We start from the raw sequence: 113,394 nt of genomic DNA on the forward strand, positions 1-113,394 counted from the left end.
CCTGCGTGTCGCGCCGGGTGGCCGAGGGCGCGCTCACCTTGCAGGGCATGTACTTCCACGTCGGCGAGGCCCAGGCGTACGTGCTCGACGAGGCCACCGGGCGGTTCTGCGCGGTCCGCGGCGAACCGGCACCGGTGACGGCCTGACCTGCGCGGCAACCCCTCGGCGCCCCTGGAACTGACTCCCCGCCAACAGGTCTACACCAATATTTTTCCACAGGCCTTGTCAGGGCCGTGCGCGGGCTGATGAGCTATGACCTGGGGACACATCGGACGCCCTGGGAATGGGAGAAGTTGTGAGCAACGAAAGCCTGGCCAACCTGCTCAAGGAGGAGCGGCGGTTCGAGCCGCCCGCCGATCTGGCCGCGCACGCCAACGTCACGGCTGCCGCGTACGAGCAGGCCGCGGCGGACCGGCTGGGTTTCTGGGCCGAGCAGGCCCGACGCCTGTCATGGGAGACCGCGCCCACCCAGACCCTCGACTGGTCCAACCCGCCGTTCGCGAAGTGGTTCGCCGACGGCAAGCTCAACGTCGCGTACAACTGCGTGGACCGGCATGTCGAGAACGGCCTGGGTGACCGGGTCGCCATCCACTTCGAGGGCGAGCCGGGTGACACCCGCGCGATCACGTACGCCGAGCTGCAGCGCGAGGTCTCCAAGGCGGCCCACGCGCTGACCGAGCTGGGCGTGCGCAGCGGCGACCGGGTGGCCATCTACCTGCCGATGATCCCCGAGGCGGTCATCTCCATGCTGGCCTGCGCCCGCCTGGGCGCCCCGCACTCCGTCGTCTTCGGCGGCTTCTCCGCGGACGCGCTGGCCACCCGCATCAACGACGCCGACGCCCGCGTGGTGATCACCGCCGACGGCGGCTTCCGCCGCGGCAAGCCCTCCGCCCTCAAGCCCGCCGTCGACGAGGCGCTGACCAGGCCCGGCACGGAGAACGTCCGCAGCGTCCTGGTCGTCCGCCGCACCGGCCAGGAGGACGTCGCCTGGCACGACGGCCGGGACGTGTGGTGGCACGAGATCGTCGAGCGGCAGAGCGAGCAGCACACGCCCGAGGCCTTCGACGCCGAGCACCCGCTGTTCATCCTGTACACCTCCGGGACGACGGGTAAGCCCAAGGGCATCCTGCACACCACCGGCGGCTACCTCACCCAGGTCTCGTACACCCACCACGCGGTCTTCGACCTCAAGCCCGAGACCGACGTGTTCTGGTGCACCGCCGACGTCGGCTGGGTGACGGGCCACTCGTACATCACCTACGGCCCGCTCTCCAACGGCGCGACCGAGGTGCTCTACGAGGGCACGCCCGACACCCCGCACCAGGGCCGCTGGTGGGAGATCGTCCAGAAGTACGGCGTGACGGTCCTCTACACCGCGCCGACCGCGATCCGCGCCTGCATGAAGTGGGGCGACGACATCCCGGCGAAGTTCGACCTGTCGTCGCTGCGCGTCCTGGGCTCGGTGGGCGAGCCGATCAACCCCGAGGCCTGGATGTGGTACCGCAAGCACATCGGGGCCGACGCCACGCCGATCGTCGACACCTGGTGGCAGACCGAGACCGGCGGCATGATGCTCAGCCCGCTGCCGGGCGTCACGGCCACCAAGCCCGGCTCGGCCCAGGTGGCGCTGCCCGGCATCGCGGCGACCGTCGTGGACGACGAGGCCCGCGAGGTCCCCGACGGCGCCGGCGGCTACCTCGTGCTGACCGAGCCCTGGCCGTCCATGCTCCGCACGATCTGGGGCGACGACCAGCGCTACCTCGACACGTACTGGTCGCGCTTCGAGGGCAAGTACTTCGCCGGCGACGGCGCCAAGAAGGACGACGACGGCGACATCTGGCTGCTCGGCCGGGTGGACGACGTGATGCTGGTGTCCGGTCACAACATCTCCACGACCGAGGTCGAGTCGGCGCTGGTCTCGCACCCGAAGGTGGCCGAAGCCGCGGTCGTCGGCGCCGCCGACCCGCAGACCACCCAGGCCATCTGCGCCTTCGTCATCCTGCGGGGCGGCGCGGCGGAGGACGAGGGCCTGGTCGAGGAGCTGCGCGCGCACGTCGCCCAGCAGCTCGGGCCGATCGCCAAGCCCAAGCGGATCCTGCCGGTCGCGGAGCTGCCCAAGACCCGCTCCGGCAAGATCATGCGACGGCTGCTGCGCGACGTCGCCGAGAACCGCGACCTCGGTGATGTCACGACCCTCACCGACTCCTCCGTCATGGATCTGATCCAGGCGAAGCTGCCGAGCGCGGCCTCCGAGGACTGAGCGGAACCCGGCCCGGAGGGGTGCCCGGCCGACGCGGCCGGGCACCCCTCCGGCGGTCGCCGCCCCTCCCACCGACGCCGGGCCTCCCGCGGGGAGAGCCAGGGGAGAGCCGCCGCTCCCGAGCCGCGCGACCCGGCACCGCGCCCGTTCCGGCGCCGCCCGGCCCCTCTCCGGCATCGCCCGCCCCTGCTCCCCGCTCCTCCAGCAGCCCAACGCCCGATTTGCCCGTAAAGTGGGGCCACCGGATAGCCGCTTGCCCCTGGCCGGTAAAGTGGGAGCTGCGTCAATGACACGCTAAGAAACTCAGGGTGCGCCGGGAAGTCTGGTCGGCAACTGCAACAGCCGTACGCAGCTACCGAGAGGCCCGGAGGTCACCGCGTGAGCGCCCCCACCCACCGCCGCAACCCCTTCCTGGGGCGGATGCCGCTGCCCGAACGCAACTACATCGCGGACGCGCTGCGCACCGAAACCGTCGGCGGCGTCCTCCTGCTCGCCGCCGCCGTAGCCGCTCTGATCTGGGCAAACACCCTGGGCGGCAGCTATGAGGCGGTCCGTGGCTTCCACCTGGGACCGGCCGCGCTGGGCCTGGACCTCTCCGTCCAGCACTGGGCCGCCAACGGGCTGCTCGCGGTCTTCTTCTTCGTCGCCGGCATCGAGCTCAAGCGCGAACTGGTGGCCGGTGAGCTGCGCGACCCCAAGGCCGCCGCACTGCCCGTGATCGCCGCGCTGTGCGGGATGGCGATGCCGGCGGTCGTCTACTTCACCGTCAACAGCGTCGGCGGCGGCTCGCTGCAGGGCTGGGCGGTGCCCACCGCCACCGACATCGCCTTCGCCCTCGCCGTGCTCGCCGTCATCGGCACGTCCCTGCCCGCCGCGCTGCGCGCCTTCCTTCTGACGCTCGCCGTCGTCGACGACCTCTTCGCCATCCTGATCATCGCGGTGTTCTTCACCTCGACGCTCAATTTCCTGGCGCTCGGCCTGGCCGCCGTCGGCCTGGTGATCTTCTATCTGCTGCTGCGCAAGGGCGTCCGGGGCTGGTACGTCTACGTGCCGCTCGCCCTGGTCATCTGGGCTCTGATGGAGAACAGCGGGGTGCACGCCACCATCGCGGGCGTCGCCATGGGCCTGATGCTGCGCTGCACCCGGCGCGAGGGGGAGACCCGGTCCCCGGGCGAGCACATCGAGCACCTGGTCCGCCCGCTCTCGGCCGGCTTCGCCGTGCCGCTGTTCGCCCTCTTCTCCGCGGGCGTGTCCATATCCGGCGGCGCGGTCCACGACGTGTTCACCCGGCCGGAGACGCTGGGGGTCGTCCTCGGCCTGGTGGTGGGCAAGACGCTCGGCATCTTCGGCGGCACCTGGCTGGCCGCCCGCTTCACCAAGGCCGAACTCAACCCCGACCTCGCCTGGCCGGATGTTTTCGCCGTCGCCTCCCTGGCCGGCATCGGCTTCACCGTCTCGCTGCTCATCGGCGAACTCGCCTTCTCCGGCAACGCGGTGCTGACCGACGAGATCAAGGCATCGGTACTGATCGGCTCGCTGCTGGCGGCCGTCTTCGCGGGCATCCTGCTCAAGCTCCGCAATGCCGAGTACAAGAAGCTGTGCGAGGAAGAAGAGCGGGACGAGGACCAGGACGGCATCCCCGACATCTACGAACTCGACAACCCCGAATACCACCTGCGGATGGCGGCGATCCACGAAGCGAAGGCCGCGGAACACCGGCGGCTTGCCGAAGTGGCCTCCAGCAGGCATGCCGGAGACGATGGTCCGGCATGATCTGAGAGGCTTTGCATCCGGGTGAAGAGAAGAGGGAGACGGCGATGAGCGCAGCCGACGACGGCACGGAACGCAGCCTCGGACAGCTGGTGGCCACGGCCACCGCCGAGATGTCCGCGCTGGTGCACGACGAGATCGCGCTGGCCAAGGCGGAGTTCCGCCAGGACGCCAAGCGGGCCGGCATCGGCAGTGCCGCGTTCATGGTCGCGGGCGCGCTGGCGCTGTTCGCACTGCCGGTGCTGAGCTTCGCGGCGGCCTACGGCATCCACAACCTCGGCCTCGGGCTCGCCTGGTCCTTCCTGATCGTCGGCGGCGCCTTCCTGGTGCTCGCCGGTCTGCTGGCGCTCATCGCCATGGCCAAGATCAAGAAGATCAAGAAGCCGGAGAAGTCCATCACCTCGGCCAAGGAGACCGCGGCCGTGCTCCAGAAGGCCAAGCCGCACCCGCGCCTGGCCCCGGTGGAACACCCGGCGCTGGAGTCTGTGACACGCTCATCGGTATGACAGCCCCTGACAGCACCGCCTCGGTCGTACGGATCGACATCCCCGGTGGGACGGTGTCGCACCGTGACGTCGCGGCCAACGGCGCCCGCTTCCACATCGCGGAGATGGGCGAGGGCCCGCTGGTGCTGCTGCTGCACGGCTTTCCGCAGTTCTGGTGGACCTGGCGGCACCAGCTCCCCGCGCTGGCCGAGGCCGGCTTCCGCGCGGTGGCGATGGACCTGCGGGGCGTCGGCGGCAGCGACCGCACCCCCCGCGGCTACGACCCGGCGAACCTCGCCCTGGACGTCACCGGCGTCATCCGGTCCCTGGGTGAGCCGGACGCCGCGCTCGTCGGCCACGACCTGGGCGGCTACCTCGCCTGGACGGCGGCGGTGATGCGGCCCAAGCTGGTGCGCCGGCTGGCCGTGTCCTCGATGCCGCACCCGCGGCGCTGGCGCTCGGCGATGCTCGCCGACGTCCGGCAGAGCGCCCGCAGTTCGCACATCTGGAACTTCCAGCGGCCCTGGCTGCCCGAGCGCCGGCTGACGGCGGACGACGCGGCGCTGGTGGGCCGGATGATCCGCGACTGGTCCGGGCCCCGGCTGCCGGAGGACGAGGCGATCGCGGTCTACCAGCGGGCGATGAGCATCCCGTCGACGGCGCACTGCTCGATCGAGCCGTACCGCTGGATGGTGCGGTCGCTGGCGCGCCCCGACGGCATCCAGTTCAACCGACGGATGAAGATGCCCGTACGGGTCCCGACCCTGCATCTGCACGGCTCGCTCGACCCGGTGATGCGCACCCGCAGCGCGGCCGGCTCCGGCCAGTACGTCGAGGCGCCCTACCGTTGGCGGCTGTTCGACGGGCTGGGCCACTTCCCGCACGAGGAGGACCCGGTGGCGTTCTCCACGGAACTCATCAACTGGCTCAAGGACCCGGAACCGGACCGCTGAGCGGCCGCGCGCCGCAGCAGCGGGCCCCGGGCAACGCGAGCCCGGGGTCCGGCCGTTGGACGGGGCGCGCGCACCGGCTTCCCGGCGCGTCCGCACCCCACCGGGCGCGCGGCCCGGTCCGCCCGCCGGGCACACCCGCCCGGCAACCGAACGCACGTATGACGAGCGGCCACTTGCCCGGCGCATAGGCCAATTGGCGGTCCCCGAGGCGGTTACGGACCTTGGGGCCCGGGCAGAGTCGAAAGTATGGGCTGGACGCACGACTACCGTGACGTGGCACGCAACCGCCGCAGCAGTGCCGCTGTAGTGGGTACTCAGGACAGGGGAACCCCGGACCTCGGATCCGGCGCCTCCCCCGACCCGGCGCACCCCATGGGCATCCCTCACATCCTGCGCCGCAGAGCGCGCTGGATGAGCGCGCGGCTACGCCATCCGCGTACCTGATCCCACGGCTTCCACACCCGACGCCCGGCTGCCAGCCGGGCGCGCGGAGCCCGTCTCCCGCGCCCGACACGCCCCACGGCGTGCGCCCGGCGGCCGATGACCGCCGGGGCCGCCCCGGGGCGGTGCCGACCGGGACCTAGATGGCGCAGCCCTGGCTGTCGACCTGCTGCCGGGCGGTACGTCCCTGGAGGACGTCCTGGCGGACCTCGTCGGCGGTCAGCGCGTAGCCGGTGTGCGAGTCGTCCAGCGATTTCGCGAAGACGACGCCGTAGACCTTGCCCTGCGGGGTGAGCAGCGGGCCGCCGGAGTTGCCCTGACGGACCGTGGCGTAGAGGGAGTAGACATCGCGGCCGACCGTGCCGCGGTGGTAGATGTCCGGGCCGTTGGCCTGGATACGGCCGCGGATACGGGCGGAGCGGACGTCGTAGCCGCCGTTCTCCGGGAAGCCGGCGACGATGGCGTTGTTGCCGCTGCTCGCGTCCCCGCCGGCGAACTTCAGCGCCGGCGCCTCCAGCGCGGGGACCTCCAGGACCGCGATGTCGCGCCGCCAGTCGTAGATCACGACCTTGGCGTCGTACGTGCGGCCCTCGCCGCCCACCTGGACGGTCGGCTCGCGGACGCCGCCGACCACATGGGCGTTGGTCATCACGCGGTGCCGGCCGAAGACGAAGCCGGTGCCTTCGAGGACCTTGCCGCAGCCGGGGGCCGTGCCGACGACCTTGACGATGCTGCGCCGCGCCTGCGCCGCCACCGGGCTGGTGGCCAGCCGGGGGTCGGGCGCGGGCACGTCGTGGATCGGCTCGTTGGAGAACGGCGTGAAGACCTGCGGGAAGCCGTTCTGCGCGAGGACCGAGGAGAAGTCGGCGAACCAGGTGCTCGCCTGCTGGGGCATCACCCGGGACACCCCGAGGAGCACCTTGGAGTTCCGGACCTCCTTGCCGAGCGTGGGCAGGGAGGTACCGGCCAGCGCCGACCCGATCAGCCAGGCGACCAGCAGCATCGCCAGCACGTTGACCAGCGCGCCGCCGGTCGCGTCCAGGGCTCTCGCCGGTGACCAGGTGATGTGGCGGCGCAGCTTGTTGCCCCAGTGGGTGGTGAGCGCCTGGCCCACGGACGCGCACACGATCACGATGGCGACCGCCGCGACGGCCGCGAAGGTGCCGGGTGTCGCCTCTCCGGTGATCTCGTTCCAGATCACGGGCAGCAGGTAGACCGCGATCAGGCCGCCCCCGAGGAAGCCGATCACGGACAGGATGCCGACGACAAAGCCTTGCCGATAGCCGATGATCGCGAACCAAACGGCTGCGACCAGTAGCAAGATGTCCAGGACGTTCACGCCGGACACCGTCTCACGAGCGCCAGTCCAGTGGGACCGCCTTGTCACGGTCCCACGGAATCTCCCACCCGCAGTAGTGCAGGATCCGGTCGATCACTCCGGCCGTAAAGCCCCAGACCAGGGCGTTCTCGACAAGGAACGCGGGCCCGGTGTGGCCGCTGGGATGGCGCGTCGTCACACGATGGGCCGGATCCGTGAGATCCGCCACGGGAACCGTGAAGACCCGGGCGGTCTCCGCCTGGTCGACCGCGCCGACCGGGCTCGGCCGGCGCCACCACCCCAGGACGGGTGTCACCACGAAGCCGCTGACGGGGATGTAGAGCCGCGGCAGCACGCCGAAGACCTGCACACCCGACGGGTCGAGGCCGGTCTCCTCCTCGGCCTCGCGCAGCGCCGCCCGCACCGGACCCGGCCCGTCCGGATCGCCGTCCTCCGGGTCGAGGGCGCCGCCGGGGAAGGAGGGCTGGCCGGCGTGCGAGCGCAGGGTCCCGGCGCGCTCCATCAGGAGCAGCTCGGGGCCGCGCGCGCCGTGGCCGAAGAGGATCAGCACGGCGGACTGCCGCCCGCCGCTCTCGGGCGGCAGGAAGCGGCTGAGCTGGCGCGGTTCGATCGTGGCGGCCGCGCGGGCCACCGGGGCCAGCCACTCGGGCAGGCCGTCGGCCGTGACCGTGGCGTCCCAGCCGGACGCCGCGCCGCGGACGTCCGCGTCGTCGCCGTACCGCTGCTCCCGTGCACTCCTCATACGCGCCCCCTCAGGACCTGGCTTCGATCGTCTGTCACCTCTGGGCGGGTGCCCTCATGGAGCGGCCACCTGAGGCGCCATCGGGGGCGCGGGCTGCCCCGGATAGTCGGCCGGCGGCTTCAACCGCTGCCCGGGCTGGCCGCCCAGCTCGTACTTCAGCAGCTTCCTGGCCTTCTCCGGGTCCGTCTCGCCCTCGCCGTACGCGGGGCACAGCGGGGCGATGGGGCAGGCGCCGCAGGCGGGCTTGCGGGAGTGGCAGACGCGGCGGCCGTGGAAGACCACGCGGTGCGAGAGCATCGTCCACTCGCTCTTGGGGAAGATCTCGGCGACGTCCGCCTCGACCTTCTCGGCGTCCTCCGCGGTGGTCCAGCCGAAACGGCGGGCGAGGCGGCCGAAGTGGGTGTCGACGGTGATGCCGGGGACGCCGAAGGCGTTGCCCAGCACGACATTGGCGGTCTTGCGGCCGACCCCGGGGAGGGTGACGAGGTCCTCCAGGCGGCCCGGCACCTCGCCGCCGAAGCGGTCGCGCAGCGCGGCCGACAGCCCGAGCAGCGACTTCGCCTTGGCCCGGAAGAAGCCGGTCGGCCGGATCAGCTCCTCCAGCCGCTCCGGGTCCATCGCGGCCATGTCCTCGGGCGTCGGGCAGACCGCGAAGAGACGCGGGGTCGTCTGGTTGACCCTCAGGTCGGTGGTCTGCGCGGACAGGACCGTGGCGACCAGCAGCTCGAAGGAGTTGGTGAAGTCCAGCTCGGGGTGGGCGTACGGGTAGAGCTCGGCCAGCTCGCGGTTGATCCGGCGGGCCCGCCGCACCATGGCGACCCGCGATTCGGGCTTGCGCGCGGGGGCCTTCTTCGCCGGGGCCTTCCCGGCGGCCGCCTCGGCAGTCGCCTTCGCGGCGGTTTTCGTGGCGGTCTTCTTGGCGGTCTTCTTGGCGGGGGCGGTCTTGGTGGCCGCCTTCTTGGCCGTCGCCGTCTTCTTGGCGGCCGCCTTCTTCGGGGCGGCCTTCTCGGCGGCCGCGGCCGTCTTCTTCGTCGTGGCCTTCTTCGCCGTGGCCTTCGTGGCGACGGCTTTCCGGGCGGTGGCCTTCTTCGTGACGGCCTTCTGTGCCGCGGCCTTCGTGGCCGCCGCCGGCTTCTGCGGGGTTTCGTTCACGGCGGCCTTCTTCCCTGCCGAGGTCCTGCCTACCGGGGTCTTCTTCACGGAGGTCTGCGCGGTGTCCTGCGCCGCCGGCCGCGACGCGCCGGACCTGCGGACGGCCCGCTCCGGGCCGGACGTCACCCCGGGGAGCGATTTGCCGCGTTTGCCGGGATCCGGCATGCGGCCGGACGGCTGTTCGCCCACAGCGGAATCACGCCCTGCGCTCACCCTTCCGGCCCCCCACTCCTCTGCTCCCACCGGCGTATTGGACACTCGGCCAGACTAAGGCCAGCCACTGACATCCGGCTTGATCACTATGATTCGTGACCCCAATCGGCCCCCTGCCTTATGGCGGACGGCACCGGTCCGGCAAACTTGTGATTGATCGCACTGTTTTGCATTCCGGCATGATGGGGACCACAGTCCCCCGGAGCATGTCGACAAGGAGAGATCTCGTGGACGACGTTCTGCGGCGCGCACCGCTCTTCGCGGCGCTCGATGACGAGCAGGCGGCCGAGCTGCGCGCCTCGATGGGAGAGGTCACGCTCGCCCGCGGCGACGCCCTGTTCCACGAAGGGGACCCCGGCGACCGCCTGTACGTGGTCACCGAGGGCAAGGTGAAGCTGCACCGCACTTCCCCGGACGGCCGGGAGAACATGCTCGCCGTCCTCGGCCCCGGAGAGCTGATCGGTGAGCTCTCGCTCTTCGACCCGGGCCCGCGTACGGCCACGGCCTCCGCGCTCACCGAGGTCAAGCTCCTCGGCCTGGGCCACGGCGACCTCCAGCCCTGGCTGAACGCCCGCCCCGAGGTGGCCACGGCCCTGCTGCGCGCGGTCGCCCGCCGGCTGCGCAAGACCAACGACCAGATGTCCGACCTGGTCTTCTCGGACGTCCCGGGCCGCGTGGCCCGCGCCCTGCTCGACCTGTCGCGCCGCTTCGGCGTGCAGTCCGAGGAAGGCATCCACGTCGTCCACGACCTGACGCAGGAGGAGCTGGCCCAGCTGGTGGGCGCCTCCCGCGAGACGGTCAACAAGGCGCTCGCGGACTTCGCGGGCCGCGGCTGGCTGCGCCTGGAGGCGCGCGCCGTGATCCTGCTGGACGTCGAGCGGCTGGCCAAGCGCTCGCGCTGACCTCTCGCAGACCTGCTGGAAGGGCCCCGCTCCGGCGGGGCCCTTCCGCATGCTGCCCCATGGGGCCGTGGAACCACCGATGCCTCCTCGGAGCCGCAGGCCGCCTCCCCGCGGGCCCAGCATCCGGCCTGGTGGCCCCGGGGCCACCGGCTCCCCCGTGTGCCCCGCCCCGAAATCGGGTCGCCGTGCCTCCCGCCCCCTCGCCATAGTGGCGCCATGACGCGCGGCAGAGGACTGGACCGGGACGGCTGCTTCGTGCGGGAAGGCTCCCTGGACCGCGTGTCCGCGCCGTTCGCGCCCGTCGTGGCGGAGTTCCGCGCCCGGACCGGCGCGCACTTCGGCCCCGGCCGCCTGCACAGCAGCTACCTCTTCGGCAGCGTCCCGCGGGGCACCGCCGTCCCCGGGGTCTCCGACCTCGATGCGCTGATCGCCCTGCGGGACGGGCCCACCGATGCCGACCACGCAGCGGTCCGCGCCGTCGAGCACGACCTGGATACCGCGTTCTGGCAGGTCAACGGCGTGGGGATCCTGTTGTTCGGCGTGGACCGGCTGCGCGGCGAGCGGGAGCGGTACGACCTCGGATGGTTCGTGGCCTGCCTGTGCACCCCGCTCGGCGGCCCGGACCTCGCCGCCGAGCTGCCCCGTTACCGCCCCACCTCGCTCCTGGCCCGCGAGACCAACGGGGACCTCTTCCGCAGCCTGCCCGGTCTGCGCGAGCGCGCCGCCACGGCCACTACGGAGGCCGAGCGCACCCGGCTGACCCGGGGCGTGGCGCGACGCCTGGTACGCACCGGGTTCACCCTGGTCATGCCGCGCTGGGGCGGCTGGACGAGCGATCTCGACGAGTCCGCCGAGGTGTTCGCCCGCTACTACCCGGCGCACGCCGAGCAGATGCGCGCCGCGGCCCGCGCCGCCCGGGCGCCCGCCGCTTACCCGGAGCTGCTGGACGCGCTGCTCACCGGCCTCGGCCCCTGGCTGGCCGACGAATACCTGGCCGTCCACGGGGCGAAGGCGGCACCGCCGGGGGCGGGCTGACGGCACCTCTCAGGCGGCCAGGTGCCCGTCCGCGCCCCGGGGGCCCGGATCCCCGCCGCCGAGCCCTCAGCCCTCGATCAGCCCGTGTTCCCCCAGGTAGTCCAGCTGTGCCCGCACCGACAGCTCGGCGGCCGGCCACAACGAGCGGTCGACATCGGCGTAGACGTGCGCGACGACCTCGGCGGGTGAGCGGTGGCCGGCCTCGACCGCGGTCTCCACCTGGGCGAGCCGGTGCGCGCGGTGCGCCAGATAGAACTCCACCGCCCCCTGGGCGTCGTTCAGCACCGGTCCGTGTCCCGGCAGGACCGTGGTCACCCCGTCGTCGACCGTCAGGGAGCGCAGCCGGCGCAGCGAGTCCAGGTAGTCGCCGAGGCGCCCGTCGGGGTGCGCGACGACGGTGGTGCCGCGCCCGAGGATCGTGTCGCCGGTGAGGACGGCGCGGTCGGCCGGGAGGTGGAAGGAGAGCGAGTCGGCGGTGTGGCCCGGTGTGGGCACCACACGCAGTTCCAGGCCGCCGGTGGTGATGACGTCGCCCGCTTCGAGACCCTCGTCGCCCAGGCGCAGCGCCGGGTCCAGGGCCCGTACGGCCGAACGGGTCAGCTCGGCGAAGCGGGCGGCGCCGTCGGAGTGGTCGGGGTGACCGTGGGTCAGCAGGGTCAGCCCGATGCGCTTGCCGGCCCGTTCGGCGGTCTCGATGACGGCCCGCAGATGGCCTTCGTCGAGCGGCCCGGGGTCGATGACCACGGCGAGGTCGGAGTCCGGTTCGGCGACGATCCAGGTGTTGGTGCCGTCCAGGGTCATCGGCGACGGGTTCGGCGCCAGGACACAGCGGGCCCGTGCGCTCGCCTGTCCGGCGATCACTCCGCCGCGCGGCCGGCCGGGGAGGGCGGATGCGTCGGTCATGCGGGGGTCCCTCCCGAGGGGCCGTGGGTGCCCGCGTCGCCGTCCCCGGGGGCGGCGGTGCCGGACGGGGCGATGTGCTTGGTGAACTCGTCGTGTCCCGGCCAGCTCAGCTCGATCTCGCCGCCCACGACGCGGGCCTGCGCCAGTACCGGCGTCAGGTTCTGGGCCTCCGCGGCGCCCAGCGCGTCCGCGGCGGTGGCGTACGGCTGGAGGGAGCGCAGGGTCGCGATGGTCGGCGGCATCATCAGCAGCTCACCGCGGTCGTAGCCGGCCGCTGCCTCCTCCGGCCGGATCCACACCGCGAGGTCCGCCTCGCTGGAGGCACCGGGGGCCTCGCCCGCACCGGGGCTCGCCTCCGGCCCCTGGGGAAGGGTGTGCTGGCCCTCGGGGAGCGCCGCGACGAAGAACCAGGTGTCGTAGCGCCGCGGCTCGAACTCGGGGGTGATCCAGCGCGCCCAGGCGCCGAGCAGGTCGGCGCGCAGGACCAGGCCGCGGCGGGCCAGGAAGTCGGCGAAGGACAGCTCGTGGGCGACCAGGGCCGCGCGGTCGGCCTCCCAGTCCGCACCGGTGGTGTCCGTGACGACGGTCTCGGCGGAGGTGCCGGCGAGCAGCACGCCCGTCTCCTCGAACGTCTCGCGGACCGCGGCGCAGACGATGGTCTGCGCGGTGGCCGGGTCGACGCCCATACGGACCGCCCACTGGGCGCGCGAGGGGCCGGCCCAGGCGATCGGGCGCTCGTCACGCGGATCGACGGAGCCGCCCGGATAGGCGTACGCGCCGCCGGCGAAGGCCATGGAGGTACGTCTGCGCAGCATGTGGACGGTGGGGCCGCCGGAGGCGGAGTCCCGCAGCAGCAGGACGGTGGCGGCCCGCCGGGGCTCGGCGGGGGTCAGCTCGCCGTTCGCGAGCGCCCGGATGCGGTCCGGCCACTCCGGTGGGTACCACTGGCCGTTGGTCGTGGACGACATGGCCGGATGCTATGCGCTCGCGCGCTGATGTTCGAGGGCGTCTTCCGCGCCGGAGGGCCCCTGCTGACGAGGGGCCCTCCGGCACACGGCACGCGCCCGGGGGCTTCGGAGCCCCTGCGGGACGGCTATTCGGCGATCTCGACCTGGATCTCGACCTCGACCGGGGCGTCCAGCGGCAGCACCGCCACGCCCACGGCGGACCGGGCGTGCACGCCCTTGTCACCGAGGATCTCGCCCAGCAGCTCGCTGGCGCCGTTGAGGACGCCCGGCTGGCCGGTGAAGTCCGGCGCGGAGGCCACGAAACCGACGACCTTCACGACCCGCTGGATCTTGTCGAGGTCGCCGACCACGGACTTCACGGCGGCCAGCGCGTTGAGCGCACAGGTCGCGGCGAGCTCCTTGGCCTGCTCGGCGCCGACCTCGGCACCGACCTTGCCGGTGACCGGCAGCGCGCCGTCCACCATCGGCAGCTGGCCGGAGGTGTACACATAGGCGCCGGAGCGCACCGCGGGCTGGTAGGTGGCCAGCGGCGGCACGACCTGCGGCAGCTTCAGCCCGAGCGCCGCGATCTTGTCCTCCGCCGCGCTCACGCCTTCTCCCGCTTCAGGTAGGCCACCAGCTGCTCGGGGTTGTTCGGGCCCGGCACGACCTGGACGAGCTCCCAGCCGTCCTCGCCCCAGGTGTCCAGAATCTGCTTCGTCGCGTGCACGAGGAGCGGCACGGTCGCGTATTCCCACTTGGTCATGGGGCGAGCGTAATGCCTGTCCACGGCGGCTGCGGACGCCGTCCGCCGCGGGCCGCCCCACCCTGTCCGGTGCGGCGTTCCGCGGCGCTCCCGGCAGACCCCTACGGAGCATCCCCGACCTTTCCCTGAGGGATCGCGGGCGGATTCTCCGGGACCTCCCAGCCGTATCCCGTGCGTAGCCGGGACGCGAACTGGTTAGGCTCCTTTGCGTGAGCAGGCTCCATGTCGTCAGCGGCAAGGGCGGCACCGGCAAGACCACGGTCGCCGCCGCCCTCGCCCTGGCCCTGGCCACCGAGGGGCGCCGTACCCTCCTGGTCGAGGTCGAGGGCCGGCAGGGCATTGCCCAATTGTTCGAAACGGAAGCGCTTCCCTACGAGGAGCGCAAGATCGCGGTGGGTCCGGCATCGGAGGGCGGCGGAAGACGGTCGGGCGGTGAGGTCCACGCCCTCGCCATCGACGCCGAACGCGCCCTTCTGGACTACCTCCAGATGTTCTACAAACTCGGCAGCGCCGGCCGGGCGCTGAAGAAGCTCGGCGCCATCGACTTCGCCACGACCATCGCGCCGGGCCTGCGGGACGTCCTGCTGACCGGCAAGGCGTGCGAGGCGGTCCGCCGCAAGGACAAGAACGGGAAGTTCGTCTACGACGCGGTCGTGATGGACGCCCCGCCGACGGGCCGCATCACCCGCTTCCTGAACGTCAACGACGAGGTCGCGGGCCTCGCGAAGATCGGCCCGATCCACAATCAGGCGCAGGCCGTGATGCGGGTCCTCAAGTCGCCCGAGACCGCGGTGCACCTGGTCACGCTCCTGGAGGAGATGCCGGTCCAGGAGACCGCGGACGGCGTCGCCGAGCTGCGCGCCGCCGGCATCCCGGTGGGCGGCGTCGTCATCAACATGACCCGCCCGGCCCTGCTGGACAACGGCGACCTCGACATCGCCGCCCGTGGCGCGCGTACGGGCGTCGCCAAGGCGCTCTCCGAAGCCGGTCTCGGCGGCGCCCGCCGCGGCGGCCTGGCGGACCGTCTGATCGACCCCCTGCTGGAGCAGGCGCGCGAGCACGCCGAGCGGGTCGAGCTGGAGCGCGCCGAATACGCCGAACTCTCCGCCCTCGGCCTGCCCACCTACGAGTTGGAGCTGCTCCCCGAGGGAGTGGACCTCGCCGGGCTCTACCACCTGGCGAGAGACCTGCGGAAACAGGGGCCCATATGACCTCGGACAACACGACGCTGGACGCCTCGGCCCCGCGGCTCGAGGTCGACGCGCTGATCGACGACCCGCACACCCGCATCGTGGTGTGCTGCGGCTCGGGCGGCGTCGGCAAGACCACGACCGCCGCGGCCCTGGGCGTACGCGCCGCCGAACGCGGCCGCAAGGTCGTCGTGCTGACCATCGACCCGGCCAGGCGGCTGGCCCAGTCCATGGGGATCTCCGAGCTCGACAACGTCCCGCGCCAGGTCAAGGACGTCGACGAGCGCGCGGGCGGCGAACTCCACGCGATGATGCTGGACATGAAGCGCACCTTCGACGAGATCGTCGAGGGCCACGCGGACGCCGACCGGGCCCGCGCCATCCTGGAGAACCCCTTCTACCAGTCCCTGTCTGCCGGTTTCGCGGGCACACAGGAGTACATGGCCATGGAGAAGCTCGGCCAGCTCCGCGCGAGCGACGAGTGGGACCTGATCATCGTCGACACCCCGCCGAGCCGCTCCGCACTCGACTTCCTGGACGCGCCCAAGCGCCTCGGGTCCTTCCTGGACGGCAAGTTCATCCGGGTGCTGATGGCGCCCGCGAAGGTCGGCGGCCGGGCCGGCATGAAGTTCCTCAACGTCGGCATGTCGATGATGACCGGCACCCTCAGCAAGCTCATGGGCGGCCAACTCCTGCGCGACGTGCAGACGTTCGTGGCCGCGATGGACACCATGTTCGGCGGCTTCCGCACCCGCGCCGACGCCACCTACCGCCTGCTGCAGGCGCCCGGTACGGCGTTCCTCGTGGTGGCCGCGCCGGAGCGGGACGCGCTGCGCGAGGCGGCGTACTTCGTCGAGCGGCTGGCCGCCGAGCAGATGCCGCTGGCCGGCCTGGTGCTGAACCGGGTGCACGGCAGCGGCGCCGCCCAACTGAGCGCCGAGCGCGCCCTGGCGGCGGCGGAGGCCCTGACGGACCGCATGGCGGAGGACGCCCGCGCGGACGGCGCCGCGGCCCCCGAGGCGGACACCGGGGACGCCCCGGCGGCAGCGGACGACCCCGCCCCCGGCTCGGCCGTGGAGGCCGACCGGGCTCCCGGCCGCGCAGAAAATAATCTTGAAACCACCGGCATTGTGGATCTCGGCGCCGGGAAGGCTGGACCACGTACCGCCGGCAGCCTCTCCCCCGCTGCCGCGGCGGAGCAGGAAACACCCACGTCAGCCTCGGCGGCGCAACTCGCCGCCGGGCTGCTACGGCTGCACGCGGAACGCATGCAGGTCCTCGCGCGCGAACGCCGCACGCGGGACCGCTTCACCGCGCTGCACCCCGAGGTTCCGGTGACAGAGGTCGCCGCGCTGCCCGGCGATGTCCATGACCTCGCGGGGCTGCGTGCCATCGGCGACCGCCTGGCGCTGAACCCCACCGACGCCGACGACCCCACGGCATCCGACCAGGGCTCCAACGGCTGAGCCGTACGCACGACCGGCCCAGCCACCCACGGTGCCACGCACCCCGGCGCCCGGCCACACTCACGAACCGCCGCTCACGCTCCGGCACCCGGCACGTCCACCCGTCACCGCCACACGCAGGCGCGTGGCACGGCACCTCACAGCCCGAGCCCGGCACGCCGGGCAACAAGACGCCCGCACACCTCGCCCACCCCCTTGGCACCCCAATTCCCGGGTGCCTCAAGGACACTGATGGCACGTCACCACTCAACGATCAGAACGCGCCACCAGCCGAACCTTCCCGGCCGAATTCTCCGGCCGGACCTGCGGGCCACGGGCAGGAGCCCGTGACTCCCCTCCTATCCGACCGCGGCGAACACGTCGAAGACGCCCTCCTCACAGTCCAGCGGCAGGATGCCCGTGCTGCGCTCGTACTCCGTGCGCGCGGTCTCCAGCAGCCGGCGCCATGACGTCACCGTCGGGCGGCGACGCAGCAGCGCCCTCCGCTCGCGCTCGGTCATCCCGCCCCACACGCCGAACTCCACCCGGTTGTCCAGGGCATCAGCCAGGCATTCCGTACGTACCGGACATCCGGTACACACTGCCTTGGCGCGGTTCTGCGCCGCCCCTTGTACGAACAGTTCATCCGGATCGGTAGTGCGGCAGGCGGCCTGTGCACTCCAGTCGGTTACCCAGCTCATGCTGGCGCCGTCCTCTCCCGAATCGAGGCTCCCCCACGGCGGCAAGCGGCATATTCACCGTTGCCAGTTGAGGACGTTACGGAAGGCAGGCAGGGCGCAACACCCCCTTCGGGCCCAATCTTGAATGGCCCGAACGGACTATGCGTATGCGGCAGATCACCCAACGGAGTGACCGAACGGCATACGTCACTTTGCGCACAAGGCAGGACAGTTCCCTGCCCTGACAGGGGGTTTCTCTCGACACACACGGGCACGTGGGGGCGCGGCCCGCGGGAGGAGGGGGTTGACGAACTGAGGCGTAACCGTTCAGCTGTGGTAGCTGAGAACAGGCTAAGCGAACAGGTGCGCCCCTGTCCGGCGATTGAGAACGTAGGCTGCCCTCATGCCTAAGAAGCGCGACGGCGGGGGTCAGTCCAGGACCCAGCAAACCGCCAAGTTCCTCGGTGTCAGCGTCCTGGCCGGAGCGGTGCTCGCCGGCCTCGCGCTCCCCGCGGCCGGGGCGCTGGGCCTGACCGCCAAGGGATCGGTCGAGGGTTTTGACGACATCCCGGCGAACCTCAAGACGCCACCGCTCAGCCAGCGGACCAGGATTCTGGATTCCCAGGGCGGCGAGATCGCCAAGGTCTACTCCCGTGACCGTACGGTCGTCGACCTCAAGGACATGTCGCCGTACATCCGCAAGGCGATCGTCGCGATCGAGGACGCGCGCTTCTACCAGCACGGCGCCATCGACCTGAAGGGCATCCTGCGGGCGCTCAACAAGAACGCCCAGTCCGGCGCCGTCTCCCAGGGCGCCTCGACGCTGACCCAGCAGTACGTGAAGAACGTCTTCATCGAGGAAGCGGGCGACAACCCGGACAAGGTCGCGCAGGCCACCCAGCAGACCCTCGGCCGCAAGGTCAAGGAACTCAAGTACGCGATCCAGGTCGAGAAGGAACTCGGCAAGCGGAAGATCCTGCAGAACTACCTCAACATCACGTTCTTCGGGCAGCAGGCCTACGGCATCGAGGCGGCCGCCCAGCGCTACTTCAGCAAGCACGCCAAGGACCTGAACCTGGAGGAGTCGGCGCTGCTGGCGGGCATCGTCCAGTCGCCCAGCCGCTACGACCCGCTCAACGACCCGCAGGAGGCCACACGGCGGCGCAACACCGTGCTGCAGCGGATGGCCGACGTGAAGGACATCACCCGGGAACAGGCCGACGCGGCCGCCAAGAAGCCGATCAAGCTGGCGGTCAGCCGCCCCAAGAACGGCTGCATCACCGCGACCCACGGCGCCGGCTTCTTCTGTGACTACATCCGGACGGTCTTCCTCCGCGACAAGTCGTTCGGCAAGAGCCGCAAGGTCCGCCTGAAGCGCTGGGACGAGGGCGGCATGACCATCCGCACCACCCTCGACCCGCAGACCCAGAAGTCGGTGCAGGCGTCGCTGAAGGATCACGTCTACGAGGACGACCCGGTGGCCTCCGCGGCCACCATCGTCGAACCGGGCACCGGGAAGATCCTCGGCATGGGCCAGTCGCGCCCGTACGGCTTCCGCGAGAACGAGACCGTGATCAACCTCTCGGTGGACCACGACATGGGCGGCGGCGCCGGCTACCTGCCCGGGTCGACCTTCAAGCCGGTGGTCGCGGCCGCCGCGCTGGAGCAGGGGACGGATCCGGAGCAGGAGTACCCGTCGCCGTACCGGATGCCGTACCCCAGCCCGGTGCAGACCTGCGACGGCGAATGGCGGGGCAGCGGCTCCGAGAACGTCGAGAACGAGAACAAGGAAGAGGTCGGCCCGTACGCCATGAAGGAGGCGACCGCGAAGTCGGTCAACACCTACTTCGTGCAGCTGATCAGCGACATCGGCGTCTGCCCCGTGGTCAACATGGCGCAGAAGATGGGCATCGAGCGGGCCGACGGCAAGCCGCTGCAGCAGGTGCCGTCGATGACGCTCGGCACCCAGGAGATGTCGCCGCTCACGATGGCGGCCGGGTACGCCGCCTTCGCCGCCGGCGGCCGGTACTGCTCGCCGGTGGCCATCGAGTCGATCACCGACGCCCGCGGCCGGGCGCTGAAGGTCCCGCGGTCCAGCTGCCGCACCGCGATGTCCAAGAAGACCTCGGACACGATCAACACCCTGCTCAAGGGCGTGGTCGAGGACGGCACCGGCAAGGAGGCCGGCCTCAAGGGCCGCGACAGCGCGGGCAAGACCGGCACCACCGACAGCCGCTACGCCGCCTGGTTCGTCGGCTACACCCCCAACGCGGCCGGCGCGGTCTGGGTCGGCGACCCGCAGCACAAGCGCAAGATGTACGACATCACCATCGGCGGCGTCCCCCACGACAAGGTCTACGGCGCCGACACCCCCGGCCCCATCTGGCGCGACGCCATGTCCGGCGCGCTGGCCGGCCGGCCCGCACCCGCCCTGCCCACCGTCGCGATCGACGATCCCGCCCCGGACAAGCCCCAGGGCGACGAGGGCGACAAGGGCCGCGGCAAGCACAAGCCCGGCCGCGGCGGCCACGGCGGCGGCAACAAGCCGGGCGGCGGCTTCCACATCCCCGGCTTCCCGGACATCCTGGGCGGCGGCAACGGGGGTTGGTGAACGGGCGCTCTTACGGGGCGGCCGGTGAACGGGCGCCGCTGCGGGGCTGATTGAGCCGCTCGCGGCTACAGCTGAAGGGCCCGCCGGCCCGCACAACGAAAGACGCGGGGCGCCCCCACCATGGGGGCGCCCCGCGCTCTTCCCGCGAAGACTCCGTGCGGCGGGTCAGCCGGCGAGCAGCTTCTTCACCACCGCGGCGACCCGGCCGCCCTCGGCGCGGCCCGCCACCTGCGGGTTGACGATCTTCATGACGGCGCCCATCGCCCGCGGCCCCTCGGCACCGGCACCCTTCGCCTCCGCCACGGCCGCCGCGACCAGCTGCTCCAGCTCGTCGTCGGTCAGCTGCTTGGGCAGGTAGTCGGCGAGCAGCTCGCCCTCGGCGCGCTCCCGCTCGGCCGACTCCCCGCGGCCACCCTTCTCGAAGGCGTCCGCGGCCTCCCGGCGCTTCTTCGCCTCCCGCGCGATGATCTTCTCGACCTCGCCGTCGGACAGCTCGCGCGCCTCGGTGCCCGCGACCTCCTCCTTCTGGATCGCGGTCAGCGTGAGACGGAGGGTGGAGGAACGCAGCTCATCGCGCGCCCTGATCGCGTCGGTGAGGTCGTCCTGCAGCTTGGACTTGAGCGTGGTCATGCCGTCGAGTATGCCCCCACCCACCGACAACCGCCGCGCCTTTTCCCCCCGGCACCGCCACGCCGCCACCGCGCCGGGCGGCTCCCACCCGCTGCATCCACCCCCCGCACTCTGCGACGATGGGCTCATGCGCGCGCGATACGGAGTACCCCTGACCCTGACCGCAGTCGGCGCGGCCGGCCTGGCCTACGCCGCCGGCTTCGAAGTCCGATCCTTCCGCCTCCGACGCGTCACCGTGCCCGTACTGCCCCGCGGCATGCGGCCGTTGCGCGTCCTGCAGGTCTCCGACATCCACATGGTCAGCGGGCAGCGCAAGAAGCAGCGCTGGCTGCAGTCGCTCGCCGGGCTGCGCCCCGACTTCGTCATCAACACGGGAGACAACCTCTCCGACACCGAGGGCGTCCCCGAGACACTGGACGCGCTCGGCCCGCTGATGGAGTTCCCCGGCGCCTACGTCTTCGGCTCCAACGACTACTACGGCCCCAAGCTGCGCAATCCCGCCCGCTACCTCATCGAGCGGGTCCAGGGCCGGCACGGCCTCAACGGCAACGCACCCGCCGTGGGCGTCGTCCACAACCCGTGGGAAGAGCTGCGCGACGCCTTCGACGCGGCCGGCTGGGTCGGCCTGTCCAACTCCCGCGGCCGCCTCAAGCTGGAGGGCATCGAGATCGCCCTGACCGGCCTGGACGACCCGCACATCAAGCGGGACCGCTACGCCGAGGTCGCCGGCGGCCCGGAATCCGGCGCCGATCTCTCCCTGGCCGTCGTCCACGCCCCCTACCTGCGCTCCCTGGACGCCTTCACCGCCGACGGCTACCCGCTGATCCTGGCCGGCCACACCCACGGCGGCCAGCTCTGCATCCCCTTCTACGGCGCCCTGGTCACCAACTGCGACATCGACACCGACCGCGTGAAGGGCCTCTCCACCCACACCGCCGCCGGCCACACCTCCTACCTCCACGTCTCCGCAGGCTGCGGCACCAACCGCTACACCCCGGTCCGCTTCGCCTGCCCCCCGGAGGCGACGCTGCTGACCCTGACGGCGCGGGACTGAGGGGACGGGAACGCCCCGCTCCCTACGGGGGCGGGCCCCGGGCCTCCACCTTTCGGGAGCTGCCGGTCCGGCTTTTTCGGGAGCTGTCGGTCCGGGCGGGGCGGCAGCAGGCGGGTCCCGCGCCGCCCGGGTTCCCGTTCAGGCGCTCCCGCCCGAGTGGTCCCCGGTCGGGGGGCGGCTGCCGCCCGGGGCCCAGAGGTCGCCTGCGAGGACGCGGGCTAGGACACCGGAGGCGAACGCGGCCGGGACTGTTGCCGAACGGGGTCTCCCAGCGCCGTTGATCATCCCCGTAACGTGGAGGGATGTCCGATCCCACCCGGACCTCGCAGTCCACGCGCCACGCCACCGACCCGGCCGGCGCCGCCGCCCGCACCCCGGCAGCGGCCGTCGCGCCCACGAGCCGCCACCCCCTCGCCGCCGCCTTCCGCCTCCTGATCACCGCCGCCGCGCTGACCGGAGTCGTCCTGGCGGCCCTCGGCACCGCGGCCCCGGCCCAGCTCCTCACGCGCTTCACCGTGCAGGCCAACCTCGCCGCTGCGGTGATCGCCGCCTGCTCCGCCCACCGCGCCTGGACCGGCCGCCGCCCCGTGAGCCCCCGGATCACCGGCGCCCTCGTCCCCTTCCTCTTCCTCCCCGCCCTCCTCCACTACGTCTTCCCGGCCGCCGACCCCATCGCCTTCACGCTGCCCGCCGCGACTCCCGGCGCCGTCCGAGCCGTCTCCGACCAGCTCCTCTACACCGTCACGCCCCTCGCCGCCCTCGCCGACTGGCTGCTGCTCACCGCCCCTCGCGGCTTCCGCCCGTCCTGCGCCTGGCAGTGGCCGGCCTACCCCCTGCTCTACCTCGCCTGCACCCTCGCCTTCCCTGCCGCCACCGGCGCCCCCTCCCCCACGGCCGCCACCGCCGCCACCCTCGCGCCGGCCCTCTGCGCCCTCCCCTTGATCACCATCGGGATCGACCAGGTCAGGCCCGCTCCCCGGCTCCACAAGAACCGGATTTCACCTACAGGGATCAGTCCGCTAAAGTAGAGCTCGTTGCTTCGGGGTGTAGCGCAGCTTGGCAGCGCGCTTCGTTCGGGACGAAGAGGTCGTGGGTTCAAATCCCGCCACCCCGACTGAAGAAACACAGGCAAGGGCCTGATCCTCACTGAGGATCAGGCCCTTCTTGTATCTCGTCCGCCGGATCGGGCGACACGTGACGCGGAACACACCGCCGGGCGGGCGTCCAACGCTTCTTCGTGTTCTCGCGTCAGACCTGCCATCAGGTTCCATCAGCTTCTCCCGCATGCGGTGCATGACGGCAGGAGCCCGGCGCTTCCGTGAGGAAGGGCCGGTTCGTGGTCACTGAGTGGAGAGTTGAGGCGGGCGGCGCGGCGCGGCGCGCACGCTCCCCTGCCCAGCAGACCGCCCGGTCCACCACCCCGCCATCCGCCACCGGTCCCTCCCCACGTGGGGACCGGTGGCGGACGGCGCGGGCGGTGTCGGTCCGCGCCGGTGGGCGCGGGGCGGGTACGGCCGGGGCCGTGGTCGGCGGGGTGCCGTCCGGACGGGTGGGCCCGCGGGGTGGCCGGCTCGGAGCCGGGGCCGCGGGTGTCGCACCGGCTCGTGACGTCGGCGGACGGCGACTGACAGGATGCGTCGGAAGTCGTCGTCCGGAGTGCTGAGCCGGTGGCCTGTCCGGGTGGTGCCCGGTGGCTGCGCTGCTGCTCGGTGATCCTGCCAGCTGTGGCTCCCCGCGAGGAGGATCCGGGGCCGGACGAACGGCGTCACCGCAGGTCAGGCCGTTAAGGTGAGTTTTCCGGTCCGGATGTCCAGGTGCGGGGGAAGTAAGGGGTGGAGACCTTGAGTTCCGACTCAGGGGCGCGCACGGCCTTCGCGGAACGTCTCGCGCTGCTGTACAAGGAGGCCGGCAACCCTCCGCTCAAGAAGGTGGCCGAGTCGGTCGTCCGGCTGCAGCGGGTCGACGAACGGGGGCGGCCCGTACGGGTGTCGGTGCAGCGGATCAGCGACTGGCGCCGGGCCAGGAACGTGCCCGCCCAGTTCGCCGCGCTCGCCGCGGTGCTGCACATCCTGATTCCGCGGGCCCGGCGTCTGCGGCCCGTTCCGGTGTCCGCCGGTCTGTACGACGTGGCCGAGTGGCAGCGTCTGTGGGAGCGGGCGGTCGGCGACCGTGCCGCGGCCCCGGCGGAGGACGAGGGGCGTTCCCCGGCCGGGGAGCCGGCCGCCCCCGTGGTGTGCCCCTACCGCGGGCTGGCGTCGTACCGTCAGCAGGACGCCCGGTGGTTCTTCGGGCGGGAGCGGTGCACCGCCGCGCTCGTCGCGCAGCTGCGCGCGACGGAGAAGACGGGCGGACTGGTGATGCTCGTGGGGGCCTCGGGGGCCGGGAAGTCCTCCCTGCTGCACGCCGGTCTGGTGCCCGCCCTGCGGAACGCGGCACCGGGCGGCGAGGACGGTGCGGAGCGGAAGGTGCTGCAGTTCGTGCCGGGCGGCGATCCGCTCGCGGAGCTGACGTCCCGGATACCCGGGCTGGCGCCCGTCCTCGCCGCCGCGGGGGAATCCGCGGGGCACGAGCCCGGCACCGGGCGCTTCGCGCACGCGGTGCGGGAGGCCGTCGCGGCATGGGCGGGGCGCGAGACGTCCTGTGCCGCCCGGCCGGTCGTCCTGGTGGACCAGTTCGAGGAGGCGTTCACGCTCTGCTCCGACGAGGCGGAGCGGCGCACCCTCTTCCAGGTCCTCCACGCGGCGTGCACGCCCGCCGGGCCGGACGCCCCGGCCCCCGTGCTCGTCGTCCTCGGCATACGCGCCGACTTCTACGAACAGTGCCTGGCCCATCCCGAACTCGCCGACGCGCTGCAGCACCGGCACATGGTGCTCGGGCCGCTGACCACCGCCGAGCTGCGCGAGGCGGTGACCGGGCCGGCCAGGGCCGTGGGCCTGGAACTCGAACCGGGGCTGGCCGAGCTGATCGTCCGGGAGGTGAGCGCCGACCGCCCCGGCGGGACCCATGACGCGGGGGTGCTGCCGCTCCTGTCCCACGCCCTGCTCGCCACCTGGCAGCGCCGGAAGGCGGGCCGGCTGACGCTGGCCGGCTACCGCGCGGCGGGCGGCATCCAGGGAGCGGTGGCGGCGACCGCCGAGCGGGCCTGGTCCGGCCTCGACCCGACGGCGCGCACGGCCGCGCGGCTGCTCCTCCTGCGGCTGGTCCGGCTGGGCGAGGACACCCAGGCCACCCGCCGGCGGGGGACGCGGCGCCAGCTGGCGGAGGAGTCGACGGACCCCCGCAAGACGCAGGAATCGCTCGAAGCGCTGGTGCACGCCCGCCTGGTGACGCTGGACGCGGAGGCCGTGGAGATCACCCATGAGGCGCTGCTGCACGCCTGGCCGCGCCTGCGCGACTGGATCGACGAGGACCGGAGCGGCAATCTGCTGCGCCAGCGGCTGGAGGAGGACGGCAGGGCCTGGGAGAGCTCCCACCGCGACGCCTCGCTGCTCTACCGGGGTTCGCGCCTGGAACAGGCCCGTGCCTGGGCGGAGTCCGCCGGTGACACCTACCTGACCCGCAGCGCGGTGGACTTCCTGGCCGCCTCGGCCGGGCTGCGCAGGCGCACGGCGTGGATCAGCCGCGGCGCGGTGTCGGCGCTGGCGGTCCTGGCGGTCGTGGCCGCCGGGTCGGCGGTGGTCGCCTGGCAGCAGCGGGACGACGCGGTGTTCTCGCAGGTGCTCGCCGAGGCCGATCGCGTGCAGAACACGGATCCGTCGTTGTCCGCGCAGCTCGACCTGGTGGCGCACCGCCTGCGGCCGGACGACAAGGGCACCCGCAACCGGCTGGTCTCGACGGCGAACGCGCCGCTGGCCACACCGCTGGCCGGCCACACCGGCGCCGTCTACCTCACCGCGTTCCACCCGGGCGGACGGATCCTGGCCACCGCGAGCTACGACCGCACCGTCCGCCTGTGGGACGTGGCCGACCCGACGCGCCCCGAGCCCCTGGGCAAGCCGCTGACCGGGCACACGAGCTGGGTGAGCACCGCCGTCTTCAGCCCGGACGGCCGGACCCTCGCCAGCGCTTCGGACGACGGCACGATCCGGCTGTGGGACGTGCGCGACCCCGTGCGGCCGCGTCCGATCGGCGCTCCCCTGACCGGCCACGACGGCACGGTCTTCCTGCTCGCCTTCAGTCCGGACGGGCACACCGTGGCCGCCGCCGACGAGGATCACACCGTGCGGCTGTGGGACGTGGCCGACGCGCGCCGGCCGCGCAGCCTCGGGGTGCTGAGGGGCCACACGGCCGCCGTGCGCGCCGTGGCGTTCAGCCCGGACGGGCGGACGCTGGCGTCCGGTGGCGACGACGACACGATCCGGCTGTGGGACACCGCCGATCCGCGTCATCCGGCGCCGGCCGGCCCGGTGCTGAAGGGCCACAAGGGCACGGTGCACTCCGTGGCGTTCAGCCCCGACGGCCGCACTCTCGCCAGCGGCAGCGACGACACCACCATCCGGCTCTGGGACGTGGCCGCCCCCCGGCACGCCGCCGCGCTCGGTGCGGCGCTCACCGGCCACACCGGTCCCGTGTGGTCGGTGGCCTTCCGGCCGGACGGACGGATGCTCGCCGCCGCCAGCGCGGACAACACGGCGAGCATGTGGAACGTCGGCAATCCGGCCTACCCCTCGCAGGTCGGCGAGCCGCTCGCGGGCAGCAGCGGCGAGATGTACACCGTGGCCTTCAGCCCCGACGGGCGGACCCTGGCCACCGGGAGCGGCGACAACAGGGCCCGGCTGTGGTCGGTGCCGGCGTCGGACATGACCGGCCGCAGCGGGGCGTTCCGCCCGGACGGGCGGGTGCTCGCCACGGCCGCGCGCGACCAGCGGATCCGGCTGTGGGACGTGCGCGATGCCCGGCGGCCCGCGTTGCTGGGCAGGCCCTTGCGGCCCGGGAAGGGGGACGCGCGGGCGATGGCGTTCTCCCCCGACGGCCACACGCTCGCGGTGCGGACGGGAATCCGCACCCTGCGGCTGTGGAACGTCACCGATCCGGCGCGGCCCGTCCCCTACGGGCCGCCCGTCACGCTGCGGACCCGCTACTCGGACGCCATGGCCTTCAGCCCGGACGGCCGCACCCTGGCGACCGCCTACGACGACCGCACCATCGCGCTGTGGGACGTCCGTGACCCGTCCCGTCCGCGGCGGCTCGGCGCGCCCCTCACCGGGCACAAGGGCTACGTCAACTCCCTGGTCTTCGCCCCGGATGCCCGCACGCTCGCCAGCGGCAGCTCCGACAGCACCGTCCGGCTCTGGAAGGTGGCCGACCCGCGGCACGTCCGGCGGCTCGGCGCACCGCTCACGGGACACCTGGGCCCCGTCAACCGGCTCGCCTACAGTCCGGACGGCCGGACCCTGGCCAGCGGCAGCGACGACAACACGGTCCGGCTGTGGAACGTCGGCGACCCCCACGCGGCCACCCGCCTCGCCACCCTCACGGGCCACACCGAGGCGGTCGTGTCGCTGACCTTCAGCCAGGACGGCCGCACCCTGGCCAGCGGCGGCAACGACGACACGGTCCGGCTCTGGAACGTCACCCGCCCCGCCGCGGCCGCTCCCATCGGCCAGTCGATGAGCCCCAAGTCCACGACGGGCAATTTCCTCTCGTTCCGGCCCGAGAGCCACATGCTGACGGTGTCGAGCGGCGCCGATACGGTCCGGCTGTGGAACCTGGACGCCGGCGAGGCGGTCCACCGCATCTGCGCGACCACCCGGGGAGTGCTGACGCCGGAGAAGTGGCACGAGTACCTGCCCCGGCTGCCGTACACGCCCTCGTGCGGCGAGTGACGGAGCCGGGGCCGGACCGCCGCCTGCCGTCCGGGCGCCGGGCGGGCGGCCCCGGCCGGCTCCGCGGGCATCCTTTGCTCCCGGATTCCACCCCTTGCCGCACCACACCACGTGATCCCGCTCACAAACCCCAAATGGAGCCGGGCAGTTGGCTCCCACCGGACAGGCAGCCTTGTTAATCTTGGTGTCAGCCCGATCGCTGGTGCATCCCCCGTCGCCAGCGATCGGGCATTTCCATGCCCGGCACCGGACGCGGGCGGCCGGACACCGGACGGACGCTCTCCGCTCGTCGGCACCTCTCCCCCGCTCGTACGCTGATCCCGTCCGGCGGGGCCGGCGCACGGCGCACGGAACGGTGAGCACGCATGGCAGTGGCGTACGAGCGGATCGCGGACCGGCTCCGGCAGTCGATCCGCGCGGGCCGGCTGCGGCCGGGGGACCGCCTGCCCCCGGAGGCGCGGCTCGCCGAGCAGTTCGGACAGGGCGCCTCCGCCGTCCGCGACGCCCTGCGGGTGCTGCGCGAGGAGGGCCTCGTCGAGCGGCGGCCCGGGGGCGGCGACGTCGTCCGGCGCCCGCGCGCCACCGCCGTGCGCACCAATCTCCGCCACCAGTGGGAGAAGAGCCGGGCGCGCGAGCCGCTGGAGGAGCGGGCCCGGTACGGCATCACGGAGTACGAGACCGGTCTGCGCGGCCGTGACCTGGTCTTTCACGCGTCGTACCGGGAGATCGAGGCGGACGAGGGCCTCGCGCGGGCCTTCGCCCTGCCGGAGGGCACCGCCCTCCTGGAGCGCCGCTACCGCACGCGGTACGCGGCCGAGCGCACGCCCTTCGGCCTGGTGACCTCCTACCTCGTCCGCGAGGTGATCGCGGGCAACCCCGAGCTGCTGGACGAGACCAACGAGCCGTGGCCGGGCGGGTCGCAGGCGCAGCTCCACACCGTCGGCATCGAGCTGGGCCACGTCGAGGAGCGGGTGACCGCCCGCCCGCCGACGCCCGGCGAGGCGGCGGAGCTGGCGCTGCCGCGCGGGTCGTCGGTGCTGGTGCTCCGGAAGACCTCGGTCGGCGTCGACGACCGGGTCGTGGACGTCTCCGACGTCGTCCTGCCCGGCGACCGCACGGAAATGCTGTTCACCACGTACCTGGAGAGGTGGTGAGCGCCGCGCGCCGCCGCGCCCGCCCTCACTCCCGGTCGAACGGCAGGTCCAGCATCCGGATGGCGTTGCCCCGCAGGAGTTTGTACGTCACGTCCGCCGGGAGCCCGGCCACGTGCTCGGCCGCCACCTTCCTGGTGTGCGGCCAGGTCGAGTCGACGTGGGGGTAGTCGGTCTCGAACGTCGCGTTGTCGACCCCGACCGTCTCGATCGCCTCGATGCCGTGCCGGTCGCGGAAGAAGCAGCAGAAGATCTGCCGGTAGTAGTAGGTCGACGGCGGCTCGGGGATCAGGTCCTTGACCCCGCCCCATGCCCGGTGCTCCTCCCAGACGTCGTCGGCGCGCTCCAGGGCGTACGGGATCCAGCCCATCTGCCCTTCGCTGTAGGCGAGTTTCAGCCGGGGGAACTTCACCAGGACGCCGCTGAACAGGAAGTCCATCATCGACGCCATCGCGTTGTTGAAGCTCAGCGACGCCTGCACGGCGGGCGGCGCGTCCGGCGAGGCGGCCGGCATCTGCGACGACGACCCGATGTGCATGTTGACCACGGTCCCGGTCTCCTCGCACGCCGCGAAGAACGGGTCCCAGTACCCGGAGTGGATCGAGGGCAGGCCCAGGTGGGTGGGGATCTCGCTGAAGGTCACCGCCCGTACGCCGCGGGCCGCGTTGCGCCGGATCTCGGCGACCGCCAGGTCGATGTCCCACAGCGGGATCAGGCACAGCGGGATCAGCCGGCCGCCGCTGTCCCCGCACCACTCCTCGACCATCCAGTCGTTGTACGCCCGGACGCAGGCGAGCCCGACCTCCTTGTCGGCGGCCTCGGCGAAGGTCTGCCCGCAAAAGCGCGGGAAGGTCGGGAAGCAGAGCGACGCCTCGACGTGGTTGACGTCCATGTCCGCCAGCCGCGCCTTGGGGTCCCAGCACCCGCGGCGCATCTGCTCCCGGGTGATCCCGTCCAGCGTCATCTCGTCGCGGGAGAAGCCGACGGCGGCGATGATGCGCTTGTACGGGAAGAACTGGCCCTCGTACTCCCACCAGTCGGTGATCTGGCCCTCGGGGTCGGTGGTGAACCGGTACTTCCCGCCGACGTACGCCAGCTCGCCGATCCCGGCGGTGAAGGGCTTCGGCCCCTTGTCGCGGTACTTCTTCGGGAGCCAGGTCTCGAAGAGGTGCGCGGGCTCGATCACGTGATCGTCCACGCTGATGACCCTGGGAAGCTCCGCCGTGCCGCTCTCGCTGCTGCTCACGCTGTACCCCCAACTGCCCGCCGGTGAGGCACCCACCGGACCCGGATTCTGACGGTCCATCAGTTTTGAGGTTATGGGCTCACTCCGGCGACGACAAGGCGAGCTGGGGGAACTCCGCCTCTTGCGGGATGGCGCGGCATCCGCTGAACTGACGCGTCGTCATATCAGGTGGACGAATCGAGGGGCAGCATGCAGACGATCTGGCTCAGCGGCGCCGAGTGGCTCGCCGTCCTCCGTATCGGCCTGGGGCTGTGGTGGCTGGAGAGCTGGCGCCACAAGGACAAGAAGACCTGGTTCGCGGGCGGCGGCATCACCTGGGCCGCCGGCATCGCGGCCGATCACCGGTGGCCCGTGGTCCGCAGGGGCTTCGACCGCTTCGTGAAGCCCCGCCCCCGCCCGATGGCGTACCTGGTCGCCTACGCCGAACTCGCTCTCGGGCTCGGGCTGATCGCGGGATTCCTGACGCCGATAGCCCTGGTCGCCGGGGTGGTGCTCAACCTGGTCTACCTCGTGCTGATGATCCACGACTGGGCGGAGCAGGGGCAGAACCTGATGATGGCCCTGATCTCCCTGACGGGGCTGTTCGCCATGAGCTGGCAGAGCTGGTCGCTCGACGGCGCGCTGGGCCTGTTCCGCTAGGGCCCGGCGGTGCGGCGGCGGCCCCTGGCGGGAGCGGCGGGTCGCGGGGCGGTGCCCGGAGCGCACGGGCCCCCGGTCGTTCAGCTCCCCGGGCGTGGGGTGGCCCGGGAGGCTGATCGGCCGTAGGCCCGTGCGCGGCGGGTCAGCCCTTCTCCTCGACCGTCACCGGCCGGTCGTCGTTCAGCTCGTTGAAGAGCTCCTTGGCCCTCGCCTCGTTCCACTGCACGGCGCTGCCCTTGGGGGTGCGGAGGTTGAGGTTCGACACGGGGACGTTGAGCCGCTTGCCGTCGCCCGCCGTGACCCCCTTCATCGCCTTGAACAGCGAGGTGAGGTTGGTCAGGCCGGTGTCCTCGTCCACGATGAGCGTGCCGAGGCCCGCGCTCATGGTCGGGTAGACCTTGGCCGGGTCGAGCAGGATGTCCGGCTCGGCGGCCTTGCGGGCGAGGGCGGCCAGGAACTTCTGCTGGTTCTGGCTGCGGCCGAGGTCGCCCTGGGCCTCCTGGTGGCGCTGGCGGACGAAGGCCAGTGCCGTGCGGCCGTCGAGGGTGTGGCAGCCCTTCTTGAGGTTCGCGCCCGACTTCTTGTCCTTGACGTCCCGGTCCAGGCAGATCGGGACGCCGCCGATGGCGTTGACGATGCCCACGAAGCCGGCGAAGCCGATCTCCGTGTAGTGGTCGATGTGCACGCCCGTGTTGCGCTCGATGGTCCGCACCAGCAGATCGGGGCCGCCGAACGAGAACGCCGCGTTGAGCTTGTTCTTCGCCGCGCTGTAGTGCTTGCCGGTGTCGGGGCGGATGTAGGGCGGGATGGTCACCCACGAGTCGCGCGGCAGGCTCACCATCGTGGTGCCGTGGGCGCCGGTGTGCAGCAGGATCATCGAGTCGGTACGGCGGCCCGCGTCGGCCGAACCACCCGTGTGCAGGTCCTTCTTGGCCCGGTCGGACAGGCCCACCCGGCTGTCGGAGCCCACGATCAGGTAGTTGGTCCCCTTGCCCGCCGGCATCCGGTCCGCGATCTTGCTCAGGTCGACCTCGCGGTTGAGCTGGGTGTCGGCCCAGACGTAGCTGCCCAGGGAGCCGCTGAGCAGGACGGTCACCAGCAGGATCGCCGTCCGCCTGACCCGGCGGCGCCGCGGGGAGGAGCGGGCGGCGCGCCGGCCGCGGCCCGTACGCCCGTCGTCGGGGCCCATGCGCCCGCCGCCGGGGCCCACGCGCCCGGGGCGAAGGGCTCGCCCGTCGTTCCCTCCGGGGGCCTCGGACCGGACCGGGGGCACCGGTGCGGGCACGGGCGCCACGACGTCGGGCAGCGGGCGGCGCACGGGCCCTGCCGGATCGTCCATCTGGGGCCACTGCACCGGAGGCGGAGACGCCTCGGGCGGCGGCCCCTGGGGCGGCATCGGGGACGGGTACGCCTGGGACGCGGGCTCCTGGGGCGGGTACGCCTGCGGCGGGTACAGCTGCGCCTCGGGCCCCTGGGACGGATACGCCTGCGGCGGGTACAGCTGCGACTCAGGCCCCTGCCCCTGGGGGGCATACGTCTGGGACACATACCCCTGGGGCGCATGCGTCTGGGGCGCATACATCTGGGGCGGGTGCTCCTCCGGGAGCCACACCTGCCCGGGGCCGGGGTACGTCTCGGTTTCGCCGTCCCGCCAGGTATCGGGCGACGCGTCCAGCCAATCGGTCATGCGCGGAAGCCTCCAATGTCATGTTCTCTTCACCTAAGGGTGCCCAGATCCGCACACGTGAACGGGCAGGTGCGAGATCGGGCCGGCGGCCGGTGGCCGGTGACCGGGGCGTCCGCACGGCGCACGGCCGTACGGACGCCCCGCAGGGCCCGTTACGGGGTCATCTGGGCGTCAGGCTCTGGTACGCGACCGGTTGGCCGATCTGCTGGGCCGCGGTGCCGGAGCGCTGCATGCGCTGCCACTTCAGGCGGGTGCCTAGCAGGAAGGCCGCCACGGACTGGATGACCACCAGATACATCAGCTGCCGGTAGACGAAGAGCTGGAGCGGCATCGCCCACAGCGACTTCACCGGCTCCCGGTCGAGCTTCAGCGCATAGGCGCAGCAGGCCAGTTGGAGCCCGAGGAAGCCGAACCACACGGTGGCCGCGAGCACCGGGCCGCGGAACAGTGCCGCGTACAGCGCGAAGACGTCGACGACCGGTGCGAGCAGCGGCAGGGCGACCTGGAAGAGCGCGAGGTAGCTCAGCCCGCGCCGTCCGAAGCGCCCCGACGGGCCCACCTCGATGACGGCCCGGCGGTGCTTCCACATGGCCTGGATCGTTCCGTAGCACCAGCGGTAGCGCTGCCGCCACAGCTGCCGCAGCGAGGTGGGCACCTCGGTCCAGGCGATCGCGGATTCCTCGTAGACCACCCGCCAGCCCGCCTGCCACAGGGCCATGGTGAGGTCGGTGTCCTCGGCGAGGGTGTCCTCGCTGACGCCGCCGACGCCCATCAGCGCGTCCCGGCGGAAGGCCCCGATGGCGCCGGGGACCGTCGGCATGCACTCCAGCACCTCGAACATCCGCCGGTCGAGGTTGAACCCGAAGACGTACTCCAGGTGCTGCCACTGACCCAGCAGCCGGCTGCGGTTGCCGACCTTGGTGTTGCCGCTGACCGCACCCACCGCCGGATGCGCGAGCGGCTGGATCAGCCGGTAGACGGCGTCCGGTTCGAAGACCGTGTCGGCGTCGACCATGACCACGATGTCGTACCGCGCGTGGGCCAGGCCGGTGTTGAGCGCGGCCGCCTTGCCCGCGTTGTACTGGCGGATCACCTCGACGCGGGGATCGCCGATCCGGACGGCGATGTCCGCCGTGTCGTCCGTCGACCCGTCGTCGATCACGATGATCTGCAGCTGCACGTCGGTGGAGGCGAGCAGCGAACGGACGGTGGACTCGATGCCCGCCTCTTCGTTGAAGGCGGGGACGAGCACCGTCACCGGGTCGGTGATCTCGCGCAGCCAGGGGGAGCCCGGCCGGAAGCGGGTCAGCCGCCGGACGTGGGTCCGGGCGAAGACGACGAGGGACGCCAGCCGCAGCACGCCCAGGGCGCCGGCGATGCCCAGCACCCAGGTCATGCCGTGCACGAAGGTGTAGCCGGCGACCTTGACCCAGACCAGGGCCGTGCCCAGCGCCTGTTCGGTGCCGTCGACCTGCTTCTCGGCCGGGGGCAGCTTGGCCCCGGCCGTCACCGTCGTGAACGTGTCGACGTTCCGGTTGGCGAGCAGCCGCTCGGTCTCCTCGTAGGCGGTGCCGTTCTGACTGAACTGCCTGATCAGGCCCTGTGCCGGCTTGCGGTACCACCGGTCGGCGGCGACCAGCGTGTAGCCCTCCGCGCCGGCCTTCTTGGCGGCCTTCCACTCCGGGCCGCACATGGTGTCCGACGCGGTGGTCTGCGGCAGCCGCAGCAGCCTGGTGTGGATGCCCGCCGTGCCGGCCAGCGCCTTCTGGGTGAGCGAGAGCTCCATCCGGGCACGCAGCGGCGATGCCTCGCCCATGACCGCGCCGGTGTAGGTGTTCGAGCCGATCTCATGGCCCTCGTCCCTGATCCTCCGTACCAGGTCCGGGTGTTGGGCGGCCTTGGCGCCGTACAGGAAGAAGGTGGCGTGGACGTGGTGCTTGCGCAGCAGGTCGAGCAGCCGCGGTGTCCACACCGGGTCGGGTCCGCCGTCGTAGGTGAGCGCCACCGTGCGGGCGGGCATCGCGGCGGTCCGCACGGTGCCGCCACGGAGGTCCACCACCGGCCCGCCCTTCTCCACCGCCCGCGGGACGGGCTGGGTGCAGTCTTTGCGGGTCTTGGCGGCGTCGACCTCGTGGGTGGTCCAGCCCTCGAAGAGCAGGGCGACGAAGGCCAGGGGCAGGAGCAGGCTCAGCAGCAGCCAATGGCCGCGCGGGGCACGGGACTGGGCGTGCCTGCGCCGTTTGGCCCGGCCCCTCATGTCGCGCCCGTGACGGTCTCGGGCGCGGCCTGGGCGGGGAGCGCGGCGGTGGGAGTGCCGGGGAGGATAGGGGTGTGGGGGAATATGGGGATGTGGGGGGTTATGCCAAATGTGGGGGTCATGGGGGGTGTGGGGGTGGGGGATGTGGGGGAAGTGCGAGCGCTGCGGGTGCCGGCGGTGACCGTCGGGGCGGCAGTCGTGACAGGGACGGCAGACGGCGCGAAGCCGTCCACGGCCGAGACCTCGGCCGCTCTGCCCGTCATGGCCACCCGCCCGTTCGGAACCCGCCCGTCGCCGGCGGCGAACGCCCGCAGGGGGGCGCGTCCGACAGCGGCGGCCAGGTTCCGCACAGCCTTTCCCTGCCCGGCCGAAGCGTCGGCACATGGCTGAGAAACGGGTATATTCTGCCGTTTTGTGTTCCGGCGGGCCTCACACATGGTCGGCGAGTGTACTCACCAGTCACCCTCGTCAGGGGAGAACTTCGAACATCTCCCGCCACCTTGACAGCGCCGTAACACACCACCGCCACCCCCGTATTCCGCACGCATATGACCAGGTCACCGGCGATCCCGGGGGTGCACGGCGCGACCTGGCGCGCTTCGCCCCGCAGTGCCATGCCACTCCGTTTTGAGAGTGTTCTAACACCTGACGCCGGCTCACCCCGGCACACCCGTGAAGGTCCGCCCCCGCCAACTCCTGGCCGGAACAACCCTTATTCCACGGTTCCGGTGGATCTAACGTCGACTCCGTGACCAGATGTGACATCTGGTCACGGAGTCAGAGGGGGACTGACCATGGACCGGGCGGAGCGCCGCGCACGCATCCTCGACGTGGCCGGGGAACTGCTCCTCGCCTGGGGCTACGACCGGGTGACGATCGACGAGATCGCCCGGCGCGCCAAGGTCGGCAAGGGCACGGTCTATCTCCACTGGAAGACCAAGGACGCCCTGTTCCTCGCCGTCGTCCTGCGGTTCCAGTTCCGCGGTCACCAGCGGCAGTTGGTCCGGATGCGGGCCGACCCGCCGGAGATCCTGCCCAGCCGGATGCTGCGCGGGCTGTTCCGCGACTTCCTGGACCAGCCGGTGCTGCGCGCCATGCACACCGACGACGCCGATGTCCTCGGCCGGCTCAACGACACCGCGAAGCGGGAGCTGTCCGAGCTGATCGGCGAGGGCGACCGGACGCTGCGCCGCCATCTCGAAGTGCTGCGCGCCCACGGCCTGGTGCGCGACGACCTCGATGTGCACCACCAGCAGTACGCCCTGATGGCCGTGGCCACCGGCTTCTTCACGGGCGAGGCCCTGCTCGCCGGACGCGTCCCGGTCGCCCCGGAGGTACGCGCCGGCCTCCTCGCCCGCACGGTCCACAGCGCGCTGGAGACCTCCCGGGGCGAGGAGGCCACCGCGGCGGCCGCGGTCCGGGCCGCACCCGAGGTCATCGCGCTCTACGAGCAGTTCGGCGAACTCACCCTGCGCGAGATCCGGCGGCAGGTACGTGATTGAGGCGGTGGGCCGGCCGTCCGGCCCGCCACCGGTCCCCGGCCGGCTCCCAACCCGGAGGAGAAACCACGATGTCGGAAGCAACCACCTCCCCGCTCGCCGCGCACGTCGGGAAGCACCCGGGCGAGCCCAATGTGATGGAACCGGAGCTGATCGCCGACCCGTTCACCGGCTACGGCGCGCTGCGTGAGCAGGGCCCGGTCCTGCGGGGCCGGTTCATGGACGACTCACCCGTCTGGCTGGTGACGCGGTTCGAGGAGGTCCGCCAGGTCCTGCGCGACCAGCGGTTCGTGAACAACCCGTCCTCCCCGGCCCTGGACTGCCCGCCCGAGGACAACCCGCTGACCAGGCTGATGGAGATGCTGGGCCTCCCCGAGCACCTCCGTGTCTATCTGCTCGGCTCGATCCTCAATTACGACGCCCCCGACCACACCAGGCTGCGGCGTCTGGTGTCGCGGGCCTTCACGGCCCGCAAGATCACCGACCTGCGGCCGCGGGTCGAGCAGATCGCCGACGCGCTGCTGGCCCGGCTGCCCGAGCACGCCGAGGACGGCGTCGTCGATCTCGTCCGGCACTTCGCCTACCCGCTGCCGATCACCGTCATCTGCGAGCTGGTCGGCATACCCGAAGCGGACCGTCCGCAGTGGCGCACGTGGGGCGCCGACCTCGTCTCGCTCGATCCGAAACGGCTCGGAGCCTCGTTCCCGGCGATGATCGAGCACATCCACCAGCTGGTCCGGGAACGGCGCGGGGCGCTCACCGACGACCTGCTCAGCGAACTGATCCGCACCCATGACGACGACGGCGGGCGGCTCAGCGACGTCGAGATGGTCACCCTGATCCTCACCCTCGTCCTCGCCGGTCACGAGACCACCGCCCACCTCATCAGCAACGGCACGGCGGCGCTGCTCACCCACCCCGGTCAGCTGCGCCTGCTCAAGGACGACCCGGCCCTGCTGCCCCGCGCCGTCCACGAGCTGATGCGCTGGTGCGGCCCGGTGCAGATGACCCAGCTGCGCTACGCCACCACCGACGTCGACCTCGCCGGCACCCGGATACGCCGCGGGGACGCCGTCCAGCTCATCCTGGTGTCGGCGAACTTCGACCCCCGCCACTACACCGACCCCGACCGCCTCGATCTGACCCGGCACCCGGCGGGCCACGCCGAGAACCATGTGGGTTTCGGCCACGGCGCCCACTACTGCCTGGGCGCCACCCTCGCCAAGCAGGAGGGTGAGGTCGCCTTCGGCAAACTGTTCGCGCACTACCCGGACCTGTCGCTGGCCGTCGCGCCGGAACGTCTGGAGCGGGCCCCGCTGCCCGGCAACTGGCGGCTGAACGCGCTGCCGGTGCGGCTGGGTTGAGCACCGCCCGGCGGCAGGCCACCGGTACGACCTGCCGCCGGGCCCGGCCGGGGGCGCGGGGCCCGGCCCGCGGGAGGCTTCCGCTCCGCCGGCTACTTCCGGCCGCCGTCCGCCGGTGCCCGCCAGACGACCGGCTTGCCGCCCTCCCCCTCGGCGTCGCCCTGGAAGACGACGGCAGCCGGGGCGTCCCCCTTGGGCAGCAGGTGGATCGAGCACTCGGTCACCGTGCCGCTCGGCTTCACCATCGCGTGGGGGACGGCTTCCGGACACCGGCCCACCCCGGGCCCGCCGATGTCGATCAGCGTCAGCTTCTTCACGGTGCGGCCGCCCACCGTCCGCAGCGTCACCCCGTCGCTCATGCCCGGCAGCAGGTCGTACTTGCCGCTGTTGCGGTACCGCACCGTCACGTAATACGGGATCAGCTTCTTCTCGTCCGCGTCCAGGTCGAAGCGGCTCAGGTCGGCGAGGGAGCCGGTGCGCACACTCTCGGGGGTGATCCGCAGCGACACGGGGCGGCCGCGGCTGTCCGTGGTGACGCCGTCGGCGGGTCTGCCCGCGGGCAGCACCCCGGCGGGCGTGCCGCCCGTGCCGCCGCCGACCTGCCAGAGGAGGGTGTCGCCGCCGCCGTCCTGGTAAGAGACGGTCGCCGGCCGGTCGCCCTTGGGCAGCATGAAGATCCGGCAGAGCGCCGCCGTCGCACCGGGCGCCAGCTGGGCCCTTCCGCTCTCGCGGCACTCGGGCGGCAGGCCCGAGTCGGTGGCCATCGGGTTGCTCCGGAACAGCGAGACCTGTTCGGCGGCCTGCCCGGCGGCGCCGTTGACGGAGAAGTTCCGCTCCGGGGAGGCGTTTTCCACTGGGTCCTCGCCGGTGTTGGTGTACGAGAAGGTGAGGTAGTACGGCACCATCCCCTTCAGGTCGTCGTCCAGCTGGATGTGCGCCAGGTCGGAGTCCGAGCCGCGGGCCAGCCGCGTGGGCGTGATCCGCAGCCGGTGCGCCCGGTGGTCAGAGCCGGTCCAGGTGGCCGGGCGGGGCGTGGCCTTCACCGGCAGCGGCCGCGCGGGAGTGACCGTCTCCGGGGCCCCCGGCTTCGCCGCGCCGGCACCGGGCCCGCCGGCGCACCCGGCGGCCAGCAGCATCAGCGCGCCGACGCCCGCGGCACCGGCCATCCGTAGGTGAACGCGCATGAGAAATACCCCCGTTGCTCTGTGCCGCAGGCCGGTGTGCTGCCCACCGCGCGGCCGGTGCGACAGGTTAGCGGCCGCCCGGGGCGGGCGGATGGCGAGGGCGGGCGAGGCTCGGGGCGGGCGCCGGGGACCGATGCCGGGGCAGGGCGCCGGGGTGGCTGCCCGCTCCGTCCTCAGCGGTCGCGGCCGGCCTTCAGCGAATACATGAGGGGGACGCGGGGGCGGTCGCCGGGGAACCGGTGGTAGCCGTCGTCGTCGCGGCGCAGCGCGGAGAAGCGCCGGAACATCGTCATGTCGTGCTCGTGCAGGAATTCGATGCGCAGGCCGGTGCCGGCCAGGGCGGAGACGACGTCGCCGAGCGGGTGCTGCCATTCCACGCTGCGGTTGTGGACCGTCGGGGCATCGAAATCGGCGTAGGTGCCGGGGGTTTCGTCCACCCAGGCGTCACGGCTGAAGTAGTCGTGGACGATGCGCGATCCGGTCTCGTCGTCCAGGGCGTCGCACAGCGGGTGGAACTCGGCGAGGTAGAGGAAGCCGCCGGGGGCGACGAGAGCGGCCGCGGTCTCCGCCCAGCGCCGCAGGTCCGGGAGCCAGTTCAGGGCGCCGATGCCGGTGTAGACGATGTCGTACGCGGTGTCGGGGACGGCTTCGGCGGCGTCATAGACGTCGGCGGCGACGAACGCGGCGCGGTCCGGGGTGTAGCCGAGTTCGGCGGCCAGCTCGCGGGCGGTGTCGATGGCGGGCTCGGAGAAGTCCAGGCCGACGACCCGGGCCGCTCCGCGATGGGCCCAGGAGAGGGTGTCCTGGCCGAAGTGGCACTGGAGGTGGAGGAGGGACCGGCCGGTGACATCCCCCACTTCCGCCGTCTCGAAGTCCCGCAGCACGTCCCGCGTCCGGCGGAACCCCTCCTGGTCGTAAAAATCACTCGCGGTGTGGAGGGCGACGCGCTCGTCCCACCTCGCGCGATTGGTGCGGCGCCAGTCGTCGGGGCCGGTGCGTTGTCGCATTCGGCGAAGTTATCCACAGCCTGACCGCCCTCGCCAACGGATTTCCGGCGCCGGGCGCAGAATGGGCCCATGACTGACGAGACGACCGCAGACCCAGGCCACTCCACCGCTCCGCGCCCTTCGACCACCGACCCCCGTCCCGCACCCGGGGCGGGGACGGCCTCGGCCGATCCGATAGCGGTGACGGGCGGTGCGCGGGAGGATTCGGGCGCCTCGGCGGGCTCCGGCGGCGCGGAGGCCGCGATGCCGGACTGGGAGAAGCGCTTCCGCGCGCCGCGGATCGGGCTGCCGGACTGGGCCGAGGACGCCCCGGACCGTTCCCTGTTCGTCTCGAACGCCACCGGCACCTTCGAGCTGTACGCCTGGGACCGGGCGACCGGCGCCCAGCGGCAGGCCACGGACCGGCCGAACGGCACGACGGACGGGACGCTGTCGCCGGACGGCGAATGGATCTGGTGGTTCTCGGACACCGACGGGGACGAGTTCGGCGTCTGGATGCGGCAGCCGTTCGCCGGCGGCCCGGACGAGCCGGCCACCCCGGGCATCGCCCCCTCGTACGGCGGCGGCCTGGCGATCGGCCGGGACGGGACGGCGGTCGTCGGCTGCTCCACGGACGAGGAGGGCTCGACGGTCCATGTCGTGCGGCCGGGCGGGGAACCGGTGGAGATCTACCGGCACCGCGAGTCGGCGGGCGTCGGCGACCTCTCGCAGGACGGCTCACTGATCGCCCTGGAGCACACCGAGCACGGCGACGCGATGCACTCCGCGATCCGGGTCGTACGGCCCGACGGCTCCACGGTCGCGGAGCTGGACGACACCAACGGCGGGACCGAGGAGCTGGGCCTGTCGGTGATGGGTTTCGCCCCGGTGGACGGGGACGCCCGGCTGCTGGTGGGGCACCAGCGGCGGGGCCGCTGGGAGCCGATGATCTGGGACCCGCTGACCGGGACCGAGACGGCTCTGGAGATAGAGCTGCCCGGCGACGTGGGTGCCGACTGGTATCCCGACGGCTCGGCGCTGCTGGTGGAGCACGAGTACCAGGCACGCAGCGAGCTGTGGCGCTACGAACTGGGTGAACCGGGCGACGCCGGTGCTCCGGGCGCGTCAGCCGTGGCCGTCCGGCCGCGGCTGACGCGGGTCGAGACCCCGGCGGGCACGGTCTCGGGTGCGACGGCGCGGCCGGACGGCACGGTCGAGTTCCTGTGGTCGTCGGCGGCCCAGCCCCCGGAGGTGCGGTCGACGAACGGCGAGGTCGTCCTCGACCCGCCCGGTATGAAGGCGCCCGGGTCGGTGCCCGTACGGGACGTGTGGGTGGAGGGCCCCGGAGGCCGTATCCACGCGCTGGTGCAGCAGCCGGCCGGTGAGGGCCCCTTCCCGACGGTCTTCGACATCCACGGCGGCCCGACCTGGCACGACAGCGACGCCTTCGCCTCGTCCCCCGCGGCCTGGGTGGACCACGGCTTCGCGGTCGTACGCGTCAACTACCGCGGCTCGACCGGCTACGGCCGTGCCTGGACGGATGCGCTCAAGCACCGCGTCGGGCTGATCGAGCTGGAGGACATCGCCGCGGTCCGCGAATGGGCGGTCTCGTCCGGCCTGGCGGACCCCGGTCGGCTGGTGCTGTCGGGCGGCTCCTGGGGCGGCTATCTGACCCTGCTGGGCCTCGGCACCCAGCCGGAGGCCTGGGCGGTGGGCCTGGCGGCGGTCCCGGTCGCGGACTACGTCACGGCGTACAACGACGAGATGGAAGCCCTCAAGGCCATGGACCGGACCCTGCTGGGCGGCACCCCCGAGGAGGTCCCGGACCGCTTCGAGGCGTCGTCCCCGCTGACGTACGTGGACGCGGTACGGGCACCGGTCTACATCTCCGCCGGCGTCAACGACCCGCGCTGCCCGATCCAGCAGGTGGAGAACTACGTCCAGCGCCTGGAGAGCCGCAACCACCCGCACGAGGTCTACCGCTACGACGCCGGCCACGGCTCCCTGGTCGTGGAGGAACGCATCAAGCAGGTCCGCCTGGAGCTCGACTTCGCACAGAGGTACGTGATGGAGAAGAGGTAGGGCCGGAGGGGGCGCCGGGCGGGGCAGTCCGGGGGCCCCGGGGGCCGGCCCAGGGGACGGCCCAGGGGACGGCTTCGGACGGGGGCCTCCCGGCGCCGGCCGGGGCCTTCCCCGGGTCCTGGGGGTTCTTCCCCGGCTGCGGTCGGGGGGCCTGCTCCCCGGCCCTGGTCAGGGGTGCTTTCCCTGCTCCGGCGGGCCTACTGGCCTCGGCCGGGGAGGCCCAGCGTGGCAGCCGACGCCTGTGCACGGCGCCTGTCGCGGTGGCCTCTGACGATGGACGGCCTCTGACGTCGGCCGGAGGTGGGTGGTGGGGTGGAAGGGAGGGGCGGGGGGCGGGGGAGGGGGCCCGGTCAGGCGGGGGCGTGATGGGCCAGCGCCGCGTGGGGGTCCGTGCCGTCGCTGGTGTGGTCGGTGTGGACGGTCGCGGCGGTGAGCCGGGGGACGGCGTGGATCAGGGCGTGTTCCGCGGCGACGGCGAGGGCATGGGCGTGCACCACGGTCAGGCGCGAGTCGACGACGATATCGGCCTCGGCGCGCAGGGTATGGCCGATCCAGCGCATGCGGACCTGCCCGACGCCGCGCACCCCGTCCACCGCCCGTAGTGCCGTCTCGGCGGCGTCGATGAGTGCGGGGTCGACGCAGTCCATCAGCCGCCGGTAGACCTCCCTGGCGGCGTCGCGCAGCACCATGAGGATCGCGGCGGTGATCACCAGCCCGATCAGCGGGTCGGCCGCCCGCCACCCGAGCGCCGCGCCACCCGCGCCGAGGAGGACGGCGAGCGAGGTGAAGCCGTCGGTACGGGCGTGCAGGCCGTCGGCCACCAGCGCGGCCGAGCCGATCCTGCGGCCGGTGCGGATGCGGTAGCGGGCCACCCACTCGTTGCCGAGGAACCCGGCCACGGCGGCCGCCGCCACGGCCCACAGGTGGGTGATGTCCCGGGGGTTCAGCAGTCGGTCCACGGCCTCGTAGGCGGCGAGCGCCGAGGAGGCGGCGATCGTCAGCACGATGGCGACGCCCGCGAGGTCCTCGGCCCGGCCGTAGCCGTAGGTGTAGCGGCGGTTGGCGGCCCGTCGTCCGAGGACGAAGGCGATGCCCAGCGGAACGGCGGTCATCGCGTCGGCGGCGTTGTGGATGGTGTCGCCGAGCAGCGCCACCGACCCCGACAGCGCGACGACCACCAGCTGGATCACGCTGGTCAGGCCCAGGATGCCGAGCGAGAGCCACAGCGTGCGCAGGCCCTCGCGGGAGGTCTCCATCGCGGTGTCGACCTTGTCCATGGCGGCATGGCTGTGCGGGGTGACGAGGTGGGCGATCCGGTGCCGGATCCGCTGCCGGCGGCCGGAACCGTGGGCGTCGTGGACGTGCGCGTGGCGGCGCGCGTGGTCGTGCACATGGTCGTGCCGCGGGTGCTCGATATCCACCGGTCCGTGATCGTCCGGGCCGACACCGACGCCGACGTCGACGGGCACGGCTGCGTCTACGGATACGGGAACGGGTCCGGCTGCCTCCACGGCCGGGCGCTCCTGACCACGTAGGTCGGGGCGGCCGCGGCGCTTACGGCGGTCACGGCGGTCACGGCCCTCACAGCGGTCACTGCCGTCACGACGGTCACTGCCGTCACCGCCGTCGCAATGGTCGTGATCATGGCTGGGATCGTGATCGTGCTCAGGACCGTGCGCATGGGTGCGATTGCCTGCCATATGGCCTACCGTGGCACGCCGAATCGATTGCGGCTACTGCCGTGATACGGCCTCTGACCAGGTGCAACATGGTTGCAGTAGCGGCCCGTGGTCGACTGGCTCAGGCCCGAGCGGCCCGCGCCGCCTCGTCCTCTTCCTCGCCTTCGCCGGCGCCCCGCCCGTCGGCCGAAGGCGCCTCCGCAGCCGAAGGCCCCGCCGGCCCCGCCGTGGTCGTAGCCCCGGCCGACGCGGCAGACCCGCCCCCGACCACAGCCCCGTCCCCGTTCCCGGCCGCAGCCCCGTTCCCGGCCGCACCGCCAACCGCGCCCCCGTCCCCCTCCGGCACGATCCCCAGCGCCGCGTCCTTGGCGGCCTCGGCGTCACGGCGGAAGAGGCGGAACCACATGAAGACGACGAAGCCGGCGAAGACGAACCACTCGCCGGTGTAGCCGAGGTTCTGGAATGCCTTGAGGTCGAGGCCGCTGCCCTCGGCGGCGGCCGGGGGGACGGCGTGCAGCGGCGCCTGGGCGTCGGTGACCGTGATCCAGGCGTCGTAGACCTCGTACGGCACGATGTTGACCAGCGAGGCCGCGCTGATCATGCCCAGCTGCCCCTGCGGCAGCCCGCCGCCGACCTGGACGCCGTCGGTGCCCTGGTTCTCGGAGGCCTGCAGCGCTCCGGTGACCGTCACCTCGCCCTTGGGCGGCGCGGGCACCCGTGCCGTGTCCGCCTTGGTACCGGCGTCGCCGGGCAGCCAGCCCCGTACGACCGGCAGCGCCTTGCCGCCGTCCGTACGCAGCAGGTTGAGGACGTAGAAGCCCCGCTGCTCGCCGTGCTTGTCCTTCAAGGTGCGGTCCGGTACGAGCAGTTGGTGCCCGGTGTCGTAGTGCCCGCGGGCGCTGGCCTGCCGGCCGGAGGTGACCATGTCGACGGGCAGCAGGTCGGCCAGCGGGCGTGCCGCGGCGGACTCGGCCCGGGCCGAACGGCTCTCCTGCTGCTGGTGGGTGTTGACGCGGTCCTCGAAGCGGCTCAGCTGCCAGCTGCCCATGAAGATGCAGAGCGGAATCGCCAGTACGGCGAACACGTTGATCCCCCACCACCGCGGGGTCAGCAGGAACCGGTACACACCACAACGGTACGGGGCCGATGCCGCGGGGCCGCACCGCCCCCTCCCGGCCCTGCCGCCGCCCTCAGGACCTGGGCGGTTGCGCCGGGAGCCCGGCGCGGCGGCCGACGCCCGACGGCCGGCGGAAGCAGCCACCGGTGCCGGGCGACGCGAGCGGCGCCGCACACCCAAGCCCCGAACCGCAAGGCCCCGGCCCCCAGCCCGAAGCCCAGGCCCTACTCCCTAGGAACCCGGCAGGGCCTCGGTTCGGTACACCGTCCCGGCGCAGGCGTCCGTGATCTTCGCGTCGGCCACGGCGGGCTCGCCGGCCTCGGGCGTATGGCTGAGAACGATTCCACCGGACGCGCTGCCGCCTCCGGCACCCTCGTCGCCGCCCGCCTGGCCGCCGCCTCCGCCGTCGCCCGTCGTCGTGGCCCCGGCGTCCGGGGACTGCCCGGGGTCCTTGGATGCCTCGGGGGTCGGCGAGGGCCCGGGGCTGACGCATCCGGTGGCGCCGCCGCCGGACTTCGGGATCCAGGCGAACTTGACCTCGTACGCCTCCCCCGGCTTGAGAACCAGCTGGTCAGGGGTGGTGGCCGGGTCGGGCAGGCCGGTGGCCTCGTCACCCGATGTGTGGTCGACGACGTGGATGCGGTCGGCGTTCGTGGAGCCCTGCGCGACCAGGCCGACAGTGCCGCCGCCGTCGACGGAGCAGGCGGCGCCGGAGGTGTTGACCACCCGGAACGTGCCGTAGATGCGGCCCGTGGAGTCCGCCGGGTCGACCTTGCTGCTGCCCTGCCCGAGCTGGTCGCGCCCGCAGACCGGCGAGGTGACGTCCATGGTCTCGTCCGGGGCGGGCGTGCCGTCGCCCGCCCCGGGGCCCACACCGCCCTTCCCCTTGGCCTTGCCCGGGCCCTCCGGCTTGCCCTCGCCCGGCGTCTCGCCGCCCTTCCGGGTGGGCCGCGGGCCGGCCTGCTCGGTGCCCTCGCCGTGCATGCCGCCGGTGCCGCCCTGGGCGCGCTGGTTGCTCGCCGCGTTGGCGGCGCGTTCCTCGGAGCTGTCGCTGAGGTTCACCACGTGGACCATGGCGGGGATGGAGGTGCCGCCGAGGAGCAGCGCGGCGGCCACGCCCAGGACGGCGTGCCGACGGCGCTGGCGTCGGGCGGGCACCGCGCGGCGCAGCTGGTCCAGCGCGTCCGGCGAGGGTTCGAGGTCGCTCACGCGGGACTGCAGCAGCCGCCTCAGGTCGTCCTCGTCGCCGAAGCCGCCGGTGGGGTGGCTGCGCCCGGGGCCGTCGCCCCCGTCGCCACCGCCGAAGGCGGCACCGGCCGGAACCTCGCTGCCGTACGCGTGACCGCCGGACCCTTCGCCCTGGCCACCGGGCTCCTGCCCACCACCGCCGGGCTCCTGCTCGCCTCCGCCGGACGCCTGCTCCGTACCGCCAGGCGCCCGCTCCGTACCACCAGCCCCTGCCGCCCCGACACCGATGTCATCGCCGCTGCCGGAATTTTGGCCGGTTTTCGCTGCCCGCCCGCTCGGTTCGCCCGCTCGGCGGTCTCCGCGCGGCTCGCCTCCCGGGTGCTCGTGTGCCTCACGCGCCGCATACGTGTCGTGCGCCGCTTCGCCGGGCGCGTCACGGGCTCCGGCCGTGTCGTGGCGACGGCCGTACGGGGCGGTCTCGTGCTCCGCGGGGAGCGGGTCGGGCCCGTCGCCGCGTGCGCCGCTCTGGTTCATCGGGTGGATCGCATTGCTCAGGTCGCCGGCCCGGCCCGGGGCGGCCGGCCTGCTCTGGGTGTTCGGGATGTTCGGAGTGATCAGGGTGTTCAGGGTGTTGGACGTGATCGGGGTGTTCGAGGTGATCGGGTTGTTCGGGTGGAGCGGACCGCTCGACGTGCCCGGAAGGCCGGAACGGCCCGGACGGCCCAGGTGGTTCGGGTGGTCCGGGCGGTGCCCCGGGCGGTCCGCCGCGGACGGTCCGCGCGCGTCGAACGGGTCGTACCGGCCAAACGCTGTGCCACTCATGCCGGAGCCTCCATCGCGACGCGCAGCGCCGCGATGCCCCGCGACCCGTAGGCCTTGACGGAGCCGAGCGATATGCCCAGCGTCTGCGCCACCTGTGCCTCGGTCATATCGGCGAAGTAACGCAGCACCAGCACCTCGCGCTGCCGGCGCTGCAGCCCGCGCATCGCCTTGATCAACTGGTCGCGTTCCAGCAGGTCGTAGGCGCCCTCCTCGGCGCTCGCCATGTCGGGCATCGGCTTGGAGAGCAGCTTGAGCCCGAGGATGCGGCGACGCAGCGCGGAGCGCGAGAGGTTGACGACCGTCTGCCGGAGGTAGGCGAGGGTCTTCTCGGGTTCCCGCACCCGTCCGCGCGCGGAGTGCACGCGGATGAAGGCTTCCTGGACGACGTCCTCGCAGGAGGCGGTGTCGTCGAGGAGCAGCGCGGCGAGACCGAGCAGGGAGCGGTAGTGCGCCCGGTAGGTCTCGGTGAGGTGGTCGACTGTGGTGCCCGCTGCCATCGCGTCGTCAGTGTCCCCACGCTGCGGAGGGATCTGTGCGGGACGCGTGGTGGGCCAGGGCGCGATCACTGGCATGCCCCCGGGCGCAAGGGGGCGCGGCGGGCGCACTGTTGCGCCAGCGGCCCCTGCCGGGGCGATGGTGAATCCGAGTACCTCTGCCACGCTTGTTGGACACGCTTCCCCCTGTAAGGGTTGTACGCGCAAGGCACCGCTTTTGACGATGCATCCAATGCCCTCATGCGTACCAGCTCTTCCTGAATGCCCTGATTACCCCGACGCGAATTCCCCGGCAGCCGGGGCCCCACCCTGCGGCCCGTGGACATCCCGGGCCACCCCTGAGGGCGGCCACAAAGACGCTCCCCGCCCAACTGCCGGTTGCAGTGCGGCGGGGAGTGAATGGTCGAACAGGTCGTCAGCCCAGCTCAAGGGACTCAGTCCGACGATCCGCTCACAGAATCTTCACACGCCCCACAAAGTATCTCCCAGGCGATCGCCACAGGAGACCGATCCCGCCAAGTCGCCCCGCGGGAGAGGGCCGAACCCCGCATCAGCATCCCGGAAACGGACGCACCGGAGAGCCGGAATCGACATCCCGGCCGGACGGAGGAGAGGGCCCGCAGCACCATTCCGGCCAGGCACGCCGGAGCCCCCGCAAGAACGCTCGGGCCGGACACGCGGGAGACAGAGCACCCACGCCGCATCCCCCAGCCCTCCCGGAGCCACCCCGGCGGCCGCTGCCCCGACAGCCCCTCCCGCAGCCCCCGGCGCCCGCTACCCCCGGAGTTCCCCCGCCACCAGCTCCCCCACCTGTGCCGTGTTCAGGGCCGCTCCCTTGCGCAGGTTGTCCCCGCACACGAAGAACTCCAGCGCCCGCGGGTCGTCCAGCGAGCGCCGCACCCGTCCGACCCAGGTGGGATCCGTGCCGACGACATCGGCGGGGGTCGGGTACTCCCCCTCGGCCGGGTCGTCAGTGAGGACGACGCCGGGGGCGGCGGCGAGGATCTCGTGCGCGCCGGCGACCGTGACCTCGTTCTCGAACCGGGCGTGCACGGTCAGGGAGTGCGTGGTGATCACCGGCACCCGTACACAGGTCGCGGTGACCGGCAGGTCCGGCATCCCGAGGATCTTGCGGGACTCGTTGCGGATCTTGAGTTCCTCGGAGGACCAGCCGTCCTCCTGGAGCGAGCCGGCCCAGGGCACGACGTTGAGGGCGATCGGCGCCGGGAAGGGGCCCAGCGTGTCCCCGACGGCCCGCCGCACGTCACCGGGCGCGCACCCCAGCTCCGTGCCGGACACCGCGGACAGCTGCGCGCGCAGGGTGTCGACGCCGGCCTTCCCCGTCCCGGAGACGGCCTGGTACGAGGAGACGATCAGCTCGCTCACGCCGTACTCGGCGTGCAGCGCACCCAGCGCGACGATCATCGAGAGCGTCGTGCAGTTCGGGTTGGCGATGATGCCGCGCGGGCGCACCCGCGCGGTGTGCGCGTTGATCTCGGGCACGACGAGCGGCACGTCCGGGTCCATCCGGAACGCGCCGGAGTTGTCCACGACCACCGCGCCCTTGGACACCGCGACCGGCGCCCACTGCGCGGAGACCTCGTCGGGGACGTCGAACATCGCGACGTCGATGCCGTCGAAGGCCTCCTCGCTCAGCGCGACGACCTCGACCTGCTCGCCCCGCACGGTCAGCTTGCGGCCGGCCGAGCGGGGAGAGGCGATCAGCCGGATCTCGCCCCAGATGTCGGCCCGCTCGGACAGGATGCCGAGCAGGACCGAGCCGACGGCGCCGGTGGCGCCGACGACGGCGAGATGCGGCTTGGCGGCCGTACGGGCGTCCGCCCACGCCGTGTCAGCGAGGGACGGACGGCCCGCCTCGGCCGGAATCATCGGCCGGTGCCTCCATAGACCACGGCCTCGTCGCTGTCGGTGTCGAGACCGAAGGCGGTGTGCACGGCGCGCACGGCCTCGTTGACGTCGTCGGCGCGGGTGACGACCGAGATGCGGATCTCGGAGGTCGAGATGAGCTCGATGTTCACGCCGGCGTTCGACAGCGCCTCGAAGAACGTCGCCGTGACACCCGGGTTGGTCTTCATGCCCGCGCCGACCAGCGAGATCTTGGCGATCTGGTCGTCGTAGCGCAGCGAGTCGAAGCCGACCGCGGTACGGGTCCGCTCCAGGGCCGCGACGGCCTTGCGGCCCTCGGCCTTGGGCAGCGTGAAGGAGATGTCGGTCAGACCGGTCGACGCGGCGGACACGTTCTGCACGACCATGTCGATGTTGACCTCGGAGTCCGCGATCGCACGGAAGATGCGCGCGGCCTCGCCCGGCTTGTCCGGGACTCCGACGACCGTGACCTTCGCCTCGGAGGTGTCATGTGCGACGCCCGAGATGATTGCCTGCTCCATCGGCTGGTCCCCTTGCGGTTCGTTGCTGACCCACGTGCCCTTCAGCCCCGAGAACGAGGAGCGGACGTGGATCGGGATGTTGTAACGGCGTGCGTACTCGACGCAACGGTGCAGCAGCACCTTGGATCCGGAGCTGGCCAGCTCCAGCATGTCCTCGAAGGAGATCCAGTCGATCTTCCGGGCCTTCTTCACGACCCGGGGGTCGGCGGTGAAGACACCGTCCACATCGGTGTAGATCTCACAGACGTCGGCGTCCAGGGCCGCCGCCAGCGCGACGGCGGTCGTGTCCGACCCACCGCGCCCCAGCGTCGTGATGTCCTTCTTGTCCTGGGACACGCCCTGGAATCCGGCGACGATGGCGATGTTGCCCTCGTCGACGGAGGTCTTGATGCGGCCCGGCGTGACGTCGATGATCCGTGCCTTGTTGTGCACGGAATCCGTGATGACGCCGGCCTGGCTGCCCGTGAAGGACTGCGCCTCATGGCCGAGGTTTTTGATCGCCATCGCCAGCAGGGCCATGGAGATCCGCTCTCCGGCGGTCAGCAGCATGTCGAACTCGCGCCCCGACGGGATCGGGGACACTTCCTGCGCGAGATCGATCAGCTCGTCCGTCGTGTCGCCCATCGCCGAAACCACCACGACAACCTGGTTGCCGTTCTTCTTGGCTTCGACGACTCGCTTGGCAACGCGCTTGATGCCCTCGGCATCCGCAACGGATGAGCCGCCGTACTTCTGCACGACAAGGCCCACGTGCGCTCCTCGCAACTGTCTCTTCGGGAGTTTCCTCCCGGACCCCCGGAAATGGGGGTACTGCGGTCGGCTCAGTCTAACGAGCAAGCGGAGTCCGCCCTGCTGATACCACATCGTGAGACGTGAGACTCACTGGTTGATCACGGGTTCTCACCATGATCACCTGTCCCGTGGGTTTCACGTCCCGAGGCGGTTCCACAAGGCGCACCGTTGCGCCTGCCCGGCGAGCACATGCCCGCTCCTGGGCGGTACACACGAAAACGTAACCCAGGTCACAAGGTCCGGGCGCGGCGAGAGGCCCACGGGGCGGACGGCGCGGGTGCGTCGCGTCGCGCGGGATGACGGCGCGCGAGGGGCGCGTCACAGGGGCCGTCAGCGCGCGGACGAGCGCATCGCGGCACGTGGCAGCACGCGGACGAGCACACCCGGCGAGGGCGGCGCACAGATACGGTCACACGCCCCGCGGCAGCGGTTCGGGCAGCAGCGTCCGGGCCCACGAAGCGGACGGCCCACGGCGCACCGCGGCCGGCCCGCCGCTCACACCCGGCGCAGCCCCAGGGGCGCGGCGATCTCCGCCGCCATGACCCGGCCGGCCTCCTCGGCGAGGCGGTCCTCGTCGCCGGTGACGCCGCTGTCGGTGTCCAGGCCGTCCAGCTCGACGAGCGGCTGGTCGAGGCGGACGTGGGCGACCAGCGACTGCAACGCGCGCAGGGCGGCCGAGGCGGTCGGGCCCCAGTTGGACAGGTAGGAGAACTGCCACCACCACAGGGCCTCGCTGACCCGGCCCGCCCGGTAGTGCGCCAGTCCGTGCCGCAGGTCGGTGATGATGTCGGCCAGGTCGTCGGAGATGCGGCTGGCGACCGGCTCGCTGCGCGGTACGTACGGGTCGAAGACCTCGGAGTAGACGTCCACCGGGTCGAGCAGGTTCGCGAAGCGCTCGCGGAGCTCGTCGACGTCCGGCTCCGGGCCGGTGTCGGGCTCGTACCGCTCGTCGGGGACGAAGTCCTCGTGGGCGCCCAGGCGGCCGCCGGTGAGCAGCAGCTGGGAGATCTCCAGCAGCAGGAAGGGAACCGCGCTGTCCGGCTCGTCGCCCTTGGCGACCTCGGTCACCGCGACGATGAAACTCTCGACCGAGTCGGAGATCGATACGGCGAAGTCGTCCGGGTCCTGGGTCGCGTTGTGCAGCGTGGCATCAGACATCGAGAAGTCTCCTCCCTTCGAAGGCCCGCCCGAGCGTGACCTCGTCCGCGTACTCCAGATCGCCGCCGACCGGCAGACCGCTCGCCAGTCGCGTCACCTTCAGGCCCATGGGTTTGATCATGCGCGCCAGATACGTGGCCGTGGCCTCGCCCTCGAGATTCGGGTCGGTGGCCAAAATCAGCTCGGTGACGGTGCCGTCCGCGAGCCTGGCCAGCAGTTCCCTGATCCGCAGGTCGTCCGGGCCCACGCCCTCGATCGGACTGATCGCCCCGCCGAGGACGTGGTAGCGGCCGCGGAACTCACGCGTCCGCTCGATCGCCACGACGTCCTTGGGCTCCTCCACGACGCAGATGACCGCCGGATCACGCCTCGGATCCAGGCAGACCCGGCACTGCTCCTCCTGCGCCACATTGCCGCAGGTGCCGCAGAACCGGACCTTCGCCTTGACCTCCATCAGCGCGTTCGCGAGCCGGCGGACATCGGTCGGCTCGGCCTGAAGAATGTGAAAGGCGATCCGCTGCGCGCTCTTGGGACCGACGCCGGGCAGTCTGCCCAACTCGTCGATCAGGTCCTGGACCACGCCTTCGTACACGGAACGTCTTCTTTCTCTTCTGCCGTGGTGCGTACGCTAGTTGGCTACTCCTCAGAAGGGGAGACCCGGGATTCCGCCACCGCCCAGACCCTGGGCGAGCGGGCCGAGCTTCTGCTGCTGGAGCTGCTGGGCACTGGCGTTGGCGTCCCGGACCGCCGCCAGCACGAGGTCGGCGATCGTCTCGGCGGTCTCCTCCGCCGAGTCGGTGTCCACCGCCTTGGGGTCGATGACCAGGCTCTGGAGCTCACCGGAGCCGGTCACCGTCGCCTTGACCAGACCGCCGCCCGCGGAACCCTCGACGGGCGTCTCCGCCAGCTCCTGCTGGGCGGCCGCGAGGTCCTGCTGCATCTTCTGGGCCTGCTGGAGCAGCTGCTGCATATTGGGCTGACCACCGGGGATCACGACGTGACTCCTGCCATACGACAACGATTGGTGCGGTAGCCCGAGCCTACGTGTTTCACCGGCCCGGCGCCCTACGCCGGAGGGAGGAGCACGGGTGTACGTCCGGTGTACGCGCGCTTACCGTTCCGCCCCTCTCACGGCCCGGCCGACGCGCCGCCTACGCGGTGTCGAGGCGCCCGCTACTCGTTGTTGAACTCCTCGATCACCGTCGCGCCGAGCTCGCGCACGATCAGGTCGTGGCCGCTGAGCGCGGAGTCGACGAGGTCGGGGTCGTCCTCGGCCGGCATGTCGTACTCGATCGACATCGGCGGGGGCTCGGGCGGGGCGTAGGCCGCCTCGGCCGCGGGCCCTGACGGGCCGCCGCCCGCGGACGCCGACGGGGCGACGGCCTCCCGCGCCATCCGCGCGCCCTGGCCGCCACCGCCGCCGGAGGCTCCGGATCCGCCGGCGCCCTGTCCGTACGAGCCCCCGGACGACGAGGACGCCGACGGGCCACTCTGCTGGGACGGGGACTGCGGCCCGCCCTGCTGCGGCGCGGCGGGCGTCCCGCCGCCGAAGCCACCGCCCCCGCCGCCGAAGCCGCCACCGCCGCTACGGGGCGCGCCGCCGGCCGGCGGGTTGGCGCCGCCCGACGGATCGACGATCGCCTCGACCCGCCACTGCACCTGGAACCGCTCGGCCAGCACGTCCTTGAGGACGTCCTCGCTCCCGCCGTTGGCGAAGCTGTCGCGGGCACCGGCATTGGGGAAGCCGATCTGCAACGTCGTGCCGTCGAAGCCGGAGACCTGGGCGTTCTGGCTCAGCAGGATCCAGGTGAAGCGCCGGCGGGCCTTCACCGCGTCCAGGATGTCCGGCCACATCTGCCGCACCTGGGCGGCGCCCTGTGCCGCCCCCGGGGCCGCCCCGGCCTGCGGCTGCTGGGCCACGGGCGCGGACGGACCGGCCGCCGGTGCGGGCGCGGACGGGGGCGCGGGCGCCGGAGCGGGCTCCCCGCCCTGCGGCGCCTGGCCGCCCTGGCCCGGCGCCACGGCCGTGGGCCAGCCACCGGGCTGCCGTCCGGCGCCGGGGCCGTTGCCGCCCGCGGCGCCTCCGCCGCCGGCGCCGTTGCCCCGGCCCGTGCTCCCGGGCCAGGCTCCCGGCCGCGCGGGCGCGGCCTGCCCCCCGCCCGGCGCCGCGGCCTGCGGAGCCTGCGCCGGACCGCCCTGCACCGGACCGCCCTGCGCCGCCGCACCGCCGCCCTGCTGCTGCTCACCGCCGGGCGCGGCCACCGGCCCGCCGGGCGCCCCGGCACCGGCGGCCGGCGCGGCCTGGGCGGGAGCCGGGGCAACGGGCGCCTGGGCAACGGGCGCCGAGGCGCCAGGGGCCCCCGCGCCACCGCCCGCACCGCCGCCCGCCGCGCCCCGCACCGCGGCACGCGCCGCCGCCGGCCCGGAGGGTCCGGCGGCCGGCATCGCCGGATGGGCCTCCGGCCCCGGTACGTATCCGGCCGCGGGCCCGCCACCGGACGCCACCACCGGCGCCCCGGCCCCGGGCTCCGCGCCGCCGCCGGCCCCGCCGCCCAGCAGCGCCGCACCCGCGCCGCGCTCCAGCCGGTCGAGCCGCGCCTGCACCGACCGCTCATCGTCGTACGCCGCGGGCAGCAGCACCCGCGCACAGATCAGCTCCAGCTGCAGCCGCGGCGAGGTCGCCCCGCGCATCTCCGTCAGGCCCGTGTTGACCAGATCGGCGGCCCGGCTCAGCTCCGCCGCCCCGAAGACGGACGCCTGCGCCGACATCCGCTCCACGACATCCGCCGGGGCGTCGATCAGCCCCTTCTCCCCGGCCTCGGGCACGGCCGCCAGGATCACCAGGTCCCGCAGCCGCTCCAGCAGGTCCGCGACGAAGCGCCGCGGGTCGTTGCCGCCCTCGATGACGCGGTCCACGACCTCGAAGGCCGCCGCGCCGTCCCCCGCCGCGAACGCCTCCACGATCGAGTCCAGCAGCGACCCGTCGGTGTACCCCAGCAGCGCCGTCGCCATGGCATACGTCACACCGTCCGCACCGGCGCCGGCGAGCAGCTGGTCCATCACGGACATCGAGTCACGCACCGACCCGGCGCCGGCGCGCACCACCAGCGGCAGCACCCCGTCCTCGACCGGGCTCTCCTCCCGCCCGCACACCTCGGCCAGGTAGTCCCGCAGCGTCCCCGGGGGCACCAGCCGGAACGGGTAGTGGTGCGTACGCGACCGGATCGTCCCGATGACCTTCTCGGGCTCGGTCGTCGCGAAGATGAACTTCAGATGCTCCGGCGGCTCCTCGACGACCTTCAGCAGGGCGTTGAAGCCCGCCGAGGTCACCATGTGCGCCTCGTCGATGATGTAGATCTTGTAGCGGCTGCTGGCCGGCCCGAAGAATGCCTTCTCCCGCAGCTCACGGGCGTCGTCCACGCCACCGTGCGACGCCGCGTCGATCTCGATCACGTCGATCGAGCCCCGCCCGTTCCTGGCCAGGTCCAGGCACGACTGGCACGTTCCGCAGGGCGTGGGGGTGGGACCTTCCTCACAGTTGAGGCAGCGCGCCAGGATCCGCGCACTGGTCGTCTTGCCGCAGCCTCGCGGCCCACTGAACAAATAGGCGTGGTTGACCCGGTTGTTCCGCAATGCCTGCTGCAGCGGATCGGTCACGTGCTCTTGCCCGATGACCTCGGCGAAGGTCTCGGGCCGGTAGCGGCGGTACAGCGCAAGGGACGACACGCATACGACGATATCGGGCCGCACTGACAACCGACCGGCCCCGCAAACGCAAGCGCCCCCCACGCACCCGCCAGAGCCGACCTACCCTTGCTGCCTTCCGGCCCTGGGGGAGTTCAGTCAGATAGCGCCACGTGAGGGGCTGCGCACCACAGTAGCGGATCCCCCGCCCCGGAAACGACCCGGACCCTCGCCCCGACCCACTTCCCTCCCCCTCCGACCCCCTCCCCTCGATCATGGTCGCGAGCACTCCCCAACGTCTTGTATTGTTTGCGGCGGAGGATTCGCCTAGTGGCCTAGGGCGCACGCTTGGAAAGCGTGTTGGGGGCAACCCCTCACGAGTTCGAATCTCGTATCCTCCGCCAGTGCCTCACCGGGCACAACGTCGAAGGGCCCCACCGCTTGCGGTGGGGCCCTTCGCGGTTCTCCGGCTCCGCTGGCCTTCTCGGTTCTCGCCTCGGTCGGCCTCGGGAGGCGCCCGGAGCACGCCCCCGTTCTGCTGCGCGGCCTTTCCGAGCGTCGGCCCCGTGATGTGCACCTACCGAGCGCGCGTCTGCGCCGCTCCACCGGCTCCGGCTCCGGCTCCGGCTCCATGATCACGTCGGCCGCGCCGCCCGGAACGCCGACGAACAGAGCACGGCCCCCGCTGTGTGACGAGCGTCATCCAGCCGCCCGTCCCGGACGCCCGCAGGGGGCGAATCCGGTTCTTGGATCCGGACGCATGCCGAATCAAGATCAACGCCTTCCCGGTGCAGCCCGAGCGCCTCGCCCGGACTCGGTGACGGTGCGCCTCCGTTCCCGCCGGCAGGGAGGACGGCGGCTCCGGGCAACCCCATGAACTCGTCCGCCGGGTCTTCGGATTGCGTCAATGGGCCGTCAAATGGGTGCCCGGCGAACACAATCTGCGGCGATGGCTGCCTACTTTGGCCGGGCGCGTTGATCACGTAGGGCTTCACCAAGGGGGACCGCCATGCCGCACGAGCACTTTTCGATACGTCCCGAGCCGGTCACAGCCCTGGCCAAGGACTTCGTCTCGTCTTCCGACCGCTTGGACGACCGCATCAGCACCTTCGCCTCCCGTGCGGAGAACGTGGACGACGCCTTCGGAGTGATGTCCGAATCCACCGAGGTGCTCTCCCAGTACGTCGAGATGACCCGCCACGCGGTGACGTCCCTGCGGCAGGTGAGTGCCGGGCTGAAGCACTACGCCGCGGGCCTGCGGCACACCGTGGCCGGCTACCAGCGATCCGACGCCGAGCAGGCACAGCGGTTCGGGGGGAAGTGACATGACCGGCCAGCGGCAGGAGCAGCAGCCGAAGATCGAGAAGAGCTTCGATCTTTTCAACCCTGGTGGGGATCCGTCCGTCCTGCGGGCCTGTGCCGAGGCGTGGCGGCACGTGGCGCACGATCTGAAGAGCACGGTCGAGGCCCAGGATCACGAGGTCACCCGGCTCGGGGACAACTGGACCGGCGCCGCGGCCGACGCGTTCCACGCGCACTGGAATCACACCCGGAGCCAGGTCGAGAAGGCGCTGCCGCAGTTCGAAACCGTGGCCCGTCAGCTGGATACCACCGCTGATGCGATCCAGAAGGCGAACGACGAGGTCCACCGTGTGGTCGAGGAGATCGCCGCGACGGTGGCGATCGGCATCGGCCTGACGGTGCTGACCGCGGGATTCTCCGACGCCATCGCGGCGGGTGCGGCCGAGGCGGAGATCGCCGAGGCGACCGGTGAGATCACCCGGCTCGGGCAGCTCCTGATCAGGGCTGCCAAGACGATCGAGGCGGTGAAGAAGTCGATGGAGGCGAACAGGCTGCTCAAGTTCACCATCGAATTCGGGAAGGGGACCGGCGCCAACTTCATCGGCAACGTGGGCGGCCAGGCCCTCACCGGGCAGGAGATCACCTGGGGTCAGGACCTCCAGGACGCCGCCATCGCCTCCTTCGTGGGCACGGGCATCGCCACAGGAGCGGGAAAGGCCGGAGGGAAAGTCGAGGACTTGGCCCGCAGTTCCGGGGAGCACGGAGCGGATTGGGCTCCCGGCAAGGCCATCGGAGAGGGGCTGGGCAGTAAGAACCTGCTCGGCAGGATGGCCGTGGAGGGGGTGGGCGGTGCTGCCGGGCAGGCCGCGGCGGACGAGGGAGAAATCTACTTCGAGGGCGAGGACAAGGACGTGGCGCGGGACATGTTGTTCAGCGGTGCCGGCGGAGCCGTCGGCGGTGCGGCAAACCACGCGGGGGACAAGGCCTACGAGTCCGTCAGCGGAAAGCACCGTGATGGCGGGCCGGCCCATTTCCCCGCCTTTCAGCAGATCTCCGCCGACGGCCTCGTCTACGGCACCTTCAATGAGCTCAACACGGAAACCACACCGGACGATTGATCAACCGTGTTCGAAGTCCGCAAAAGCATCAAGCGCTTCCGGGACGACCCGGCCTGGACGTACCGCAAGCAGGGCCGGGACTACCTCGATACCTTCGACCGTCGCGGCTATCCGTTCAGCCTGGGCCCCGACGGACTTGCTCTTCGCCATCTGCTCCAGGGCAGCTTCCGGGGGCGCGAGGTGAGCCTGTTCCATCTCCTCGCATGGCAGCGCAGCGGCAAGGCCAATGTCGCATGGACCTATTCCGTGGTCGTTCTCCCCCTGCCGCGCGTTCTCCCGGCCACCGCTTTGACGAGCCGCCGGCTGGCGTCGTCGCGGGTGGAGAAGATTTCCGCGCTCAACCGCGTCACGGGCCGCGGCAGGGATCTGCCCGGCCTCGGTACCCATCTGGTCCGTTACTGCGCCGACGATCCCGACTTCGCGGCGCTCATCAGCACGCACGCCGTGGAACAGCTCATGCACAAAGCCCGGTTGGGGTGGCGCATCGAAGGGGACCGCATGATCGGGTGGACGTACGGACGCAGAACCTACGAGGATCTCCTGTCCCTCGCCGAAACCGTCACCGCCATCATCGAAGGCTTCCCCGAACAAGCGTGGCAGTGGCCGGAGTGAGGAAACCGGCGACCGACGTGCAGGGGGTCACGCCAACGGGGCGGCACCGGCCCGACGGGCCGGTGGTGCGTACGCCGCGCAGCATCCGGACGCGTGAGCCCCGGCGGCGGGCCGGTCCGATGCGGGTCGCGCTGCTGATTCCGGTCGCCGCGCTGCTCGTCCTGGTCAGCGGGGCGCTGGGTTCGTTCCGCTGGATGCTGGTGCCCTCGCTCGTGCTGGGGGCGGCCGGCGGCATCTGGCTGATCGTGGCGGTGCCTCGGCTGCTGCCCGACGGGGCGCTGAGCCGGCTGATGACGACGCTGCTGGCCGCTGCGGCGACGTCGCCGCGGTGCCGGCCGCGTATGCCTCGCAGGGGTTTGTGCTGGAGATGCGGGGCTGGGGGTCGTCCTGCGTGCCGCCCGCGGGGTCGCGGCCGCCCGCGCTTCCGGTACGGCGGCCCGTCAGGGCACCGAGGGGCCGTGACGGGCCGCCGGGTTTCTCAGCCGATGGTGACCACGTGTGCCCACGGGGGTGGGGTGTCCGGGGTGTAGTCGGGGTTTTTCTCGTGGGTTGCGGGGGTGGGGCGGGGGAAGAGGCCGACGACGGTGCGGCAGGGGGGTGGGGCGGAGGGCCAGGGGGTCTGGCCGTCCGTGAGGGCGACGAGGACGTCGGGGCGGGGGCGGGAGCGGAGGGCGCGGGCGAAGCCGGAGCGCAGGTCCGTGCCTCCGCCGCCGGTCAGTTCGATGTGCTCGGCGCGGCAGAGCGGGACGGCGACCCCGGCCGCCGCGTCGCAGGAGATCACCGAGACCAGGTCGTGGCGCCCGGCCACCACCCGGGAGATCGCCGCCACTTCCAGCAGCGCGCTGCCCAGTTCGGCGTCGCTCACCGACCCGGAGGTGTCGATCACGACGCAGACCCGGGGCGGCGTACGGCGCAGGCTCGGCAGCAGGACTCCGGGGACGGCGGCCGAGCGCCGGGAGGGGCGCCGGTAGCTGTGGTCCTCACCCGCCCCCGGCCCGCCGGCCGCCGAGCGGATCGCCGCGCCCAGCAACTGCCGCCAGGGCTGCGGGGGATGGAACGCCTCGTCCGCCCAGCGGCGCCACCCCTCCGGCGCGTCGCCCGGCCGGCCCTTGATCCCCTCCGCGACCCGGAAGCGGACCGCGTCCCGCTGCTGCCTGCTCAGCCCGTGTGCCCCGTCGGGCCCCAGCTCCCACGGCCGGTCCGCTCCGTCGGCGCCGCTGCCGCAGTCGAGCCAGGACAGGTCCGCGGCGAGCCCGGACATCGACGCGGTCCGCAGGTACTCCTCCATCAGCAGCCCGTCGGGCAGCCCCAGCAGCGACGGCAGCACCGCCCCGGCGGGCCGGGGCAGGCCGTCACCGTAGATGTCGTCGTTGATCTCGAAGTCGGCGGCGATGTTGCGGCGCAGCCTCTCCCGGCCCTCGGCCCCGGGGGTCGCCGTCGCGCTTCGCCCGCCCGGTGCGTGCTCCTCGTGCTCGCGCGCATACCGTTCGCCCCGCCCGTGATGGTCCCTCAGCAGGTGGGAGACCTCGTGCACCCAGACGCCCGCCAGTTCCTCCACCGGGGTGCGCGCGACGAAGGCCGGGGAGACGTAGCAGCGCCAGTGCGCGTCCACCGCCATCGTCGGCACCGACCGGTCCTCCACCACGTGCAGTGCGAAGAGTGCGGCGGCCAGGTAGGGGCGGACCTTGACCGCGTGCAGCCGGGCGGCCGGCAACTTCTCCGTGTCCAACGGGAGTCCCGCCCGGTGGGCAGGTCCGCCGGGGTCGGACGGCGGCTCCGGCACGGTGGCCCGGACCGGGCGCGGCGGCGCGGGCCGGGGCAGCGGGCGCGGCAGCGGGGGCGCCCCCGGGCGTTTCGCGGCGCCCGTCATCGGCACTCCCCCGGCGTACGCCCGGCGCCGGCCGCCGCGGCCCGCGCCACCGACCGGTCCGCACGCCGTGCGAGATCGACCACCCCGGCCAGCCGTTCCATCGTCTCCGGCACCTCCCAGTCGTCGCGCCGCAGCCCGGCCAGCACCGTCGCCGGGGCGACCAGCAGGTCCGGCGGGCCGGTCTCCAGCGCGCGGACCAGCACCGCCCAGCCCGCCTCCCACCGCTCGCGCTCCGGCCGTGCCCCTACGGCGGCCACCACCGCCTCCAGAGCCGCCTGTCGCAGATCGCCGCGCGCCGGCAGCTCGGCGGCGGCCGGGTCGGCCAGCAGCGACTCCGGGTCCGGCAGGTCCATCCGGTCCAGATGGGCGAGGAGTTCGAGCCCCGGCCCGTCCCCCACCGCGCCCCGCACCACCAGCGCGAGCACCTCCCGGGAGACGGCGGCCGCCGTGCCGAAGGCCAGGAGGGTCAGTGCGGCCTCCCAGCTCCGGGGCGAGGGCCAGGCGCCGCCGCGCCGCGTCTCGGTGGTCGGCAGCCGGTGGATCAGCGTCGGCCGGGCCTCCAGGAAGCCGCAGACCGCGCGCCGGGCGAAGGCCACCGCCTCGGGCAGCCGCTCCGGCACCAGTGCGGGCAGCTCCGCCCGGGGCCAGACGCCGCCCAGGCCGCGCACCACCACCTCCCGGTCGTGCGCCCAGTACAGATGCACGAACCGGTTGGCCAGCGGCGGGCTCAGCTCCCAGCCGTCCGCGGCCGACGCGCGCGGATTGGCGGCGGCCACGATCCGCACCCCCGCGGGCAGTTGCAGCGCGCCCACCTTCCGCTCCAGGACGACCCGCAGCAGCGCGGCCTGGACGGCCGGGGTGGCGGTGGACAGCTCGTCGAGGAAGAGCAGCCCCCGCCCGGCCCGTACGAGCTCCACGGCCCACTGCGGCGGCGCCATCGGCACCCCCTGCGCCGCCGGGTCGTCCCCGACGATGGGCAGCCCGGAGAAGTCGGACGGCTCGTGGACGCTGGCGATCACGGTCGTCAGCGGCAGGTCGAGGGAGGCGGCGAGCTGCGTCAGGGCCGCGGTCTTGCCGATGCCGGGCTCGCCCCAGAGCAGCACGGGCAGGTCGGCCGCGACGGCCAGGGTGAGCGCCGCCAACTGCTCATCGGGGCGCGGCTCGGTGGTGGTCGTCCGCAGGCGGGCCAGGAGGTCGTCGGCGAGGGCCAGGGGGGTGTGGGGGCCGGGTGCGGCGGTGGGGGCGGGGGTGGAGGTGAGGGTGGGCGAGGGGGTGCCGGTGGTCGTCGTCAGGCTCTGCTGGGTCGGTGTCGGCTGGAGGGTGCGGGTGGTCATGGGCATCTCACCTGGGAGGGGTCAGGGGGACGGGGCGGCCCGTCCCGGAGGTCGTGAGGGCGTACGGCGCGGGATGCGTCGTACGGGCCGGCAGTTGCGTGGCGCGGCCTGGAAGCACGGAATACAGCGCGGGCCGACCGAACGTGGTGCGTCACGCGTCGTGCTCATGCGTCGTGCTCGTGCGCCGTGCGTCGTGCGCCGTGCGCCGTGCGTCGTGCGTCGTGCGTCGTGCGGGAAGGAATGGACGGGAAGAGAAGGACGTGAAGGCAGGGCAGCGCCGGCCCGCCGAGCGCCACCAGCAGCTCCTCCCGGCGCAGTTGGGCCGGGTCGTGATCGACCGCCGTCAGCACCCCGTCCCGGGGCGCGATCCGGTGGACCTCGCCCCGGCACTCCACGCGGTGCGGATCGCCGGGCTCGGGGGCGGGTCCTGGCACCGTGGCCGGGCCGGTGCCCGCCAGTGCCGCGGCGACGAGCGGGTGCAGCCGCCCGACCGGCACCAGCCCGGCCCGTACCAGCGCCAGATCCGGCAGGGTCCGGGCCGCCGCCTCCGGCAGCACCGGAAGCGCCGCGACCTGCTGCGGCGGCAGCGCCTCCCGCAGCGGCCGGAGCGTCGGGGCATGACTGTCGTCGGGGGCGGCGAGTTCGAGCACCGTACGGCTGCGCGCACCGAGCCGAAGGGTGAAGGGCCCGCGCGCACGCCCCTCGGCCCGCAGCAGCAACTCCGCCTCGGCGGCCCACCGCATCACCGCCCACGGGGATTCGTGGCCGGTGGGCAGATGCGGCAGAGGGGACAGCTCCGGCCGGTCGGACGACGCGGACGAGGCGGCCGAAGCGGGCACCCCGGGCGACTCGGGCAAGGCGGATGACGCGGGCGAGGCCGTGGACATCGTCCCGACCGCCCCGCACCGCCGCGCCAGTTCACCGCTTCGCGCGGCGTCCCAGAGATGCCGGTGCAGGTCGAGCCGGAAGCGCCGGTCGGGGTGCGGATGGGGGTGTGGAGGCAGGTGGCGGTGGGTGCGTGGGTGGCCGGGGACATCGTTCCCGGATCCCTCCCACAGGGCCAGGGACATCCGCTGGCCGGCGTCCGCCCAGGCCGGCGGTGTCCGCACCACCAGGTGCAGGGGCGCGCCGCCGGCGTTCCGGTAACGGGCCAGCGAGAGGGTGAGGCCGGGCCGCAGCCGCCCATCGGGGGCGACCCGGGGCATGTGCCAGCGCAGCAGGTCCGGCGCCAGCCGGCGCAGATCGGCGCGGAGGCGGGTGACGAGGTCGGTGCCGTGGCGGTCGCGCACGGCGCGCAGATCGAGATCGACGTCGATCCGGGCGGCGGCGCAGGCCCCCGCCCAGTCGCCGGCCGCACGCCGTGCGGTCGCGGTCTCGATCATGGACGGTGGCACGGCGTACGTGCGTACGCGCTGCCACATCAGCAGGTGGGGCGGAATCCCGTTCGCGAAGTGAGGTGCCATCAGCACTCACCCTGAGCGAACGAATCCCCCCATCCGAACGAGGAGGAGTTCTTCATCCGCGGCATCGCCACCATGCCGATGACGCCCTGTCAGCCCCGAGTCGTCATCGCGCCGTGCCGGGAGCCGGCGGGACCGACTCGCCCTCCTCCTCGTGTTGTACGGCGGCGTCCACGTCCTCGGGGGGCATGGCCAGGCGTACGGCGGTGTAGTGCACGGCGAGGCTGAAGACGATCACGATGACCAGGTCCCACCAGTCGGGGAGCGCGCGGGTGCCGCCGTAGCGGCCGAAGCGGCCGATGAGGATCATGCCGCCGAGCCAGGGCCACACCCAGAGGGCCGATCTGGCGCGCAGGCCGCTGCGTTCGGCCGCCGGGATGCCGCGGCGGGTGAGCGCGAGGACGAGGAAGCCGAGCAGGGCGGCGATGCCGAGCTTCCAGTCCGCCTCGTAGCCGGACCAGTAGAAGATCAGGTTGGCGAAGACGAAGCCGGCGGGCGCCAGCACCGGGCCGGCGGGCAGCCGGTAGGGGCGGTTCCGGCCGCCGTCCTGGACGCGCAGGGCGTGCAGCGCCACGGGGGCGAAGGCGTACATCACGGCCGCCGCCGAGGTGACCACGCCCACCAGCGCCTGCCAGCTGGGGAACGGCAGGAACGCGATCTCGCCGACCACGAAGGCGAGGAGGATCGAGACGACGGGAACCCGGCTGCGGCCGACCTGGGTGAGGGGCCGGGGCAGGACCCGCTCGCGTCCCATGGCGTAGGACAGCCGCGCGGCACCGGCCATGTAGACCAGGCCGGTGCCCGCCGGGGAGATGACGGCGTCGACGTAGAGGATGGTCGCCAGCCAGCCGGCCCCGACGGCCGTGGCGAGGGTGGCGTAGGGGCCGAAGTTGCCCTCCCCCACCGGGTTGTCCCAGCTGCGGGTCAGGGCGTCGGGGTCCAGGGCGCCGATGAAGGCGATCTGCAGCAGGAGGTAGAGCGCGGTGCCGACCGCCATGGCCACGATCACCGCGCGGGAGATGTCGCGCTGCGGGTCGCGCGCCTCACCGGCCAGCTGGATGGCCTGCTCGAAGCCGAGCAGCGCGAACACCACGCCGGCGGGCAGGGCCGCGAAGACGCCGTGCGCCCCGTGCGGGGCGAAGCCGCCGCCCGCGGTGAAGTTCGAGCCGTGGAAGGCCAGGGTCATCAGGACCACCACGGTCAGCAGCGGTACGGCCGTCTTCACCACCGCGGTCACCGAGTTGATCCCGGACAGCAGGCGCACGCCGAGCACGTTGATGATCGTGAAGATCAGCATGAAGACGCTGGCGATCACCAGTCCGGCGCCGGTGAGGGTGCCGTTCGGGTGCAGGACGCGCACCCGGTCGTGGACCCAGCCGATGCGGTCCATGTAGGAGAGGGTGGCCTCGACCTCGATCGGTGAGATCAGGACCGACCGCAGCCAGGACATCCAGCCCGCGGTGAAGCCGACCAGCGGGCCGAAGGCGAAGAAGGGGAAGCGGGCGGTGCCGCCCGCGATCGGGTAGGTGGCGCCGAGTTCGGCGTGGGCGAGGGCGAGCACGGCGAGCATCGTCGACGCCAGCACCCAGGAGACCAGCGAGGCCGGGCCGGCGATGACGGCGGTGGTCAGGGCGCCGAGCAGCCAGCCGGAGCCGATGATCGACCCCAGGGAGATGAACATCAGCCCCCAGAAGCCCACCGCCCGGTGGAGGTGGTGGGCTCCGGTGGCGCTGTTGCTCCCCGCTGCGGCCGGCCTGGTCACGCGTGCTCCTGGATCACGGGACCATCTTGGGCCCGGGGAGCGGGCAAGGGCGGTATGCGCCTTGCGTGTCGCTATGTCTACCGCGAGTGAGCGGGGACGGGCCTCCGGCGCCGGGGTCCGCCCCGCGACCGCGGACCCCGGTGCCGGTTGCCGTCAGTGACTGCTGCCCGACGGGCGGGCGAGGGGGTGGGCGGAGCCGTTGCCGGGCGGTGGGTGGGCGTGGAAGAGGGTGGCGTACAGGCCACCGCGGGCGAGGAGTTCGTCGTGGCGGCCCGATTCCACCAGGCGCCCCTCGTCCAGGACCAGGATGCGGTCGGCGTCCGTGGCGAGGTCCAGGTCGTGGGTGATCACCAGGGTGGTGCGGCCTTCGGCCAGGCGCCGCAGCGGGTCGAGGATGCGTTGGGTGGCCAGGGTGTCCAGGCCGGTGGTGGGCTCGTCGAGGATGAGCACGGGGGCGTTGCGCAGCATGGCGCGGGCGATCGCGACGCGCTGGAGCTGGCCGCCGGAGAGCCGGGAGGTGCCCGGCGCGATGACGGTGTCGTAGCCGTCGGGGAGGGCGGAGATGAACTCGTCGGCGTCGGCGGCCCGGGCCGCGTCGACGACGTCGGCGTGGGTCACGTCGTCGCGTCCGCAGGCGATGTTCTCCGCCACGGTGTCGTGCAGGACGAGGGTGTCCTGGGGCAGCAGGGTGATGTTGCGGCGGAGCCGGGCCAGCGGCATCCGGTTCACGGGGATGCCGTCCAGCCGCACGCTGCCGCTGTCGGGGTCGTAGAACCTCAGCAGCAGGGCCGCCAGGGTGGACTTGCCCGCGCCGCTGGGGCCGGTGATGACCACCAGCTCCCCGGGCACGGCGGTGCACGAGAAGTCGTGGAGCACCTCCTGCTTGCCGCCCGGATAGCTGAAGCCGACCCGGCACACCTCCACGGCGCCGACGGCGCGGTTCGGGGCCGGGACGACGGTTGCGGGGGCGGGGTCGGTGACGGCGGGCGGGGCGTCGAGGATCTCCAGCAGGCGTTCGGCACCGGCGGTCGCCTGGGTGACCGTCAGTCCGAGCTGGCCGAGGTCGCGGATCGGCGGGTAGAGGTAGCCGACGAACGCGGCGAAGGCCAGGAGCTGCCCGAGGGTCATCCGTCCCGAGGAGATCTCCCACACGCCCAGGCCGATGATCGCCAGGACGCAGAGCGTTTCGAGGACCTCGACCAGCTGTCCGTACAGCTCGTTGATGCGGGCGCTGGTCACCGACGCCCGCAGCCACTTGCGGGCCTCGCGCTGCAGCCGCTCCTGTTCGTCCCGCTGCCGGTTGTATGCCTGGGTGAGGACGACATTGACCAGGCCCTCCTCGACGACCGAGGTGATGGCGCCGTCCGCCGAGCGCTCCCGGCGGGAGACCTCCTTGACCCGGCGGGTGAAGCGGGTGGTGGCGACCAGGAACAGCGGGGCCAGGGCGAAGGTGGCGAGTGCCAGGTCCCAGCGCAGCAGGAGCGCGGCTCCGGCGTAGAAGATGACGCCGAACAGGGCCGTGGCCGCCTGGACGAGGCCGGAGACCACGAGTTGTTCGATGGCGTCGACGTCGCCGGTGAGCCGCTCGACCAGGTCACCGCGGCGGTTGCGCTGGAAGAAGTGCGGCGGCAGCGTCTGGAGATGGGCGAAGACGCGGGCTCGTAGCCGCATCACGAAGCGTTCCGCCGTCCAGGCGGCCAGCGAGTTGCCCAGGTATCCGACGATCGCGCCGGCCACGGCCACGGTGAGCCACAGCCCGGCGGGTTGCCAGAAGGCGCTGATCGAGCCCTTCTGCAGGGCGTTGTCGGTGAGTTGGGCGAAGAGCAGGATCGCGACCGTTTCCGCGAACGCGGCGAGGATGGCGCTCAGGATGACGAGCAGGATCCATCGCCGGTCGCCGCGGGTCAGCGGCCAGAAACGCCGCACCGCCTCCTTGAACCCCACCCGCCTGGTACGGATCGAGGTGTCCGCGACGAGTTCGCGGAACACGCGGTCCATGGCGGCGTCCGGCGGCGGCGAGCCCCGCGCCCACCGGGAGCGCACGCCGACCGCGGGATCGGGTGGATCGCCCACCGGATCGGGTGGGTCGAGAGGATCGTGGGATGCGAGGGGACCGGGAGGTTCGAGGGGGTCGGGGGAATCGGAGGAGTCGGGGGAACTGTCGCCGGCATCGTGCGGCAGGGGCGAACCCTGTCCAACGGGCGATGCTTCCTCGCCTCGTCGAGGCGACGCTTCAGGGCGCTCTCCGCGCCGGCGTGAGCTGCGCAGGTTCATATCGCTACGTCATCTCGTCGCTGGTGGGTGGTCGAGCGGGACCGTGTGGCACCGCCCCCTAAAACGCGAGGCGGACCCGCGGCGTCCGCGAGCCAGCCTCGAACTCGGAGGTGTGCGTCAGTAGCGGTAGCCGAACCTGTAGCCGCGCCCGCGGTAGAACCTCCTGCGGCGCCTGCGGCGGTTGCGGTCGTGGTCGTACCAGTCGTCGTGGTCGCGATTGCGCCTTCTGGGGAAGACCTTGCGGAAGCTCATTTTCGCCTCCTCGTTGTTCTTGCCTCGTTGTCGGACCGTTACCGGCTCGACAACTCCCAAGCTACGACGGTCACCTGTCTCCAACAAGGGCAAATGCGTGAAAATTCAGACATAAGCCAATAATCTTTTTAAACGTGGCGGAGAGTGGCAGGTGGTGACTCTCCGCCGCGTTTACCGCCCAGCGGTCACGCCGCCCCCGCCGTCAGGTCGCCGGCAGACAGCACGTCGCAGGCGTGCGGCCCGAGTTGACGCCCGGCGTCGGCGGGGCCCACGACCCACCGGTCCCCGCGCCCCACCGGGTCACGGGCGGTCCGGGGCGACGGTCGCGAGGCGGTAGGCGTCGCCGTCGGTGACGACCCGGCCCGCGGTGGGGGGCGGGAAGTGGCTGCCGAGCAGCAGGGTGTCGGTGCCGGCGAGCGCGGCGAGCAGGGCGCGGCGGGTGCGTGCGGCCTGCGCGGGGTCGGCGTCCACACAGCTGGATATGGCGGGGTGGGAGAGCTGGACCGGGTGATGGACGCAGTCGCCGGTGATCAGGGCCGCCTGCCCGGCGCTGCGCAGCTCCACGGCGATCTGGCCCGGCGTATGCCCCGGGGTGGGCAGCAGACGGACGCCGGGGGCGACCGTGGCGCCCTCGGCGGGCACGTCGACCAGGTCGAGCAGACCGGCGTCGCGGACCGGGTGGACGGAGTCCCGGAACATCTGGCGGCGGGCCGCGTCCAGCTCCACGCCGGCCCAGTGGTCCCACTCCGCGCGGGCCGTCAGATAGCGGGCACGGGGGAAGGTGGGGATCCATTCGCCCTGGTCGGAGCGGGTGTTCCAGCCGACGTGGTCGGTGTGCAGGTGAGTGAGGAGGACCAGGTCCACCGTCTCGGGGGCGAAGCCGGCCGCCGTCAGGCGCTGGAGGTAGTCGCTGTTCATGTGGTCCCAGGCGGGGTTCTCCCGGGGCTTGTCGTTGCCGATTCCGGTGTCGACGACGATGCGCAGACCCCCCGCCTCCAGCGCGAAGCTGTGCGTGACCAGGCGGAGGGCGCCCGCGGGGTCGGCGAAGTCCGGCCGCAGCCACGGGGATTGGGCCACCACGTCCGAGGTCGCGTCGGGCAGCAGCCATCGGCCGGTCTGCGTGGGGAGCGCCACCTCGTCGATCCGGCGGACGGTGATGTCGCCGACCGCCCAAGCGGGGGCCGCGTCACTGACGGCATGCATGAGCTGTCCTCCCACGAGCCAAAAGCAAAATAATTGCGTTACGCCACAGTAACCTGACTCGCGCACTAACGCAAACAGTTCGCGTTTATGGCTGCGTCACCCGTCAGGAGCCCTTAAAGTGGAGCCATGAGCCCCAGGCAGATGACCCGCCCCGGGGGGCGTAGTGCCCGCGTCCAGGAATCGGTGCACGCAGCCGTGCGCGCACTCGAAGCGGAGCAGGGCCGTGCGGCGCTGACGGTGCCCCTGGTGGCCGCGCGCGCCGGCGTCACGCCGTCGACCATCTACCGCCGGTGGGGAGACCTCCAGGAGCTGCTGTCCGACGTGGCCGTCGAACGCCTCCGCCCGGAGGCGCCGCCCGCCGACCACGGCGCGCTGCGCACGGACCTGGAGACCTGGGCGGAACAGTTCCTGGAGGAGATGGCCTCGCCCCCGGGGCGGGCCTACCTCCGCGACGCACTGGCCGGCGATCCGGACGGCAGCCATGCGGGCCAGTGCTCGGCCTACGCCGCCGAGCAGGTGGACGTCATCCTCGCCCGCGCCGCCGACCGCGGCGAGCAGGTGCCGGACGCCGACATCGTGATGGACCACATCGTCGCCCCCATGATCTACCGGCTGGTCTTCCGGCCGGGCCCGATGGACGCGTCGTACGCCCGCGGCCTCGTGGAGGCGACGCTCTCCGGGCTGATGCCGCCGCGCTGAGAGCCGGCCACAAACGCCGTCGGGCGCATCACCGGCCGCCCGCCGCCCGGCTCGCGGGCATGCGCTGCGGCGCGGTGATGCGCCCGAGGGGAAACCTCAGCCGCCGGCTCCCAGGCGCAGGGGGCTGCCCGGGCTCCCGGGACGCAGCCGGTCCGCGAGGTTCAGGCGGTACGCCGGGTACGTCGGATGCCCGGTGTTCAGGCGGCTCGCCGGGTGCCCCGGGTGCTTCCGATGCGCGGTTTTCACCGGGTGGGCCGCGTGCGCGGAGTGCGCGGAGTGCACCGGACGCCTCGGATGCGCGGTCTTCATGGGGCTCACCGGGCGAACGGTGTGCACCGGATGCGCCCCGTACGCCGCGCCCGGCGCGTTCACCGGGTCCGCCGCGTTCACCGGGTCCGCGGGGCGCTCCGGCTTCGACAGGCGCTCCGGCCCCTGGGGCCGCTCGGACTTCGTCAGCCGGTCGGAGTGAGCCGGCCGCTCCGCATTCGACGGCTGATCGACGCTGTCCGAGTTACCGGGACCGTCCGGGAACTCCCGGCCCTCCGGCTCCTCCTGGTTGTCCGAGCCTGCCTGGTCGCCGCGGTCGCCCTGGTCGTCCCGGTCGTCCGAGCGCCCGGGGTCGTCCCCGTACCTGTCATCACGGTCGTCCGAACGCCCCGGGTCGTCCCCGTACCTGTCATCACGGTCGTCCGAACGCCCCGGGTCGTCCCCGTACCGGTCATCACGGTTGTCCGAACGCGCCGGGTCGTCCCCGTCGTAACGGTCATCGCGGTTGTCCGAACGCGCCGGGTCGTCCCCGTCGTAGCGGTCGTCCCGGTCGTCCGAGCGCGCGGGCCCGTCGCGGTCGTCCGGGTTGTTCGAGAGTGCCGGCTCGTCGCGGTCGTCCGGCTGGGGGTAGCGGGGGCCGTTCGCGCTCAGGCGCAGGCTTCCGAAGCGTGCGTTGCCCCGGGAGCCGGCGCGCACGGTGGTCACCACCGAGCCGGTGCAGTCGCGGCCGTTGTAGAGGACGAGGTCGGTGGGGGTGTCGTTGTCCACCTCGCCGTACCCCTCGCCCACGCCGTAGCAGTGGTCGTCGCCGGGGTCCTCGATCCGGTACATCCGGTTGCCCTGCCGGATGTGGTACGTGATCACGCCGGAGACGGCCTCCGCGTCGGTCGGCCCGAACGCGGCGGACGCCCCGGTGATGGCCACGGTGCCCAGCAAAGCGATCATGCGTCGCACAGTCGGAACTCCTCGTCAGCATGGGCGGCGGTCCAGCCCTCGGTCACACCCCGTGCGGGATTTCGCCATGTGGGGTTCCCGGCGACATATCGGACTATTCACACCAGACGGGATATTCACCAGCCAGCAGGACCCCGCAGGAGGCTCTGCGGGGTCCGAGACCGCTGTTCGGGGGACGGCGGGGCGGCGGGAAGGCGGGGCAGCGGGAAGGCGGGGCGACCGGACACCGACGGGCGGTCAGTACCGTTCCGGTGGCGCGGTGGTGGCGGCACGTCAGCCTCTTTCCGGGGCCCGGACGCCGCCCAGCCGACGGAGCGGCGGTCCGGCCCGCCCGGCCCGCCCCGGCCCCCGTCCCGTACCCGCGCTCAGCCCGCCCCCGTACCCGTCCCCGCGACCGCGACCGACGACCGGAAGAGATGCGCCGCCGACGTCCCCAGTCCGGTCGGCGTGCCCGGCCACCCCGGGGAGCCGGCCGGGTGACGCAGTTCGGGCTCGGTGTAGCGCAGGCAGTCGCGGTGCCAGGTGAGGATGCCGGCGAGCCAGTTCCGCAGCTCGCGGACATGGTCGTCGAGCGCCTCGCGGGCCTCCGGCCCCAGCTCGAAGTCGTCGCAGACGACCGGGAGTTCGTGGGCGGCGACGTGCTGGAACTCCTCCAGGCGCGAGGTCATGAGGTCATGGACGATGTGCAGCGCGGTCGGGTAGTCGCAGTCGAAGAAGTTCTGGACGACCAGGATGCCGTTGTGGACCTCGCCCTCGTACTCGATCTCCTTCTGGTAGGAGAAGACGTCGTTCAGCAGGCAGGCGTAGTCGGCCGCGGCGTTCTGCAGGGCGCGCAGGGTTCCGGTGCGGTACACCTCCGGCGGGATCCGCCGGCCGTGGTCGAGGCGGCTCAGGCTCATGGTGAGGTCGGAGCCGAAGGTCGCGCGGCGCATCTCGATGTAGTCGACCGGGTCGGGGATGCGGTTCAGGGCCTGGTTGTCGAGCTCCCAGAGCCAGCCGGCCGTCATGGTGTCGACGGCCTCGCGGAACGCCCCGCGCGCCTCGGGGGTCATCGGTCCCACGGTCCGCGCCCACAGGTCGGCCAGGCCGCGTTCCATCGCGTTGACCGGCTCCGGCACGGCGGCCGCGAGGTCGAGGGGCATACAGGCCGACAGCCGCGCGGTGCACGCCTTGGCCGCGGCGAGGTCGCGGGTCCGGCCGAAGACCTGGGGGTAGTAGTCGTCGGCGTAGGTGCCCCAGGCCAGCCAGGCGGCCTCCAGGTCCAGTTGCTCCGCGGTGGCGTCCGGGTGGAGGCCGGCCGCGCACAGCGCCAGGTCGTAGCGGACCATCGCGGGCTCGTCCCAGACGTCGGAGAGCGGCACGCCGGGCTGCGGGCCGAAGAAGCCCATCCGGCGCGCCCAGGCGACGACCCGGTGGCGGGCGCCTTCCAGATGCGGGCTGAGGGTGGTGGGGAACGGCAGGGAGAGGTCGGGGATGCGGGAGGGGCCGACCTTCTGGTGCGGCACATGGGTGGCGCCGCGCAGGCGGAGCGCGCCGGCCGTGGTCAGCGCGGTCCTCAGGTCCGCGGCCGAGGTGCCGAGTCCGCCGGCGGCGAAGGGCGACCAGGGCTGCGCGCCGCCGGCCGCGGACCCGCCGCCGTTCATGTAGCGGCTGGAGCGCAGGTGCCATTCATGGCCGCCGGACTGCCAGTCCTGGAGCCCCTTGGCGTACGCCAGCACGTCCGCGCAGGACTTCGGGTCCAGGCCCTTGTCCAGGAAGAGCGCGGGGAGTTCGGTGACCACGGTGTTCTCGAACTGCTGCAGCCGGGAGGTGATCAGGTCGTTGACGGCGTCGGCGGCCTCCTGGGTGGGGCAGTCCAGGAAGGTCTCCAGCACCAGCACGCCGTTGCTCAGCTCGCCCTCCTCCTCCGTCTCCCGCTGGTAGGAGAACAGGTCGTTGCGCAGGTGCACCGCGTCGGAGAAGGTGTCCCGCAGGACCCGCAGCGGGCGGGAGCCTGCGACGGCCGCGGGCACCTCCGCGCCGGCCGCGTACTCCACCAGGCCCGCCGACCAGGGCGCGCCGCCGACCTTGCGGCGCATCTCGATGTACTCGACGGGGTTGGGCACCCGGTGGATGTTGATGTTGGACAGTTCCCACAGCGACTCGTTGAGCAGGTGCTCGGTGCTCTCGGCGAACCGCCTCCGCCAGTCGGCCGACATGTGCGGCACCGTGCGGGCCCACAGGTCTGCGAGCCCCGCCTCGACGGGGTTGGCCGGCTCGGGGACGGGCGCGGCGGGGTCCATCGGCATGAAGGCGGGCAGCCGGTCGAGGTACGCCTTGCCGCCCTTGCGGTCGAGCGTCCGCTTGAACTTCTCCAGGAAGTGGTCGTCGAAGAAGAAGACCCAGACGTACCAGTCGGTCACCAGTGAGAGCGCGTCCGCGTCGCAGTCCGGATGGGTGTAGGCGCACAGCAGGGCGTAGTCGTGCGCCGCGAGGTCCTTCTCCTCCCAGATGCCCGAGCCCTCCAGCATTCCCATCCGGCGCGCCCATGCCGTGGAGTGCGTACGGGCCGCCTCCAGGTGCGGGTTCAGCCGCGCCGGATGGGGCGTGTAGAAGGTGGGCAATTCGAATGGCTGCTGCGTCACCGGTGCCGGCCTCTTCCCCTGCTGCGGAAGGAGGACGTGCCGATCCACGCCCCCCTGGACGGGGGCAGCGCTACCCCGGCGGTCGGCGGCTTAGACCTTGTGGAGGACGAGCTTCCGCCTCCGCGCCCCTTCGGTCCGGACCGCTTCGAACAGGGCCTATTTGCGGCTGACTTCTGGCAGCTTTCTTTCGCCCGGGGTGGTCGTCGTTCGCTCGCCCGCGGTCGCGGTCGCGGTCGCGGTCGGGCGCTCCTCCGGGGTGTCAGTCCGACCAACCCCCGGGTCGGCCGTGGGCTCTTCCCCCGGGGCGGTCGTCCGGCCGCGCTCCCCCGTACGCAGGGCGAGTTCCGCGAGGGCCTCCGGGGCGCCGGCCTGGCCGCGGATGCCGGGGAAGGCGTTGATGTCCACGATCAGCGGCGCGCCGCCGCCGGCGTCGAGGACGTCCACGCCGTAGACGTCCAGGCCGAAGACCTCGCCGGCCCGGAGCGCGGCGCCGGTCCAGCTCGCGGGCAGCTCACCGACCGGCAGCGGCAGCGTCGGCCCGCGGCCGTCCGGGGCCAGCTCCGAGCGGCGCAGCCCGGCGAAGAGCCGCCCGTCGACCACCCACAGCTTGTGGTCCCACCCGCTGTTCGCGGTGAACTCCTGGGCCACCACCGGCTCGTCGGGCCAGTCGGCGGCCAGTTCGCGCAGGCGGGCGGCGCTGTCGGCGCGGGCCACCAGGTCATGGCGGCGGCTGAACCGGCTCTTGATCACCAGCGGGGCGGCCGGCTCCCCGGCCGCGGCCAGCCGGCCGAGCGTGTCCACCGCGGTGGTGGCGGCGAACGGCAGCCCCGCCGCGCGGGCCACCTCGGCCATCTCGACGCGGTCCTGGCACCGCGCGGTCGCCGCCGCGGAGTTGAGCACCGGGGCGCCGTGCTCCTCCAGGCGTGCGGCCAGCGCCAGCGCCCGGGGCGTGCGCGCCTTGAGGAGGTAGACGTCGGCGAGCGGGGAGGCGCCGGGGTCCGGCAGCTCGCCGCCCGGGTCGAGCCACTCGACCCGGTGCGCCGGCATCAGCAGCTCGGTGACCCGGGCCAGCAGCGGATGCCCGGGGTCCGCGGTGACCAGCCCGATCCTCATCGGCCCCCGCCTATCGAGGCGGCGGGCCGGCCGGCGCGCGGGGCGGGAGGCGCCGGCGGGGCGGGAGGGGCGGTGAACGGGGGTGCGGAGGAGGCTGCCGTGGGGGCAGCGGTCGCGGCCGCCCCGGGGATCGCCGCCGGCTGCCCGGCCGCCGGCCGAGCCCCTGTCGCCGGGTCGGCCGCCGCCCCCGCCCCCGCGCCCGACGCCCCGTTACGGGCGAGGTCCACGATGGCGGCGGACACCCGGGCCACGGCGTCCGGCACCTGACGGAAGCTCGGGAAGTCGTTGATGTCGACCGCCACCGGGCCGTCGGGGCCGAGCAGGATGTCGACCCCGTAGAGGTCGAGGCCGAAGACGGTGCCGATGTCGGCGGCGATCCGGGCGATCTCGGGGGTGAGCGGCACCTGGCGTTCGCGTACGGCGTGCGCGGGGTGCAGCGGCGAGCACCGCTCGGTCGCGTACAGCTCACCGGCGACGCTGTACACCTTCAGGTCCGTACCGGAGTTGGGCACATAGGGCTGGGCGATGAGCAGCCCGCCGTCCGGCGCTCCCGGGGCCCCGGCGCCGGCCGGCCCGGCGGGGTCCCGCAGCCGGTCCGGGGTCGCCACCAGCCGGACGGCGCGCCCTGAGCTGCCGTCCGCGGGCTTGACCACGATCGGGAACTCCGCCTCGGGTATCGCCGCGAACTCCTCGGGCCGGGCCGCCGCATACGTGACGGGGACGGGCAGCCCCGCACCGCGGGCGATCACCGCGGCGAGCGCCTTGTCGCGCACCCCGCGGATCGCCCGGACGTCGTTGACCGTGGTCAGCCCGGCGGTCGCCGCGGCCTCCAGCAGGGTCAGGCCCGGACCGCCGGAGACGGTCTTGAGGACCCAGGCATCGTGGCTGCCCGCCCGTATCGCGTCGGACAGGGATATCAGCGAGCGGCCGGGCCAGCGCACGTCCACCTGGTGTCCCCAGGCGTCGAGTTGGCGGATCACGTCCAGCGGCATGCCGTCGTGGCGGTACTGCTCCTCCACCAGGAAGCAGAGTCTCATCGGGGCACCCTCGTCATCGCCGCACGTCCGTCCACCGTCCGTCCGGCAGATCCATGACAGTCCAGGATCCCATGCGGGTCCCGGCGGGGGCCGTGGGCCCACGCGCCCGGCTCCGGCCCGGATTCCGGCGAGGTTACGCCACTTCGTAGGCCCCTGCCGGATGCCGTGACCAGGAGTGGGCCGGCTCTCCGCGGGACTTCCGCCACCTTGGCCGCAGCCGCAGCAAATCCCGCATGCCGGAACCCTTGTTCCAGTTCTGGCGCGGCCCTAAGGTCGGGCCACCCCGGGGACAGGCGGCGAACGGACACCCATAACGGAGCACGGACGTACGGGAAGCAGGCGAGCGGGTTGGCGAACCAGCGGCAGGAGCGGGGCACCGGCGGCGACGGCATCCCCCCGGGCGAACGGCCGGACCGGGAGCCGAGTCCGGGGCTGAATCCGGAACCGCAACCGCAACCGGACCCGTCCCCGGAGCAACCGGCCCCGGTAAGCGGCACGGTGCGCCGGCGGGGTCTGCTGGTCGGCATGGGCCTGACCGGTGCGGGCGGGCTCCTGGGCGCGGCGGGCCTGGGCGGCGGGGAGGCGGCCGCGGCCGGCGGTCCGCACGGCAAGGGCGCGGTGCGGCCCGAACAGTTCCACGGCGGCGCGCACTTGCTCGTCCCGGAGGTGCTCCTGTTGCCGGACGGGCCGGTACGGGACCGGGCCGTCCTGGTCCGTGACGGCACGTTCCGCGCGATCGGCCCGGCCCGGCAGCTCATCGCCGCGCACCGCGACCTCCACCCGGTGCGCCTGGACGGCCACCTGCTCATGCCCGGCTTCGTGGACGCGCACCACCACCTGACCCAGAGCTTCGGCAAGGCGCGGTCCTTCGGCCGGCCGTCGGAGATCTTCAAGACCGTCTGGGAGCCGCTGGAGCACGCGCTGGACGAGGAGAGCGCCTATGTCTCGGCGAAGCTGGCCGCGCTGGAGGCCCTGCGCGGCGGCTTCACGACGGTCGCCGACGCCGGGACCCGCGCCCCCGTGGACGTCGGGGTGGTGGCGCGGGCCACCGAGGAGGCCGGCCTGCGCTGCGTCCTGTCCGAGATCGTCTCGCACGGCGCGGACGGGCAGGCGCACCTGGGGCGGTGGGACGGCCATCCGCTGGTCCACCCCTCGCTGGCGATCGCCGTCCCCGAGGACGCGCCCGGCGAGGTCATCAAGCGGACCGCCGACCTGTGTGCCGAGGCCGGCGCGGTGCTGCAGATCCATGTGAACGAGCATCTGGCGTCGGTGGAACGCTCGTTGAAGAGCGTCGCCGCGGGCGACTCCTCGTGCGGCGCCGGCCGGATGTGGCTGGAGCACGCCACCGCGCACAGCGCCGACGCGGTCGGCCTGGGCTCGGTGACCGGCGAGATCGCGGTCGGCAAGGCCGCCGACTTCCTCGTCGTGGACCTCGATGTCCCCGAGCTCACGCCCTCCTACGACCTGCGCTGGGAACTCGTCCGCCTCGCGCACCGCGACCAGATCACCGCGGTCGTCGTGGGCGGCCGGCTCCGCCTGTGGTGCGGCCGGCCCCTGGACTGGGACGGCCCCGCGCTGGTCTCCCGGGCCGCGGAGCTGGGCCCCGAGGTCGTCCGCCGGGCCGGCCTGCACCGGGTGGAGCCGCCCCGGCCGGCGTAGGCCCTGCCGTCCGGAGCCGCGCGGGCCGGCCGCGCCGCACCCGGTCGGCCCCTCTCCGCCACCCGCCCGCCCTCGCTACCGTGAGGCGACCGCGACACGACGGACCGGGATGGACCGGGAAGCATCGGGAGGCCCAGTGACCCACAAGGCCGCGCCCTTCGACGACCTCGACCGCAAGATCGTTGCGGCGTTGATCGACAACGGCCGGGCGAGCTTCGCGGAGATCGGCGCCGCGGTCGGGCTGTCGTCCACCGCGGTGAAGCGGCGGGTGGACCGGATGCGCGAGAACAACGTGATCACGGGGTTCACCGCGACCGTCCGGCCGGCCGCCCTGGGCTGGCTGACCGAGGCGTATGTCGAGGTGTACTGCGACAGCGCGGCGCCGCCCCGGAGGCTGGCGGAGGTGGTGCGCAACCACCCGGAGATCGCCGCGGCGATGACCGTGACCGGGGGCGCCGACGCACTGCTGCACGTCCGGGCGACCGATGTCGAGCACTTCGAGGAGGTGCTCGAACGGATCAGGACCGAGCCGTTCATCCGCAAGACGATCAGCTTCATGGTGCTCTCCCACCTCCTGCCGGACAGCCCGGAGGCGGGCGCCACCCAGTCCTCGGACGCCGGCCGCCCCACGGGCGCCCGCCCCTCCCCCGGCGGCACCGCCTCCTGAGGGGCCGGAGAGGGCCCTCGAACGCACGAATCCCGCGCGAGTGGTGCTCACGACGCAGCATTCCTGCGCCATTGAGCAGCATTCGCCGCTTGTCGCCCAAAACCGTCGCTCCTTACCGTGGAAGGACCACGGGTGACCGTCCGTGACAGCCGGTCGCCCCGTACGTCCCGTGAGAAGCGAAGGGATCCTCCGCCGATGAGCCGTACCGCGCGCCCCCGGCGCTATCTGGTCTGCGAGCCCAGACACTTCGACGTGCGTTATGCGATCAATCCGTGGATGAGCGCGGACGCACCGGTGGACACCGCCCTCGCGGGGCGCCAGTGGACGACGCTGATGGACGCCTACCGCGCCCACGGCCACACGGTCGAGACCGTGCCCCCGGTGGCCACGCTGCCCGACATGGTGTTCGCGGCGAACTCCGCGCTCGTCGTGGGCGGCCGGGTCTTCGGCTCGTCCTTCCACGCGCCGCAGCGCCGGCCGGAGTCCACGGAGTACGAGACCTGGTTCAAGGCCGCCGGGTACGACGTCTACCGGCCCGAGTCGCTGTGCGAGGGCGAGGGCGACCTCGTGCCGGCCGGCCGCTACATCCTGGCGGGCACCGGCTTTCGCACCACGCCGGCCGCGCACCGCGAGGTGCAGGAGTTCTTCGGCGTCCCGACCATCGGCCTGCAGTTGGTGGACCCGTACTTCTACCACCTGGACACCGCGCTGTTCGTCCTGGAGGAGACGCCGGAGACGGGCGAGGCGAACATCGCGTACTACCCCGGGGCGTTCTCGACCGGCAGCCGCGAGGTGCTGCGGCGGCTGTTCCCGGAGGCGTTGCTCGCCACCCGCGACGACGCCATGGCCTTCGGCCTCAACTCCGTCTCCGACGGCCGCCACGTCTTCGTCGCGCCGCAGGCCACCGGCCTGATCGACCGGCTCGCCGCGCACGGCTATGTCCCCGTCCCCGTCGACCTCTCGGAGTTCCACAAGGCCGGCGGCGGCATCAAGTGCTGCACCCAGGAGATTCGCTCATGACCGCTCCCGCCCGTACCGCCCGCGTGCACGCCCCCCGCTCGTCCGCGGAGCTGATCCAGGCCGAGGGCCCGGTCCTCGCGCACAACTACCACCCGCTGCCCGTGGTGGTCGCGCGCGCCGAGGGCGTCTGGGTCGAGGACGTCGAGGGGCGCCGCTACCTCGACATGCTGGCCGGCTACTCCGCACTCAACTTCGGCCATCGCCACCCGGCCCTGATCGAGGCCGCGCACCGCCAGCTCGACCAGCTGACCCTCACCTCCCGCGCCTTCCACAACGACCGCCTCGCCGGCTTCGCCGAGGGCCTGGCCGAGCTGACCGGCCAGGACATGGTCCTGCCGATGAACACCGGCGCCGAGGCGGTGGAGAGCGGCATCAAGGTCGCGCGCAAGTGGGCGTACGACGTCAAGGGCGTCCCCGCGGACCGGGCGACGATCGTGGTGGCCGGCGGCAACTTCCACGGCCGGACGACGACCATCGTCGGCTTCTCCGACGACGACACCGCCCGCGCCGGCTTCGGCCCCTTCGCCCCCGGCTTCCGCACCGTCCCCTACAACGACCTCGCCGCGCTCGAAGCGGCCGTGGACGAGACGACGGCCGCGGTGCTGATCGAGCCCATCCAGGGCGAGGCGGGCGTCCTCATCCCCGACGACGGCTACCTCGCCGGGGTACGCGACCTGACCCGGCGGGCCGGGTGCCTGTTCATCGCCGACGAGATCCAGTCCGGGCTGGGCCGCACCGGCACCACCCTGGCCGTCGAGCACGAGTCCGTCGTGCCGGACGTGCTGCTCCTGGGCAAGGCGCTCGGCGGCGGCATCGTGCCGGTCTCCGCGGTGGTCGCCCGCCGCGAGGTGCTCGGTGTCCTGGGTCCGGGCCAGCACGGTTCGACGTTCGGCGGCAACCCCCTGGCGGCCGCGGTGGGTTCGGCCGTCGTCGAGCTGCTGGCCACCGGGGAGTTCCAGCGCCGCGCCGCCGAGCTGGGCGAGCGGCTGCGCGGCGGCCTGGCCGCGCTGACCGGCAAGGGCGTGACCGGCTTCCGCGCCCGCGGCCTGTGGGCGGGCGTCGACATCGACCCCGCGCTCGGCACCGGCCGGGAGATCAGCGAACGCCTGCTGAAGGAGGGCGTCCTGGTCAAGGACACCCACGGCTCCACGATCCGGCTCGCCCCGCCGCTGACCATCACCGGCGAGGAACTGGACGCGGCGCTGGGGAGCCTGGAGCGGGCGCTGGGCTGACCCGGCACACCCCGGCTCCCGTCCGGCGCGCGGGGAGCGGCCGCGGCTCGTGCGAGCCGCGGCCGCTCCGCGTCCGGACGACGCCCCTAGAAGGAGCCGTTGCGGTCGCGGATGTCGATGCACGCCTTGTGCGAGCTGCCCTTGAACCGCACGCAGAGGTTCCCGGAGGACTGGATGCCCGGGGCGGTGTGGCCGACGATCTTGCCGCCGGACCGCTTCGCCTTGAAGGAGTAGGAGTAGCCGTCCGGCTGGTAGAGGTAGACGGTCGCGCTCTTCCGGCTCTTGGGCGGGTTGGTCCAGGACGCGGTGACGTGGCCGGGGTTGGCCGTCCCGTTCTGTCCGTCGGCGGAGATGCAGATCTGCGGCCCCGACCAGTCGTGGGTGCAGGAGGACGCGGCGGCGTGCGCGGCCGGGGTGGTGGCGACGGCGCTCAGTGCGACCGTCCCGGCGACGGTCAGCGCGCGGAGCAGCTTCGAACGGGTCATGTGGTGGGGGGAGTCCTCTCCTCGGCGGGCCGGCACAAGACATGACGGCCCCGCCACGAATGGGGCGTGGCGGGGACCGCGATCACGTAGTTGATCTTAGTCGATTATTCGAACTCGCGTGCCATTACGCCATGTTGGCGCCTGGCGCCGCCGGCCCCCGGACCGGCGGCCCGCACTCCGCCGCCCCGGCCGCGCCGCCCGCCGGCGACGCCATGAGGACGGCGGCCGCCGCACGGGCCTCCGGGGCGGCGGCCCCGCCCCGGAGCGCGGCCCCCGCGATCGCGCCGTCGATCAGCAGCACCAACTGGCGCCCCAGCAGTTCCGGTTGATCCGCCCCCGCGGCCCGCACCAGCCCGGTCACATACGCCAGCAGCGCGCTCTTGTGGTCCCGCGCGACCCGCCCGACCCCGTCCGAGGCCGCCCCCAGCTCCCCGTAGGCATTCGCGAAGGCGCAGCCGCGGAACCCCGGCTCCGCGAACCAGTCGCCCAGCCAGTCGAAGACCGCGAGCGGCCGGGCGGCGGGATCGTCGGTGTGCGCGTCGACGTACTCCGCGAGCGCCGCGCGCCAACGGCCGTCCCGGCGCCGCAGATACGCCTCGACGAGATCCCGCTTCGCGGGGAAGCACTGGTACAGCCGCTTGAGCGACACCCCCGCCGCGCCACGGAGTTCATCCATCCCGACGGACTGGATGCCGCGCTCGTAGAACAGCGTCTCCGCGGCGTCGAGTATCCGCGTGCGGGCTTCGTCGAGGTCCATGGCGCTTCCGGGGCCTTGCGGGAGAACGGTCGTTCTCTACACTAGCCGACCAAGCGAGAACGACCGTTCTCCGATCGTGGAAGAGGGAGCCCGCCATGGCCGCACGCCCGCCTTTCCCCCCGTTCGACGAGCACAGCGCACGGCAGAAGGTGCAGGCGGCCGAGGACGCCTGGAACACCCGCGACCCCGAACGGGTCGCCCTCGCCTACACCGAGGACTCCGTCTGGCGCAATCGCGACACCTTCCTCACCGGCCGCGAGGAGATCGTCGCGTTCCTGCGCCGGAAGTGGGCCCGGGAGCTGGACTACGCGCTGCGCAAGGAGCTGTGGTCCTACAGCGGCAACCGCATCGCGGTGCGCTTCCAGTACGAGTGCCACGACGCGACCGGCCAGTGGTGGCGCAGCTACGGCAACGAACTGTGGGAGTTCGACGAGGAAGGGCTGATGCGGCGCCGGGAGGCCGGCATCCACGATGTCGCGATCACCGGGGACGAACGGCGCATCACCGGCCCCCGCCCGGAGGAGGAGCGGGGGCACCCGCTGCCGTTCCGCTGAGGGCAGGCCCGGGGCCGTCCGGGGCCCGGTCCGCGGGGCGGGTGCCGCGTTTCGCCCGTGCGCGGAGCGGGAACGTATGGACCCACCGAACCAATGGGCTGCCCATCCCTCCTCGGGGATGGGCAGCCCATGGTGTTGCTGTGACCTGTGGGTCTGTAGTTGTGACGCCCCGGAGCGGGATCTCTGGACGGCCCCCGCAGAAGGGGTCCACATGAGCACGAATCTTCTGTCGCCGCAGCAGGAACTGCTGGGCACCGCCGCCCTCCCCGGCCAGGCACGGCCGGCCGCCGAGGGGACCGCGAGCCGGTCCGCGGCGGCGCCGCACACCTTCCTGGCGGTCACGTCGATCCCCGTCGGCACCAACCCTGTCGGGCTGGCGTTCATCCCCAACGGCGACCTCTACGTCGCCAACTCCGGGTCGAGCAATGTGTTCACCATCGACACCGCCACGGACACCGTCATCGGCGCCGCCATCCCCACCGGCACCACGCCGGCCTGGCTGACCGTCGCCCCCAACGGCAGCGCCTACGTCCCCAACAACATCTCGAACAACGTGACGGTGATCGACACCGCCACCAGCACCGTCATCGCCACCATCCCCCTCAGCGGCGGCCCCGCCGCGGCGGCGGTCGTCCCCAGCGGCAACGTCTACGTCAGCCGCTTCGGGGCGAACAGCGTGCAGGAGATCGACACCACCACCAACACCGTCGTCGGCGCGGCCATCCCCACCGGCAGCGGCCCGGTCGGGATCGCGGTCGCCCCCAACGGCAAGGCGTACGTCGCCAACCGGAACGCGAACAACGTGACGGTGATCGACACCGCCACCAACCTGGTCGTCACCACGATCGCCGGCTTCAACCAGCCGAACTTCGTGGCGATCGGCCCCAACGGCAACGCCTACGTCGCCAACATCGGGGCGAACAACGTGTCCGTGGTCGACACCACCGCGGACACGATCCTCACCACGATCCCCGTCGGCACCAACCCGTGGGGCATCACGGTCGGCCCCGACGGCAACGCCTACACGGCCAACCGCGGGTCGAACAACGTGTCGGTGATCGACACCACCACCAACACCACCATCGGCGCCCCGATCGCCGTCGGCAGCCAGCCGATCGCCCTGGTGGTCGCGCCGAACAACAAGGTCTACGTCACCAACATCGCCGGGGCCAGCGTCAGCGTCATCCAGTTCGACCCGACGATCAGCAGCATCACCCCCAACCAGGGGCCCATCACGGGCGGCACGGTGGTGACGATCACCGGCACCAACCTGACCGGGGCGAGCGTCGACATCGGCGGCAACCCCGCGACCGGCGTGACGGTCAACGCCACCGGAACGCAGCTCACCGCGACCACTCCGCCCGGAGCGGCCGGTCCCGCGGACGTCACCGTCACCACCCCCGGCGGGAGCACCACCGTGGTGGGCGGCTTCACCTACATCGTCCCCGTCCACGCCACCTCGCTGACCGCGACCCCGGCGCTGACGAAGCTGTTCCCGCCGCACGTGTACTTCCCGTTCCTCACGGCCACGCTGACCGACCAGGTCACCGGCCTTCCGGTGCCGGGCCAGCCGATCCTGTTCAAGGCCGGCAGCAACGTCCTGGGCATCGCCAACACCGACGCCCAGGGCGTCGCGCGGGTGAACGAGACGCTCACGCTGACGCTCATCCTGCTCAACCACGGCTATGACGTCAGCTTCGCCGGCGCGGTCACGCCGTCGGCCATCCTGTCGCCGTCCAGCGCCCACGCGGACGTCATCGAGCCCTGATCCCCCGCCCGGTGGCCGGCCATCCGCTCATGGGCCGGTCCACCCGGTGCCCGGACCGGCGGCGTCCGCTTCCCGGGACGCCCGGGGTGCTCCGGCCTCCGCGGGCGCCGCGGGGCTGCCGTCCGCCGTGCGCGCCGCCCACTCACCCAGCGCGGGCAGCTTCTCCCGCGTCGCGGAGTCGGCCGGCATGCACGCGAACAGCTTGATGCCGGGGGCGTCCAGCGCCGCCAGCTTCACGTAGTCGAAGGTCAGCCGCCCCACCCCGGGATGGCTGAACTCCCGGCGGGTGGTGCCGAGTTCCGCGATGTCATGCGCCTCCCACCAGGTCCGGAACTCCGCGCTCAGCTCCCGCAGCCCGCCGGTGAGCTCCTCGTAGCGGGCGTCCCCGGGGCGCTGCCGGGCATCGGCCCGGAACTGGCCGACCAGATCCCGGGCCTGTCCCTCCCAGTCGACCAGCAGTGCGCGGATGGCCGGATCGGTGAACACCATCCACAGCAGGTTGCGTTCGGCGGGCTCCAGCTCCCCGGGGTCGCCGATCAGCCCGGCCTCGGCGCGGTTCCAGCCCACCAGGTCCCAGTTGGCGTCGAGGAGGTACGCGGGGTGCGGCTCCAGCGCGTCCACCAGCCGCTGCAGGGCGGGGCCCGGACCGCGGCCCGGCGCCCGCTCCGGCAGCGGCACCCCGGCCAGCGCGAACAGGTGCCGGCGCTCGGCCGGACTGAGCATCAGGGCCCGCGCCAGGCTCCGCAGGACCTGGCGGCTGACGGTGATGTCGCGCGCCTGCTCCAGCCAGGTGTACCAGGTCACGCTGACCCCGGAGAGCTGGGCGACCTCTTCGCGCCGCAGCCCCGGGGTGCGCCGTCGCGGGCCCGGGAGGATGCCCGCCTCCCGGGGGGTGAGGCGCTCGCGCCGCGCGCGCAGGAACTCCGCGAGGCTCCGCCGCTGTTGCAGGTCGGCCATGGATGCTCCCGTTCGCCGCGGGCCGCGGAGGGCCGGCCGCCATGACCGCCGCGCGCATCCGGACGCGGCACGGATCGCGGTGCGGCCAGGGGCCGTTGGGGGTGGTGAGGACACCAGCATAATCGGTCTCTGTATGTCCGGCCGGGGCCGACCGACCCTTACCGCATGACGCAGACCCCACCCTCGCACGCCACCGCGGCGGCCCCCGCGCAGGACGGCCCGACGGACACCACAGGGCCGTGGCGCGCCCTGTCCCTCGTGCTGGTCGGGGCGTTCATGGCGGTGCTCGACACGTTCATCGTGCTGGTCGCCGCCCCCGCCGTCCAGGCCGATCTGCACGCCTCCGCCGCCGACGTCCAGCTCGTCCTGGCGGGCTACCAGCTCAGCTACGCGCTCGCCCTGATCACCGGCGCCCGGCTCGGTGACCGCTACGGCCGCAAGCGGCTGTTCATGGCCGGGATGGCGCTGTTCACCCTGGCGTCCGTGGGCTGTGCGCTGGCGCCCGGCGCCGGCTCTCTGATCGCCGCGCGGCTGGTCCAGGGCCTCGGCGCGGCCGCGATGTTCCCGCAGGTGTTCGCGGTGATCCAGGTGCTGGTCCCGGCCGCCCGGCGCCCGAGGGCGTTCGGTGCGCTCGGGGCGGTCATCGGCATGGCCACGATGTCCGGGCAGGTGGTCGGGGGCGTACTGATCTCCGCCGACCTGTTCGGCTCCTCGTGGCGGCCGGTGTTCTGGGTCAATGTGCCCGTCGGTGTGGTGACGCTGCTGCTCGCCGGGCGGTTCCTGCCGGAGACGCGGGCGGCGGGGGCCCGGCGGCTGGATCTGCCCGGTGCGGCGGCGCTGACCGTGGCGCTCTTCCTGCTCGTGGTGCCGCTGGTCGAGGGCCGCGCGTACGGCTGGCCGCTGTGGACCTGGCTCGGCCTGGCCGCCTGCGTCCCGGCGTTCGCGGTGTTCTGCCTGGTGGAGCGGCGGGCGGCGGCCGCGGGCGGCGCCCCGCTCGTCCGGCTGGGGCTGCTGGGCGAGCGGCCCTTCGCGGTCGGGATGAGCCTGGTCGTCCTCACCTACGCGGGCATCAACTCCCTGTTCCTCGTGCTGTCGCTGACGCTGCAGGACGGGCTGGGGCTGGACGCGCTCGGCGCCGGCCTCGTCTACACGCCGTTCGCCGTCGCCTTCTTCGCCACCAGCCTGCTCGCCGGCCGGCTCGCCCGGTACGGCCGCCGGGTGCTGCGGCTCGGCGCCCTGACCGGGGCCGTGGGCTTCCTCGGCAGCATCGCACTGGCCCTGGGCGCCGGGGCCTCGTTGACGGCCTGGGAGCTGGTGCCGACGCTGCTCCTGGTGGGCGCGGGCAACGGTCTGCTGGTCACCCCGCTGCTCGGCGCGGTGCTCGCCACCGTCGGCCCGCAGGACGTGGGCATGGCCTCGGGGGTGCTCTCCACCGGCCAGCAGATCGGCGGGGCGCTCGGGGTGGCCCTCGTCGGCATCCTCTACTACGGCGCGCTCGGCGGGGCGGCCCACCACGACGTTCGCGCCTACGGGCACGCGTTCGCGGCCGCGCTGCTCCTCAACACCGCCCTGGCCGCCGCGATCTCGGCGCTGCTGCCCCGCCTGCCGGACCCCGCCGGCGCCGCCTGACGCACGTCCCCTCCCACCGCGCCCGCGGCAGGGAACGCCCCACCGCGTCCGCGGCTCTCCACACGGGAAATCGACCGCCGCGGTCCGGTTCCCAACTCGCCGCCAACCCCCCATAGGCCGCCGGGTTCGGGAGCGCTATGGTCGATTTTCCAGGAACGTAACGGGGGAGGCAGCCGCAGATGGCACAGGACGATGCCGTGATCGGCTGTACGGGAGTGCTGCTGATCGGCACGCGTGGGGCTGCCGGTCCCGGTGAGGTCCTGGTACGGATCAGAGGCGGTAGCGAGGCCTTCCTCGCCTGGTCCGCCGAGCCCCTTCCGGTAGGGGCGACCGTGCTCGTGATCGAGTCGCGTGGCAGTCGTCAGGTCGACGTCATGGAGTGGGCCGATCCGTTGGACGCGTTGTCCGGCAATGCCGGCGACGCCGGTTGAGGAGTCGAAGCATGTTCGGTTACCGCGTTCCTGCCCCCGATCAAGCCATGCTGATCTCGGGAGGCAGGCGTGGACAGGGGGGCGCGCCGTTCCGTGTGGTCACCGGGCACGGCAAGTTCGTGCTGCCGGTCTTCCGCAAGGTCCGTTTTCTGACGCTGGCGATGTGCGAGGCGGAGGTCGCCGAGACCTGCGTGACCCGGCAGGGCATCGCGCTGACGGTGCGCGCCGTCATCGCCTTCAAGGTCGGCAACGACACCGAGAGCGTGGTCAACGCCGGTCAGCGGTTCCTGTCCGACCAGGACCAGATGTCGGTGCTGACCGGCCGGATCTTCGCCGGTCATCTGCGGTCCATCATCGGCTCGATGACGGTCGAGGAGATCGTCACCGAGCGGCAGAAGCTCGCCACCGAGGTCCTGGAGACCTCCAAGACCGAGATGGCGAAGATCGGCCTGATCGTCGACTCGCTGCAGATCCAGTCGATCGACGACGGCGAGACCGGCTACATCGAGGCGATGTCCGCCCCGCACAAGGCGGCCATCCAGCGGCAGGCGCAGATCGCCCAGGCCCAGGCCACCCAGGCCTCGGTGGAGGCGCAGCAGGAGGCCGCGCGCAACCAGGCCGAGTACTCCCGGCAGACCGCCGTGGTCCAGGCCGAGTACTCCGCCGAGGTGGACCGGGCCCAGGCCCGCGCCGCCCAGGCGGGCCCGCTCGCCCAGGCCCATGCGCAGCAGGAGGTGCTCGCCGCGCAGACCGAACTCGCCGAGCGGGCGGCCCAGCTGCGCCAGCAGGAGCTGGTGGCCGAGGTCGTCAAGCCCGCCGAGGCGGAGGCCGAGCGCATCCGGCTGCTGGCCATGGCCGAGGCCGAGCGGATGAAGATCCAGGCCGAGGCCGCCGCGTCGCACGACCGGGTGGCGCTGGACCGGATGCTGATCGACCAGCTCCCGCAGATCGTCAAGGAGGCCTCCGCGGGCCTGGCCAACGCCAACGTCAACGTCCTCAACGGCACCGACGGCCTGGGCGAGATCGCCGCGGGCCTGGTCGGCCAGGGCCTGACCATCCTCGACTCGGTCCGCCGCAACCTCGGCGCCCCCGAGGGGCAGGACGGCACGGCCGCCAAGAACGGCGGCGGCTCCGGCGCCGGCGGGCAGGGCCACAGCGGCCGGGTCGAGATCGAGTAGCGGCGGCACCGGACGGGACGGGTCGGGGCGGGGCGCACGGGGCGCCCCGCCCCGCTCACATTCCGCGCCCCCGCGGCCGCTCCTCGGCGGTGTGCTTGCGGCGGGCGTGCGCCACCAGGTGGTTGAGCACGGCGACGGTGGTGGCGATGTCGGCGTCGTCGAAGCCGGCGAGGGCGTCGTGGAGTCCGGCCTGGCTGGTGCGCTGGAGGCGGCCCAGGACGGCCTTGCCGTGCGGGGTGATCGCCACCTGCCGGGCGCGGCGGTCGAGGGTGTCCGGGGTCCGCTCGACCAGGTCCTGGGACTCCAACTGCCCGATCTGGCGGGTGACATGGGGCGGCTCGACCATCAGCAGGGCGGCCAGATCGCCGACCCTGCTGACGCCCCCGCTGTCCTCCAGCGCCATCAGCAGCCAGAGGTCGGAGCGTGCCGCGGTGACGCCCGCCTCGGCCGCCTGGCGTTCGTGCGCCCGGGATCGGGTGAGCAGATAGGACAGCGTGGCCAGCACTCTTTGCAGTGCGGCGGTGGGGTCCTGGTCTCTCGCGGGGTCCGGCATGCAGGCACTTTAGCGGCAGCGGGGGAGCCGGGATCCCGGCTCCCGCCCGCCGGTCCGGGGGCGTGCGCACGCTCGGTTTGAGCCAACCTCGGGTCCCTCGTGATCACCCCTTCCCTCCCCCGTTCCCGGTGCGTTAGCGTCCACTTAGTTGCTTAAGTTAGGTAACTAGCTCGCTCCGGGCCGTACCACCGGCCGGCTGCGGCAACCGGCCCCCGGTGCCCGTGATCCCGTTGGTCACGCCGGCCGCCGAAGGGGTTGCCGCGTGCGCAGAGTTCGTCGAGGAAAGGCGCCACCCGCACCGTTCGCCACGGCAGTGCCGTGTCCCGATCGTGGAAGGACCAGCCGTATGACGACTGCAGAACGCACCGAGGCGGAGCGCGGCACCGGCCCGGCCGACGACCTCACCCCCCTCGCCGTCCCGGCCGCGCGGGCCGCCGGCTGCCCCTTCGATCCCGCCCCCGGCGTCGAACGGGCCCGCCGGGAGGAGCCGGTCACCCGGGCCACCCTGTGGGACGGCTCCACCTGCTGGCTGGTGACGCGCCACGAGGACGTACGGGCGGTGCTCGGCGACCCGCGGTTCAGCGCCGAGGCGGCCCGCCCCGGCTTCCCCTTCCTCACCGCCGGCGGGCGGGTACTCGCCACCTCCAAACCGACCTTCATCCGCCAGGACGACCCCGAGCACGCCCGGCTGCGCCGGATGCTCACCGCCGACTTCATGGTGAAGAAGGTGGAGGCGATGCGCCCCGAGGTGCAGCGCCTCGCCGACGACCTGCTCGACCGGATGACCGCGGGGCGCGACGCGGCGGACCTGGTGGCCGAATTCGCGCTGCCGCTGCCGTCCCTGGTGATCTGTCTGCTGCTCGGCGTCCCCTACGACGACCACGCGTTCTTCCAGGAGCGCAGCCGGCTCCTGCTCAGCCTCCGCTCGACGCCCGAGGAGGTGCGCACCGCCCAGGACGACCTGCACCACTACCTGTGCGGGCTCGCAGAGGCCAAGCGGCGCGAGCCGGACGACGGCATCGTCAGCCGGCTGGTCGCCCGCGGCGAGCTCGACGACGAGGAAGTCTCCTCCATGGGGCGGCTGTTGCTGATCGCGGGCCACGAGACCACCGCCAACATGACCGCGCTGTCCACCCTCGCCCTGCTGCGCAACCCCGCCCAGCTGGAGCGGCTGCGCGCCGAACCCTCGTTGATCAAGGGGGCGGTCGAGGAGCTGCTGCGCTACCTGACGATCGTCCACAACGGTCTCCCGCGGGTCGCCACCGAGGACGTCACCCTCGGCGGCCGCACCATCCGCGCCGGCGAGGGCGTGCTGTGCACCCTCAACTCCGCCAACCGCGACGAGGACGTCTTCCCCGGCGGCGACGCCCTCGACGTCGGGCGCGACGCCCGCCGCCATGTCGCCTTCGGCTTCGGCGTCCACCAGTGCCTGGGCCAGCCGCTCGCCCGGGTGGAACTGCAGATCGCCGTCGAGACGCTGCTGCGCCGGCTGCCCGGCCTGCGGCTCGACATCCCCTTCGAGGACGTCCCGTTCCGTCACGACATGGGGATCTACGGGGTGCACGCCCTGCCGGTCGCGTGGTGACCGGCCCCTTCCGCCGCCGGAACCCCTCCGGCCCGTTCCGCTGTCCCGATTCCGTCCGTCCGCGCCCGGCCCTCGGCGGCCGGGCGTCCCGTCCCGGGGAGAACCATGCGCGTACACGTTGACCAGGAGAAGTGCTGCGGCGCCGGGAGCTGTGTGCTCTCCGCGCCGGAGGTGTTCGACCAGCGCGAGGAGGACGGCATCGTCGTCCTCCTCGACGCCGAACCGCCCGCCGGGCTCCATGACGCGGTCCATGAGGCGGTGGCCATCTGCCCGGCCGCGGCGATCTCGGTGGAGCAGGTGGAGCGGGTGGAGCGGGTCTAGGGGCGGGCGGAGCGGGGCCGGGCCGGCCCGACCGCGGCGCAGCCCGGCCCCGGCCCCGGCCCCGGCCTCGCCCTCCCCGCCGCGGCATACGGCCCCGACAGGGGTGCACAGGCGTTTACCCTGGGGTGAACGCCTGTGCACCCCGCCGTTCCGCCGCGCCCCTACGGAGAGCCATGCCCGCAGCGATGCCCGAGCCCGTGGCGGCCGACCGCCCCGCCGACGCCGTCCACCCCCGCGCACTCGTCGGCGTCCTCGCCTTCTGCGGTGTCGTCGTGGCCGTCATGCAGACCCTCGTCGTACCGCTGCTGCCGCACATCCCCCGCCTCACCGGCGCCTCCCCGGCGGCCGCGAGCTGGCTGGTCACCGTCACCCTGCTCACCGGCGCGATCTGCACCCCCGTCCTCGGCAGGGTCGGCGACATGTACGGCAAGCGCCGGGTGCTGCTGGCCTCCCTCGGCGTGCTGGTGCTCGGGTCCGTGCTGTGCGCCGTCAGCGCGCAGATCGGAGTGCTCATCGCGGGGCGTGCCCTGCAGGGCGCGGCGCTCGCGGTGGTGCCGCTGGGCATCAGCATCATGCGCGACGAGCTGCCGCCCGCCCGGGTGCTGTCCTCCGTCGCGCTGATGAGCTCCACCCTGGGCATCGGCGCCGCGGTCGGGCTGCCGATCGCCGCCCTGGTCATCGAGCACTCCGACTGGCACACCATGTTCTGGGTCTCGGCGGCCCTCGGCCTGCTGGACATCGCGCTGGTCCTCGGCTGTGTGCCGGAATCGCCGCTGCGCTCGCGCGGCCGCTTCGACGTCCTGGGCACGCTCGGCCTGACCGTCGCCCTGAGCTGCCTGCTGCTCGCGGTGACCCAGGGCGCCGGCTGGGGCTGGACCTCGGCGCCGACCCTCGGGCTGCTGGCCGCGGCCGTGCTGACGGCCCTGGTGTGGGGGCGCTACGAGCTGCGGTGCGCGTCGCCGATGGTCGATCTGCGGGTCTCGGCCCGGCCCGCGGTGCTGCTGACGAACCTCGCCGCGCTGCTGATCGGCTTCGCCTTCTACGCCAACTCGCTGGCCACCGCGCAAATGGTGCAGGAGCCGCGCAGCACCGGATACGGGCTGGGGGCGTCCCTCGTGGTCAGCGGGCTGTGCCTGCTGCCGGGCGGGCTGTCGATGGTGGCGCTGTCGCCGGTGTCCGCACGGATCTCGGCGAAGTACGGGCCGAAGGTCACCCTGACGCTGGCCGCCGGGCTGATGGCCGTGGGGTACGGGGTCCGGTACGTCACCGGCCACCAGCTCTGGATGATCATCGCCGGTGCGACGGTGGTGGCCTCCGGCACCGCGATCGGCTACTCCGCGCTGCCCGCGCTGGTGATGCGCGCGGTGCCGGCCGGCGAGACGGGGGCGGCCAACGGCCTGAACACCCTGATGCGTTCGGTGGGGCAGGCGTTCTGCAGCGCGACGGTCGCCGCCGTGCTGACCAATGTCACCTTCCGCGCGGGCGGCCGGACCGCCCCGACCCTGCAGGCGTATCTGCTGGTCTTCCTGATCGCGGGCGCCGCCGCGCTGCTGGCCCTCGCCGTCACCCTGTGCCTGCCGGGCCGCCGCGCCGAACCGGCGGCCGGTACGGTCGGACCGGACCGCCGGCCGGCCCCCCGGGCACGGACGGTGCTCACCCAGGAGGACGCATGACCGCACAGGCCGAGGCCGGCACCGGTACGAACCCGCAGCCCGCTCCCGACGCCGCGACGGGGCCGGGCCCGGCCCCCGATGCCGCGAGGGACCCGGTCGCCCCGGCCGACCCCGGCACCGGCCGCACCGCGATCCTGCGCGCCGCCCGGCGGGCCTTCGCGCTGCGCCCGTACGCCGAGGTCACGCTGCGCGGCATCGCGGCCGACGCGGGGGTGAGCGCCTCGCTGATCGTCAAGCGGTTCGGCAGCAAGGAGCAGCTCTTCGCCGCCGTGGCCGACTTCGGCCCGGCGGCCGACGCGCTGTTCGGCGCCCCCCTGCCGGAACTCGGCCGGCACATGGTGCGCACCCTCGTCGGCCGGCGGCGCGCCCAGCAGGGCGATCCGCTGCTGCGCGTCGTCTTCTCGCTGGGCATCAGCGACGAACGCTCGCTGCTGCGCGACCGGTTCCAGGAGCAGATCACCGGCCGGCTCGCCGCCCTGCTCACCGGCCCCGACGCAGCCCTGCGGGCCGAGCTGGTCGCCGCCCAGCTGATCGGCCTGGGCGCCACCCTCAGCATCCACCGCGACGGCGCCGCCGCCGGGGCCCCGCCCGAACGCCTCGCCGACCTCTACGCACCGGCCCTCCAGCGGCTCCTGGAAGCCTGACCCGGGGCGGCAACCGCCGCCCCCGACGGTCGGCCGGCCGTCGCGCGCCCCTACGGCCGGGGCGCCAGCCCGTCCTCGACCAGCCCCGCCAGCACCGCCTCTCCCAGGGCCTGCACCGCGGACTGCGGCCGCACCATCACCGTGAACTCCTTGATCCGGCCCGCCTCGTCGAACTGCAGCAGGTCGATGCCGTGGATCTGCCTGCCGTTCACGGTGGCCCGGAAGACCAGGACCGTCGAGTCGGCGGCGCCGCCCTCCGGGCCCGCCGCCGTCTGGGCGCTGCCCGCGAGTTCGCCGACGTAACGGAAGTCCTCGAACGTGCGCAGCAGCACCCCGAAGAGCCCGAGCACCATCGGCCGCCCCTCGAAGGGCGTGAACTTCACCGGGCTGTACAGGCGCACGTCCTCGGTGAACAGTTCCTCCACCGCACCGAGATCCGCCGCCTCCACCGCCGCCCGGAAGCGGTCCGCCGTCGTCGCCATGCCACGTCCTCCTCGCCTCGGCCGGGCCGCGGCCCGGCCCCGCTCTCCCTCTTAGTCGCGACTATGATTAGTCATATTCTTGAGTATGGGAAGGGGTGTCAGGGGCATGGCGCTCAAGCACGCGGTGCTGGCGGCACTGCTGGACGGCGAGTACAGCGGCTATCAACTGGCCAAGGCGTTCGACGCCGGCGTCGCCAACTTCTGGCACGCGCTGCCGCAGCAGCTCTACGCGGAGCTGGCCAGGCTGGAGGCGGCGGGGCTGATCTCCGGCCGCCAGGTGATCCAGGAGACCCGGCCCAACAAGCGGCTCTTCCAGGTGACCGACGAGGGCCTGGCCGAGCTGGAGCGGTTCGCCGCGGCCGCGTCCAAACCCTCCTTCATCCGCGACGACCTGCTGGTCAAGGTGCAGGCCGTGGACCGGATCGACGCCGCGCCGGTGATCGAGCAGCTGGAGGAGCGGGCGCGGGTCGCCGCCGCCAAGGCCGAGGTCTTCACCCAGCTGCTGGCGCGGCTGCGCGGCGGCCTGGACGAGGCGGAGTTCCTGGCCCGCGGCGCCCGGCTCGGCCCCTATCTGACCTGCCTGCGCGGCCTCGGCTTCGAACGGGAGACCCGCGACTGGTGCGAGCGGATCGCCGGCGTGCTGCGGGAGCGGAACCGGGCGCACCCGTAGGGCGGCGCGGCGCCCGGCGACGCCCCGGACGCCCCTCACGCCGGGCCGCCCGAACACCAGCTAAAGATCGAACTCCTTCGTGTGATGCGGACATCACCGGACGCACGACGGGGCAACACACATTCCGCATGTAAACGGAATGAAAGGGAACATCTCATGCGTCTTCGCCACACCGTCGCCACCGCCGCCGGCGCCCTCGCGCTCGCCCTGTCCCTGCCCACCGCCCCGGCCGCCGCCGCCACCGGCCCCTTCACCTACGTCTACAGCGACTCGACCGGCACCCCGCACGTGGGCCTGCTCGCCGACCCGCCGAGCCGGGCGTGCCTCTCCCTCCCCGAGGTGGCCGACCCGTCCGTCCAGCCCGCCCACACCCCGAAGAACTACTCCTCGTCCGTGGCCACGGTCTTCACCGGCCCCAACTGCACGGGCGACTTCTTCATCCTCCGGCCGAACGGCGGTCACGCCTCGGAGCAGCTCAAGGTCCGCTCGGTGGTCTTCTCCTGACCCGACGCCAGCAGCCGTAGGGCGGCGGCCGACGGCGACCCCGGCTCGGCGTGGTAGGTGATCACCTGCTGGTCGGGGTCGGCGGGCAGGGTCAGCGTCTCGTACGCCAGGACCAGCCGCCCGGCCAGCGGATGGTGCAGGACCTTGCCGCCGAACCCCTTGTCCTGCACGTCATGGGCGGCCCACAGCCGCCGGAACTCCGGGCTCCCCAGCGAGAGTTCGCCGATCAGCGACGCCATGTCCGGGTCGTGCGGATTGCGGCCCGCGTCGCGCCGCAGATAGCCGACCACGTCGGCGGCCTTGGCGTCCCAGTCCTCGTAGAGCGCGCGGGCCGACGGGTCCAGGAAGACCTGCCAGGCCAGATTGCGGTGCTCGGGCGGCAGCGCCGCGAAGTCCCCGAGCAGGGCGCGGGCGAGCCGGTTCCAGCCGATGATGTCCAGGCGCCGCCCGATGACGTAGGCGGGGACGTTCTCCATCGTGTCGATCAGCTGCTGCAGCGCGGGGCGCACCCGCTGCGGCCGGGCCACCGGGCGCAGCCGGCGGGAGACCGGGCGGGCGAGGTGCATGAGGTGATCGCGCTCGGCGGAGGTCAGCCGCAGCGCGGTGGCGATGGCGTCCAGCACCGCGGACGAGACGTTGCGGCCGCGGCCCTGTTCGAGGCGGATGTAGTACGCCACGCTCACCCCGGCGAGCTGCGCGAGCTCCTCCCGGCGCAGCCCCGGCACCCGGCGCCGCCCGCCGTACTCCGGCAGCCCGACGTCCCGCGGCCGCAGCCGGGCCCGCCGGGAGCGCAGGAACTCGCTCAACTCCGTTCGCTGGTCCATGACCGCGGTCCGCGGCCCCGGACCGGGCCTCAGGGTGGTTCCGTCAGTAGTAGGCACGCCATGCATACGTTCAAGAGTGCACTGGTTACGCCAAGCGGAACGCCGCATTCTCGGTGGCATGACCCACACCTCTGTCTTCGCGTACGCCGCACCCGCCCCGAAAGCACCGCTGGAGCGGATCACGATTCCGCGCCGCGAGCTGGGTGCCCACGACATCCTGATCGACATCAAGTACGCCGGCATCTGCCACTCCGACATCCACACCGTGCGCGCCGAGTGGGGCGACGGCGGGGCCTTCCCGATCGTCCCCGGCCATGAGATCGCCGGTGTGGTCGCCGAGGTGGGCGCCGAGGTCACCCGCTACCGGGCGGGCGACCGGGTCGGCGTCGGCTGCTTCGTCGACTCCTGCCGGGAGTGCGAGAACTGCCGGGCCGGCCTGCAGCAGTACTGCACCGGCGAGCTCGGCAACGTCGGTACGTACAACGCCACCGGCCGGGACGGCGAGACCACCCACGGCGGCTACTCCACCCACCTCGTCGTCGACGAGAACTACGCCCTGCGCATCCCCGAGAGCATCCCGCTGGACGCGGCCGCCCCGCTGCTGTGCGCCGGCATCACCCTCTACTCGCCGCTCGCCCACTGGCAGGCCGGCCCCGGCAAGAAGGTCGCCATCGTCGGCCTGGGCGGCCTCGGCCACATGGGCGTGAAGATCGCGCACGCGATGGGCGCCGAGGTCACCGTGCTGAGCCAGTCGCTCCGCAAGAAGGACGACGGCCTGCGGCTGGGCGCGGACCACTACCACGCGACCTCCGACCCGGCCACGTTCGAGGCGCTGGCCGGCACCTTCGACCTGATCGTCAACACCGTCTCCGCCAACCTGGACCTGGGCGCCTACCTCGGGCTGCTGCGCACCGACGGCACCCTGGTCCAGGTCGGCGCCCCGGAGAACCCGCTGCCGGTCGCGCCGTTCGCGCTGATCCCGCGGCGCCGCTCGATCGCCGGCTCGATGATCGGCGGCATCCCCGAGACGCAGGAGATGCTCGACTTCTGCGGTGAGCACGGGCTGGCCGCGGACATCGAGGTGATCAGCGCGAAGCAGATCAACGAGGCGTACGAGCGGGTGCTGGCGAGCGACGTCCGCTACCGCTTCGTGATCGACACCTCGACGATCTGACCCCTCCGGCCGGCGATCCGGCCCTCTGGTCCACGACTCCGGTCGGCGACCGCTTCCGCGCCCGGTGACGGGCGCGGAAGCCCGCGCCCGGGCCGGCCTCCCCCCGGGCCGGCCCGGGCGTTCGCCTGCCGTGACCAGGCAGCTCCCGATTAATTGGAAACGGTATCCATTTTCATATAGCCTCCGACGGTGCCCACCCCCGGTGAACCGCTCCGCTCCGGTCCGCCCGCCGCCCCCGAAGGAGGCCCCACCCCATGGCCGTGCCCAAGCGCAAGCTCTCCCGCAGCAACACCCGCCACCGCCGCGCCCAGTGGAAGGCCACCGCGCCCCAGCTGGTGCCCGTCACCGTCGACGGCACCGTCCACCAGGTGCCGCGCCGCCTGGTGAAGGCGTACCGGCTCGGCCTGATCGACCCGAAGGGCTGAGCGGCGGCGGCCTGGCTCCCGGCTGCCGCGCGCCGGCCGCCCGCAGACGAACCCGCGGCCCACGGCCCGCGTTCCCCGGCCCGCGGACGGCGCGGAAGATTTTCCGCACCGCCCGGCAACCCCCGGCCGCTCCGCACGTCGTGACGGGTGAGGGCGCCATCCGGCGCCGCCCGTCGAAGAACGTGGAGCAGCCGACCGTGAAGTCCACCCGTACCTCCCGCACCTCCGCCGGTCTCCGGCCGTACGCCCCCCGATCGCGCGGCGCGGCCGCCGCCGGCCTGGTCGCGGCGCTCGCCCTGACCGGGCTGTCCGCCGCCGGCACCGCGCACGCCGAGGGCGGCCCCCGGCCCTCCCCCACGCAGGCCAGCAGCGCTCCCCCGTCGGCCGTCCCCCGGCCCAGCGCGCCCAGCACCCCCAGCGCCTCGCCCACCCACCCGGGGCCGCAGCCCTCCGACGCCACGGCCCCGCCCAGCGCCCCGCCCACCTCGCCCGGCACCCGCGGCGACGGCGGCCCCCCGGCGACGCCCCGCCCGGCCCCGGCCAAGGGCGCGGACAGCAACAAGGAACTCGCCCGCACCGGCGCCTCCTCCACGGCCACCGTGGCGCTCGGCGCCGGCGCCGCGGCCCTGATCGCGGTGGGCGGCGGCGCCGTCTACGCGGCCCGCCGCCGGCGCGACTGAGCCACCGGCGCGGCCCCACCCCGAGGTATCGATGGAGTTCTCCGCCGGCCCGCAGCACGCCCCGGTACGGTTCGCCCTGCCGGGGCTCCGGCCTGCCCTGTGGCGGCGGCTGCTGCGCACCGCCCGTCCGGCGGCCGCCCGCCGCGAAACCCCGCGCACCGGCCACCCGCCCCGGCCGGTGGCGTACGGCCTTCCGGCGGGCGCCGGACCACCGGCCGGCGGCGCCCCCGCTCCCCCCGAGCCGCGGCCGACGATCAGCGAGCTCTACCACGCCCACCGGCTGAACATGGTCCGGCTGGCCGTCCTGCTCGTCGACGACCGCGCCACCGCCGAGGACGTCGTCCAGGACGCGTTCGCCGCGCTCTACAAGCGGCACGGCGAACAGCTCGGCGAGGTCGACAACGCGCTCGCCTACCTGCGCACCGCGGTCGTCAACGCCGCCCGCTCGGTGCTGCGGCGCCGGCGGACCGCACGCGAGTACACCCCGCCGTACGAGGCGGACGCCCCGTCCGCCGAGGAGCGGATCGTGCTGGACGAGGAGCACCGGGAGGTGTTCGCCGCGCTGAGCGGGCTGACCGCCCGCCGCCGGGAGGTGCTCGTCCTGCGCTACTGGGGCGAGCTGACGGAGGCACAGATCGCGACGACGCTGGGCATCAGCCGCGGCGCGGTGAAGTCGATCGCCAGCCGCGCACTGAACGCGCTGGAGAAGATCTTGGAGGAGCGGTCATGAACGGCCCCGGCACGGACACCGGTCGCGCCGGCGGCGGACCCGACGGCGGCACGGGCCCCGGCGGCGCCGGACGCCCCGTGGAGGACCGGCTGCGCCGGGCCCTCGCGGCGCGCGCCGAGAGCATCGCCGTCCGGGATCTGCGGCCCGCCGCACCCCCCGGACCGCACCTCCGGCGCACCCGGCTGCCCGGTGTGCGGCACCTGTGGCCGCGCCGTTTCGGCCTGCCGCTGGCGGCGGCCGCCGCGGCCGCCGCCGTCGCGATCGGCTATGCGGCGACGGCCCCCGGCACCCCGCCGGACCGCCGGCCCGCACCCGCCACCCCGCCGCGCCCCGTCGTCCCCGCCCCGTCCCCGCACCGTACGGACCCCGGCCCCGCACCGTCGCCGAGCGCCCCCTCGGACGGCCCGCACCGCACGGCCCGCCCCACCGGCTCGGTGACGCCCGGCGCGCCGTCGGCCCCGCCGTCGCACACCCCCGGCGCCGGCAGCCCCACCCCGCGGCCGACGGACCGGCCGTCCGGCGCTCCCCCCTCGACCACCCTGCCGCCCGCCGGCACCCCGTCGGCCGACCCCACCGGCGCGCGCTCCGCCCCCGGCGGCAGGGGCAGCACCCCGTCCCCGTCGGGAGGGTGACCACGCACCGGACGGGTCCGCACCGTACGAGCCCCCGCCGGACGGGCCCGCGCCGGACAAGCCCCCGCCGGACCGGCCCGCACCGGGTCGCCCGCGGCCCCCCGCGTCCCCGGCGGCCCGCCGCTCGCCGCGCACGAAGGGCCGAAACCAGCGCCCCGCGTTAGCCGGGCGTTAGCGGATCACCAGCACCCGCGCCGAAGGTCGTGTACACGCCGCCGTCCCGGGGGAGCTCCCGATGCCGATCACCACCACCAGCCGGGCCGTCACCGCGACCGCCCTCGCCGCCGCCGCGCTGACGTTGACCACCGCCTGCCACGACACCCCCGGCGGCAAGGCCGACAGCCCCCTCTCGGCCGTCTCGCCCGCCCCTTCCCCGGCCACCGACGACGCCGGCCCCCCGGCCCCCGGCGGCCGGGTCGCCTGCGCCCCCGAGATGCTGAGATTCCACGCCGGCGCCCTGCCGCACCGGGACCGCCGCATGCTGCTGAAGGTCACCAACTCCTCCGGCCGGACCTGCGACTTCGCCGCCCAGCCCTACCCCCTGCTGCGGTTCGGCGACGGCCGGCGGCCCCCGCTCCCCGTGATCCGGGCGAGCCGGCCGCTCACCGTGGTCTCCCTGGCGCCCGGCGACACCGCGTACGCCATGATCATCACCTCCGCGGGCGGGCCGGACGGCCGGGGCCACCGGGGCCGGCGGATCTCCCAGTTCGGCGTCGCGCTGGCCGCCCGCGCCACCCCCACCCAGGTCGGCCTGGACGGCCGCGCCCCCGTCCGCATCGACCCGCGCACCGCCACGGTCACGCACTGGCAGCCCAGTTCGGTGGCCGCCCGGCAGTGGTGACCGCCCGCCGCGGGGCCGCGGCGACGGGGAGCGCCGCCCGTCCGGGACACGCCGCGCGGTAGCCCGTTCGGGTCGCATCCGGCCATATCCCGTGGGCCACCCCTCCCCAATGATCCATGTTTGCCGTCAATGATCCTTTTGCGTCGCTGCGGCATGGCTGCGCCCGGTGCCGCTCGCCCGGTAGGCTTTCCGTGTGATCTTCAAGCGCATCGGAAACGGTCGGCCGTACCCGGACCACGGCCGGGAGAGCACCCGCCAGTGGGCGGACGTCGCCCCGCGCCCGGTACGCCTCGACCAGTTGGTGACGACCAAGCAGCAGCTCGATCTCGAAACGCTGCTCGCCGAGGACTCCACGTTCTACGGCGACCTCTTCGCGCACGTCGTGAAGTGGGAGGGCGACCTCTATCTGGAGGACGGGCTGCACCGCGCGGTGCGCGCGGCGCTCCAGCAGCGCCAGGTGCTGCACGCCCGCGTGCTCGAACTGGGCTGACGCACGGCCCCTCGGTCGCAGACACACACCCCGGCCCAACTGGCCGAAAGTCCCCCTTACCGCTCGGCGGCACCCCGCCCATCCTGCCCGAATTGGCCCTTTTGGGTTGGGTCTCGCACGACGCGTTGATCATCTAGTAGGCACGGCCCGCCTCCCGCACTACGCTGCGCCCATGAGCATGCTGACGCCCCCAGGAATGGGCGGTAAGAAGTACCGCATCACGGGCGACAGGTATCCGCGGATGCGCCGTCCCCGCCACCGCCGCCGGATCGTCCTCACCGTCGTCGCCACGGCCTGCGTCCTCGGCCTGGCCGCCTGGGGGACCCTGCAGCTCATCGACGTCTTCGGCGGCCGCACCAGCAGCGCCCGGGCCGCCTCCCAGGGCGAACAGCACTGCCGGGACGGCGGCAAGGCGGAGGCGGCGCAGGCCGGGGCCGCCGCGCAGAAGATGCCCGCGCCCGGCGCCCTGACCGTCAATGTCTTCAACGCGACGCCGCGCTCCGGCCTCGCCAAGCGCACCGCCGACGAACTGCAGAAGCGCGGCTTCAAGATCGGCAAGGTGGGCAACGCCCCCGCCGCCTACGACAAGAAGGTCAAGGACGCGGGGATACTCCTCGGCCCCCAGGCGTCCGACGCCCCGCTGAAGGTGCTGGCCACCCAGCTCGCCGGCGCCCAGCAGAAGACCGACGGCCGCAAGGGCACCGACCTCGACCTGATCATCGGCGACGCCTTCAAGGACCTGACCCCTCAGCAGAACGCCGCGAAGTCGCTGGCCCTGCTGACGCACCCGTCCCCGGCCCCCGCCGCCAAGTGCTGACCGCATGCGAACGGGCCCCGCACCACCGCGTGGTGCGGGGCCCGGACCATGATCGGGCGGGGCGCGTTCAGCCGGCCGTGCCGTACATCCGGTCCCCCGCGTCGCCGAGGCCCGGCACGATGTAGCGGTCGTCGTTCAGCCGCTCGTCGACCGCCGCGGTGACCACCGTCACCGGCGTGCCGGCCAGCTCCTTCTCCATGACCTCGACACCCTCCGGCGCGGCCAGCAGGCAGATCGCGGTGACGTCGTCCGCACCGCGCTTGATCAGCTCACGGATCGCCGCGACCAGCGTGCCGCCCGTGGCGAGCATCGGGTCGACGACGTAGACCTGACGGCCCGAGAGGTCGTCGGGCATCCGCGTGGCGTAGGTGTGCGCCTCGTACGTCTCCTCGTTGCGCACCATGCCCATGAAGCCGACCTCGGCGGTGGGCAGCAGCCGCACCATGCCGTCCAGCATGCCCAGACCGGCCCGCAGGATCGGCACGACCAGGGGCCGCGGGTGCGAGAGCCGCACACCGGTGGTGGCCGTCACGGGGGTCTCGATCTCGACCTGCTCGGTGCGCACATCACGGGTGGCCTCGTAGGCGAGCAGGGTCACCAGCTCGTCGGCGAGCCGCCGGAAGGTGGGGGAGTCGGTGCGCTTGTCGCGCAGTGTGGTGAGTTTGTGCGCCACCAGCGGGTGGTCGACGACGTGGATCCGCATGACATCGACAGTAACCGAGCCGGAAGGCCCCGGCGCCCGCCCGTCGGAACCCTGCGCCCGCGCACCCCGGCGGGGTGGAGTCGGCATCAAACCGCCGAAAGGAGGGAAAGTGGGCACGTACGCCCGATCGGCCGTCCTGCCCCCGGGCGAAGAACCCGCCCGAGGTGGTGTGCGCGTGCCCGACCGCAAGCGGACCGACGACACGAACGACGCCCTCCCCGGCGGCGACCACGCCGCCCCGGACGCCGGGGCGGCGGCGGCGCGCCGACGCCGGCGGGCACAATTTCTGCGGGAACTGCACGAGGCCAAGGAGCTGCGCGACCGCGTCCAGCCGCGCCGCGCACGCGCCGAACGGATGCGCCAGGCCCTGCGGATGCGCACATTCCGCTGGTAGCGGAGCCTGTTCCGCTGAGAGCGAACCACCGTCGCACTACCGCCCGCGCTGCGGCACGTGAGCGACATCTCTCACAACCTCCGCACGACGCAGCGCCGAAGACCCCGCGCGAACGCGTTGTTTCTGCCACGATTCCGAAGGGGGCGGGACCAACGGCGTGCAGCGCCGCCCCGCCCGGCCCGGCACGCCTATGACCAGTGGGAGAGTCACGGTGTACTTCGCCGCACTGCTCGCGCGCACCGAAGACGGGTGGGAAGCGAGCGATACGGAGCTCGACGATGTGGAGACGCTGACCGATCTGGCCGATCTGGCCCGAGAGGCGGCGGTCGACGACGACACGGTGGTGGCCTTCATCGAGCAGGAGGACGCCTGGTTCGGCGTCGTCCGGGTGGACGGCGAGGACGACCCACGGGTCTTCCTCTCCAACGCCGCCGCCGCCGCCAAAAGCTCGTACGGCGCGATGCTGACCGACGAGCTGCTCGGCCGCGATGAGGACGACGCGGCCGACGACCTCGACAGCCTCGACCTGGACGGCACGGAGGACGGCGAACCCGAACCCGAACCCGACGACAACGTGGACGACAACGACCCCCTGGAGTCGGTGAACGGCTCCGACGGCCCGCCGCACGGCCCGCTCGGCGATGCCGCCCTGCTGGCCGACCTGGGAGTCAGCGAGAAGGAACTGCTGGCCCTGGACGGCGATGCGCTGGGCACCATCGCCGACTCGCTGGGCTGCACGGAGGTCCTCGAAGCCGTGCGCTGAGCCGGCCGGGCCGGGGTCCCCGTCCTCGGGGCCCGGGCCCCGCCCCCGGTCGCGTCCCCGACACTGGGGACATGACCGTCCCCCCATCCGCCTCTCACCCCTCCCCCGCGCCCGACCCGCTGCGCGATCCCTGGATCGCGCCGATGCGGCAGGCGCTGGACGAGGCCGCCCGAGCCCCCGGGACCGGTGACGTCCCGGTGGGCGCCGTCGTGCTGTCCGCGGACGGCACGGTCCTCGGCACCGGCCGCAACGCGCGCGAGGCCACCGGCGATCCGACCGCCCACGCCGAGATCCTCGCGCTGCGGGCGGCGGCCCGGACCCTGCGCGAGGAGGCCGCGCTCCCGCGCTCCGCCCGGCCGGAGCCGGCGGGAGGCGCCGCCGCGGCGGGCGCCGGGCGGCGGCCGGGCGAGTGGCGGCTGACGGACTGCACGCTCGTCGTCACCCTGGAGCCGTGCACGATGTGCGCCGGCGCGATCGTGCTCTCCCGCGTCGACCGCGTCGTCTACGGTGCCCGCGACGCCAAGGCCGGCGCGGCCGGCTCCCTGTGGGACGTGGTCCGTGACCGACGTCTCAACCACCGTCCCGAAGTCGTCACCGGCGTCCTGGAAGCCGACTGCGCGGCCCTGCTGACCGACTTCTTCCGGGACCGCTGACCTGCGGTCCGGCCCCGCGCCGGCCCCTTCCCGGAATCCGATTTCGGCGCACGGCCACCCGTGGGCTAGGATCTCTCTCGGTAGCGTGTCCGAGCGGCCGAAGGAGCGCGCCTCGAAAGCGCGTGAGGGGGCAACTCCTCCGTGGGTTCAAATCCCACCGCTACCGCTCAGAGGACGAGGGCCCCGATCTTTACGGATCGGGGCCCTCGTCGTGTGCGGGGTCGCGGTCGTCCGCCGCGGGTCCCGTCGTCCGCGGGGCGGGGAACTCGTCGGGGCGGGGCGCCCGCCGCGCGCGGGTCCGGCACCGACGGCCGCCGGCGCATGGCGTTCAGGTGACCCGGCCCAGGAGCAGGCCCGCATCCGCAAGCAGAAGAACCGGTCTCTTCGGCTGACGCTCAAAACGCTGCTGGGTCGCCTGAGCGGCACGTGACGCGATCGATGCCGTAGTCGGCCCGCTGTCCGGCGTCGTCGCCCGGCGGCGGGCCGCGCCAATTCCCCGGGGACTTCGCTTTGTTGCCGCCCGCGCGGGAGCCGGATCGCAAAAGCGGCGCGCCCGTGGAAACGGACGCGCCGCGGCGGCCTGGACGGCCGTGGGTGCGTTCAGGCGTTGCGGCGGTTCCGTGCCGCGCGGCGGAAGAAGCGCACGATCAGCCAGATCACCAGGATCACGACGACGAGGAAGAGGACGAAGAGCACGATCAGGAAGATGCCGAGCTTCTTGAAGAAGCCGCCCTTCTTCTTCGCCTTCGACTTCCACTTCGACGTCTTGGACTTCTTGGATGTGAAGACCGTCTTGAGCGGGGCCGAGTGGTGCGCGCTGTGGTGGCGGTAGCCGGCGGCCTGCGCCGGGGCGGCGGCGAGCCGGGAGGCGTCGGCGCTCCGGCTCGGGGCGCTCGCGGCGGCCGCCACGCGGGCACCGTCCACCGCGCCGCGGCTCGCGGCCGTGGCCGGGGCGACGGCCGCGGCCAGCAGGCCGACCAGCAGCGCCAGCACGACGGCCGGCCGGCGCCGCGCCAGCGGGGACCTGGTCGCACCCCGGGCGGGCCGGGCGGCCGCGGACGACGAATCGGACTCGCGCGGTACGGAGTTCATGGGCATCCTTCGCTTCCCCCTTGGATCGAGCGTTCAGCCATTATGGGCGGTGGCGGGCACTCCGGCCGAGGTCTCGACCTCCAGAAGAGAGGCACTGTGCCGCTCCTCGTCGAAGGCCTCGCGGCCGCCGCGCAGCCCGAAGAGCCGCTTGGTGAGCGCGATGTAGAGCACCGCGAGGATGTTGATCACCAGCGTGGCGATCTTGAGCCAGCTGACCTTCTCGGTCAGCTCGTAGATCTCCAGCGGCAGGAAGGCCGCCGTCGCCACCACCGTCAGATACTCCGCCCACCGCTTGGCGCGCCACAGGCCGACGCCCTCGACGATCTCCACCAGGGCGTACGCCAGGAGCAGCGCGGCCACCAGCAGCAGGGTGGAGTGGCGGTAGCCGAAGGTCTTCTGGATGGTGCCGACGACCGGCGAGTGGTCCAGGTCGTAGTGGAAGTGCCGGGCCACCGGGCGGAGCACGGCGACGTACTCGTCGAAGAACCGGCGGACCGCGTCCTTGCGGTTGCTGAACTGCCATACGCCGAGCGCGGCCAGCACGATGAACACACCGCGCACCGCTCGCTCGACGGCCAGGAACCGCAGGACGAACAGGTCGCGCAGGACCTTGCCGCGCGGGACCAGCGGCGCGTCGGCGGCCGGGCCCGAGCCGTGCGGGGTGCCGAGGGCGAAGTCGCCGCAGCGCAGGCAGCGCCAGGCCTCGCCGAGAGCGGTGTCCGCGCGCAGCTTGTCCCTGAGGTGCTCCTCGTGCGGGAGGTAGGTGATGTGCCCGCGGCGCGCGCAGGTACGCCGGTCCCAGTCGATCTTCATCGTTGGCGCCTGTGTTCCTCTCGTCGTCCCCCGCGGCCGCATGCCGCGACGCGGCACACCGCCGCTTCGTTGTGACGCGTACATGATGCATGCCGCGTGGCCGGCACGAGCCGCACTCCGGGCCGCACAGCGTTCGGGCACCGCGGTCGCAGGGGTCGTACGAGGTGGGAGACGCGGTGGACCTTCCCCGTGGTTGCAGACGCGGGGCGGGTGGTTGCCGGGGCGCGGGTGCGGGCACCGGGGGCTGCGCGCGGAGACCGGCCGGGATTTCGTGCGGCCGCCGCGGCCGGGTGCGGCGCACCGGGGCGGTCGCGCACGACGGAGCCCCGCCGCCGGCCGTGTCCTGGGACCCCCCGTGGAATCCAGGCACGGCGCGGCGGCGGGGCTTCCGCCGGTCGGGAGCGGCGTCGGGGGATGACCCCACTCCCGCCGATACGGACCGGACCTCCCGGTCCGCGCCGCCGCCGCGAGGGCGGACACGGCGCGGACCCCGCAGTGAGGCCCTGACCGCTGGGCCCGTGGATTCCTGCCAGATCCAGCGGGCCACCTCGTTCATGATGCCTGGGCGTTCTGTCCCAACAGGCAGGTAAAGGACCCGCTTTGGCGGGTCTTTGGTCCATAAAGCCTGGATCAGCACGGGATCGCGGGGCGCGGCCGACGGGCGGTCACAGCGGACGCGCGGGCACGACTCCCGTGATCGAACACGTGTGGTTACACTCGCCCGACTGCAACCGGGAAGTGCAGGCACTGCCGTAGGGGACTGCGTAGGGGAGATCGGGACTGATGGCGCAGGCGAAGAAGATCGCGTTGTACATGATCATCGTCTTCGTGCTGTACACGATCATCACCTCCCCTCAGCGGGCCGCCGAGATGGTCCAGATAGGCTTCGAGGGCATCTCGTCCGCCGCGCAGGGCGTCGGCGAGTTCATGACGCAGCTGATCAAGTAGGGACCGCCCGGCCCGGCCGGCGGCACCCGAGCCGCCCGGGGAACGGACCGGCCCGCGATCGGCCGGCGCCCCAGCCCCGGCCAGCCGGCCCACCGACCGGCTGCGCCCCGTCCGCCGCACGGAGGCCCCAGTGATCCGCCACCTGGTCCTGTTCAAGCTCAATGAAGGTGTCTCCCGCGACGAGGAGCGGGTGCGGGCCGGCGTCCGCGCCTTCCAGGCGCTGGAGGGCGAGATTCCGGAGCTGTCGTTCTGGGAGTGCGCCTGGAACATCACCGACCGCCCGATCGCCTACGACTTCGCCGTCAACTCCGCCGTGGCCGACACGGACGCCCTCAAGCGCTACCTCGAGCACCCGGCCCACCAGGCCGCCGCCGCCCAGTGGCGCGAATTCGCCACCTGGGTGATCGCCGACTACGAATTCTGAGCCGCGGCACCGCCGCCCACCGCTCCGCCGAGCCCCCCGTCCGCCGCGGCCGGGGGGCTTCGCCGTACCCCCGGGCGCCCACCGCCGCCCACCGGCTCCCCGGCCGGCCCGCACCCGCCCCAACTCTCTGTTCAACACGGCGTTATGGGGTGCTTGCACACAGTGCACATGTCTTGTGATGCTATGACCGCTTTTGCCGGATACATGCACTGTGAAGGGTGGCGTGACCGTGACGGCCCGTACTGCGCCCAAGGCTCCATCCCGCGAGAGCCGTAGCGCGGACACGCGGGCGCTCACGCAGGTGCTGTTCGCGGAGTTGACGGACCTCGAACCCGGCACCCCCGAACACACCCGGGTCCGTGCCGCACTCATCGAAGCCAACCTGCCACTGGTCCGCTACGCCGCGGCCCGCTTCCGCAGCCGCAATGAGCCGATGGAGGACGTCATCCAGGTCGGCACCATCGGCCTGATCAACGCGATCGACCGGTTCGACCCGGACCGGGGCGTCCAGTTCCCCACCTTCGCCATGCCCACCGTCGTCGGCGAGATCAAACGCTACTTTCGAGACAATGTCCGCACGGTCCATGTACCGCGCCGCCTCCACGAGCTGTGGGTGCAGGTCAACGGCGCGACGGAGGACCTGACGGTGCTGCACGGCCGCTCCCCCACCACCGCCGAGATCGCCGAGCGGCTGAAGATCGGCGAGGACGAGGTGCTGGCCTGCCTGGAGGCGGGCCGCTCGTATCACGCCACCTCTCTGGAGGCCGCCCAGGAGGGCGACGGCCTGCCCGGCCTGCTCGACCGCCTCGGCTACGAGGACCCGGAGCTGGCCGGCGTCGAGCACCGCGACCTCGTACGGCACCTCCTGGTCCAGCTGCCCGAGCGCGAGCAGCGGATCCTTCTGCTGCGTTACTACAGCAATCTGACGCAGTCACAGATCAGTGCGGAGCTGGGGGTGTCGCAGATGCATGTGTCGCGGCTACTGTCGCGGAGCTTCGCCCGACTGCGATCCGCAAACAGGATCGACGCGTAGCCGGGACGAGCGACCCGATCCTGCACAGATATGTCGACAAGGCGCTACAGCGTGTTGCCGACATGTGACATTCTGCAGGAACCGCGTTTGCCGTAGCGCCGCCTCCGGTATTCAGGTGGAGGAATCACTCCTCGGTCCGCCCCGGTCCGAGGACGCCGCAGCGACCCGACCGCGACCTCAAGGGGGTGGCATGTCCGTAGAACTGGGCAGCTCGAAGGTGCTTCCCGCGATTCCCGCGCCCGCACCACACGTGCATGACGACGACGCCATCAACACCCGCACGCTCTCCCGCTCCCTGTTCCTGCGGCTGGCCTCGCTCGACAAGGACTGCGCGGAACGTACGTACGTCCGTGACACGCTCATCGAACTGAACCTCCCTCTGGTGCGCTACGCGGCGGCCCGCTTCCGCAGCCGCAACGAGCCGATGGAGGACATCGTCCAGGTCGGCACGATCGGTTTGATCAAGGCGATCGACCGTTTCGACTGCGAACGCGGCGTGGAATTCCCGACGTTCGCGATGCCCACCGTGGTCGGTGAGATCAAGCGCTTCTTCCGCGACACGTCGTGGTCGGTCCGCGTCCCGCGCCGGCTCCAGGAGCTCCGGCTCGCCCTCACCAAGGCCAGCGACGAGCTCTCCCAGAAGCTGGACCGCTCCCCCACCGTCCCCGAACTGGCCCTGTGCCTGGGGGTGTCGGAGGAGGACGTCGTCGACGGCCTGGCCGTCGGCAACGCGTACACCGCCTCCTCGCTCGACTCCCCGTCCCCCGAGGACGACGGCGGCGAGGGCTCCCTCGCGGACCGCCTGGGCTACGAGGACAGCGCCCTGGAGGGCGTGGAGTACCGCGAGTCCCTCAAGCCCCTGCTGGCCAAACTCCCGGCCCGCGAGCGCCAGATCATCATGCTGCGCTTCTTCGCCAACATGACGCAGTCCCAGATCGGCGAGGAGGTCGGCATCTCCCAGATGCACGTCTCCCGCCTGCTCACCCGCACCCTGGCGCAGCTGCGCGAGGGCCTCATCTCCGACTGAGGAACGGTCCGCCGAGGGGCCGCAAGCGCTCCGTGCCGCTCGGCGGACAGCTGCAAGGACGCGGAGAGGGGTGCGGGGGCGCGGCGCGGAGGGCGCCCGCCCCGCAGCTGTGTGTTCCGGTCGTACGGCCAGGCCGTACGGCCCCGTTCGCGCGTGGTGATTCGGGCGTCGTTGTTGTTCGGGTGTCGCTGCCGTTCGGGCGTCACTGTTCGCGCGCCGTGGTTCGCGCGTTGCCGTCGGCCCGCTGTCCTTCCTGCGGCGTTGGCCATCCGGGCCCTTCATGCCCCGTCGGTGAGGCGGCGTTCTTCTTGCGGCCTAGGCCAAATGTCCTCTTCGGGCGGCTCCTTCATGTGGCCCGTGGGTGCGCGTCAATCGGACGCCGCGTTCGTGCTCCTCGTGCGGGCGATCCGTTCGTGGGGCCGTGGCGTGGGTGGGCCGCCGCACGTGCGGCCGTCTCCGTCGTCGCCTTTGCCGCGATCTTCCCGGCTTTCTCCTTCCCGGGTGGCTTCTTCGCCGCCCCCATGACCACCTTTCGGCTGCGACGACCTCCAGAGGGCCTGAACGTGGCCTTGCGAGCCGGGACTTGGTGCGGGCCTGCAGGGGCCGGCTTTCGGCCGCGTGGGAGGTGCGATCCGGACAGTCCTCGGCTGCGCGTCCCGGCCCTGTACACCTGACACGCCGTCAGCAACACTGGCCCGATGCGACGGACGACGACCGTGGCCGCCGCCTCTGCGGCCGTGCTGTGTCTGGGTTCCCTGCTGGCCGGCTGCGGCAGCGCGGCCGACGAGGGGTATGTCGCGGTGGGCGCGGCAGGCCCCGCCGATGGACGTGCGCCGTCCCGGGGCGTACCGCCGGAGGGCGGCGTCGAGCTGACGCCGCTGGACGGCGCCGGCGGCCGCGGGGGCGGTGGCGGGGACGGCAGGAGCGAGGGGCCCGGCGACGGCGGCGGTGCGCAGGCCGACCCCTCCGGAGCGGGTTCCGCCACCGGGGCCGGCAAGGGGGACGAGGCCGCCGGCGCGGGTGATCCCGGCGGGCCCGGCGCGTCCGGCGCCCCGCGCGCGACCTCCGCGCCGTCCGCCGGAGCGCACACCGGCCACGGTCACGGCGGCGCCACGCCCCCGGCCTCGCCGAGTGCGCCCAACTCCCCCACGCATCCCGGAGGTTCCGCCCCGCCGCACGGCTCCCACGCCCCCGAACCGCCCTCCCCCACCATCCCGGCCGGTCCGGGCGCCCCCCGCGGCCTCCTGATAGGCAAGCCGGCGCTCGCCGATACCGATGTCCGCTGGTGCCAGAAGGTCTCTCTCGACTTCCTCAACAGCGGCGGCCGGCCCGTCACCGCCGGCACCGTCACCTTCGGCACCCACATCATCGGCTCCCTCGGCGTCGACTGGGCCACCCGCACCTCCACCCACGACCTTCCGCTGCCGCTCGCCGTGGGCAAGAAGCGGACCGGCACCTGGCGGGTGTGTGTGGACAGCTGGCGGGTGCCGCTGGGCATGCACCTCGACACCAAGGACGTGACCTTCACCTGGAAGTGAGGGGCTGGTCCCGACCGTCCCGACCGGGCCCGTGAGTGGCTGAAACTCACCCCTGGAGGACGAGGCCCGGGGCGAGCCGGACAGCGTGAGAGCGAGCCGGAGGACGGGCGGGAGGACGGCCGGAAGGCGACACCCGGAAGAGGACCGATCCGGCGACCGCGGAGAACGTCCCGGAAGGCGATGAGTTCCGACCGGTGGCACGGTCTGAAGAGGCACAGACGCAGCCGCCGGCCGCGCCCCGTCCCAGGAGATGACCATGCCCCAGATCACCCCCAACCTGTGGTTCGACACCCAGGGCAAGGAAGCCGCGGAGTTCTACTGCTCGGTGTTCCCGAACTCGGAGATCAAGAACGTCACCTACTACAACGAGGCAGGTCCGCGCCCTGCGGGGACCGTGCTGACGGTCGAGTTCGCGCTCGACGGCCAGGAGTACACCGCGATCAACGGCGGGCCCCAGTTCACCTTCGACGAGGCGATCTCCCTGATGGTCGTCTGCGCCGACCAGGACGAGATCGACTACTACTGGACCAAGCTCTCCGAGGGCGGCGAGGAGGGCCCCTGTGGCTGGCTGAAGGACAAGTACGGCCTGTCCTGGCAGGTCGCGCCCGGCGGCATGACAGAGCTGCTGAACGACCCGGACCAGGAGCGGGCGGCCCGCGCCATGAAGGCCATGCTCGGCATGAAGAAGATCGACATCGCCGCCCTCCAGGCGGCGGCCGACCAGGTGTAGGCCGAGCGTCCCGGGCCGCGGCCCTGACAGGCGGCCCCCGGCCCCCGCGCGACCGGTGCGGGCCGGGGCCGCCGGCGCACCTCAGGACCGGCTGCGGTTCCGTCCCGCCCGTAGGGGCCGGGGCACCGAGCGGCGCTGGACGCCCACCTCGCGCAGCGCACGGGCGGCCGCCTGCACGGCGGCGGGCGACGCCTGGGCGAAGACCGCTTCATGGGCGTCGGCGTGGGCGCGGACGGCGCACTCGGCGGTGCGCACCCCGTCCGGGGTCAGCCGGATCATGGTGCTGCGGCCGTCGTCCGGTGCGGGTTCACGGACCACGAGTCCGCGGCCGGCGAGGTGGTTGACGACGTTGCTCAGGCCGCCGGAGGACAGCAGGAGGACGCGGACCAGCTCGTTCGGCTTCATCCGGTACGGCTCACCGGACCTGCGCAGGGCGACGAGGATGTCGAACTCGGCGACGGTCAGACCGAGCTCGGGGAGCACGCCGCGGGTGGCCGCGTCCAGGGCCGCGGCGAGCTGCGCTATCCGCTTCGACAGCTCGGTGGTCGGGCGGAGCACATCCGGCAGCTCGCTGCGCCAGGCGCTCAGCAGCGCATCGACGGGGTCGGGGACTGGTCCGGATGCCGCGGTCACCTCGGCAGGATAGATCACCACCATGATAGCTTTCTATAAAGCTTTCTTCCGAACGTGTGGAAGGTGATGCGCCATGGGTATCGAGCACCGCCCCGCCCCGCGCCTGCTGCTGCGCGGCGGTCTGGTCATCGACACCGCCCCCCACCCCGTCGTCCACCCGCACACCGATGTCCTCGTCGAGGGCGACCGGATCGCCGCCGTGGGCCGCGACCTGCCGCTCGACGACACCGGCGCCGGCCTGGAGGTGATCGACGCCCGCACGATGATCGTGCTGCCCGGCTTCGTAGACGCCCACCGGCACCTGTGGCAGGGAGTCCTGCGGTCCGCCGCGGTCGACGCGAGCCTCGACGGCTACTTCAGCCGGATCCTCGGTGACCTGGCCGGCCGCTTCACGCCCGCCGACGTGTACACCGGCAACCTCCTGGGGGCGCTGGAGTGCCTGGACGCGGGGGTCACCACCGTCCAGGACTTCTCCCACGTCCAGTACTCGCCGGAGCACACCGCGGCCGCCGTCGAGGCGCTGCGGGAAGCGGGCATCCGGGCCGTCTTCGGCTACGGCTACCCCGTCTTCGACGAGACCGCCCGGCAGGCCGACTGGGTGCGCAAGGCCCGCACCACCCACTTCACCTCGCGCGACGCGCTGGTCACGATGGCCCTGGCCCCGGTCGGCCCGTCCTTCACGGCGCCGGAGGCGGTGCGGGAGGACTGGCTGCTCGCCCGCGAGCTGGGGCTGCCCGTCGCGGTCCATGTGAGCGCCGGGCCGGTGGCCGAGCGGCCGATCGCCGCCCTGCGGGAACAGGGGCTGCTCACGGCCGGCACCCTGTACGTCCACGGGAACTCGCTGCCGGACTCCGAGCTGCGGCTGATCGCCGAGTCCGGCGGGGCCGTGGCGATCACACCGGCGATCGAGGCGTCGATGCGGTTCGGCGCGCCGATGGCGGGCCGGCTGCGCCGGGCGGGCGTCACCACGGGGCTGGGCGCGGACGCGGTGACCTCGGCGGCGGGCGACATGTTCTCGCAGATGCGCGCCGCGTTGATGAGCAGTCACTTCGACGCCGACACGGAGGAGTCCGCGGTCACGGCGGCCGACGTGCTGCGGATGGCCACCGCGGAGGGGGCCACGGCCCTCGGCCTGGGCGACGAGGTGGGCTCGCTGGGCGTCGGCAAGCGCGCCGACCTCGTCCTGCTGCGTGCCGATGCCCTCAACCTCGCCCCGGCGACCCACGATCCGATCGGCGCGGTGGTGACCGCCGCACACCCCGGGAACGTCGACACGGTGCTGGTGGCGGGGCGGGCGGTCAAGCGGGACGGGCGGCTGCGGTACGAGAACCTCGGCGGCGTACTGGCCGAGGCCCATCGCGCCGGCGAACGCCTCGGGGTGTCCGGGCCCTGAGACTCGGGGTGTCGGGTCCCTGAGGGCTGTCCCGTAATCCCTGGTGGATCAGCGCACGGCGTCGGCGGTGCGGGGCACCCGCCGGCCTGCGACGGGCGGGTGCCGCAGCCGGCGTCGTGCATCCGCCAGGGATTCCGGGACAGCCCTCAGGGACCGTCCGGCGGCTCATCCATGATGTCGGATGTGGCTGGTGAGTTGTGAGCTGAGCGTGCACAACTGTGTTGGCAATGAGTTCACTCGTGGCCGTGGAGCGCCTGGTGCCGGTGTTCCTTGGGCGTGGTGCCGTAGGCGGCGCGATGGGCGCGGCTGAAGTCGGTGGCGCGGGGGAATCCCCAGCGGGCGGCGATGGTCTGGATCGGGGTGGCGCGGAGCGCCGGGTCGGCGAGGTCGCGGCGGGCCGCCTCCAGGCGCCGGCGGCGGATCCACTCGGCGACCGTGGCGTCCTCGTCCCGGAAGAGCCGGTGCAGATAGCCGGCGGAGAGGTGGTGCGCCGCGGCGATCGCGCTCGGGGTGAGGTGCGGGTCGTGCAGGTTCTCCCGGATGAACGCCTGGATGCGCAGGATGAGGGTCCGCCGGTGGGTCTCCGGGGGGAGGCAGCGGCCGGCTTCGAGCGTGTGGGCGAAGAGCGCGCCGACCAGTTCGGTCAGGACCGTGCCCAGCCGGGGGCCGTCGGAGGGCCGGTAGGCGGCCGTGTCCGTGGTCAGCTGGGTGAGGAACCGGGCCAGGAGGGCGCCCATGCCTTCCCGGGTCGACACGGGCACCCCGACGATCCGGCGGGTCAGATCGCGCGGCAGCGGCACCAGGGCCTTGGGGACCTCCAGCGCCACGGTCGTGACCGGGTCCCCGCTGCTGTGGACGTCGTTCGGCAGGGTGGAGGAGTTGATGAAGAGGTCGTCCGGCCCGTACCGGGTCTCCCGGTGCCGCCACACGCAGGACCCGGCCCCGCGGACGACGAGGCAGAGGTGGTAGGTCTCGGGGTCGGACTGCCGGATCAGCTTCGGTGTGCGCCGGAAGACCACCGGCTGGAAGACGGCGCGCCACGCGGTGACGGCGCCGAGGTCCAGTACCCGCTGGGAGCCCCGGAAGTCGTCGGCGTAATCGCTGCGCAGCTCCATGGGGGCGTGGGCACGGCCCAGCATCTCGGTCCAGTAGTCGAACCGGTCCGCCGCGGGTACGTCCTCGCTCCGGAACACCGTCTCGTTCAACA

The 113,394-nt window shown here is 72.9% G+C and carries 102 protein-coding genes, 3 tRNA genes and 1 other RNA gene (2 of these 106 running past the window's edge); 59 read left to right on the plus strand and 47 right to left on the minus strand.

Annotated elements, in window-relative coordinates; all coding sequences use genetic code 11:
• The 6 genes from K7396_RS16590 to K7396_RS16615 all read left to right on the plus strand — a co-directional run.
• Positions 1–146 carry the 3' end of a SulP family inorganic anion transporter gene (locus K7396_RS16590; RefSeq protein WP_152104637.1) on the plus strand. It extends 2,191 nt beyond the left edge of the window, so 146 of the gene's 2,337 nt are visible here — the last part of the coding sequence; the start codon falls outside the window, past its left edge; it ends in the stop codon at positions 144–146.
• 149 nt (positions 147–295) lie between these two features.
• Complete coding sequence (gene acs, locus K7396_RS16595; RefSeq protein ID WP_086717520.1) at positions 296–2,260, plus strand: acetate--CoA ligase; 1,965 nt, start codon at positions 296–298, stop codon at positions 2,258–2,260.
• A gap of 378 nt (positions 2,261–2,638) precedes the next feature.
• Complete coding sequence (gene nhaA / locus K7396_RS16600) at positions 2,639–4,033, plus strand: Na+/H+ antiporter NhaA (protein ID WP_086717521.1); 1,395 nt, start codon at positions 2,639–2,641, stop codon at positions 4,031–4,033.
• Positions 4,034–4,077: 44 nt separating this feature from the next.
• The gene (locus tag K7396_RS16605) at positions 4,078–4,536 is read left to right on the plus strand and encodes a phage holin family protein (RefSeq protein ID WP_086717522.1); all 459 of its coding nucleotides are present in this window, start codon (positions 4,078–4,080) and stop codon (positions 4,534–4,536) included.
• Positions 4,533–5,468 carry an alpha/beta fold hydrolase gene (locus K7396_RS16610; RefSeq protein ID WP_086717523.1) on the plus strand — a complete coding sequence of 312 codons (936 nt, stop codon included), beginning with the start codon at positions 4,533–4,535 and terminating at the stop codon, positions 5,466–5,468. Before K7396_RS16605 ends, K7396_RS16610 begins: the two co-directional genes overlap by 4 nt.
• Positions 5,469–5,714: 246 nt before the next feature.
• On the plus strand, positions 5,715–5,912 hold the full coding sequence (locus K7396_RS16615) for a hypothetical protein (protein ID WP_086717524.1): 198 nt from the start codon (positions 5,715–5,717) through the stop codon (positions 5,910–5,912).
• A 136-nt stretch (positions 5,913–6,048) separates the two neighbouring features.
• Here the strand turns inward: K7396_RS16615 and K7396_RS16620 are convergent, their stop codons facing one another.
• The 3 genes from K7396_RS16620 to nth are packed head-to-tail and all read right to left on the minus strand — an operon-like array spanning position 6,049 to position 9,142.
• A complete protein-coding gene (locus tag K7396_RS16620) occupies positions 6,049–7,248 on the minus strand; it encodes a MarP family serine protease (protein ID WP_086717544.1) in 1,200 nt (399 codons plus the stop codon).
• A gap of 13 nt (positions 7,249–7,261) precedes the next feature.
• Positions 7,262–7,990 (minus strand): NUDIX hydrolase, encoded by a 729-nt coding sequence (locus K7396_RS16625; protein ID WP_086717525.1) that lies wholly within the window; start codon positions 7,988–7,990, stop codon positions 7,262–7,264.
• Positions 7,991–8,044: 54 nt separating this feature from the next.
• Positions 8,045–9,142 (minus strand): endonuclease III, encoded by a 1,098-nt coding sequence (gene nth / locus K7396_RS16630; protein WP_086717545.1) that lies wholly within the window; start codon positions 9,140–9,142, stop codon positions 8,045–8,047.
• A 440-nt stretch (positions 9,143–9,582) separates the two neighbouring features.
• On the opposite strand from nth, the gene K7396_RS16635 reads away from it, so the two are divergent.
• Both K7396_RS16635 and K7396_RS16640 read left to right on the plus strand, forming a co-directional pair.
• Complete coding sequence (locus K7396_RS16635; protein ID WP_006604164.1) at positions 9,583–10,257, plus strand: Crp/Fnr family transcriptional regulator; 675 nt, start codon at positions 9,583–9,585, stop codon at positions 10,255–10,257.
• A 216-nt stretch (positions 10,258–10,473) separates the two neighbouring features.
• A complete protein-coding gene (locus K7396_RS16640) occupies positions 10,474–11,292 on the plus strand; it encodes a nucleotidyltransferase domain-containing protein (protein WP_086717526.1) in 819 nt (272 codons plus the stop codon).
• A gap of 66 nt (positions 11,293–11,358) precedes the next feature.
• Here the strand turns inward: K7396_RS16640 and K7396_RS16645 are convergent, their stop codons facing one another.
• The 4 genes from K7396_RS16645 to K7396_RS16660 form a co-directional block, all read right to left on the minus strand.
• The gene (locus K7396_RS16645; protein ID WP_086717527.1) at positions 11,359–12,195 is read right to left on the minus strand and encodes an MBL fold metallo-hydrolase; all 837 of its coding nucleotides are present in this window, start codon (positions 12,193–12,195) and stop codon (positions 11,359–11,361) included.
• A complete protein-coding gene (locus K7396_RS16650; protein ID WP_086717528.1) occupies positions 12,192–13,163 on the minus strand; it encodes an NUDIX hydrolase in 972 nt (323 codons plus the stop codon). Before K7396_RS16650 ends, K7396_RS16645 begins: the two co-directional genes overlap by 4 nt.
• Before the next feature lie 125 nt (positions 13,164–13,288).
• A complete protein-coding gene (locus K7396_RS16655) occupies positions 13,289–13,753 on the minus strand; it encodes a RidA family protein (protein ID WP_086717529.1) in 465 nt (154 codons plus the stop codon).
• A complete protein-coding gene (locus tag K7396_RS16660) occupies positions 13,750–13,908 on the minus strand; it encodes a DUF4177 domain-containing protein (RefSeq protein WP_003967454.1) in 159 nt (52 codons plus the stop codon). The genes K7396_RS16655 and K7396_RS16660 overlap by 4 nt, the downstream gene beginning before the upstream one ends.
• 209 nt (positions 13,909–14,117) lie before the next feature.
• On the opposite strand from K7396_RS16660, the gene K7396_RS16665 reads away from it, so the two are divergent.
• Together K7396_RS16665 and K7396_RS16670 are read left to right on the plus strand one after the other, a co-directional pair.
• Positions 14,118–15,119, plus strand: coding sequence for an ArsA family ATPase (locus tag K7396_RS16665; RefSeq protein WP_086717530.1), 1,002 nt, complete (start codon positions 14,118–14,120; stop codon positions 15,117–15,119).
• Positions 15,116–16,564: an ArsA family ATPase gene (locus K7396_RS16670; protein WP_086717531.1), complete on the plus strand. Its 1,449-nt coding sequence runs from the start codon at positions 15,116–15,118 to the stop codon at positions 16,562–16,564. Before K7396_RS16665 ends, K7396_RS16670 begins: the two co-directional genes overlap by 4 nt.
• 338 nt (positions 16,565–16,902) lie before the next feature.
• On the opposite strand, the gene K7396_RS16675 is transcribed toward K7396_RS16670, so the two are convergent.
• Positions 16,903–17,244, minus strand: a complete 342-nt coding sequence (locus K7396_RS16675) for a WhiB family transcriptional regulator (protein WP_086717532.1) — start codon at positions 17,242–17,244, stop codon at positions 16,903–16,905.
• A 382-nt stretch (positions 17,245–17,626) separates the two neighbouring features.
• Here K7396_RS16675 and K7396_RS16680 point away from each other — a divergent pair, with 382 nt between their 5' ends.
• On the plus strand, positions 17,627–19,834 hold the full coding sequence (locus K7396_RS16680; protein WP_086717533.1) for a transglycosylase domain-containing protein: 2,208 nt from the start codon (positions 17,627–17,629) through the stop codon (positions 19,832–19,834).
• A 165-nt stretch (positions 19,835–19,999) separates the two neighbouring features.
• On the opposite strand, the gene K7396_RS16685 is transcribed toward K7396_RS16680, so the two are convergent.
• Positions 20,000–20,464 (minus strand): GatB/YqeY domain-containing protein, encoded by a 465-nt coding sequence (locus K7396_RS16685; protein ID WP_152104636.1) that lies wholly within the window; start codon positions 20,462–20,464, stop codon positions 20,000–20,002.
• A gap of 127 nt (positions 20,465–20,591) precedes the next feature.
• Between K7396_RS16685 and K7396_RS16690 the strand changes: the two genes are divergently transcribed.
• The 5 genes from K7396_RS16690 (at position 20,592) to K7396_RS16710 (ending at position 28,497) form a co-directional block, all read left to right on the plus strand.
• A complete protein-coding gene (locus K7396_RS16690) occupies positions 20,592–21,518 on the plus strand; it encodes a metallophosphoesterase (RefSeq protein WP_152104635.1) in 927 nt (308 codons plus the stop codon).
• 302 nt (positions 21,519–21,820) lie between these two features.
• Positions 21,821–22,546: an integral membrane regulator gene (locus K7396_RS16695; RefSeq protein WP_152104634.1), complete on the plus strand. Its 726-nt coding sequence runs from the start codon at positions 21,821–21,823 to the stop codon at positions 22,544–22,546.
• 12 nt (positions 22,547–22,558) lie between these two features.
• A tRNA-Pro gene (locus tag K7396_RS16700) sits at positions 22,559–22,632 on the plus strand.
• A gap of 718 nt (positions 22,633–23,350) precedes the next feature.
• Positions 23,351–27,343 carry an nSTAND1 domain-containing NTPase gene (locus tag K7396_RS16705; RefSeq protein WP_086717435.1) on the plus strand — a complete coding sequence of 1,331 codons (3,993 nt, stop codon included), beginning with the start codon at positions 23,351–23,353 and terminating at the stop codon, positions 27,341–27,343.
• Between the two features lie 365 nt (positions 27,344–27,708).
• Complete coding sequence (locus tag K7396_RS16710) at positions 27,709–28,497, plus strand: GntR family transcriptional regulator (RefSeq protein WP_086717434.1); 789 nt, start codon at positions 27,709–27,711, stop codon at positions 28,495–28,497.
• 25 nt (positions 28,498–28,522) lie between these two features.
• Here K7396_RS16710 and K7396_RS16715 read toward each other — a convergent pair whose 3' ends face one another.
• Positions 28,523–29,740, minus strand: coding sequence for an amidohydrolase family protein (locus K7396_RS16715; protein ID WP_086717433.1), 1,218 nt, complete (start codon positions 29,738–29,740; stop codon positions 28,523–28,525).
• Positions 29,741–29,929: 189 nt separating this feature from the next.
• On the opposite strand from K7396_RS16715, the gene K7396_RS16720 reads away from it, so the two are divergent.
• Positions 29,930–30,379, plus strand: coding sequence for a DoxX family membrane protein (locus K7396_RS16720; protein WP_086717432.1), 450 nt, complete (start codon positions 29,930–29,932; stop codon positions 30,377–30,379).
• Positions 30,380–30,521: 142 nt separating this feature from the next.
• Here K7396_RS16720 and K7396_RS16725 read toward each other — a convergent pair whose 3' ends face one another.
• Both K7396_RS16725 and K7396_RS16730 read right to left on the minus strand, forming a co-directional pair.
• Positions 30,522–32,066 (minus strand): LCP family protein, encoded by a 1,545-nt coding sequence (locus K7396_RS16725; RefSeq protein ID WP_373866923.1) that lies wholly within the window; start codon positions 32,064–32,066, stop codon positions 30,522–30,524.
• Positions 32,067–32,226: 160 nt separating this feature from the next.
• Positions 32,227–34,323, minus strand: a complete 2,097-nt coding sequence (locus tag K7396_RS16730) for a bifunctional polysaccharide deacetylase/glycosyltransferase family 2 protein (protein ID WP_086717431.1) — start codon at positions 34,321–34,323, stop codon at positions 32,227–32,229.
• Positions 34,324–35,117: 794 nt separating this feature from the next.
• Here K7396_RS16730 and K7396_RS16735 point away from each other — a divergent pair.
• Entirely contained in the window at positions 35,118–35,825 is a 708-nt protein-coding gene (locus K7396_RS16735) for a TetR/AcrR family transcriptional regulator (protein WP_086721260.1), read from the plus strand.
• A gap of 68 nt (positions 35,826–35,893) precedes the next feature.
• Complete coding sequence (locus K7396_RS16740) at positions 35,894–37,186, plus strand: cytochrome P450 family protein (protein ID WP_086721261.1); 1,293 nt, start codon at positions 35,894–35,896, stop codon at positions 37,184–37,186.
• Between the two features lie 92 nt (positions 37,187–37,278).
• On the opposite strand, the gene K7396_RS16745 is transcribed toward K7396_RS16740, so the two are convergent.
• Complete coding sequence (locus K7396_RS16745; protein WP_223660028.1) at positions 37,279–38,370, minus strand: hypothetical protein; 1,092 nt, start codon at positions 38,368–38,370, stop codon at positions 37,279–37,281.
• Positions 38,371–38,543: 173 nt separating this feature from the next.
• The gene (locus K7396_RS16750; protein ID WP_086721828.1) at positions 38,544–39,377 is read right to left on the minus strand and encodes a class I SAM-dependent methyltransferase; all 834 of its coding nucleotides are present in this window, start codon (positions 39,375–39,377) and stop codon (positions 38,544–38,546) included.
• Positions 39,378–39,620: 243 nt separating this feature from the next.
• On the opposite strand from K7396_RS16750, the gene K7396_RS16755 reads away from it, so the two are divergent.
• Complete coding sequence (locus K7396_RS16755) at positions 39,621–41,438, plus strand: S9 family peptidase (protein WP_086721829.1); 1,818 nt, start codon at positions 39,621–39,623, stop codon at positions 41,436–41,438.
• Between the two features lie 350 nt (positions 41,439–41,788).
• Here K7396_RS16755 and K7396_RS16760 read toward each other — a convergent pair whose 3' ends face one another.
• The 11 genes from K7396_RS16760 to ffs form a co-directional block, all read right to left on the minus strand.
• Positions 41,789–42,763 carry a cation diffusion facilitator family transporter gene (locus tag K7396_RS16760; RefSeq protein ID WP_152104664.1) on the minus strand — a complete coding sequence of 325 codons (975 nt, stop codon included), beginning with the start codon at positions 42,761–42,763 and terminating at the stop codon, positions 41,789–41,791.
• Positions 42,764–43,238: 475 nt separating this feature from the next.
• On the minus strand, positions 43,239–44,243 hold the full coding sequence (locus tag K7396_RS16765) for an SURF1 family protein (RefSeq protein WP_152104633.1): 1,005 nt from the start codon (positions 44,241–44,243) through the stop codon (positions 43,239–43,241).
• A 222-nt stretch (positions 44,244–44,465) separates the two neighbouring features.
• Entirely contained in the window at positions 44,466–46,244 is a 1,779-nt protein-coding gene (locus tag K7396_RS16770; protein WP_223660030.1) for a hypothetical protein, read from the minus strand.
• Entirely contained in the window at positions 46,241–46,903 is a 663-nt protein-coding gene (locus K7396_RS16775) for a SigE family RNA polymerase sigma factor (protein ID WP_174886928.1), read from the minus strand. The genes K7396_RS16770 and K7396_RS16775 overlap by 4 nt, the downstream gene beginning before the upstream one ends.
• A 609-nt stretch (positions 46,904–47,512) precedes the next feature.
• Positions 47,513–48,628 carry an aspartate-semialdehyde dehydrogenase gene (locus K7396_RS16780; RefSeq protein ID WP_152104632.1) on the minus strand — a complete coding sequence of 372 codons (1,116 nt, stop codon included), beginning with the start codon at positions 48,626–48,628 and terminating at the stop codon, positions 47,513–47,515.
• Positions 48,625–49,896, minus strand: coding sequence for an aspartate kinase (locus K7396_RS16785; protein WP_086718524.1), 1,272 nt, complete (start codon positions 49,894–49,896; stop codon positions 48,625–48,627). The genes K7396_RS16780 and K7396_RS16785 overlap by 4 nt, the downstream gene beginning before the upstream one ends.
• Positions 49,897–50,433: 537 nt before the next feature.
• Positions 50,434–51,096 (minus strand): DUF5063 domain-containing protein, encoded by a 663-nt coding sequence (locus K7396_RS16790; RefSeq protein WP_086718525.1) that lies wholly within the window; start codon positions 51,094–51,096, stop codon positions 50,434–50,436.
• Entirely contained in the window at positions 51,089–51,688 is a 600-nt protein-coding gene (gene recR / locus K7396_RS16795) for a recombination mediator RecR (protein WP_086718526.1), read from the minus strand. The genes K7396_RS16790 and recR overlap by 8 nt, the downstream gene beginning before the upstream one ends.
• 51 nt (positions 51,689–51,739) lie before the next feature.
• Positions 51,740–52,090, minus strand: a complete 351-nt coding sequence (locus K7396_RS16800) for a YbaB/EbfC family nucleoid-associated protein (protein ID WP_086718527.1) — start codon at positions 52,088–52,090, stop codon at positions 51,740–51,742.
• Positions 52,091–52,269: 179 nt separating this feature from the next.
• Positions 52,270–54,822, minus strand: coding sequence for a DNA polymerase III subunit gamma and tau (locus K7396_RS16805; RefSeq protein ID WP_152104631.1), 2,553 nt, complete (start codon positions 54,820–54,822; stop codon positions 52,270–52,272).
• A gap of 45 nt (positions 54,823–54,867) precedes the next feature.
• An RNA gene (gene ffs, locus K7396_RS16810) (signal recognition particle sRNA small type) lies at positions 54,868–54,966 on the minus strand.
• 130 nt (positions 54,967–55,096) lie between these two features.
• Here ffs and K7396_RS16815 point away from each other — a divergent pair.
• From K7396_RS16815 to K7396_RS16830, 4 genes are all read left to right on the plus strand, one after another.
• Positions 55,097–55,184: transfer RNA gene (locus K7396_RS16815), tRNA-Ser, on the plus strand.
• A 605-nt stretch (positions 55,185–55,789) separates the two neighbouring features.
• A complete protein-coding gene (locus tag K7396_RS16820) occupies positions 55,790–56,104 on the plus strand; it encodes a type VII secretion target (protein ID WP_086719772.1) in 315 nt (104 codons plus the stop codon).
• Position 56,105: 1 nt separating this feature from the next.
• Entirely contained in the window at positions 56,106–57,200 is a 1,095-nt protein-coding gene (locus tag K7396_RS16825) for a WXG100 family type VII secretion target (protein WP_086719773.1), read from the plus strand.
• Positions 57,201–57,206: 6 nt separating this feature from the next.
• The gene (locus K7396_RS16830) at positions 57,207–57,812 is read left to right on the plus strand and encodes a hypothetical protein (RefSeq protein WP_086719774.1); all 606 of its coding nucleotides are present in this window, start codon (positions 57,207–57,209) and stop codon (positions 57,810–57,812) included.
• Positions 57,813–58,290: 478 nt separating this feature from the next.
• Here the strand turns inward: K7396_RS16830 and K7396_RS16835 are convergent, their stop codons facing one another.
• The 7 genes from K7396_RS16835 to K7396_RS16860 form a co-directional block, all read right to left on the minus strand.
• Positions 58,291–59,682 (minus strand): vWA domain-containing protein, encoded by a 1,392-nt coding sequence (locus K7396_RS16835; RefSeq protein WP_174886927.1) that lies wholly within the window; start codon positions 59,680–59,682, stop codon positions 58,291–58,293.
• Complete coding sequence (locus tag K7396_RS16840; protein WP_223660032.1) at positions 59,679–61,016, minus strand: AAA family ATPase; 1,338 nt, start codon at positions 61,014–61,016, stop codon at positions 59,679–59,681. Before K7396_RS16840 ends, K7396_RS16835 begins: the two co-directional genes overlap by 4 nt.
• A gap of 164 nt (positions 61,017–61,180) precedes the next feature.
• Positions 61,181–62,479: a hypothetical protein gene (locus K7396_RS16845; protein ID WP_223660035.1), complete on the minus strand. Its 1,299-nt coding sequence runs from the start codon at positions 62,477–62,479 to the stop codon at positions 61,181–61,183.
• A gap of 103 nt (positions 62,480–62,582) precedes the next feature.
• Positions 62,583–64,238 (minus strand): APC family permease, encoded by a 1,656-nt coding sequence (locus tag K7396_RS16850; protein WP_152104630.1) that lies wholly within the window; start codon positions 64,236–64,238, stop codon positions 62,583–62,585.
• Between the two features lie 153 nt (positions 64,239–64,391).
• A complete protein-coding gene (locus tag K7396_RS16855; protein WP_152104629.1) occupies positions 64,392–66,236 on the minus strand; it encodes an ABC transporter ATP-binding protein in 1,845 nt (614 codons plus the stop codon).
• A 393-nt stretch (positions 66,237–66,629) separates the two neighbouring features.
• Entirely contained in the window at positions 66,630–66,764 is a 135-nt protein-coding gene (locus tag K7396_RS35685) for a hypothetical protein (protein WP_263295900.1), read from the minus strand.
• A gap of 300 nt (positions 66,765–67,064) precedes the next feature.
• Positions 67,065–67,967, minus strand: a complete 903-nt coding sequence (locus K7396_RS16860) for an MBL fold metallo-hydrolase (protein ID WP_086720624.1) — start codon at positions 67,965–67,967, stop codon at positions 67,065–67,067.
• A 126-nt stretch (positions 67,968–68,093) separates the two neighbouring features.
• On the opposite strand from K7396_RS16860, the gene K7396_RS16865 reads away from it, so the two are divergent.
• A complete protein-coding gene (locus K7396_RS16865; RefSeq protein ID WP_223660037.1) occupies positions 68,094–68,666 on the plus strand; it encodes a TetR/AcrR family transcriptional regulator in 573 nt (190 codons plus the stop codon).
• 96 nt (positions 68,667–68,762) lie between these two features.
• On the opposite strand, the gene K7396_RS16870 is transcribed toward K7396_RS16865, so the two are convergent.
• The 4 genes from K7396_RS16870 to K7396_RS16885 all read right to left on the minus strand — a co-directional run bounded on the left by K7396_RS16870 (position 68,763) and on the right by K7396_RS16885 (position 74,661).
• Complete coding sequence (locus K7396_RS16870) at positions 68,763–69,878, minus strand: hypothetical protein (RefSeq protein ID WP_152104628.1); 1,116 nt, start codon at positions 69,876–69,878, stop codon at positions 68,763–68,765.
• Between the two features lie 374 nt (positions 69,879–70,252).
• Positions 70,253–72,511, minus strand: coding sequence for a family 2 encapsulin nanocompartment cargo protein terpene cyclase (locus tag K7396_RS16875; protein WP_152104627.1), 2,259 nt, complete (start codon positions 72,509–72,511; stop codon positions 70,253–70,255).
• 156 nt (positions 72,512–72,667) lie between these two features.
• Complete coding sequence (locus K7396_RS16880) at positions 72,668–73,624, minus strand: ATP-grasp domain-containing protein (RefSeq protein ID WP_152104626.1); 957 nt, start codon at positions 73,622–73,624, stop codon at positions 72,668–72,670.
• Positions 73,621–74,661, minus strand: a complete 1,041-nt coding sequence (locus tag K7396_RS16885; RefSeq protein ID WP_152104625.1) for an ATP-grasp domain-containing protein — start codon at positions 74,659–74,661, stop codon at positions 73,621–73,623. The genes K7396_RS16880 and K7396_RS16885 overlap by 4 nt, the downstream gene beginning before the upstream one ends.
• A gap of 525 nt (positions 74,662–75,186) precedes the next feature.
• On the opposite strand from K7396_RS16885, the gene K7396_RS16890 reads away from it, so the two are divergent.
• The 4 genes from K7396_RS16890 (at position 75,187) to rocD (ending at position 79,239) form a co-directional block, all read left to right on the plus strand.
• On the plus strand, positions 75,187–76,320 hold the full coding sequence (locus K7396_RS16890; RefSeq protein ID WP_086716664.1) for an amidohydrolase family protein: 1,134 nt from the start codon (positions 75,187–75,189) through the stop codon (positions 76,318–76,320).
• Between the two features lie 136 nt (positions 76,321–76,456).
• Positions 76,457–76,987, plus strand: a complete 531-nt coding sequence (locus K7396_RS16895) for an Lrp/AsnC family transcriptional regulator (protein ID WP_086716662.1) — start codon at positions 76,457–76,459, stop codon at positions 76,985–76,987.
• A gap of 195 nt (positions 76,988–77,182) precedes the next feature.
• Positions 77,183–78,007: a dimethylargininase gene (gene ddaH, locus K7396_RS16900; RefSeq protein WP_086716661.1), complete on the plus strand. Its 825-nt coding sequence runs from the start codon at positions 77,183–77,185 to the stop codon at positions 78,005–78,007.
• Positions 78,004–79,239, plus strand: a complete 1,236-nt coding sequence (gene rocD / locus K7396_RS16905; RefSeq protein ID WP_086716660.1) for an ornithine--oxo-acid transaminase — start codon at positions 78,004–78,006, stop codon at positions 79,237–79,239. The genes ddaH and rocD overlap by 4 nt, the downstream gene beginning before the upstream one ends.
• Positions 79,240–79,325: 86 nt before the next feature.
• On the opposite strand, the gene K7396_RS16910 is transcribed toward rocD, so the two are convergent.
• On the minus strand, positions 79,326–79,724 hold the full coding sequence (locus K7396_RS16910) for a hypothetical protein (protein WP_086716659.1): 399 nt from the start codon (positions 79,722–79,724) through the stop codon (positions 79,326–79,328).
• Between the two features lie 124 nt (positions 79,725–79,848).
• Positions 79,849–80,481: a TetR/AcrR family transcriptional regulator gene (locus K7396_RS16915; protein WP_086716658.1), complete on the minus strand. Its 633-nt coding sequence runs from the start codon at positions 80,479–80,481 to the stop codon at positions 79,849–79,851.
• A 95-nt stretch (positions 80,482–80,576) separates the two neighbouring features.
• On the opposite strand from K7396_RS16915, the gene K7396_RS16920 reads away from it, so the two are divergent.
• Complete coding sequence (locus K7396_RS16920) at positions 80,577–81,035, plus strand: nuclear transport factor 2 family protein (RefSeq protein WP_086716657.1); 459 nt, start codon at positions 80,577–80,579, stop codon at positions 81,033–81,035.
• Positions 81,036–81,246: 211 nt separating this feature from the next.
• Positions 81,247–82,803 (plus strand): virginiamycin B lyase family protein, encoded by a 1,557-nt coding sequence (locus tag K7396_RS16930; protein WP_086716656.1) that lies wholly within the window; start codon positions 81,247–81,249, stop codon positions 82,801–82,803.
• A 27-nt stretch (positions 82,804–82,830) separates the two neighbouring features.
• On the opposite strand, the gene K7396_RS16935 is transcribed toward K7396_RS16930, so the two are convergent.
• Entirely contained in the window at positions 82,831–83,760 is a 930-nt protein-coding gene (locus K7396_RS16935; protein WP_086716655.1) for a helix-turn-helix transcriptional regulator, read from the minus strand.
• A gap of 165 nt (positions 83,761–83,925) precedes the next feature.
• On the opposite strand from K7396_RS16935, the gene K7396_RS16940 reads away from it, so the two are divergent.
• The 3 genes from K7396_RS16940 (at position 83,926) to K7396_RS16950 (ending at position 86,998) form a co-directional block, all read left to right on the plus strand.
• Positions 83,926–85,389 carry an MFS transporter gene (locus K7396_RS16940; protein WP_086716654.1) on the plus strand — a complete coding sequence of 488 codons (1,464 nt, stop codon included), beginning with the start codon at positions 83,926–83,928 and terminating at the stop codon, positions 85,387–85,389.
• Between the two features lie 179 nt (positions 85,390–85,568).
• Positions 85,569–85,820, plus strand: a complete 252-nt coding sequence (locus K7396_RS16945) for a hypothetical protein (RefSeq protein WP_086716653.1) — start codon at positions 85,569–85,571, stop codon at positions 85,818–85,820.
• A gap of 11 nt (positions 85,821–85,831) precedes the next feature.
• A complete protein-coding gene (locus K7396_RS16950) occupies positions 85,832–86,998 on the plus strand; it encodes an SPFH domain-containing protein (RefSeq protein ID WP_086716652.1) in 1,167 nt (388 codons plus the stop codon).
• A 55-nt stretch (positions 86,999–87,053) separates the two neighbouring features.
• Here the strand turns inward: K7396_RS16950 and K7396_RS16955 are convergent, their stop codons facing one another.
• Entirely contained in the window at positions 87,054–87,551 is a 498-nt protein-coding gene (locus tag K7396_RS16955) for a MarR family winged helix-turn-helix transcriptional regulator (protein WP_086716651.1), read from the minus strand.
• A 346-nt stretch (positions 87,552–87,897) separates the two neighbouring features.
• Here K7396_RS16955 and K7396_RS16960 point away from each other — a divergent pair, with 346 nt between their 5' ends.
• From K7396_RS16960 to K7396_RS16975, 4 genes are all read left to right on the plus strand, one after another.
• On the plus strand, positions 87,898–89,136 hold the full coding sequence (locus tag K7396_RS16960) for a cytochrome P450 (RefSeq protein ID WP_086716650.1): 1,239 nt from the start codon (positions 87,898–87,900) through the stop codon (positions 89,134–89,136).
• Positions 89,137–89,241: 105 nt separating this feature from the next.
• Positions 89,242–89,457, plus strand: coding sequence for a ferredoxin (locus K7396_RS16965; protein ID WP_086716649.1), 216 nt, complete (start codon positions 89,242–89,244; stop codon positions 89,455–89,457).
• A gap of 173 nt (positions 89,458–89,630) precedes the next feature.
• Positions 89,631–91,130 (plus strand): MFS transporter, encoded by a 1,500-nt coding sequence (locus K7396_RS16970; protein WP_223660040.1) that lies wholly within the window; start codon positions 89,631–89,633, stop codon positions 91,128–91,130.
• Complete coding sequence (locus tag K7396_RS16975) at positions 91,127–91,774, plus strand: TetR/AcrR family transcriptional regulator (RefSeq protein ID WP_086721492.1); 648 nt, start codon at positions 91,127–91,129, stop codon at positions 91,772–91,774. Before K7396_RS16970 ends, K7396_RS16975 begins: the two co-directional genes overlap by 4 nt.
• Before the next feature lie 50 nt (positions 91,775–91,824).
• On the opposite strand, the gene K7396_RS16980 is transcribed toward K7396_RS16975, so the two are convergent.
• A complete protein-coding gene (locus K7396_RS16980; RefSeq protein WP_086721493.1) occupies positions 91,825–92,256 on the minus strand; it encodes a nuclear transport factor 2 family protein in 432 nt (143 codons plus the stop codon).
• A 106-nt stretch (positions 92,257–92,362) separates the two neighbouring features.
• On the opposite strand from K7396_RS16980, the gene K7396_RS16985 reads away from it, so the two are divergent.
• Together K7396_RS16985 and K7396_RS16990 are read left to right on the plus strand one after the other, a co-directional pair.
• A complete protein-coding gene (locus K7396_RS16985) occupies positions 92,363–92,926 on the plus strand; it encodes a PadR family transcriptional regulator (RefSeq protein ID WP_086721494.1) in 564 nt (187 codons plus the stop codon).
• A gap of 156 nt (positions 92,927–93,082) precedes the next feature.
• Complete coding sequence (locus K7396_RS16990; RefSeq protein ID WP_086721495.1) at positions 93,083–93,430, plus strand: hypothetical protein; 348 nt, start codon at positions 93,083–93,085, stop codon at positions 93,428–93,430.
• On the opposite strand, the gene K7396_RS16995 is transcribed toward K7396_RS16990, so the two are convergent.
• Positions 93,385–94,254, minus strand: coding sequence for a helix-turn-helix domain-containing protein (locus tag K7396_RS16995; protein ID WP_086721496.1), 870 nt, complete (start codon positions 94,252–94,254; stop codon positions 93,385–93,387). The genes K7396_RS16990 and K7396_RS16995 overlap by 46 nt on opposite strands.
• A 118-nt stretch (positions 94,255–94,372) precedes the next feature.
• Here K7396_RS16995 and K7396_RS17000 point away from each other — a divergent pair, with 118 nt between their 5' ends.
• The 8 genes from K7396_RS17000 to K7396_RS17035 all read left to right on the plus strand — a co-directional run bounded on the left by K7396_RS17000 (position 94,373) and on the right by K7396_RS17035 (position 100,043).
• Positions 94,373–95,428 (plus strand): NAD(P)-dependent alcohol dehydrogenase, encoded by a 1,056-nt coding sequence (locus tag K7396_RS17000; protein WP_086721497.1) that lies wholly within the window; start codon positions 94,373–94,375, stop codon positions 95,426–95,428.
• A gap of 254 nt (positions 95,429–95,682) precedes the next feature.
• Positions 95,683–95,853, plus strand: coding sequence for a 50S ribosomal protein L32 (gene rpmF, locus K7396_RS17005; protein ID WP_152104624.1), 171 nt, complete (start codon positions 95,683–95,685; stop codon positions 95,851–95,853).
• A 197-nt stretch (positions 95,854–96,050) separates the two neighbouring features.
• Entirely contained in the window at positions 96,051–96,533 is a 483-nt protein-coding gene (locus K7396_RS17010) for an LPXTG cell wall anchor domain-containing protein (protein ID WP_170314284.1), read from the plus strand.
• 31 nt (positions 96,534–96,564) lie between these two features.
• Positions 96,565–97,263 (plus strand): RNA polymerase sigma factor, encoded by a 699-nt coding sequence (locus K7396_RS17015; protein ID WP_174886926.1) that lies wholly within the window; start codon positions 96,565–96,567, stop codon positions 97,261–97,263.
• Positions 97,260–97,895: a hypothetical protein gene (locus tag K7396_RS35690; RefSeq protein WP_152104622.1), complete on the plus strand. Its 636-nt coding sequence runs from the start codon at positions 97,260–97,262 to the stop codon at positions 97,893–97,895. The genes K7396_RS17015 and K7396_RS35690 overlap by 4 nt, the downstream gene beginning before the upstream one ends.
• Before the next feature lie 235 nt (positions 97,896–98,130).
• Entirely contained in the window at positions 98,131–98,736 is a 606-nt protein-coding gene (locus K7396_RS17025) for a DUF4232 domain-containing protein (RefSeq protein ID WP_152104621.1), read from the plus strand.
• Between the two features lie 193 nt (positions 98,737–98,929).
• Positions 98,930–99,226, plus strand: coding sequence for a type II toxin-antitoxin system VapB family antitoxin (locus K7396_RS17030; RefSeq protein ID WP_030084955.1), 297 nt, complete (start codon positions 98,930–98,932; stop codon positions 99,224–99,226).
• A 172-nt stretch (positions 99,227–99,398) separates the two neighbouring features.
• Entirely contained in the window at positions 99,399–100,043 is a 645-nt protein-coding gene (locus K7396_RS17035) for a LytR C-terminal domain-containing protein (RefSeq protein ID WP_086715804.1), read from the plus strand.
• A gap of 67 nt (positions 100,044–100,110) precedes the next feature.
• Here K7396_RS17035 and upp read toward each other — a convergent pair whose 3' ends face one another.
• Entirely contained in the window at positions 100,111–100,746 is a 636-nt protein-coding gene (gene upp, locus K7396_RS17040) for a uracil phosphoribosyltransferase (RefSeq protein WP_086715806.1), read from the minus strand.
• A gap of 175 nt (positions 100,747–100,921) precedes the next feature.
• Here upp and K7396_RS17045 point away from each other — a divergent pair, with 175 nt between their 5' ends.
• The 4 genes from K7396_RS17045 to K7396_RS17060 all read left to right on the plus strand — a co-directional run bounded on the left by K7396_RS17045 (position 100,922) and on the right by K7396_RS17060 (position 102,722).
• Positions 100,922–101,140, plus strand: coding sequence for a hypothetical protein (locus K7396_RS17045; RefSeq protein WP_086715810.1), 219 nt, complete (start codon positions 100,922–100,924; stop codon positions 101,138–101,140).
• Positions 101,141–101,351: 211 nt separating this feature from the next.
• Positions 101,352–101,903: a tRNA adenosine deaminase-associated protein gene (locus K7396_RS17050; RefSeq protein ID WP_086715808.1), complete on the plus strand. Its 552-nt coding sequence runs from the start codon at positions 101,352–101,354 to the stop codon at positions 101,901–101,903.
• A 71-nt stretch (positions 101,904–101,974) separates the two neighbouring features.
• Positions 101,975–102,556, plus strand: coding sequence for a nucleoside deaminase (locus K7396_RS17055; protein ID WP_152104620.1), 582 nt, complete (start codon positions 101,975–101,977; stop codon positions 102,554–102,556).
• Between the two features lie 79 nt (positions 102,557–102,635).
• A tRNA-Ser gene (locus tag K7396_RS17060) sits at positions 102,636–102,722 on the plus strand.
• A 434-nt stretch (positions 102,723–103,156) separates the two neighbouring features.
• Here K7396_RS17060 and K7396_RS17065 read toward each other — a convergent pair.
• Positions 103,157–103,648 carry a hypothetical protein gene (locus K7396_RS17065; RefSeq protein WP_223660042.1) on the minus strand — a complete coding sequence of 164 codons (492 nt, stop codon included), beginning with the start codon at positions 103,646–103,648 and terminating at the stop codon, positions 103,157–103,159.
• Between the two features lie 33 nt (positions 103,649–103,681).
• The gene (locus K7396_RS17070) at positions 103,682–104,461 is read right to left on the minus strand and encodes a DUF2127 domain-containing protein (protein ID WP_086721955.1); all 780 of its coding nucleotides are present in this window, start codon (positions 104,459–104,461) and stop codon (positions 103,682–103,684) included.
• Between the two features lie 783 nt (positions 104,462–105,244).
• Between K7396_RS17070 and K7396_RS17075 the strand changes: the two genes are divergently transcribed.
• The 6 genes from K7396_RS17075 (at position 105,245) to K7396_RS17100 (ending at position 110,161) form a co-directional block, all read left to right on the plus strand.
• A complete protein-coding gene (locus tag K7396_RS17075) occupies positions 105,245–105,409 on the plus strand; it encodes a hypothetical protein (RefSeq protein WP_167392858.1) in 165 nt (54 codons plus the stop codon).
• A gap of 130 nt (positions 105,410–105,539) precedes the next feature.
• Positions 105,540–105,833, plus strand: coding sequence for a Dabb family protein (locus tag K7396_RS17080; RefSeq protein WP_086721956.1), 294 nt, complete (start codon positions 105,540–105,542; stop codon positions 105,831–105,833).
• Positions 105,834–106,056: 223 nt separating this feature from the next.
• Positions 106,057–106,866 (plus strand): RNA polymerase sigma factor SigF, encoded by an 810-nt coding sequence (locus tag K7396_RS17085; RefSeq protein ID WP_026169670.1) that lies wholly within the window; start codon positions 106,057–106,059, stop codon positions 106,864–106,866.
• Positions 106,867–107,056: 190 nt separating this feature from the next.
• On the plus strand, positions 107,057–107,893 hold the full coding sequence (locus tag K7396_RS17090; RefSeq protein WP_026169669.1) for an RNA polymerase sigma factor SigF: 837 nt from the start codon (positions 107,057–107,059) through the stop codon (positions 107,891–107,893).
• A 698-nt stretch (positions 107,894–108,591) separates the two neighbouring features.
• Positions 108,592–109,431, plus strand: a complete 840-nt coding sequence (locus K7396_RS17095; RefSeq protein ID WP_170314283.1) for a hypothetical protein — start codon at positions 108,592–108,594, stop codon at positions 109,429–109,431.
• A 256-nt stretch (positions 109,432–109,687) separates the two neighbouring features.
• Positions 109,688–110,161 (plus strand): VOC family protein, encoded by a 474-nt coding sequence (locus K7396_RS17100; RefSeq protein WP_086718133.1) that lies wholly within the window; start codon positions 109,688–109,690, stop codon positions 110,159–110,161.
• A gap of 81 nt (positions 110,162–110,242) precedes the next feature.
• Here the strand turns inward: K7396_RS17100 and K7396_RS17105 are convergent, their stop codons facing one another.
• Positions 110,243–110,818 (minus strand): MarR family winged helix-turn-helix transcriptional regulator, encoded by a 576-nt coding sequence (locus K7396_RS17105; protein ID WP_086718132.1) that lies wholly within the window; start codon positions 110,816–110,818, stop codon positions 110,243–110,245.
• 49 nt (positions 110,819–110,867) lie between these two features.
• Here K7396_RS17105 and K7396_RS17110 point away from each other — a divergent pair, with 49 nt between their 5' ends.
• A complete protein-coding gene (locus K7396_RS17110; RefSeq protein WP_086718131.1) occupies positions 110,868–112,187 on the plus strand; it encodes an amidohydrolase family protein in 1,320 nt (439 codons plus the stop codon).
• 233 nt (positions 112,188–112,420) lie between these two features.
• Here the strand turns inward: K7396_RS17110 and K7396_RS17115 are convergent, their stop codons facing one another.
• Positions 112,421–113,394, minus strand: partial view of a helix-turn-helix domain-containing protein gene (locus K7396_RS17115; protein WP_086718130.1) — the 3' portion only. 1 nt of this gene lie beyond the right edge of the window; the window shows 974 of its 975 coding nt (coding positions 2–975); only part of the start codon is in view: it crosses the right edge, with 2 bases visible at positions 113,393–113,394; the stop codon is at positions 112,421–112,423.

Origin of the sequence: Streptomyces angustmyceticus (assembly GCF_019933235.1) — a bacterium.
GTDB lineage: Bacteria > Actinomycetota > Actinomycetes > Streptomycetales > Streptomycetaceae > Streptomyces > Streptomyces angustmyceticus.

Bases quoted from the DNA above. Each gene is read 5' to 3' on its own strand.
- ddaH (WP_086716661.1), top strand. From the start codon at position 77,183: ATGAGCCGTACCGCGCGCCCCCGGCGCTATCTGGTCTGCGAGCCCAGA.
- K7396_RS16865 (WP_223660037.1), top strand. From the start codon at position 68,094: ATGAGCCCCAGGCAGATGACCCGCCCCGGGGGGCGTAGTGCCCGCGTC.
- K7396_RS16615 (WP_086717524.1), top strand. From the start codon at position 5,715: ATGGGCTGGACGCACGACTACCGTGACGTGGCACGCAACCGCCGCAGC.
- K7396_RS16920 (WP_086716657.1), top strand. From the start codon at position 80,577: ATGGCCGCACGCCCGCCTTTCCCCCCGTTCGACGAGCACAGCGCACGG.
- K7396_RS16790 (WP_086718525.1), bottom strand. From the start codon at position 51,096: ATGTCTGATGCCACGCTGCACAACGCGACCCAGGACCCGGACGACTTC.
- K7396_RS16745 (WP_223660028.1), bottom strand. From the start codon at position 38,370: ATGCGCGTTCACCTACGGATGGCCGGTGCCGCGGGCGTCGGCGCGCTG.
- K7396_RS17015 (WP_174886926.1), top strand. From the start codon at position 96,565: ATGGAGTTCTCCGCCGGCCCGCAGCACGCCCCGGTACGGTTCGCCCTG.
- K7396_RS16880 (WP_152104626.1), bottom strand. From the start codon at position 73,624: ATGAGGATCGGGCTGGTCACCGCGGACCCCGGGCATCCGCTGCTGGCC.
- K7396_RS17025 (WP_152104621.1), top strand. From the start codon at position 98,131: ATGCCGATCACCACCACCAGCCGGGCCGTCACCGCGACCGCCCTCGCC.
- K7396_RS16645 (WP_086717527.1), bottom strand. From the start codon at position 12,195: ATGACCGACGCATCCGCCCTCCCCGGCCGGCCGCGCGGCGGAGTGATC.
- K7396_RS16725 (WP_373866923.1), bottom strand. From the start codon at position 32,066: ATGACCGATTGGCTGGACGCGTCGCCCGATACCTGGCGGGACGGCGAA.
- K7396_RS16885 (WP_152104625.1), bottom strand. From the start codon at position 74,661: ATGAGACTCTGCTTCCTGGTGGAGGAGCAGTACCGCCACGACGGCATG.
- K7396_RS35685 (WP_263295900.1), bottom strand. From the start codon at position 66,764: ATGAGCTTCCGCAAGGTCTTCCCCAGAAGGCGCAATCGCGACCACGAC.
- K7396_RS16650 (WP_086717528.1), bottom strand. From the start codon at position 13,163: ATGTCGTCCACGACCAACGGCCAGTGGTACCCACCGGAGTGGCCGGAC.
- K7396_RS16755 (WP_086721829.1), top strand. From the start codon at position 39,621: ATGCCGGACTGGGAGAAGCGCTTCCGCGCGCCGCGGATCGGGCTGCCG.
- K7396_RS17055 (WP_152104620.1), top strand. From the start codon at position 101,975: ATGACCGTCCCCCCATCCGCCTCTCACCCCTCCCCCGCGCCCGACCCG.
- K7396_RS17070 (WP_086721955.1), bottom strand. From the start codon at position 104,461: ATGAAGATCGACTGGGACCGGCGTACCTGCGCGCGCCGCGGGCACATC.
- K7396_RS17110 (WP_086718131.1), top strand. From the start codon at position 110,868: ATGGGTATCGAGCACCGCCCCGCCCCGCGCCTGCTGCTGCGCGGCGGT.
- K7396_RS16695 (WP_152104634.1), top strand. From the start codon at position 21,821: ATGTCCGATCCCACCCGGACCTCGCAGTCCACGCGCCACGCCACCGAC.
- K7396_RS16660 (WP_003967454.1), bottom strand. From the start codon at position 13,908: ATGACCAAGTGGGAATACGCGACCGTGCCGCTCCTCGTGCACGCGACG.
- K7396_RS16845 (WP_223660035.1), bottom strand. From the start codon at position 62,479: ATGGCACCTCACTTCGCGAACGGGATTCCGCCCCACCTGCTGATGTGG.
- K7396_RS17035 (WP_086715804.1), top strand. From the start codon at position 99,399: ATGAGCATGCTGACGCCCCCAGGAATGGGCGGTAAGAAGTACCGCATC.
- K7396_RS16720 (WP_086717432.1), top strand. From the start codon at position 29,930: ATGCAGACGATCTGGCTCAGCGGCGCCGAGTGGCTCGCCGTCCTCCGT.
- K7396_RS16985 (WP_086721494.1), top strand. From the start codon at position 92,363: ATGGCGCTCAAGCACGCGGTGCTGGCGGCACTGCTGGACGGCGAGTAC.
- K7396_RS16675 (WP_086717532.1), bottom strand. From the start codon at position 17,244: ATGAGCTGGGTAACCGACTGGAGTGCACAGGCCGCCTGCCGCACTACC.
- K7396_RS16625 (WP_086717525.1), bottom strand. From the start codon at position 7,990: ATGAGGAGTGCACGGGAGCAGCGGTACGGCGACGACGCGGACGTCCGC.
- rpmF (WP_152104624.1), top strand. From the start codon at position 95,683: ATGGCCGTGCCCAAGCGCAAGCTCTCCCGCAGCAACACCCGCCACCGC.
- K7396_RS17090 (WP_026169669.1), top strand. From the start codon at position 107,057: ATGTCCGTAGAACTGGGCAGCTCGAAGGTGCTTCCCGCGATTCCCGCG.
- K7396_RS16780 (WP_152104632.1), bottom strand. From the start codon at position 48,628: ATGATTCCGGCCGAGGCGGGCCGTCCGTCCCTCGCTGACACGGCGTGG.
- K7396_RS16840 (WP_223660032.1), bottom strand. From the start codon at position 61,016: ATGACCACCCGCACCCTCCAGCCGACACCGACCCAGCAGAGCCTGACG.
- K7396_RS16980 (WP_086721493.1), bottom strand. From the start codon at position 92,256: ATGGCGACGACGGCGGACCGCTTCCGGGCGGCGGTGGAGGCGGCGGAT.
- K7396_RS16690 (WP_152104635.1), top strand. From the start codon at position 20,592: ATGCGCGCGCGATACGGAGTACCCCTGACCCTGACCGCAGTCGGCGCG.
- K7396_RS16710 (WP_086717434.1), top strand. From the start codon at position 27,709: ATGGCAGTGGCGTACGAGCGGATCGCGGACCGGCTCCGGCAGTCGATC.
- K7396_RS16915 (WP_086716658.1), bottom strand. From the start codon at position 80,481: ATGGACCTCGACGAAGCCCGCACGCGGATACTCGACGCCGCGGAGACG.
- K7396_RS16950 (WP_086716652.1), top strand. From the start codon at position 85,832: ATGTTCGGTTACCGCGTTCCTGCCCCCGATCAAGCCATGCTGATCTCG.
- K7396_RS16910 (WP_086716659.1), bottom strand. From the start codon at position 79,724: ATGACCCGTTCGAAGCTGCTCCGCGCGCTGACCGTCGCCGGGACGGTC.
- K7396_RS16955 (WP_086716651.1), bottom strand. From the start codon at position 87,551: ATGCCGGACCCCGCGAGAGACCAGGACCCCACCGCCGCACTGCAAAGA.
- K7396_RS16945 (WP_086716653.1), top strand. From the start codon at position 85,569: ATGGCACAGGACGATGCCGTGATCGGCTGTACGGGAGTGCTGCTGATC.
- K7396_RS35690 (WP_152104622.1), top strand. From the start codon at position 97,260: ATGAACGGCCCCGGCACGGACACCGGTCGCGCCGGCGGCGGACCCGAC.
- K7396_RS16605 (WP_086717522.1), top strand. From the start codon at position 4,078: ATGAGCGCAGCCGACGACGGCACGGAACGCAGCCTCGGACAGCTGGTG.
- K7396_RS16855 (WP_152104629.1), bottom strand. From the start codon at position 66,236: ATGGACCGCGTGTTCCGCGAACTCGTCGCGGACACCTCGATCCGTACC.
- K7396_RS16740 (WP_086721261.1), top strand. From the start codon at position 35,894: ATGTCGGAAGCAACCACCTCCCCGCTCGCCGCGCACGTCGGGAAGCAC.
- K7396_RS17100 (WP_086718133.1), top strand. From the start codon at position 109,688: ATGCCCCAGATCACCCCCAACCTGTGGTTCGACACCCAGGGCAAGGAA.
- K7396_RS16820 (WP_086719772.1), top strand. From the start codon at position 55,790: ATGCCGCACGAGCACTTTTCGATACGTCCCGAGCCGGTCACAGCCCTG.
- K7396_RS17075 (WP_167392858.1), top strand. From the start codon at position 105,245: ATGGCGCAGGCGAAGAAGATCGCGTTGTACATGATCATCGTCTTCGTG.
- K7396_RS16730 (WP_086717431.1), bottom strand. From the start codon at position 34,323: ATGAGGGGCCGGGCCAAACGGCGCAGGCACGCCCAGTCCCGTGCCCCG.
- K7396_RS16770 (WP_223660030.1), bottom strand. From the start codon at position 46,244: ATGAGTGGCACAGCGTTTGGCCGGTACGACCCGTTCGACGCGCGCGGA.
- K7396_RS16995 (WP_086721496.1), bottom strand. From the start codon at position 94,254: ATGGACCAGCGAACGGAGTTGAGCGAGTTCCTGCGCTCCCGGCGGGCC.
- rocD (WP_086716660.1), top strand. From the start codon at position 78,004: ATGACCGCTCCCGCCCGTACCGCCCGCGTGCACGCCCCCCGCTCGTCC.
- K7396_RS16860 (WP_086720624.1), bottom strand. From the start codon at position 67,967: ATGCATGCCGTCAGTGACGCGGCCCCCGCTTGGGCGGTCGGCGACATC.
- K7396_RS16940 (WP_086716654.1), top strand. From the start codon at position 83,926: ATGACGCAGACCCCACCCTCGCACGCCACCGCGGCGGCCCCCGCGCAG.
- K7396_RS17105 (WP_086718132.1), bottom strand. From the start codon at position 110,818: ATGGTGGTGATCTATCCTGCCGAGGTGACCGCGGCATCCGGACCAGTC.
- K7396_RS17000 (WP_086721497.1), top strand. From the start codon at position 94,373: ATGACCCACACCTCTGTCTTCGCGTACGCCGCACCCGCCCCGAAAGCA.
- upp (WP_086715806.1), bottom strand. From the start codon at position 100,746: ATGCGGATCCACGTCGTCGACCACCCGCTGGTGGCGCACAAACTCACC.
- K7396_RS16890 (WP_086716664.1), top strand. From the start codon at position 75,187: ATGGGCCTGACCGGTGCGGGCGGGCTCCTGGGCGCGGCGGGCCTGGGC.
- K7396_RS16610 (WP_086717523.1), top strand. From the start codon at position 4,533: ATGACAGCCCCTGACAGCACCGCCTCGGTCGTACGGATCGACATCCCC.
- K7396_RS16685 (WP_152104636.1), bottom strand. From the start codon at position 20,464: ATGACCACGCTCAAGTCCAAGCTGCAGGACGACCTCACCGACGCGATC.
- K7396_RS16975 (WP_086721492.1), top strand. From the start codon at position 91,127: ATGACCGCACAGGCCGAGGCCGGCACCGGTACGAACCCGCAGCCCGCT.
- K7396_RS16835 (WP_174886927.1), bottom strand. From the start codon at position 59,682: ATGACGGGCGCCGCGAAACGCCCGGGGGCGCCCCCGCTGCCGCGCCCG.
- K7396_RS17065 (WP_223660042.1), bottom strand. From the start codon at position 103,648: ATGAACTCCGTACCGCGCGAGTCCGATTCGTCGTCCGCGGCCGCCCGG.
- K7396_RS17095 (WP_170314283.1), top strand. From the start codon at position 108,592: ATGCGACGGACGACGACCGTGGCCGCCGCCTCTGCGGCCGTGCTGTGT.
- K7396_RS16870 (WP_152104628.1), bottom strand. From the start codon at position 69,878: ATGATCGCTTTGCTGGGCACCGTGGCCATCACCGGGGCGTCCGCCGCG.
- K7396_RS16680 (WP_086717533.1), top strand. From the start codon at position 17,627: ATGCCTAAGAAGCGCGACGGCGGGGGTCAGTCCAGGACCCAGCAAACC.
- K7396_RS16990 (WP_086721495.1), top strand. From the start codon at position 93,083: ATGCGTCTTCGCCACACCGTCGCCACCGCCGCCGGCGCCCTCGCGCTC.
- K7396_RS16750 (WP_086721828.1), bottom strand. From the start codon at position 39,377: ATGCGACAACGCACCGGCCCCGACGACTGGCGCCGCACCAATCGCGCG.
- K7396_RS16935 (WP_086716655.1), bottom strand. From the start codon at position 83,760: ATGGCCGACCTGCAACAGCGGCGGAGCCTCGCGGAGTTCCTGCGCGCG.
- K7396_RS16960 (WP_086716650.1), top strand. From the start codon at position 87,898: ATGACGACTGCAGAACGCACCGAGGCGGAGCGCGGCACCGGCCCGGCC.
- K7396_RS16670 (WP_086717531.1), top strand. From the start codon at position 15,116: ATGACCTCGGACAACACGACGCTGGACGCCTCGGCCCCGCGGCTCGAG.
- K7396_RS16735 (WP_086721260.1), top strand. From the start codon at position 35,118: ATGGACCGGGCGGAGCGCCGCGCACGCATCCTCGACGTGGCCGGGGAA.
- K7396_RS16640 (WP_086717526.1), top strand. From the start codon at position 10,474: ATGACGCGCGGCAGAGGACTGGACCGGGACGGCTGCTTCGTGCGGGAA.
- K7396_RS16970 (WP_223660040.1), top strand. From the start codon at position 89,631: ATGCCCGCAGCGATGCCCGAGCCCGTGGCGGCCGACCGCCCCGCCGAC.
- K7396_RS16930 (WP_086716656.1), top strand. From the start codon at position 81,247: ATGAGCACGAATCTTCTGTCGCCGCAGCAGGAACTGCTGGGCACCGCC.
- K7396_RS16965 (WP_086716649.1), top strand. From the start codon at position 89,242: ATGCGCGTACACGTTGACCAGGAGAAGTGCTGCGGCGCCGGGAGCTGT.
- K7396_RS16825 (WP_086719773.1), top strand. From the start codon at position 56,106: ATGACCGGCCAGCGGCAGGAGCAGCAGCCGAAGATCGAGAAGAGCTTC.